98 protein-coding genes (1 of these 98 cut by a window edge) are annotated in these 112,933 nt (G+C 72.3%); 42 read left to right on the top strand and 56 right to left on the bottom strand.

Annotated features, from left to right (window positions below):
- A protein-coding gene (locus ACZ7H1_RS06275) for a CocE/NonD family hydrolase (RefSeq protein ID WP_470784211.1) crosses the window boundary here: on the top strand, positions 1-324 show its 3' end. The gene continues 1,683 nt to the left of window position 1, outside the view; 324 of the gene's 2,007 nt are visible here — the last part of the coding sequence; the start codon falls outside the window, past its left edge; it ends in the stop codon at positions 322-324.
- A gap of 26 nt (positions 325-350) precedes the next feature.
- Here the strand turns inward: ACZ7H1_RS06275 and ACZ7H1_RS06270 are convergent, their stop codons facing one another.
- Positions 351-1,145 carry a Cof-type HAD-IIB family hydrolase gene (locus tag ACZ7H1_RS06270; RefSeq protein ID WP_470784209.1) on the bottom strand — a complete coding sequence of 265 codons (795 nt, stop codon included), beginning with the start codon at positions 1,143-1,145 and terminating at the stop codon, positions 351-353.
- Positions 1,146-1,343: 198 nt separating this feature from the next.
- Here ACZ7H1_RS06270 and fahA point away from each other — a divergent pair, with 198 nt between their 5' ends.
- The gene (gene fahA, locus ACZ7H1_RS06265; protein ID WP_470784207.1) at positions 1,344-2,573 is read left to right on the top strand and encodes a fumarylacetoacetase; all 1,230 of its coding nucleotides are present in this window, start codon (positions 1,344-1,346) and stop codon (positions 2,571-2,573) included.
- A 419-nt stretch (positions 2,574-2,992) separates the two neighbouring features.
- Positions 2,993-3,571 carry a hypothetical protein gene (locus ACZ7H1_RS06260; protein WP_470784205.1) on the top strand — a complete coding sequence of 193 codons (579 nt, stop codon included), beginning with the start codon at positions 2,993-2,995 and terminating at the stop codon, positions 3,569-3,571.
- Positions 3,572-3,642: 71 nt separating this feature from the next.
- Here ACZ7H1_RS06260 and nuoN read toward each other — a convergent pair whose 3' ends face one another.
- From nuoN to ACZ7H1_RS06190, 14 genes are read right to left on the bottom strand one after another with little or no spacing between them, the layout of a single operon-like run.
- The gene (gene nuoN / locus ACZ7H1_RS06255) at positions 3,643-5,289 is read right to left on the bottom strand and encodes an NADH-quinone oxidoreductase subunit NuoN (RefSeq protein WP_470784204.1); all 1,647 of its coding nucleotides are present in this window, start codon (positions 5,287-5,289) and stop codon (positions 3,643-3,645) included.
- Positions 5,286-6,866: an NADH-quinone oxidoreductase subunit M gene (locus tag ACZ7H1_RS06250; RefSeq protein ID WP_470784203.1), complete on the bottom strand. Its 1,581-nt coding sequence runs from the start codon at positions 6,864-6,866 to the stop codon at positions 5,286-5,288. The genes nuoN and ACZ7H1_RS06250 overlap by 4 nt, the downstream gene beginning before the upstream one ends.
- Position 6,867: 1 nt before the next feature.
- Positions 6,868-8,763: an NADH-quinone oxidoreductase subunit L gene (nuoL, locus tag ACZ7H1_RS06245; RefSeq protein ID WP_470784201.1), complete on the bottom strand. Its 1,896-nt coding sequence runs from the start codon at positions 8,761-8,763 to the stop codon at positions 6,868-6,870.
- A gap of 12 nt (positions 8,764-8,775) precedes the next feature.
- Positions 8,776-9,075, bottom strand: a complete 300-nt coding sequence (gene nuoK / locus ACZ7H1_RS06240; protein ID WP_470784200.1) for an NADH-quinone oxidoreductase subunit NuoK — start codon at positions 9,073-9,075, stop codon at positions 8,776-8,778.
- Complete coding sequence (locus ACZ7H1_RS06235) at positions 9,072-9,899, bottom strand: NADH-quinone oxidoreductase subunit J (protein ID WP_470784199.1); 828 nt, start codon at positions 9,897-9,899, stop codon at positions 9,072-9,074. The genes nuoK and ACZ7H1_RS06235 overlap by 4 nt, the downstream gene beginning before the upstream one ends.
- Positions 9,896-10,501 (bottom strand): NADH-quinone oxidoreductase subunit NuoI, encoded by a 606-nt coding sequence (nuoI, locus tag ACZ7H1_RS06230; RefSeq protein ID WP_470784198.1) that lies wholly within the window; start codon positions 10,499-10,501, stop codon positions 9,896-9,898. The genes ACZ7H1_RS06235 and nuoI overlap by 4 nt, the downstream gene beginning before the upstream one ends.
- Complete coding sequence (nuoH, locus tag ACZ7H1_RS06225; RefSeq protein WP_470784197.1) at positions 10,494-11,873, bottom strand: NADH-quinone oxidoreductase subunit NuoH; 1,380 nt, start codon at positions 11,871-11,873, stop codon at positions 10,494-10,496. The genes nuoI and nuoH overlap by 8 nt, the downstream gene beginning before the upstream one ends.
- Positions 11,870-14,341, bottom strand: a complete 2,472-nt coding sequence (locus ACZ7H1_RS06220; protein ID WP_470784196.1) for an NADH-quinone oxidoreductase subunit G — start codon at positions 14,339-14,341, stop codon at positions 11,870-11,872. Before ACZ7H1_RS06220 ends, nuoH begins: the two co-directional genes overlap by 4 nt.
- Positions 14,338-15,735 carry an NADH-quinone oxidoreductase subunit NuoF gene (gene nuoF, locus ACZ7H1_RS06215; RefSeq protein ID WP_470784195.1) on the bottom strand — a complete coding sequence of 466 codons (1,398 nt, stop codon included), beginning with the start codon at positions 15,733-15,735 and terminating at the stop codon, positions 14,338-14,340. The genes ACZ7H1_RS06220 and nuoF overlap by 4 nt, the downstream gene beginning before the upstream one ends.
- Entirely contained in the window at positions 15,735-16,487 is a 753-nt protein-coding gene (nuoE, locus tag ACZ7H1_RS06210; protein ID WP_470784194.1) for an NADH-quinone oxidoreductase subunit NuoE, read from the bottom strand. The genes nuoF and nuoE overlap by 1 nt, the downstream gene beginning before the upstream one ends.
- Positions 16,484-17,824 (bottom strand): NADH-quinone oxidoreductase subunit D, encoded by a 1,341-nt coding sequence (locus ACZ7H1_RS06205; protein WP_470784192.1) that lies wholly within the window; start codon positions 17,822-17,824, stop codon positions 16,484-16,486. The genes nuoE and ACZ7H1_RS06205 overlap by 4 nt, the downstream gene beginning before the upstream one ends.
- Positions 17,824-18,558, bottom strand: a complete 735-nt coding sequence (locus ACZ7H1_RS06200) for an NADH-quinone oxidoreductase subunit C (protein WP_470784191.1) — start codon at positions 18,556-18,558, stop codon at positions 17,824-17,826. Before ACZ7H1_RS06200 ends, ACZ7H1_RS06205 begins: the two co-directional genes overlap by 1 nt.
- Entirely contained in the window at positions 18,555-19,109 is a 555-nt protein-coding gene (locus tag ACZ7H1_RS06195; RefSeq protein ID WP_389470643.1) for a NuoB/complex I 20 kDa subunit family protein, read from the bottom strand. Before ACZ7H1_RS06195 ends, ACZ7H1_RS06200 begins: the two co-directional genes overlap by 4 nt.
- Positions 19,110-19,122: 13 nt before the next feature.
- Positions 19,123-19,482 (bottom strand): NADH-quinone oxidoreductase subunit A, encoded by a 360-nt coding sequence (locus ACZ7H1_RS06190; RefSeq protein ID WP_359887413.1) that lies wholly within the window; start codon positions 19,480-19,482, stop codon positions 19,123-19,125.
- 705 nt (positions 19,483-20,187) lie between these two features.
- On the opposite strand from ACZ7H1_RS06190, the gene ACZ7H1_RS06185 reads away from it, so the two are divergent.
- Complete coding sequence (locus ACZ7H1_RS06185; RefSeq protein ID WP_470784189.1) at positions 20,188-21,069, top strand: C40 family peptidase; 882 nt, start codon at positions 20,188-20,190, stop codon at positions 21,067-21,069.
- A gap of 137 nt (positions 21,070-21,206) precedes the next feature.
- Here the strand turns inward: ACZ7H1_RS06185 and ACZ7H1_RS06180 are convergent, their stop codons facing one another.
- Complete coding sequence (locus ACZ7H1_RS06180; protein ID WP_470784187.1) at positions 21,207-22,175, bottom strand: hypothetical protein; 969 nt, start codon at positions 22,173-22,175, stop codon at positions 21,207-21,209.
- 132 nt (positions 22,176-22,307) lie between these two features.
- Here ACZ7H1_RS06180 and ACZ7H1_RS06175 point away from each other — a divergent pair, with 132 nt between their 5' ends.
- Genes ACZ7H1_RS06175 through ACZ7H1_RS06165 form a run of 3 tightly spaced genes read left to right on the top strand, consistent with a single transcriptional unit; the run spans position 22,308 to position 25,842 of the window.
- Positions 22,308-23,891 carry a hypothetical protein gene (locus ACZ7H1_RS06175; protein WP_470784185.1) on the top strand — a complete coding sequence of 528 codons (1,584 nt, stop codon included), beginning with the start codon at positions 22,308-22,310 and terminating at the stop codon, positions 23,889-23,891.
- Positions 23,888-24,574, top strand: coding sequence for an ABC transporter ATP-binding protein (locus ACZ7H1_RS06170; protein ID WP_470784183.1), 687 nt, complete (start codon positions 23,888-23,890; stop codon positions 24,572-24,574). Before ACZ7H1_RS06175 ends, ACZ7H1_RS06170 begins: the two co-directional genes overlap by 4 nt.
- Positions 24,571-25,842 carry an ABC transporter permease gene (locus tag ACZ7H1_RS06165; RefSeq protein ID WP_470784182.1) on the top strand — a complete coding sequence of 424 codons (1,272 nt, stop codon included), beginning with the start codon at positions 24,571-24,573 and terminating at the stop codon, positions 25,840-25,842. The genes ACZ7H1_RS06170 and ACZ7H1_RS06165 overlap by 4 nt, the downstream gene beginning before the upstream one ends.
- Positions 25,843-25,893: 51 nt before the next feature.
- On the opposite strand, the gene ACZ7H1_RS06160 is transcribed toward ACZ7H1_RS06165, so the two are convergent.
- Positions 25,894-27,177: a geranylgeranyl reductase family protein gene (locus tag ACZ7H1_RS06160; protein WP_470784180.1), complete on the bottom strand. Its 1,284-nt coding sequence runs from the start codon at positions 27,175-27,177 to the stop codon at positions 25,894-25,896.
- Positions 27,178-27,276: 99 nt separating this feature from the next.
- Between ACZ7H1_RS06160 and ACZ7H1_RS06155 the strand changes: the two genes are divergently transcribed.
- Positions 27,277-27,843, top strand: a complete 567-nt coding sequence (locus ACZ7H1_RS06155; RefSeq protein ID WP_470784441.1) for a GNAT family N-acetyltransferase — start codon at positions 27,277-27,279, stop codon at positions 27,841-27,843.
- Positions 27,844-27,907: 64 nt separating this feature from the next.
- Here ACZ7H1_RS06155 and ACZ7H1_RS06150 read toward each other — a convergent pair whose 3' ends face one another.
- The 3 genes from ACZ7H1_RS06150 to ACZ7H1_RS06140 all read right to left on the bottom strand — a co-directional run bounded on the left by ACZ7H1_RS06150 (position 27,908) and on the right by ACZ7H1_RS06140 (position 30,186).
- Positions 27,908-28,819, bottom strand: coding sequence for a glutaminase (locus tag ACZ7H1_RS06150; protein WP_470784439.1), 912 nt, complete (start codon positions 28,817-28,819; stop codon positions 27,908-27,910).
- Between the two features lie 12 nt (positions 28,820-28,831).
- Entirely contained in the window at positions 28,832-29,533 is a 702-nt protein-coding gene (locus ACZ7H1_RS06145; RefSeq protein WP_470784179.1) for a demethylmenaquinone methyltransferase, read from the bottom strand.
- A gap of 152 nt (positions 29,534-29,685) precedes the next feature.
- Positions 29,686-30,186 (bottom strand): hypothetical protein, encoded by a 501-nt coding sequence (locus ACZ7H1_RS06140; protein ID WP_470784177.1) that lies wholly within the window; start codon positions 30,184-30,186, stop codon positions 29,686-29,688.
- 157 nt (positions 30,187-30,343) lie between these two features.
- Here ACZ7H1_RS06140 and ACZ7H1_RS06135 point away from each other — a divergent pair, with 157 nt between their 5' ends.
- A complete protein-coding gene (locus ACZ7H1_RS06135; protein WP_470784175.1) occupies positions 30,344-30,742 on the top strand; it encodes a peptidase inhibitor family I36 protein in 399 nt (132 codons plus the stop codon).
- On the top strand, positions 30,739-31,074 hold the full coding sequence (locus ACZ7H1_RS06130; RefSeq protein WP_470784174.1) for a response regulator transcription factor: 336 nt from the start codon (positions 30,739-30,741) through the stop codon (positions 31,072-31,074). Before ACZ7H1_RS06135 ends, ACZ7H1_RS06130 begins: the two co-directional genes overlap by 4 nt.
- Here the strand turns inward: ACZ7H1_RS06130 and ACZ7H1_RS06125 are convergent.
- The 3 genes from ACZ7H1_RS06125 to ACZ7H1_RS06115 all read right to left on the bottom strand — a co-directional run bounded on the left by ACZ7H1_RS06125 (position 31,071) and on the right by ACZ7H1_RS06115 (position 34,795).
- Positions 31,071-31,718, bottom strand: coding sequence for an amidohydrolase family protein (locus ACZ7H1_RS06125; RefSeq protein WP_470784173.1), 648 nt, complete (start codon positions 31,716-31,718; stop codon positions 31,071-31,073). The genes ACZ7H1_RS06130 and ACZ7H1_RS06125 overlap by 4 nt on opposite strands.
- Before the next feature lie 7 nt (positions 31,719-31,725).
- Positions 31,726-32,925, bottom strand: a complete 1,200-nt coding sequence (gene mqnC, locus ACZ7H1_RS06120) for a cyclic dehypoxanthinyl futalosine synthase (protein ID WP_470784172.1) — start codon at positions 32,923-32,925, stop codon at positions 31,726-31,728.
- 148 nt (positions 32,926-33,073) lie between these two features.
- On the bottom strand, positions 33,074-34,795 hold the full coding sequence (locus tag ACZ7H1_RS06115; RefSeq protein ID WP_470784170.1) for a serine/threonine-protein kinase: 1,722 nt from the start codon (positions 34,793-34,795) through the stop codon (positions 33,074-33,076).
- A gap of 94 nt (positions 34,796-34,889) precedes the next feature.
- On the opposite strand from ACZ7H1_RS06115, the gene ACZ7H1_RS06110 reads away from it, so the two are divergent.
- A complete protein-coding gene (locus ACZ7H1_RS06110; protein ID WP_470784168.1) occupies positions 34,890-36,065 on the top strand; it encodes an alpha/beta hydrolase in 1,176 nt (391 codons plus the stop codon).
- Here the strand turns inward: ACZ7H1_RS06110 and ACZ7H1_RS06105 are convergent.
- The gene (locus tag ACZ7H1_RS06105) at positions 36,040-36,888 is read right to left on the bottom strand and encodes a menaquinone biosynthetic enzyme MqnA/MqnD family protein (RefSeq protein ID WP_470784166.1); all 849 of its coding nucleotides are present in this window, start codon (positions 36,886-36,888) and stop codon (positions 36,040-36,042) included. The genes ACZ7H1_RS06110 and ACZ7H1_RS06105 overlap by 26 nt on opposite strands.
- Before the next feature lie 236 nt (positions 36,889-37,124).
- On the opposite strand from ACZ7H1_RS06105, the gene ACZ7H1_RS06100 reads away from it, so the two are divergent.
- A complete protein-coding gene (locus ACZ7H1_RS06100) occupies positions 37,125-37,328 on the top strand; it encodes a cold-shock protein (protein ID WP_008738468.1) in 204 nt (67 codons plus the stop codon).
- Between the two features lie 265 nt (positions 37,329-37,593).
- Here ACZ7H1_RS06100 and ACZ7H1_RS06095 read toward each other — a convergent pair whose 3' ends face one another.
- From ACZ7H1_RS06095 to ACZ7H1_RS06080, 4 genes are all read right to left on the bottom strand, one after another.
- Positions 37,594-39,240 (bottom strand): lytic transglycosylase domain-containing protein, encoded by a 1,647-nt coding sequence (locus ACZ7H1_RS06095; RefSeq protein ID WP_470784165.1) that lies wholly within the window; start codon positions 39,238-39,240, stop codon positions 37,594-37,596.
- Positions 39,241-39,579: 339 nt separating this feature from the next.
- On the bottom strand, positions 39,580-39,906 hold the full coding sequence (locus tag ACZ7H1_RS06090; RefSeq protein ID WP_470784163.1) for a hypothetical protein: 327 nt from the start codon (positions 39,904-39,906) through the stop codon (positions 39,580-39,582).
- 25 nt (positions 39,907-39,931) lie between these two features.
- Positions 39,932-46,102, bottom strand: coding sequence for a DNRLRE domain-containing protein (locus tag ACZ7H1_RS06085; RefSeq protein ID WP_470784437.1), 6,171 nt, complete (start codon positions 46,100-46,102; stop codon positions 39,932-39,934).
- A 374-nt stretch (positions 46,103-46,476) separates the two neighbouring features.
- Positions 46,477-48,114, bottom strand: coding sequence for an AMP-dependent synthetase/ligase (locus ACZ7H1_RS06080; RefSeq protein ID WP_470784162.1), 1,638 nt, complete (start codon positions 48,112-48,114; stop codon positions 46,477-46,479).
- Between the two features lie 135 nt (positions 48,115-48,249).
- On the opposite strand from ACZ7H1_RS06080, the gene ACZ7H1_RS06075 reads away from it, so the two are divergent.
- Together ACZ7H1_RS06075 and ACZ7H1_RS06070 are read left to right on the top strand one after the other, a co-directional pair.
- Positions 48,250-49,284, top strand: a complete 1,035-nt coding sequence (locus ACZ7H1_RS06075) for an AraC family transcriptional regulator (RefSeq protein WP_470784160.1) — start codon at positions 48,250-48,252, stop codon at positions 49,282-49,284.
- 87 nt (positions 49,285-49,371) lie between these two features.
- Positions 49,372-50,592 (top strand): lipase family protein, encoded by a 1,221-nt coding sequence (locus ACZ7H1_RS06070; RefSeq protein WP_470784158.1) that lies wholly within the window; start codon positions 49,372-49,374, stop codon positions 50,590-50,592.
- A 52-nt stretch (positions 50,593-50,644) separates the two neighbouring features.
- Here ACZ7H1_RS06070 and ACZ7H1_RS06065 read toward each other — a convergent pair whose 3' ends face one another.
- The 4 genes from ACZ7H1_RS06065 to ACZ7H1_RS06050 form a co-directional block, all read right to left on the bottom strand.
- A complete protein-coding gene (locus ACZ7H1_RS06065; RefSeq protein WP_470784157.1) occupies positions 50,645-52,198 on the bottom strand; it encodes an alpha/beta hydrolase in 1,554 nt (517 codons plus the stop codon).
- A gap of 66 nt (positions 52,199-52,264) precedes the next feature.
- Positions 52,265-52,396, bottom strand: a complete 132-nt coding sequence (locus ACZ7H1_RS06060) for a hypothetical protein (RefSeq protein ID WP_470784155.1) — start codon at positions 52,394-52,396, stop codon at positions 52,265-52,267.
- Positions 52,393-53,484, bottom strand: coding sequence for a hypothetical protein (locus tag ACZ7H1_RS06055; protein WP_470784154.1), 1,092 nt, complete (start codon positions 53,482-53,484; stop codon positions 52,393-52,395). Before ACZ7H1_RS06055 ends, ACZ7H1_RS06060 begins: the two co-directional genes overlap by 4 nt.
- A gap of 137 nt (positions 53,485-53,621) precedes the next feature.
- Positions 53,622-55,475, bottom strand: a complete 1,854-nt coding sequence (locus ACZ7H1_RS06050) for an AMP-dependent synthetase/ligase (protein ID WP_470784152.1) — start codon at positions 55,473-55,475, stop codon at positions 53,622-53,624.
- A gap of 619 nt (positions 55,476-56,094) precedes the next feature.
- Between ACZ7H1_RS06050 and ACZ7H1_RS06045 the strand changes: the two genes are divergently transcribed.
- Positions 56,095-56,817, top strand: a complete 723-nt coding sequence (locus ACZ7H1_RS06045; protein ID WP_470784151.1) for a phospholipase D-like domain-containing protein — start codon at positions 56,095-56,097, stop codon at positions 56,815-56,817.
- Complete coding sequence (locus ACZ7H1_RS06040) at positions 56,804-57,274, top strand: NUDIX domain-containing protein (RefSeq protein WP_470784149.1); 471 nt, start codon at positions 56,804-56,806, stop codon at positions 57,272-57,274. The genes ACZ7H1_RS06045 and ACZ7H1_RS06040 overlap by 14 nt, the downstream gene beginning before the upstream one ends.
- Before the next feature lie 112 nt (positions 57,275-57,386).
- Here the strand turns inward: ACZ7H1_RS06040 and ACZ7H1_RS06035 are convergent, their stop codons facing one another.
- Positions 57,387-58,712, bottom strand: a complete 1,326-nt coding sequence (locus ACZ7H1_RS06035; protein WP_470784148.1) for a dicarboxylate/amino acid:cation symporter — start codon at positions 58,710-58,712, stop codon at positions 57,387-57,389.
- Between the two features lie 374 nt (positions 58,713-59,086).
- The gene (locus ACZ7H1_RS06030; protein WP_470784146.1) at positions 59,087-59,398 is read right to left on the bottom strand and encodes a DUF4229 domain-containing protein; all 312 of its coding nucleotides are present in this window, start codon (positions 59,396-59,398) and stop codon (positions 59,087-59,089) included.
- A 174-nt stretch (positions 59,399-59,572) separates the two neighbouring features.
- On the opposite strand from ACZ7H1_RS06030, the gene ACZ7H1_RS06025 reads away from it, so the two are divergent.
- The 9 genes from ACZ7H1_RS06025 (at position 59,573) to ACZ7H1_RS05985 (ending at position 67,717) form a co-directional block, all read left to right on the top strand.
- Positions 59,573-60,160 (top strand): NADPH-dependent FMN reductase, encoded by a 588-nt coding sequence (locus tag ACZ7H1_RS06025; protein WP_470784144.1) that lies wholly within the window; start codon positions 59,573-59,575, stop codon positions 60,158-60,160.
- Complete coding sequence (gene epsC, locus ACZ7H1_RS06020) at positions 60,160-60,771, top strand: serine O-acetyltransferase EpsC (RefSeq protein WP_470784142.1); 612 nt, start codon at positions 60,160-60,162, stop codon at positions 60,769-60,771. Before ACZ7H1_RS06025 ends, epsC begins: the two co-directional genes overlap by 1 nt.
- A gap of 89 nt (positions 60,772-60,860) precedes the next feature.
- Complete coding sequence (locus tag ACZ7H1_RS06015) at positions 60,861-61,913, top strand: PLP-dependent cysteine synthase family protein (protein WP_470784140.1); 1,053 nt, start codon at positions 60,861-60,863, stop codon at positions 61,911-61,913.
- 99 nt (positions 61,914-62,012) lie between these two features.
- The gene (locus ACZ7H1_RS06010; protein ID WP_470784138.1) at positions 62,013-62,228 is read left to right on the top strand and encodes a tautomerase family protein; all 216 of its coding nucleotides are present in this window, start codon (positions 62,013-62,015) and stop codon (positions 62,226-62,228) included.
- Positions 62,225-63,568 carry an MFS transporter gene (locus ACZ7H1_RS06005; RefSeq protein WP_470784136.1) on the top strand — a complete coding sequence of 448 codons (1,344 nt, stop codon included), beginning with the start codon at positions 62,225-62,227 and terminating at the stop codon, positions 63,566-63,568. The genes ACZ7H1_RS06010 and ACZ7H1_RS06005 overlap by 4 nt, the downstream gene beginning before the upstream one ends.
- Positions 63,565-64,800, top strand: a complete 1,236-nt coding sequence (locus tag ACZ7H1_RS06000) for an ATP-grasp domain-containing protein (RefSeq protein WP_470784135.1) — start codon at positions 63,565-63,567, stop codon at positions 64,798-64,800. Before ACZ7H1_RS06005 ends, ACZ7H1_RS06000 begins: the two co-directional genes overlap by 4 nt.
- Complete coding sequence (locus ACZ7H1_RS05995; protein WP_470784133.1) at positions 64,800-66,104, top strand: ATP-grasp domain-containing protein; 1,305 nt, start codon at positions 64,800-64,802, stop codon at positions 66,102-66,104. Before ACZ7H1_RS06000 ends, ACZ7H1_RS05995 begins: the two co-directional genes overlap by 1 nt.
- A complete protein-coding gene (locus ACZ7H1_RS05990) occupies positions 66,101-67,366 on the top strand; it encodes an ATP-grasp domain-containing protein (protein ID WP_470784131.1) in 1,266 nt (421 codons plus the stop codon). Before ACZ7H1_RS05995 ends, ACZ7H1_RS05990 begins: the two co-directional genes overlap by 4 nt.
- 189 nt (positions 67,367-67,555) lie before the next feature.
- Complete coding sequence (locus tag ACZ7H1_RS05985) at positions 67,556-67,717, top strand: hypothetical protein (RefSeq protein WP_470784129.1); 162 nt, start codon at positions 67,556-67,558, stop codon at positions 67,715-67,717.
- Positions 67,718-67,841: 124 nt separating this feature from the next.
- Here the strand turns inward: ACZ7H1_RS05985 and ACZ7H1_RS05980 are convergent, their stop codons facing one another.
- Positions 67,842-70,910 carry an AfsR/SARP family transcriptional regulator gene (locus ACZ7H1_RS05980; protein ID WP_470784127.1) on the bottom strand — a complete coding sequence of 1,023 codons (3,069 nt, stop codon included), beginning with the start codon at positions 70,908-70,910 and terminating at the stop codon, positions 67,842-67,844.
- A 159-nt stretch (positions 70,911-71,069) separates the two neighbouring features.
- Here ACZ7H1_RS05980 and ACZ7H1_RS05975 point away from each other — a divergent pair, with 159 nt between their 5' ends.
- The 7 genes from ACZ7H1_RS05975 to ACZ7H1_RS05945 are packed head-to-tail and all read left to right on the top strand — an operon-like array spanning position 71,070 to position 78,405.
- Positions 71,070-71,879 carry a cupin domain-containing protein gene (locus ACZ7H1_RS05975; RefSeq protein WP_470784126.1) on the top strand — a complete coding sequence of 270 codons (810 nt, stop codon included), beginning with the start codon at positions 71,070-71,072 and terminating at the stop codon, positions 71,877-71,879.
- Between the two features lie 5 nt (positions 71,880-71,884).
- Positions 71,885-73,717, top strand: coding sequence for an asparagine synthase (glutamine-hydrolyzing) (gene asnB, locus ACZ7H1_RS05970; protein ID WP_470784125.1), 1,833 nt, complete (start codon positions 71,885-71,887; stop codon positions 73,715-73,717).
- On the top strand, positions 73,714-74,769 hold the full coding sequence (locus ACZ7H1_RS05965) for a PrpF domain-containing protein (protein WP_470784123.1): 1,056 nt from the start codon (positions 73,714-73,716) through the stop codon (positions 74,767-74,769). Before asnB ends, ACZ7H1_RS05965 begins: the two co-directional genes overlap by 4 nt.
- The gene (locus ACZ7H1_RS05960) at positions 74,748-75,968 is read left to right on the top strand and encodes an acyl-CoA dehydrogenase family protein (RefSeq protein WP_470784121.1); all 1,221 of its coding nucleotides are present in this window, start codon (positions 74,748-74,750) and stop codon (positions 75,966-75,968) included. Before ACZ7H1_RS05965 ends, ACZ7H1_RS05960 begins: the two co-directional genes overlap by 22 nt.
- Positions 75,956-77,395: a dihydroorotase gene (locus ACZ7H1_RS05955; protein ID WP_470784120.1), complete on the top strand. Its 1,440-nt coding sequence runs from the start codon at positions 75,956-75,958 to the stop codon at positions 77,393-77,395. The genes ACZ7H1_RS05960 and ACZ7H1_RS05955 overlap by 13 nt, the downstream gene beginning before the upstream one ends.
- The gene (locus ACZ7H1_RS05950; RefSeq protein ID WP_470784118.1) at positions 77,392-77,928 is read left to right on the top strand and encodes a flavin reductase family protein; all 537 of its coding nucleotides are present in this window, start codon (positions 77,392-77,394) and stop codon (positions 77,926-77,928) included. The genes ACZ7H1_RS05955 and ACZ7H1_RS05950 overlap by 4 nt, the downstream gene beginning before the upstream one ends.
- Positions 77,929-77,931: 3 nt before the next feature.
- Positions 77,932-78,405, top strand: coding sequence for a MarR family winged helix-turn-helix transcriptional regulator (locus ACZ7H1_RS05945; RefSeq protein WP_470784117.1), 474 nt, complete (start codon positions 77,932-77,934; stop codon positions 78,403-78,405).
- A 23-nt stretch (positions 78,406-78,428) separates the two neighbouring features.
- Here the strand turns inward: ACZ7H1_RS05945 and ACZ7H1_RS05940 are convergent, their stop codons facing one another.
- The 7 genes from ACZ7H1_RS05940 to ACZ7H1_RS05910 all read right to left on the bottom strand — a co-directional run bounded on the left by ACZ7H1_RS05940 (position 78,429) and on the right by ACZ7H1_RS05910 (position 84,608).
- Positions 78,429-78,953 carry a GNAT family N-acetyltransferase gene (locus ACZ7H1_RS05940; protein WP_470784115.1) on the bottom strand — a complete coding sequence of 175 codons (525 nt, stop codon included), beginning with the start codon at positions 78,951-78,953 and terminating at the stop codon, positions 78,429-78,431.
- 147 nt (positions 78,954-79,100) lie between these two features.
- Positions 79,101-80,264, bottom strand: coding sequence for an aminofutalosine synthase MqnE (gene mqnE / locus ACZ7H1_RS05935; RefSeq protein WP_470784113.1), 1,164 nt, complete (start codon positions 80,262-80,264; stop codon positions 79,101-79,103).
- 49 nt (positions 80,265-80,313) lie between these two features.
- Positions 80,314-80,769, bottom strand: coding sequence for an Lrp/AsnC family transcriptional regulator (locus tag ACZ7H1_RS05930; protein WP_470784111.1), 456 nt, complete (start codon positions 80,767-80,769; stop codon positions 80,314-80,316).
- Between the two features lie 254 nt (positions 80,770-81,023).
- Entirely contained in the window at positions 81,024-81,695 is a 672-nt protein-coding gene (locus ACZ7H1_RS05925; RefSeq protein ID WP_470784109.1) for a UbiX family flavin prenyltransferase, read from the bottom strand.
- A gap of 59 nt (positions 81,696-81,754) precedes the next feature.
- Positions 81,755-82,678, bottom strand: a complete 924-nt coding sequence (gene mqnP / locus ACZ7H1_RS05920) for a menaquinone biosynthesis prenyltransferase MqnP (RefSeq protein WP_470784107.1) — start codon at positions 82,676-82,678, stop codon at positions 81,755-81,757.
- On the bottom strand, positions 82,675-83,154 hold the full coding sequence (locus tag ACZ7H1_RS05915; RefSeq protein ID WP_470784105.1) for a hypothetical protein: 480 nt from the start codon (positions 83,152-83,154) through the stop codon (positions 82,675-82,677). Before ACZ7H1_RS05915 ends, mqnP begins: the two co-directional genes overlap by 4 nt.
- On the bottom strand, positions 83,151-84,608 hold the full coding sequence (locus ACZ7H1_RS05910; RefSeq protein WP_470784103.1) for a menaquinone biosynthesis decarboxylase: 1,458 nt from the start codon (positions 84,606-84,608) through the stop codon (positions 83,151-83,153). The genes ACZ7H1_RS05915 and ACZ7H1_RS05910 overlap by 4 nt, the downstream gene beginning before the upstream one ends.
- Before the next feature lie 99 nt (positions 84,609-84,707).
- Here ACZ7H1_RS05910 and ACZ7H1_RS05905 point away from each other — a divergent pair, with 99 nt between their 5' ends.
- Positions 84,708-85,082 (top strand): PLD nuclease N-terminal domain-containing protein, encoded by a 375-nt coding sequence (locus ACZ7H1_RS05905; protein ID WP_470784102.1) that lies wholly within the window; start codon positions 84,708-84,710, stop codon positions 85,080-85,082.
- 23 nt (positions 85,083-85,105) lie between these two features.
- Here ACZ7H1_RS05905 and ACZ7H1_RS05900 read toward each other — a convergent pair whose 3' ends face one another.
- From ACZ7H1_RS05900 to hemL, 8 genes are all read right to left on the bottom strand, one after another.
- Positions 85,106-85,609 (bottom strand): SRPBCC domain-containing protein, encoded by a 504-nt coding sequence (locus ACZ7H1_RS05900; protein WP_470784100.1) that lies wholly within the window; start codon positions 85,607-85,609, stop codon positions 85,106-85,108.
- 43 nt (positions 85,610-85,652) lie between these two features.
- Positions 85,653-86,741, bottom strand: coding sequence for a c-type cytochrome biogenesis protein CcsB (gene ccsB, locus ACZ7H1_RS05895; RefSeq protein ID WP_470784098.1), 1,089 nt, complete (start codon positions 86,739-86,741; stop codon positions 85,653-85,655).
- On the bottom strand, positions 86,738-88,492 hold the full coding sequence (gene resB / locus ACZ7H1_RS05890; protein WP_470784096.1) for a cytochrome c biogenesis protein ResB: 1,755 nt from the start codon (positions 88,490-88,492) through the stop codon (positions 86,738-86,740). The genes ccsB and resB overlap by 4 nt, the downstream gene beginning before the upstream one ends.
- 18 nt (positions 88,493-88,510) lie before the next feature.
- Positions 88,511-89,269 carry a cytochrome c biogenesis CcdA family protein gene (locus tag ACZ7H1_RS05885; protein ID WP_470784094.1) on the bottom strand — a complete coding sequence of 253 codons (759 nt, stop codon included), beginning with the start codon at positions 89,267-89,269 and terminating at the stop codon, positions 88,511-88,513.
- 4 nt (positions 89,270-89,273) lie between these two features.
- A complete protein-coding gene (locus ACZ7H1_RS05880) occupies positions 89,274-89,900 on the bottom strand; it encodes a TlpA family protein disulfide reductase (protein ID WP_470784092.1) in 627 nt (208 codons plus the stop codon).
- Between the two features lie 66 nt (positions 89,901-89,966).
- Complete coding sequence (locus tag ACZ7H1_RS05875; RefSeq protein WP_470784090.1) at positions 89,967-91,196, bottom strand: polysaccharide deacetylase family protein; 1,230 nt, start codon at positions 91,194-91,196, stop codon at positions 89,967-89,969.
- Positions 91,197-91,320: 124 nt separating this feature from the next.
- Positions 91,321-92,010: a histidine phosphatase family protein gene (locus ACZ7H1_RS05870; protein ID WP_470784088.1), complete on the bottom strand. Its 690-nt coding sequence runs from the start codon at positions 92,008-92,010 to the stop codon at positions 91,321-91,323.
- The gene (hemL, locus tag ACZ7H1_RS05865) at positions 92,000-93,322 is read right to left on the bottom strand and encodes a glutamate-1-semialdehyde 2,1-aminomutase (protein ID WP_470784086.1); all 1,323 of its coding nucleotides are present in this window, start codon (positions 93,320-93,322) and stop codon (positions 92,000-92,002) included. Before hemL ends, ACZ7H1_RS05870 begins: the two co-directional genes overlap by 11 nt.
- Before the next feature lie 126 nt (positions 93,323-93,448).
- Here hemL and ACZ7H1_RS05860 point away from each other — a divergent pair, with 126 nt between their 5' ends.
- Positions 93,449-94,036 carry a hypothetical protein gene (locus ACZ7H1_RS05860; RefSeq protein ID WP_470784084.1) on the top strand — a complete coding sequence of 196 codons (588 nt, stop codon included), beginning with the start codon at positions 93,449-93,451 and terminating at the stop codon, positions 94,034-94,036.
- A 30-nt stretch (positions 94,037-94,066) separates the two neighbouring features.
- Here the strand turns inward: ACZ7H1_RS05860 and ACZ7H1_RS05855 are convergent, their stop codons facing one another.
- Positions 94,067-98,854 carry a caspase, EACC1-associated type gene (locus ACZ7H1_RS05855; protein WP_470784083.1) on the bottom strand — a complete coding sequence of 1,596 codons (4,788 nt, stop codon included), beginning with the start codon at positions 98,852-98,854 and terminating at the stop codon, positions 94,067-94,069.
- Complete coding sequence (locus ACZ7H1_RS05850; RefSeq protein WP_470784081.1) at positions 98,851-99,228, bottom strand: effector-associated constant component EACC1; 378 nt, start codon at positions 99,226-99,228, stop codon at positions 98,851-98,853. The genes ACZ7H1_RS05855 and ACZ7H1_RS05850 overlap by 4 nt, the downstream gene beginning before the upstream one ends.
- Positions 99,229-99,422: 194 nt before the next feature.
- Here ACZ7H1_RS05850 and ACZ7H1_RS05845 point away from each other — a divergent pair, with 194 nt between their 5' ends.
- Positions 99,423-99,947 (top strand): GNAT family N-acetyltransferase, encoded by a 525-nt coding sequence (locus ACZ7H1_RS05845; RefSeq protein ID WP_470784080.1) that lies wholly within the window; start codon positions 99,423-99,425, stop codon positions 99,945-99,947.
- Positions 99,948-99,981: 34 nt separating this feature from the next.
- Here the strand turns inward: ACZ7H1_RS05845 and ACZ7H1_RS05840 are convergent, their stop codons facing one another.
- Positions 99,982-101,748: an NlpC/P60 family protein gene (locus ACZ7H1_RS05840; protein WP_470784079.1), complete on the bottom strand. Its 1,767-nt coding sequence runs from the start codon at positions 101,746-101,748 to the stop codon at positions 99,982-99,984.
- Between the two features lie 71 nt (positions 101,749-101,819).
- Between ACZ7H1_RS05840 and ACZ7H1_RS05835 the strand changes: the two genes are divergently transcribed.
- Together ACZ7H1_RS05835 and ACZ7H1_RS05830 are read left to right on the top strand one after the other, a co-directional pair.
- A complete protein-coding gene (locus ACZ7H1_RS05835; protein ID WP_470784077.1) occupies positions 101,820-102,332 on the top strand; it encodes a GNAT family N-acetyltransferase in 513 nt (170 codons plus the stop codon).
- A 117-nt stretch (positions 102,333-102,449) separates the two neighbouring features.
- Entirely contained in the window at positions 102,450-103,199 is a 750-nt protein-coding gene (locus tag ACZ7H1_RS05830; protein ID WP_470784076.1) for a Mut7-C RNAse domain-containing protein, read from the top strand.
- On the opposite strand, the gene ACZ7H1_RS05825 is transcribed toward ACZ7H1_RS05830, so the two are convergent.
- Positions 103,196-103,660, bottom strand: a complete 465-nt coding sequence (locus ACZ7H1_RS05825) for a hypothetical protein (protein ID WP_470784074.1) — start codon at positions 103,658-103,660, stop codon at positions 103,196-103,198. The genes ACZ7H1_RS05830 and ACZ7H1_RS05825 overlap by 4 nt on opposite strands.
- A gap of 124 nt (positions 103,661-103,784) precedes the next feature.
- Between ACZ7H1_RS05825 and ACZ7H1_RS05820 the strand changes: the two genes are divergently transcribed.
- A complete protein-coding gene (locus ACZ7H1_RS05820) occupies positions 103,785-104,564 on the top strand; it encodes an SDR family NAD(P)-dependent oxidoreductase (RefSeq protein WP_470784072.1) in 780 nt (259 codons plus the stop codon).
- 13 nt (positions 104,565-104,577) lie between these two features.
- Here the strand turns inward: ACZ7H1_RS05820 and ACZ7H1_RS05815 are convergent, their stop codons facing one another.
- Together ACZ7H1_RS05815 and ACZ7H1_RS05810 are read right to left on the bottom strand one after the other, a co-directional pair.
- Entirely contained in the window at positions 104,578-105,252 is a 675-nt protein-coding gene (locus tag ACZ7H1_RS05815) for a polysaccharide deacetylase family protein (RefSeq protein ID WP_470784071.1), read from the bottom strand.
- A gap of 330 nt (positions 105,253-105,582) precedes the next feature.
- Positions 105,583-106,776, bottom strand: coding sequence for an RtcB family protein (locus ACZ7H1_RS05810; RefSeq protein WP_470784070.1), 1,194 nt, complete (start codon positions 106,774-106,776; stop codon positions 105,583-105,585).
- A 167-nt stretch (positions 106,777-106,943) separates the two neighbouring features.
- Between ACZ7H1_RS05810 and ACZ7H1_RS05805 the strand changes: the two genes are divergently transcribed.
- From ACZ7H1_RS05805 to ACZ7H1_RS05790, 4 genes are all read left to right on the top strand, one after another.
- Complete coding sequence (locus tag ACZ7H1_RS05805) at positions 106,944-107,813, top strand: DUF3558 domain-containing protein (RefSeq protein ID WP_470784069.1); 870 nt, start codon at positions 106,944-106,946, stop codon at positions 107,811-107,813.
- A 110-nt stretch (positions 107,814-107,923) separates the two neighbouring features.
- The gene (locus tag ACZ7H1_RS05800; protein WP_470784067.1) at positions 107,924-108,667 is read left to right on the top strand and encodes a DUF3558 family protein; all 744 of its coding nucleotides are present in this window, start codon (positions 107,924-107,926) and stop codon (positions 108,665-108,667) included.
- An 88-nt stretch (positions 108,668-108,755) separates the two neighbouring features.
- On the top strand, positions 108,756-110,105 hold the full coding sequence (locus ACZ7H1_RS05795; protein WP_470784065.1) for a DUF2637 domain-containing protein: 1,350 nt from the start codon (positions 108,756-108,758) through the stop codon (positions 110,103-110,105).
- Positions 110,106-110,278: 173 nt separating this feature from the next.
- Complete coding sequence (locus ACZ7H1_RS05790; protein ID WP_470784064.1) at positions 110,279-112,813, top strand: FG-GAP repeat domain-containing protein; 2,535 nt, start codon at positions 110,279-110,281, stop codon at positions 112,811-112,813.
- Positions 112,814-112,933: the final 120 nt, after the last annotated feature.

The following is a 112,933-nucleotide window of genomic DNA, read 5'->3' as shown; positions in this document are numbered from 1 at the left end:
GTCGCCCGCGGGGTCTGGCGCCTGGAGGTGGACCCCCGCTACGGCGGGACGCGGGTCTACCCCGACGGGCTGGAGTTCTCCGAGGACGCGCTGGACACGTACTCCGTGCAGGAGGCCGATCCACTGTCGGCCCGTACCCGCTCGGAGTGGCGCATCCGGCTGCACCGCCCCGAGACTGGCTGGGACGCGCACGTCGAGACCCGTTCGGAGATCGGCTGCGACGCGGGCTCCTTCCACACCGTGAACGAGGTCGTCTGCCGGGACGGCGAGGAGATCGTCTTCCACCGCACCTGGGAGCGCCGCATCCCGCGCACGGCGGGCTGAGCGGGCTCGCGCGGGCGGGTCCGCACCTACGGGTAGAGGCGGTGGAGGACGGCGGCGATGCCGTCGGCGTCGTTGGAGAGGGTGATCTCGTCGGCCACCGCCTTCAGCTCCTCGTGGGCGTTGGCCATCGCCACCCCGTGCGCCGCCCAGGCGAACATCGGGATGTCGTTGGGCATGTCGCCGAACGCGATCGTCGACGAGGCCGGCAGTCCCAGCTCCGCCGCGGCCAGCGCCAGGCCGCTCGCCTTGTCGATCCCCGGCGGCTGCAGCTCGACCGTGTGCTCCCCCGCCATCGTGACGTTCACCAGGTCCCCGACCACCGAGCGGGCCACCCGGGTCAGTTCGTCGTCGTCCAGCAGCGGGTGCTGGAGCAGGACCTTGTTGATCGGCGCCGACCACAGGTCGGACCGGCGGGGCACGGGGACCGTCGGCAGGTGCGGGTGCCACATCCGGTAGCCCGGCCCTATCAGCATCTCCGCGTCGATGCCTTCGCGGTTGACCGCGGCGTACACCTCGCCGATCTCCGCCTCGATCTTGCCGAGGGCGATCTCCGCGAGCTCCCGGTCCATGGGCACGGAGTGCAGCATCCGGCCGGCCGCCGCGTCGTACACCTGTGCGCCCTGCCCGCACACGGCCAGCCCGGTGTATCCGAGCCCGTCCAGTACGTGCCGCACCTGCGGCACGGGCCGGCCGGTCACCACGATGTGCTGTGCGCCGGCCGCGCGCGCCCGCGCGAGCGCCTCGTACGAGCGGGGGGAGACGGTGTCTCCGGCACACAGCAGGGTGCCGTCGAGGTCAGTGGCGATCAAGGCGTATGGCACCCGCCAAGGATAGGACCCCTCGGTACAAGTCTTATAAATAGCACCCGAATCCGGCCTCCCGCAGGCCCCACCGGCCACGTAACGTGTCGTCTCGCACTGTGTTCCCCCGGGCCACCCCCGGATCCGGCACCCACGAGCCCGTGGACGACCCGGTCGACGGCGAGACACCCACAGACTTCGGAAGCGAGGCAGCACCCCATGCCCCAGCAGAGCCCTCTCGACCTCCCCGAGGGCGACCCGTTCGGGCCGCACAACCTCCCGTACGGCGTCTTCACGACCGGGGACGAGCCGGAGCGCCGCCGCATCGGCGTCCGGATCGGCGGCCACGTGCTCGACGCCGGGGCGGCCGCGGCCGCGCTCGGGTCCGCGCACGCCGCGCTGCTCGCCGAGCCCGTGCTGAACCCGCTGCTCGCCGCCGGCCGCCCCGTATGGAGCGCAGTGCGCGCCGAGCTCACGGCGTGGGTCACGGAGCCCGGCCACCGGGCCGCGGTGGAGCCGCTGCTCGTACCCCTCGACGCCGTCACCCTGCACCTGCCGTACGAGGTCGCCGACTACGTCGACTTCTACGCCAGCGAGCACCACGCCACCAACGTCGGACGGATCTTCCGGCCGGACGGCGACGCGCTCACCCCCAACTGGAAGCACCTGCCGATCGGCTACCACGGCCGCTCCGGCACGATCGTCGTGTCCGGCACCGACGTCGTCCGCCCCTCCGGGCAGCGCAAGACCCCCGCGGACCCGGCGCCCGTCTTCGGGCCGAGCATCAAGCTCGACATCGAGGCCGAGGTCGGCTTCGTCGTCGGCACCCCGTCCGAGCTGGGCCGCCCGGTCGGCCTCGGCGGGTTCGGCGACCACGTCTTCGGGCTGTTCCTGCTCAACGACTGGTCGGCGCGTGACATCCAGGCCTGGGAGTACGTCCCGCTGGGCCCGTTCCTCGGCAAGTCCTTCGCGACCTCCGTCTCCGCGTGGGTCACCCCGCTGGAGGCCCTGGACGCGGCCCGCGTGGCCCCGCCCGCGCGCGACTTCCCGCTGCTGCCGTACCTCGACGACGCCGCCCCCGGAGTCCTGCCGGGCGGCTTCGACCTGCGGATCTCCGTGGCGATCAACGGTCAGGAGGTGGCGGCCCCGCCGTTCGCGTCGATGTACTGGACCGCAGCCCAGCAGCTCGCGCACATGACGGTGAACGGCGCCTCGCTCCGGACGGGCGACGTGTTCGGCTCCGGCACCGTCAGCGGCCCCGAGGTGGGCCAGCGCGGCTCGCTGCTGGAGCTGACCTGGAACGGCCGGGACGCCATCGAACTGACCGACGGCAAGCGCACGTTCCTGGAGGACGGCGACACCGTCACGCTGACCGCGTGGGCGCCGGGCGCCGACGGCGTCCGCATCGGCCTGGGCGAAGTCACCGGACGGATCGTCCCCGCCGTCTGACGCACGGTCCCACCAGATGGGCGACGGCGGTGGCAGATCTTGCCACCGCCCTCGTAAACCGGGAACGGCCGCAGGCACGCACCGCACTCGCCACGGCCGTCGGCGATCCGGACGCGGACGTACGGCCTACGCGGCGCGGGCGGCCGCCTGACGGCCACGGCACCCCGGACCGCACACACCGCGCCGCCCCGTCCGGGGTGGTGCGAGCCCGGCTCACCGCGTGCGTCACGGGGCCCGGCGGGCGCCGCCCGGATGCACGGGGGGCGCCGTCCGGGCGGCTGACGTCCGGTCAGCCCGATGGCCCGCCCGCGTGGCGGGCCACCGGGCCCGGGGGGATGCTGCTGGTGCCCATGGGCCGCCCGCGGGTGTCCCGCAGGCCGCCCATGGGCTGCCCAGGTCGTCGTCCAAGGAGTCCGCGCATGGCACCCCGTACCGGCAAGCTCGCCCTGGCCCTCGCGGCCGCAGCCTCGCTCGTCCTGCCCGCCGCACCGGCCGGCGCCGCCGCCCCCGGCGGGTCCTCGCGGGAGGACCCCGCGGCCGCCGCCGCGCTGGCCGAGGCCGCCGTGGCGAGCATGCGGTACCTCCGCGAGCAGGACGGCGTCGCCGCCGGCTACCGCGCCGACCGGTACTGCGTCGCCGGGCCCGCCAAGGCGGGGGCGCTCGGATACCCCCACTTCAACCACGCCCACGACAACTCCACCGACCCCCGGCGGCCCGCCGCCCTCCTCTACGAGGACTCCCGGCACGGCGGGCGCAGGCTCGTGGCGGTGGAGTGGGTCGTCGCCGACCGGGACGGGAAGACGTCCACGGACGACGACCGGCCGAGCATGTTCGGGCAGCCGTTCAAGGGGCCGCTGCCCGGGAACTTCCCGGGCCAGCCGGTCCACTACGCCCTGCACGTCTGGCTCTGGAAGGACAACCCGAGCGGGATGTTCCAGACGTACAACCCGGCCGTGCGCTGCCTGCCCGGCACCACCCGGCCGGCGGCCCCGAAGTAGCCGACACGCGACCGGGCCCGGCCCCCTGAGGGGACCGGGCCCGGTCGCGCGGTGGAGCCGTCGCGGCTCCGTCAGCGGGCGAACACGCTCGCCTGGCCCGCCAGGTCCAGGAAGTACTGCGGGGCGACACCGAGCACCACCGTCACCGCCACGCCCACCGCGATCGTGGTCATGGTGAGCGGGGAGGGCACGGCCACCGTCGGCCCGTCGGCCTTCGGCTCACTGAAGAACATCAGCACGATCACCCGGATGTAGAAGAACGCCGCGATCGCGGACGAGATCACGCCGACCACGACCAGCGCGCCCGCACCGCCCTCCGCCGCCGCCTTGAACACCGCGAACTTGCCCGCGAAGCCGGAGGTCAGCGGAATGCCGGCGAAGGCCAGCAGGAAGACCGCGAACACCGCCGCCGTCAGCGGTGAACGGCGTCCCAGACCGGCCCACTTGGACAGGTGGGTGGCCTCGCCGCCCGCGTCCCGCACCAGCGTGACCACCGCGAACGCGCCGATCGTCACGAAGGAGTACGCCCCCAGGTAGAAGAGGACGGACGAGACGCCCTCCTCGGAGGTGGCGATCACACCGGCGAGGATGAACCCCGCGTGCGCGATGGAGGAGTAGGCCAGCAGGCGCTTGACGTCCGTCTGCGTCACCGCGATGACCGCACCGGCCAGCATGGTGACGATGGCGACGCCCCACATCACCGGGCGCCAGTCCCAGCGCAGGCCCGGCAGGACGACGTACAGCAGCCGGAGCAGCGCGCCGAAGGCCGCGACCTTGGTGGCCGCCGCCATGAAGCCCGTCACCGGGGTGGGGGCGCCCTGGTACACGTCCGGGGTCCACATGTGGAACGGCACCGCACCGACCTTGAAGAGCAGGCCCGTCAGGATCAGCGCGCCGCCGATCAGCAGCAGGGCGTCGTTGCCCATCGTCGAGGCGAGGGCCGGGTCGATGCCGGTGACCGTGCCGTCGACCACGTCGGCGATGCGGGCGTACGAGACCGAGCCCGCGTACCCGTACAGCAGGGCGATGCCGAAGAGGAGGAAGGCGGAGGAGAACGCGCCGAGGAGGAAGTACTTCACGGCGGCCTCCTGCGACATCAGCCGCTGGCGGCGGGCGACGGCACAGAGCAGGTACAGCGGGAGGGAGAAGACCTCCAGGGCCACGAACAGCGTCAGGAGGTCGTTGGCCGCCGGGAAGATCAGCATGCCGGCGACCGCGAACAGGGCCAGCGGGAACACCTCGCTGGTGCTGAACCCCGCCTTGACGGCGGCCTTCTCGCTGTCGCTGCCGGGGACCGAGGCAGCCTGGGCGGCGAAGGAGTCGACCTTGCGGCCGTGGGCCGCGGGGTCGAGCCGCCGCTCGGCGAAGGTGAACACCGCCACGACGGAGGCCAGGATGATGGTGCCCTGGAGGAACAGGGCGGGCCCGTCCACCGCGATGGCGCCCATCGCGGCGATGTGCGCCTTGGTGGAGCCGTACCCGGCGGCCGCCAGCCCCACCACGGCCGCGAAGGCCGAGGCGAGGGCGGCGACCGCGAGGAACACCTGGGTGTGGTGGCGGTACTTGCGCGGGACGAACGCCTCGACGAGGACGCCGACGATCGCCGCGCCCACCACGATCAGCGTGGGCGCGAGCTGCGCGTACTCGATGTGGGGGGCCGGGATCCGCTCGACGGGGTCGGCGGCCGCGGCCCACAGGCCGACAGCTGTTGTGCTCACTTGGCCGCCTCCACCTCAGGCTCGGGGTCCTTCTGCTTCACATCGGACATCGTGTGCTCCACGGCCGGGTTGACGATCTCCGTGAGCGGCTTGGGGTAGACGCCCAGGCCGATCAGCAGGGCGATCAGCGGGGTGACGACGAGCAGCTCGCGGAGCCTCAGGTCCGGCATGGACCGGACCTCCTCCTTCACCGGGCCGGTCATCGTGCGCTGGTACAGCACCAGGGTGTACAGCGCCGCGAGCACGATGCCGAGCGTGGCCACGATGCCGGCCACCGGGTACCGGGCGAAGGTTCCGACCAGGACCAGGAACTCGCTGACGAAGGGCGCCAGTCCCGGCAGCGACAGGGTGGCCAGTCCGCCGATCAGGAAGGTGCCGGCGAGCACCGGGGCGACCTTCTGCACGCCGCCGTAGTCGGCGATGAGCCGTGAACCGCGCCGCGAGATCAGGAATCCGGCCACCAGCATCAAGGCGGCGGTGCTCAGACCGTGGTTGACCATGTAGAGCGTCGCGCCGGACTGGCCTTGCGAGGTCATCGCGAAGATGCCGAGGATGATGAAGCCGAAGTGCGAGATCGAGGCGTACGCGACCAGGCGCTTGATGTCCCGCTGGCCGACCGCGAGCAGTGCGCCGTACACGATGCTGATCAGGGCGAGCACGAGGACCACCGGGGTGGCCCACTTGCTGGCCTCCGGGAACAGCCCCAGACAGAACCGGAGCATCGCGAAGGTGCCGACCTTGTCGACCACCGCGGTGATCAGCACGGCGACCGGGGCCGTGGCCTCGCCCATCGCATTGGGCAGCCACGTGTGCAGCGGCCACAGCGGGGCCTTCACCGCGAAGGCGAAGAAGAAGCCCAGGAACAGCAGCCGCTCGGTGTTGGTCGCCATGTCGAGCGTGCCCGCCGCGCGGGCTGCGGCGATCTCCTGGAGCGAGAAGCTCCCGGCGACCACGTACAGCCCGATGACCGCGGCCAGCATGATCAGACCGCCGGCCAGGTTGTAGAGGAGGAACTTGACCGCTGCGTACGACCGCTGCGCGGCGGCGTTCTCGTCCGTGCCGGAGTGCGCCCGGTCCCCGAAGCCGCCGATGAGGAAGTACATCGGGATCAGCATGGCTTCGAAGAAGATGTAGAAGACGAAGACGTCGGTGGCCTCGAAGGAGATGATCACCATCGCCTCGACCATCAGGATCAGGGCGAAGAAGCCCTGCGTCGGCCGCCACCGGGAGCCCGCGGACGGCTCGGCCTCCAGGGGGTCGGCGTCGTGCCAGCCGGCCGCGATCACGAACGGGATCAGCAGGGCGGTGAGCGCGATCAGCGCCACCCCGATGCCGTCCACGCCCAGTTCGTACCGCACCCCGAAGTCCTTGATCCAGGAGTGGGATTCGGTGAGCTGGTAGCGCGCGCCGCCCGGCTCGAAGCGCACCGCGACGACCACGGCGAGCGCCAGGGTCGCCAGCGAGAAGAGCAGCGCGAGCCACTTGGCGGCGGTCCGGCGGGAGGCCGGGACGGCCGCCGTGAGGACCGCGCCGACCGCGGGCAGCGCGGCCGTCACCGTCAGAAGCGGGAAACTCATTTCACACCGCCCTCATCAGCAGGGTCGCGGCGATCAGGATCGCCGTGCCCCCGAACATCGAGACCGCGTAACTGCGGGCGTAGCCGTTCTGCAGCTTGCGCAGCCGGCCCGACAGCCCGCCGACCGAGGCGGCCGTTCCGTTGACCACCCCGTCGACCAGGGTGTGGTCGACGTACACGAGCGAGCGGGTCAGGTGCTCGCCGCCGCGCACCAGCACGATGTGGTTGAAGTCGTCCTGGAGCAGGTCGCGGCGGGCCGCCCGGGTGAGGAGCGAGCCGCGCGGGGCGACCACGGGTACGGGCTTCCTGCCGTACTGGGCCCAGGCGGTGCCGACGCCGACGAGCAGGACCACGACCGTCAGGCCGGTGATCGTCCCGGCGCTCAGCGGCGGGTGCCCGTGCTGGAAGTCGGTGACCGGCTCCAGCCACTTCACGAAGGATTCGTTCAGGCTGAACAGGCCGCCCGCGAAGACCGATCCGAAGGCCAGCACGATCATCGGGATCGTCATGGACTTGGGCGACTCGTGCGGGTGCGGCTCGTGGCCGTGCTCGTCCGGCTGCCAGCGCTTCTCGCCGAAGAACGTGAGGAGCATGACGCGGGTCATGTAGTACGCGGTGATGGCCGCGCCGAGCAGGGTGACCGCGCCGAGGATCCAGCCCTCGGTGCCGCCCTTGGCGAACGCCGCCTCGATGATCTTGTCCTTGGACCAGAAGCCGGACAGGCCCGGGAAGCCGATGATGGCGAGGTAGCCGAGGCCGAAGGTGACGAAGGTGACCGGCATGTACTTCCGCAGGCCGCCGTACTTGCGCATGTCGACTTCGTCGTTCATCCCGTGCATCACGGAACCCGCGCCGAGGAAGAGGCCGGCCTTGAAGAAGCCGTGCGTCACCAGGTGCATGATCGCGAAGACGTAGCCGATCGGGCCGAGGCCCGCGGCCAGGATCATGTAGCCGATCTGCGACATCGTCGAGCCCGCGAGGGCCTTCTTGATGTCGTCCTTCGCGCAACCGACGATCGCACCGAAGAGGAGCGTGACCGCACCGACCACGACCACCGCGAGCTGCGCGTCCGGCGCGGCGTTGAAGATCGCCCCGGAGCGGGTGATGAGGTACACGCCCGCGGTCACCATGGTCGCCGCGTGGATGAGGGCCGAGACCGGGGTCGGGCCCTCCATCGCGTCACCCAGCCAGGACTGCAGCGGCACCTGGGCCGACTTGCCGCACGCGGCCAGCAGCAGCATCAGGCCGATGGCCGTCAGCGTGCCCTCCGACGTCTCGCCGACCGACCCGAGCACCGGCCCGAAGGCGAAGGTGCCGAAGGTGGTGAACATCAGCATGATCGCGATCGACAGGCCCATGTCGCCGACCCGGTTGACCAGGAAGGCCTTCTTGGCGGCCGTGGCCGCGCTGGGCTTGTGCTGCCAGAAGCCGATGAGCAGGTACGAGGCGAGGCCCACGCCCTCCCAGCCGACGTACAGCAGGAGGTAGTTGTCGGCGAGGACCAGGAGCAGCATCGCCGCGAGGAAGAGGTTCAGGTAGCCGAAGAAGCGGCGGCGCCGCTCGTCGTGCTCCATGTACCCGATGGAGTACACGTGGATGAGCGTGCCCACACCCGAGATCAGCAGGACGAACGTCATCGACAGCTGGTCGAGCTGGAAGGCGACGTCCGCCTGGAAGCCCTCCACCGGGATCCAGCTGAACAGGTGCTGGTACACGGCACGGTCCTCGGCGTCCCGGCCCAGCATCTCGCTGAACAGCACCAGTCCGATGACGAACGAGGCGGCCGAGAGCAGGGTGCCCAGCCAGTGGCCGGTCTTGTCGAGGCGCCGGCCGCCGCACAGCAGCACCGCCGCCCCGAGCAGGGGCGCTGCGACCAGCAGCGCAATCAGATTCTCCACTGTGAACGCCCCTTACAGCTTCATCAGGCTGGCGTCGTCGACCGAGGCCGAGTGGCGGGTACGGAAGAGCGACACGATGATCGCCAGGCCGACCACGACCTCCGCGGCGGCGACGACCATGGTGAAGAACGCGATGATCTGGCCGTCCAGGTTGCCGTGCATCCGGGAGAAGGTGACGAGGGCCAGGTTGCAGGCGTTGAGCATCAGCTCGACGCACATGAACAGCACGATGGCGTTGCGCCGGATCAGGACGCCGGCGGCGCCGATGGCGAACAGCAGGGCGGCCAGGTAGAGGTAGTTGACCGGATTCACTTCGCCGCCTCCTCACGGCCGGGCTCCGGCGTGCGGCCGAGCCGCTGCGCCGAGCGCTGCTCCAGTGCCTTCAGGTCGTCGAGGGCCTGGGTGGACACGTCCCGGATCTGGCCCCGGGCCCGGAGCGTCTGGCTGACGGTGAGCTCGGACGGGGTGCCGTCCGGCAGCAGGCCGGCGATGTCGACGGCGTTGTGCCGGGCGTAGACACCGGGCGCGGGGAGCGGCGGCAGCTGGACGCCGTCGCGGACGCGGCGCTCGGACAGTTCGCGCTGGGTCGCGGCGCGCTCCGTGCGCTCCTTGTGCGTCAGGACCATCGCGCCGACGGCCGCCGTGATCAGCAGCGCGCCGGTGATCTCGAAGGCGAAGACGTACTTGGTGAAGATCAGCTCGGCGAGGGCCTCGACGTGGCCGCCGGAGTTGATCCGGCCGAGGCCGTTGAAGGACTTCAGGCCGGCGTTGCCGATCCCGGCGATCAGGAGGATGCCGAAGCCCAGCCCGCAGAGGGCGGCCAGCCAGCGCTGCCCCTTGAGGGTCTCCTTCAGCGAGTCCGCGGCGGTGACGCCCACCAGCATGACCACGAAGAGGAAGAGCATCATGATCGCGCCGGTGTAGACGACGACCTGGACCACGCCGAGGAAGTAGGCGCCGTTGGCGAGGTAGAAGACGGCCAGGATGACCATCGTCCCGGCCAGGCACAGGGCGCTGTGCACGGCCTTCTTCATGAGGATGGTGCACAGCGCGCCGATGACGGCGGTGATCCCGAGCACCCAGAACTGGACGGCTTCGCCGGTCGAGGTCAGCGAGGCTGCGGCGATGGCGCTCACGCCCCCACCTCCTGGGAGTCCGCAGGGCTCGCGGAGTCCTCGGGCACCTCGCCCTTGGAGACCGCCGTCTGCCGGACCGTGCCGGGAGCCGCCCCGGTGACCAGACCGCGGTAGTAGTCCTGCTCGTCCGTCCCCGGGAAGATCGAGTGCGGGGCCTCGACCATGCCCTCGGTGAGCCCGGCGAGCAGCTGCTCCTTGGTGTAGATCAGCGACGCCCGGCTCTCGTCGGCCAGTTCGAATTCGTTCGTCATGGTCAGCGCCCGGGTCGGGCAGGCCTCGACGCACAGCCCGCACAGGATGCAGCGGGCGTAGTTGATCTGGTAGACGCGGCCGTACCGCTCGCCCGGGGAGTAGCGCTCCTCCTCGGTGTTGTCGGCGCCTTCCACGTAGATCGCGTCGGCGGGACAGGCCCAGGCGCACAGCTCGCACCCGATGCACTTCTCCAGACCGTCCGGGTGGCGGTTGAGCTGGTGCCGTCCGTGGAAGCGCGGAGCGGTGGTCTTCTGCTGCTCCGGGTACTGCTCGGTCAGCCGCTTCTTGAACATGGCCTTGAAGGTCACGCCGAAGCCGGCCACCGGGTTCTGCCACTTCTCGTCAGACATTCTCAGCACCCTCCTCTCGGTCACTGTCAGTATTGGTTCCGCCACTGACAATCAGCTCCCGCTCGTGGCGGGGCCGTCGGCGCGGTACCGGTGGAAGGGTCTGGCCGGGCAGCGGCGGGACCGGGAAGCCGCCCGCCATCGGGTCGAACGGCACGGTGTCCTGCGCCCCGGCGGCGGCGGACTCCTTGGCCTTCCGGTCGCGGAAGACGTCCGCGACGAAGGACAGCAGCAGGATGGCGATGACGGCGCCGCCGACGTACAGCACGATCTGCTGGAAGTCGTAGTTCTCGTTCCGCAGCGCCCGGACGCTCGCGACGAGCATCAGCCACAGCACCGAGACCGGGATCAGGACCTTCCAGCCGAGCTTCATCAGCTGGTCGTAGCGCACCCGGGGCAGGGTGCCGCGCAGCCAGATGAAGAAGAAGAGGAGCAGCTGCACCTTGATGACGAACCAGAGCAGCGGCCACCAGCCGTGGTTGGCGCCCTCCCAGAACGTGCTGATCGGGTACGGGGCCCGCCAGCCGCCGAGGAAGAGGGTGACCGACACCGCCGAGACGGTGACCATGTTGACGTACTCCGCCAGCATGAACATCGCGAACTTGATGGACGAGTACTCGGTGTTGAAGCCGCCCACGAGGTCGCCCTCGGACTCCGGCATGTCGAACGGCGCGCGGTTCGTCTCGCCGACCATCGTGATGACGTAGATGATGAACGACACCGGCAGCAGCACGATGAACCAGCGGTCCGCCTGCGCCTCGACGATCGCCGACGTCGACATCGACCCTGAGTAGAGGAACACCGAGGCGAAGGCCGCACCCATCGCGATCTCGTACGAGATCATCTGCGCGCAGGACCGCAGTCCGCCGAGCAGCGGGTACGTCGACCCGGAGGACCAGCCGGCCAGCACGATGCCGTAGATGCCGACCGAGGCCACCGCGAGGATGTACAGCATCGCGATGGGCAGGTCGGTCAGCTGCATCGTGGTGCGCTGCCCGAAGATCGAGACCTCGTTGCCGGCCGGTCCGAAGGGGATCACCGCGATCGCCATGAAGGCGGGGATCGCGGCGACGATCGGCGCCAGGACGTACACGGCCTTGTCGGCCCGCTTGACGATGACGTCTTCCTTCAGCATCAGCTTGATGCCGTCGGCGAGGGACTGCAGCAGGCCCCAGGGGCCGTGCCGGTTCGGGCCGATGCGCAGCTGCATCCACGCGACGACCTTGCGCTCCCAGACGATGGAGAAGAGCACGGTCACCATCAGGAAGGCGAAGCAGAACACCGCCTTGATGACGACCAGCCACCACACGTCGCGGCCGAAGAGGGAGAGGTCCTCGGCGGCGAGCCGTACGAACTCACCGTGCACCCCGTTCACGCGCGCACCTCCGGCGTCGTGTCGCTGACGTCGGCCGGCGGTGTCGCCGGGCCGATCCGGACGAGGGTGCCCGGCCGGGCGCCCGTGTCCGAGAGGATCCCGCCGCCCGCGGAGTTCAGCGGCAGCCAGACCACCCGGTCGGGCATCTCCGTGACCAGCAGTGGGAAGGCGACGGTACCGGCCGGGCCGGTGACCGCGAGGACGTCGCCGTCCTTGACGCCCGTCTCCGCAGCCGTGGCCGCGGACAGCCGGGCGTTCGCCGCGTGCCGGGTGCCGGCCAGCGCCTCGTCGCCCTCCTGGAGCCTGCCGAGGTCGAGGAGCAGCCGGTGGCCCGCGAGGACGGCCTCGCCGGCCGCGGGCCGGGGCAGCGGCCGTACGTCCGCGGTCTGTTCGCCGGCCCGCTCGCCGGTCCACGGACCGAGCCGGTCCAGTTCGGCGCGTGCCGCCGGGACGTCGGGCAGGGCCAGCGGCCGGTCGGCGGCGTCGGCGAGCATGTGCAGCACCCGGGTGTCGGCCGGGGCCAGGGGACGGGTCATCTGGTCGGGCTTCAGCGCGGCCTCGAAGGGCCGCACCCTTCCTTCCCAGTTGAGGAAGGCGCCGGTCTTCTCGGCGACCGCGGCGACCGGGAGCACCACGTCCGCGTGGGCCGTGACCTCGCTCGGGCGCAGCTCCAGGCTGACCGTGAAGGCCTCCCGCAGCGCGACCCTGGCACGGGCCGGGTCGGGCAGGTCGGCCACCTCGACACCGCCGACGACCAGCGCGCCCAGCTCGCCGGAGGCGGCGGCCTCGACGATCTGGCCGGTGTCGCGGCCGTAGCGGTGCGGGAGTTCGTCCACGCCCCAGAGAGCGGCGACCTCCTCGCGGGCCCGCGGGTCGGTGGCGGGCCGGGCGCCGGGGAGCAGCGAGGGCAGCGCGCCCGCCTCGACGGCGCCCCGCTCGCCCGCCCGGCGCGGGATCCAGACCAGTTCGGCGCCGGTCGCGGCGGCCGCGCGGACGGCGGCGGTCAGCGCACCGGGGACGGCGGCGAGCCGCTCGCCGACGACGATCACGGCGCCCGGCAGGCGCAGTGCCTCGGCGGCCGCGCGGCCGCCCTCCTCCAGTCCGCTGCGGGTGGCCAGGGCATCGAGCCACTCGGGCTCGGTGCCCGGCGCGGCCGGCAGCAGGGTGCCGCCCGCCTTCTCCAGGCCGCGGGTCACGAACGGCGCGAGGGCGAAGGTCCGCTGGCGGTGCTTGCGGTGCGCCTTGCGCAGCCGCAGGAAGACGCCCGGCGCCTCCTCCTCGGACTCGATGCCGGCCAGCAGCACGGTCGGCGCCTGCTCCAGCGAGGTGTACGTGACACCCGTGCCGGACAGGTCGGCGCCGCGTCCGGCGACGGTGGCGGCGAGGAAGTCCGCCTCCTCCGCGCTGTGCACGCGGGCCCGGAAGTCGATGTCGTTGGTGTCGAGCACGACCCGGGCGAACTTGGCGTAGGCGTACGCGTCCTCGACGGTGAGCCGGCCGCCGGTCAGGACCCCGGTGCGGCCGCGCGCGGCGGACAGCCCGCGGGCCGCGGCCTCCAGGGCCTCGGGCCAGCTCGCGGCCTCCAGCACTCCGTCGGAGTTGCGCACCAGCGGCGTGGTGAGCCGGTCGGGGCGCTGGGCGTAGCGGAACCCGAAGCGGCCCTTGTCGCAGATCCATTCCTCGTTGACCTGGGGGTCGTCGGCGGCCATCCGGCGCAGCACCTTGCCGCGGCGGTGGTCGGTGCGGGTGGCGCAGCCGCCCGCACAGTGCTCGCACACGCTCGGGGAGGAGACGAGGTCGAAGGGGCGGGAGCGGAAGCGGTACGCGGCCGAGGTGAGCGCGCCGACCGGGCAGATCTGGATGGTGTTCCCGGAGAAGTACGACTCGAAGGGGTCGCCCTCGCCGGTGCCGACCTGCTGGAGCGCGCCGCGCTCGACGAGCTCGATCATCGGGTCGCCCGCGACCTGGTTGGAGAAGCGGGTGCAGCGGGCGCACAGCACGCACCGCTCGCGGTCGAGCAGCACCTGCGTGGAGATCGGCACGGGCTTCTCGTACGTCCGCTTCTTCCCCTCGAAGCGGGAGTCGGCGTTGCCGTGCGACATGGCCTGGTTCTGCAGGGGGCACTCGCCGCCCTTGTCGCAGACCGGGCAGTCCAGCGGGTGGTTGATGAGGAGCAGTTCCATCACGCCGCGCTGGGCCTTGTCGGCGACCGGCGAGGTGAGGTGGGTCTTGACCACCATGCCGTCGGTGCAGGTGATGGTGCAGGAGGCCATCGGCTTGCGCTGGCCCTCGACCTCGACGATGCACTGGCGGCAGGCGCCGGCCGGGTCGAGGAGCGGGTGGTCGCAGAACCGCGGGATCTCGATGCCGAGCTGCTCGGCGGCCCGGATGACGAGGGTCCCCTTGGGGACGGACAGCTCGACCCCGTCGATGGTCAGGGAGACCAGGTCCTCTGCGGGGGCGGTCATGCGGTCACCTCCGTGTCGGCCCAGAGGGTCGACTTCCTGGGGTCGAAGGGGCAGCCCTTGCCCGTGATGTGCTGCTCGTACTCCGCGCGGAAGTACTTGAGCGAGGAGAAGATCGGGCTGGCGGCGCCGTCGCCGAGCGCGCAGAAGGACTTGCCGTTGATGTTGTCGGCGATGTCGTTCAGCTTGTCGAGGTCCGACATCACGCCCTTCCCCGCCTCGATGTCGCGCAGCAGCTGGACCAGCCAGTACGTGCCTTCGCGGCAGGGCGTGCACTTGCCGCAGGACTCGTGGGCGTAGAACTCCGTCCAGCGGGTGACGGCGCGGACCACGCAGGTGGTCTCGTCGAAGCACTGGAGCGCCTTGGTCCCGAGCATGGAGCCGGCCGCGCCGACGCCCTCGTAGTCGAGGGGCACGTCGAGGTGCTCGTCCGTGAACATCGGGGTGGAGGAGCCGCCCGGGGTCCAGAACTTCAGCCGGTGGCCGGGCCGCATGCCGCCGCTCATGTCGAGCAGCTGGCGCAGCGTGATGCCGAGCGGGGCCTCGAACTGTCCGGGGTTGGCGACGTGGCCGCTGAGCGAGTAGAGGGTGAAGCCGGGGGACTTCTCGGTCCCCATCGCCTTGAACCAGTCCTTGCCGCGGTGGAGGATCGCGGGAACCGACGCGATGGACTCGACGTTGTTCACCACAGTGGGGCAGGCGTAGAGGCCTTCGACCGCGGGGAAGGGGGGACGCAGCCGGGGCTGGCCGCGCCGGCCTTCGAGCGAGTCGAGCAGGGCCGTCTCCTCGCCGCAGATGTACGCGCCCGCACCCGCGTGCACGGTGATGTCGAGGTCCGTGCCGCTGCCGAGACCGCTCTTCTCACGGTCTGCAGCCTTGCCGAGGTAGCCCGCCTCGTAGGCCTCGCGTACGGCCTCGTGCAGGCGCCGCAGGACGGGGACGGCTTCACCGCGCAGGTAGATGAACGCGTGCTGCGAACGGATCGCGTAGCAGGCGATGATCATTCCCTCGATGAGGGAGTGCGGGTTGGCGAAGAGGAGGGGGATGTCCTTACAGGTTCCCGGCTCGGACTCGTCGGCGTTGACGACGAGGTAGTGCGGCTTGCCGTCGCCCTGCGGGATGAACTGCCACTTCATTCCGGTGGGGAAGCCCGCGCCGCCGCGTCCGCGCAGTCCGGAGTCCTTCACGTACGCGATCAGGTCGTCCGGGGTCATCGCGAGGGCCTTGCGCAGGCCCTCGTAGCCGCCGTGGCGCCGGTAGGTCTCCAGCGTCCAGGACTGCGGGTCGTCCCAGAAGGCCGACAGTACGGGCGCGAGCAGCTTCTCCGGACTCGCGCCTCCCCCAGCCTCCGGCCGGGAGGTGCCCCCGAGACTTTCATTGGGTGTGGACACGCTCATCACTCCCCTCCCTCGGTACCGGCCTCGCCGCGCGGGTGGACGATGGTCGTGTGCAGGGACTCGCCGCGCGCGAGGCGCAGGCCCACCAGGGAGGCGGGTCCGGCGCCGCCGCTCGCCTCGACGGCGCCCTCGCGCTCGTCGGGGAAGCCGGCCAGGATCCGGGCGGTCTCCTTGTACGTGCACAGGGGTGCGCCGCGGGTGGGTTCGACCGGGCGGCCGGCCAGCAGGTCGTCGACCAGGGCCTTCGCCGACTCGGGGGTCTGGTTGTCGAAGAACTCCCAGTTGACCATCACCACGGGCGCGTAGTCGCAGGCCGCGTTGCACTCGATGTGCTCCAGGGTGACCTTGCCGTCGGGGGTGGTCTCGTTGTTCCCGACGCCGAGGTGTTCCTTGAGCTCGTCGAAGATGGCGTCGCCGCCCATCACCGCGCACAGCGTGTTGGTGCAGACGCCGACCTGGTAGTCGCCGGAGGGCTTGCGGCGGTACATCGTGTAGAAGGTGGACACCGCGGTGACCTCGGCGGTGGTCAGGCCCAGGGTCTCGGCGCAGAAGCGGATGCCGGTGCGGGAGACGTAGCCCTCCTGCGACTGCACGAGGTGCAGCAGCGGCAGCAGCGCGGAGCGGCTGTCGGGGTAGCGGGCGACGAGCTCCTTCGCGTCCGCGTCGAGCCGGGCCCGTACGTCGGCCGGGAAGCCGGGGGCGGGCAGCTGGGGCATCCCCAGGCTGACCTGCTCGGCCGGGTTGGCGGTCATCGGTCGACGCCTCCCATCACGGGGTCGATGGAGGCGACGGCGACGATGACGTCGGCGACCTGGCCGCCCTCGCACATCGCTGCCATGGCCTGCAGGTTGGTGAAGGACGGGTCGCGGAAGTGGACCCGGTAGGGGCGGGTGCCGCCGTCGGAGACCACGTGGACGCCGAGTTCGCCCTTGGGGGATTCGACGGCGGCGTAGGCCTGTCCGGCGGGGACCCGGAAACCCTCGGTCACCAGCTTGAAGTGGTGGATGAGGGCCTCCATGGAGGTGCCCATGATGTTCTTGATGTGGTCGAGCGAGTTGCCGAGGCCGTCGGGGCCCATGGCGAGCTGCGCGGGCCAGGCGATCTTCTTGTCCGCGACCATGACCGGTCCTGGCTCCAGCCGCTCCAGGCACTGCTCGACGATCCGCAGCGACTGGCGCATCTCCTCGAGGCGGATCAGGAACCGCCCGTACGAGTCGCAGGTGTCGGTGGTCGGCACGTCGAACTCGTAGGTCTCGTAGCCGCAGTACGGATCGGTCTTGCGCAGGTCGTGCGGCAGGCCCGCGGAGCGCAGGATCGGGCCGGTGGCGCCCAGCGCCATGCAGCCGGTGAGGTCGAGGTAGCCGACGTCCTGCATGCGGGCCTTGAAGATGGGGTTGCCGGTGGCGAGCTTGTCGTACTCCGGCAGGTTCTTCTTCATGGTCTTCACGAAGTCGCGCAGCTGGTCGACGGCGCCCGGGGGGAGGTCCTGGGCGAGTCCGCCGGGGCGGATGAACGCGTGGTTCATGCGCAGACCGGTGATCAGCTCGAAGACGTCGAGGATCAGTTCGCGGTCGCGGAAGCCGTAGATCATGATCGTGGTGGCGCCGAGCTCCATGCCGCCGGTGGCGATGCACACCAGGTGGGAGGAGAGCCGGTTGAGCTCCATCAGCAGGACGCGGATGACGGTGGCCCGGTCCGGGATCTGGTCGGTGATCCCGAGGAGCTTCTCGACGCCGAGGCAGTAGGCGGCCTCGTTGAAGAAGGGCGTCAGGTAGTCCATGCGCGTGACGAAGGTCGTGCCCTGCGTCCAGTTGCGGAACTCGAGGTTCTTCTCGATGCCGGTGTGCAGGTAGCCGATGCCGCAGCGGGCCTCGGTGACCGTCTCTCCGTCGATCTCCAGGATCAGCCGGAGCACGCCGTGGGTGGACGGGTGCTGCGGGCCCATGTTGACGACGATGCGCTCGTCGTCGGCCTTGACGGCGGACTGGACGACCTCGTCCCAGTCCCCGCCGGTGACGGTGTAGACGGTGCCTTCGGTGGTCTCGCGCGCGGAGGCGTTGTCGGCGAAGGCGTCATGTGAAGTGTTCATCAGGTGTACGACCTCCGCTGGTCCGGAGCCGGGATCTGGGCGCCCTTGTACTCGACGGGAATGCCGCCGAGCGGGTAGTCCTTGCGCTGCGGGAAGCCCTGCCAGTCGTCCGGCATCATGATCCGGGTGAGCGCCGGGTGGCCGTCGAAGACCAGGCCGAAGAAGTCGTAGGTCTCGCGCTCGTGCCAGTCGTTGGTCGGGTAGACCTCGACGAGGGACGGGACGTGCGGGTCGGCGTCGGGGGCCGACACCTCCAGGCGGATCAGCCGCCGGTGGGTGATCGAGCGCAGGTGGTAGACGGCGTGCAGCTCGCGGCCCTTGTCCCCGGGGAAGTGGACCCCGGAGACCCCGGTACACAGCTCGAAGCGCAGGGCGGGGTCGTCGCGCAGGGTGCGGGCCACCTGCAGCAGGTGCTCGCGCGCGATGTGGAAGGTCAGCTCGCCGCGGTCGACGACGGTCTTCTCGATGGCGTTCTCGGGGATCAGGTCCTGCTCCTCGAGCGCGCCTTCGAGTTCGTCGGCGACCTCGTCGAACCAGCCGCCGTACGGGCGGCTGGTGGCGCCGGGCAGGGCCACCGTGCGGACCAGGCCGCCGTAGCCGGAGGTGTCGCCGCCGCCCGAGGCACCGAACATGCCCTTGCGGACGTCGATGACCTCGCCGCCGCTGCGGCCGCGGGGGGCGGGAACGCCGTTGCCGTTCCCGGGCTCTTCCGCGGTGTCGTTGGTGGCGCTCACCGGAGCAGCCCCTTCATCTCAATGGTGGGGAGCGCCTTGAGGGCCGCCTCCTCCGCCTCGCGGGCAGCCTCTTCCCGGTTCACGCCGAGCTTGGAGGTCTGGATCTTGTGGTGGAGCTTGAGGATGGCGTCCATGAGCATCTCGGGCCTCGGCGGGCAGCCGGGCAGGTAGATGTCGACCGGCACGATGTGGTCGACGCCCTGGACGATCGCGTAGTTGTTGAACATCCCGCCGGACGAGGCGCAGACGCCCATGGAGATCACCCACTTGGGAGCGGGCATCTGGTCGTAGACCTGCCGCAGCACCGGCGCCATCTTCTGGCTGACCCGGCCGGCGACGATCATCAGGTCGGCCTGCCGCGGCGAGCCGCGGAACACCTCCATGCCGAAGCGGGCCAGGTCGTAACGGCCCGCCCCCGTCGTCATCATCTCGATGGCGCAGCAGGCGAGGCCGAAGGTGGCCGGGAAGACTGACGACTTGCGCACCCAGCCCGCGGCCTGTTCGACGGTGGTCAGCAGAAAGCCGCTCGGCAGCTTTTCTTCGAGTCCCATGTCAGTGAGCCCCTCAGTCCCATTCCAGGCCGCCGCGCCGCCACACGTACGCGTAGGCAACGAAGACGGTGAGCACGAAGAGCAGCATCTCGACGAGCCCGAAGATCCCCAGGGCGTCGAAGGTGACGGCCCAGGGGTAGAGGAAGACGATCTCGATGTCGAAGACGATGAAGAGCATCGCCGTCAGGTAGTACTTGATGGGAAAGCGACCACCGCCGACCGGCGTGGGAGTGGGTTCGATACCGCACTCGTACGCCTCAAGCTTGGCCCGGTTGTACCGCTTTGGACCGATTAGCGTGGCCATGACCACGGAAAAGATCGCAAACCCTGCCCCGAGGGCGCCGAGCACGAGGATGGGCGCGTAGGCATTCACGCTCCTCGCTCCTTCCAGTCGTCCTTGACCGTTGGACCGCAACTCCAGGCGTTGCCCCGCCTCGCGAAGATCGTGCTCATGTGAGGCAGTTCACAAGCTGGACTGCCCCGCATCCTATGCCTGTCCATCTGTGATCTGCGACACGGGTAACGACAACGACTTTGTGATCTCCACCACCTGACGAACGATCATGAAGTCCGATGAGCGGTGATCTTCATACGTGAAGCGCACATGTGATCACCAAAGGTGACATCCGGCCGCGTTACCGCAGGTGACAGCCGCGGCGCAATATCAAACCGTGGCCCCTGCATGCAAATTGGCCACGGGTCGCAATGAGTGATAAAGCGACCGGCCTCGCCCGCCCGGGGGACACCCCGGGGACGGAAGTGGACGCCGCGGTGCGCGTGCGCGCGTTCACGAGCGGGAGGGCGTCCGCATGCCGTGATGATCCTGTGACCTGCGCCACTCTGAATCGGCGCTTCCGAAAGAGGGCTTGGCCATCGGTATCGGCTGATGGTAGGCGTCGGGTCAATTCGGACTTATTACAGAAAACCCATGATCACAGCCTTGTGAGGCCCTGTCCGATTCGCCCGTTACGGCGTCAATAAGACGCGCGACGCGCCCGGTTCACGCCAAATGGCGGCAACTGTGGCGCAGACCACGTTTCTTGAAGGGAGCCGCGAGGCCCTGATAGCGGTTGTTCTCATGTCCCATACCGCTCACATACCCAGCCACCGGAAGCCCCGCCGCAGCGCCTCGAAGCTCGCGGTCCGCGCCGGAGTTGCCGGTGGCGTCCTCAGCACCCTGGCGATGGCCGGGCCGGCGAGCGCCGCCCCGTCCGGTCCTGTGACCGAGACCATCGAGATGCCGGTCCTGGACCTGACGTCCGAGGTCTCCTCCGCCCTCACGCAGTCCGCCGACGCCGCCGCGGCGCGCGCCCTCGACACCGAGCTCGCCGCCCTGGAGAACGCCGCCGCGAAGAGCGCCGCCTCCGACGCGAAGAAGGCCAAGACCGAGGCCGTGAAGAAGGCCGAGGCCGTGAAGGTCGCGGCCGAGAAGGCCGAAGCCCAGCAGGCCGCCACCGCGAAGGCCGAGGCGCAGCGCAAGGCCGTCGCCGAGCGCGCCTCCCGCAGCAACGTCCGCTCCACCCTGGGCGACGGCGGCGGTTCCTCGTCCAGCGCCGACGAGGGCACCGCGGGCGACTCCGCCCAGACCCGCAGCGCCAAGGGCGGCGGCACCGCCGCCTCCATCGTGAACTTCGCGCTCGCGCAGGTCGGCAAGGCCTACGTCCGCGGCGCCACCGGTCCCTCCGCGTACGACTGCTCCGGCCTCGTGCAGGCCGCGTACCGCCAGGCCGGCATCAAGCTCCCCCGCATCTCGTACGACCAGTCCAGCTCCGGCACCGCCGTCTCCCTGAGCAACCTCCAGCCGGGCGACATCCTGTACTGGGGCGGCCGGAGCAGCTCGTACCACGTGGCCATCTACGTGGGCGGCGGCCAGTACGTGGGCGCCCAGAACCCCTCCGCGGGCGTGGCCAAGCACTCCCTGAACTGGGACCGTCCGGACGGCGCCGTCCGCATCATCTGACGAGCGCACCGCTGCACGGCGAAGGGCCGGTACTCCCCCGCTCGGGGGTGGAGTACCGGCCCTCGTCGCACCTTCCGTGCAGTTACACGCTGTTCCATGGCGTTATCTGCTGTTCGGTACGGTTCCATGGCGTTCCGTCAGAACAATTCCGCCGCCAGCCGGAGCCGGGCCTCGCGCTGGCGCTGGTACGCCGCCAGGGTCTGCGCGTGCTTCTCGGCCAGCCGCTGCTGGTAGGCCGCCTCGACGGCCGCCCACACCCCCACCAGGTTCACCTCGCGCTTGCAGGCGACGTCGCGGACCGCGGCCGTGACCGCCGCCGCACCGCCCGGATCCGCGGCCAGTCCGAGCTCCTCCGGCACGTCGTACGGGCTCCTGACGCCCTGATAGCCCTGCCGGGCCATGCACGCCGACCACTTCGCCAGCACGGCCGCCACCCGCGAGTCCTGCTGCGCCCGGGTGTGCGCCTCCGAGGCCAGGCCGAAGGGCAGCAGGAGGTCGACGCTGTCCTTCCGCGGCGCGTACAGCTTGCGGTAGCCCTCCCGCAGACAGCCCCCGGCGGGGACCTTGCGGCCGCCGACGGCGATCCCGCTGTCCGTGCGCGCCGCCTCCTCCTCCGTCCGGGGGTCGGGCCCCGGACCGCCCTGCGCGCCGGGGCGTTCGCCGTGCAGGACCGTACGGGCTCCGGCGCTCAGCGGCGGCTCGGGCGCGCGCTCCCGGCGCGGCTCGCCGCCCTCCCTGTCGTAGCCGTACGCGGCCGCGCGCCCGGGATCGGCGATGCCGTACAGGTACCGGTGGCGGTCCGCCCGCGCGGAGCCGCCGCGGCCCGGGGCGGACGCGGGCGGCTCGTACGTGAACCCGAAGCGGGCCATGCAGCGGCTGACGAGCCGTCGCTGCGCCGCGGCCAGCCGGGCGGCCTCCTCGCCCGAGTCGGCGTACGCGTCCAGCGGCAGGGCCAGCGAGGCGGTGGCCGGATTGACCGCCACCGCTCCGAGCGCCGGTTCCGCATCGGGCTCCGCTCCCCCGCCGGAGGAGGTGCATCCGGCCGTCAGCAGCGCCAGGAGGGCGGCGGCCGCGGTCCGGTGGCGCCGGGGGTGACGTGCGTTCACGGGGCTTTCCTCACCGTCGGGGAAGGGGGGCACCGGAGTCAACGGTCCCGGGCGAGGGCGCACAAGTAGACAACCGGCCTGGCTGGTAGGTGACTTGTTCGGCGCGGAAGGCGGTTCCTAGGATCGCGCTTCATGCCGATCGATGCGCTCGCGCGCGGGCGCCGCGTCGTGCTCGGACTCGTCGCCGGAGCCGCGCTCATGACGGCCGGCGGTCTGCTGGCCACCGCCCTGGTGACGTCTCCGGCGCAGCTCGCCGCCCGGGCCCTGCCACCGGAACAGGGGCCGCTGCTCGCGGTCGTCGAACGGCGCGTCCTCGCCGACACGGTGGTGATGCGCGGGACGGTGGTCGCCGACCAGAGCGTCGACGTGGCGCCGCAGCCCGCGGGTGCCGGCCTGGCCGGGGCCTCTGTCGTGACCCGGCTGCCGCTGGCACCCGGCGACCGGGTCAGGCCCGGACAGCTGCTCGCCGAGGTGTCCGGGCGGCCGGTGATCGCCCTGCGCGGGAGCCTGCCCGGGTACCGGGACCTGCGGCCGGGGGCCGAGGGCGCGGACGTGGCACAGCTCCAGCACGCCCTGCGCGAACTCGGGCACGGTACGGGCCGCGACCGGCGCGGGTCCTTCGGTCCGGGCACCAAGGGCGCGCTGGAGGCCCTGTACCGGGCGGCGGGCTACCTGCCGGTGCCCGCGGTGGCCGACGGCGGCGAGGGGGTGCGGGCGGCCCGGGAGTCCGTACGGTCGGCCCGGTGGGCGCTGGAGGACGCGCGGGACGCGCTCGCCGTGCCCCGGGGGAAGGCGGCCGGGGACGGGCCGGGTTCCGTCGCCGGGAGCGGGGATTCCGCCGGAGCCGGAGCGGGAGCCGGGGACGGTGCCGGGGACGGTGCCGGGACCGGGAAGACCGCCGGGGCGGACGGCGGGGCTGGCGCCGGCGCGGACGCCGGGGTGTCGGCCGCGGGTGCCGGGGTGTCGGCCGCGGCTCGCGCGGCCGCGGCGCGGGCGGTGGAGCGGGCCCGGCAGTCCCTGGCCGACGCCCGGGCCCGGCTCGCCGCGGCCGAGGCCGCCGCGGGCCCCATGCTGCCCGCCTCCGAAGCGGTGTTCCTGCGCTCCTTCCCCGCCCGGGTCAGCGCCCTCGGCAGCCGGGTCGGCGCGGCCGTCTCCGGCCCGGTGCTCACCGTGTCCGCGGGCGAACTGCTCGTCGAGGCCTGGCTCAGGGAGGACCGGCGACGGCTGCTGCGGGCCGGGCTGCCCGTCCTGGTCTCGTCCGAGGTGCTGGGGCGGGACGCCCGCGCGGAGGTCCTGCTCGTGGCCGCCGAGCGGTCCGCGCCCGGCGGCCGCGCCGGGCCCGCGGCTCCGGGGGCGGACGGCCGGGACCCCGGCGCCGCCGCCCCGGTGGAGCCCGGCTACCGGATGCTGGTGCGCCCCGACCGCCCGCTGCCCGCCGGGTTCGCCGGGCAGGACGTACGGCTGACCGTCGAGACCGCCGCCACGGACGGCGCGGCGCTGGTGGTCCCCGTGACCGCGGTCTCGGCGGGCGCGGACGGGCGCACGGCCGTGACCGTCGTGCCGTCCGGCGCCGGGGCCGGCCGGCGCCGGGTCGAGGTGCGCACCGGCACCAGCGGGGACGGCCACGTGGAGGTCGTCCCGGTCCGCGCGGGCGAACTGGCCGAGGGCATGCAGGTCGTGACCGGCGCCGCCGCGCCCGGGAGCCTGAGCGGATGAACGTCATCGAGTTCCACGGGGTCGGTCTCACCTACCCCGGGCCGCCGCCGGTCGCCGCCCTCGCGTCGTGCGACCTGGCCGTGCGGCAGGGGGAGTTCGTCACCCTGGTCGGGCCGTCCGGGTCCGGGAAGTCGACGTTCCTGAACGTCGCCGGGCTGCTGGACGCGCCGACCCGGGGGCGGTACCTCCTCGACGGCGTCGACACCGGCGCGCTGCGCGAGCGCGAGCGGGCCGCCCTGCGCGGGCAGCGGATCGGCTTCGTGTTCCAGTCCTTCCACCTGCTGCCGCAGCGCAGCGCCCTGGAGAACGTCACCCTCGCCATGCTCTACACGGGCGTGCCGCGGGCGGAGCGGCGGGCGCGGGCCCGGGAGGCGCTGGAGCGGGTGGGGCTCGGGCACCGCACGGACGCCGTGCCGGGGCGGCTCTCGGGCGGGGAGCGGCAGCGGGTGGCGGTGGCCCGCGCTCTGGTGGGGCGCCCGTCGCTGCTGCTGTGCGACGAGCCGACCGGGAACCTCGACTCGGCGAGCGCGGCCTCGGTCCTGGGCCTGCTGGACGGGCTGCACGCGGCCGGGATGACGGTGCTCGTGATCACGCACGACCCGGAGGTGGCAGGGCGGGGCGGGCGGAGGCTCGCGCTGCACGACGGGCGGCTGCGGGAGCCGTCCGGGCCGGGGGACGCGTGAGCGGCGCGGGCGGCGGACGCGTGGCGCCGACGCGGCTGTCCCTGCGCGACGCGCTGTCGGAGGCGGTGGCGGGGATGCTGCGGCGGCCCGGCCGGGCGGCCCTGACGGCGCTCGGCACGGTGCTCGGCGTCGGCAGCTTCGTGGCCGTGCTCGGGCTGACCGCCACCGTCTCCTCACAGATCGACGCCCGGTTCAACGCGCTCACGGCCACCGCGGTGACCGTGGAGGACGTGGCCGTGCAACAGGACGAGTTCGCCGGCGCGGGTTTTCCGGCCGATGCCGAGCAGCGGATCCGGGCGCTCGCAGGCGTCGAGCACGCCGGGGTGCACTGGGCGGTGCGGCCGGCGCCCACCACCACTTCGGGCCACGCTTCCGGTTCTGGATCTGGCTCTGGTTCTGGCTCCGCTTACGCCTCCGGTTCGGGCGCGGACACGGGTCCCGGCGTGGTGGCCGCCTCCCCCGGCGCGGTACGGGCGATGGCGCCGCGGCTCCAGCAGGGCAGGCTGTACGACGAGTTCGCCGAGCGCACCCGCCAGCGGGTCGCCGTACTCGGCAGCGGAGCCGCGGCCCGGCTCGGCATCACCACGCTGGCGACCCGGCCCGCGGTATTCATCGGCGGCGAGGCGTTCACGGTGGCCGGGATCCTCGCAGACGTGCGGCGGCAGCCGGAACAGCTGCTGGCCGTGTTGGTACCGCGGTCCACCGCGGCCCGGCTGTGGGGTCCGCCGGGGCCCGGCGCGGCACGAATGCTGATCTCCACGCGGCTCGGGGCGGCCCGCCAGGTCGCCGCGCTCGCCCCGCTCGCCTTGCGGCCCGACCACCCCGAGCACCTCCGGGCGGTCCCGCCGCCCGACCCGAAGTCCCTGCGCGCCGGGGTCACCTCGGACCTCGGCGCGCTCTTCCTGCTGCTCGCCGGGATCTGTCTGGTGATCGGGGCGGTCGGGATCGCGAACACCACGCTGGTGGCGGTGCTGGAGCGGACGGGCGAGATCGGGCTGCGCCGCGCGCTGGGCGCGCGGGGCCGTCACATCGCGTTCCAGTTCCTCGCCGAATCGGGCGCGCTGGGCGCGCTCGGCGGACTCGCCGGGACCTCGCTCGGCGTCCTGCTGGTGGTCGCCGTGGCCGTCGTACGGGACTGGACCCCGGCCGTACCGCTCGCCCTGGTCGCGGCCGCCCCGGTGGCCGGGCTGCTGACCGGCGTCCTCGCCGGCCTCTACCCGGCGGCCCGTGCCGCCCGCATCTCCCCGGCGGAGGCGCTGCGCCGCTGAAGCCGGGGGAACGCGGGGATGCGGGGGTTGCAGGGGATGCCGAGGCGGTGTTCAGGCCTTCGGGGCCACCTTGCTCAGGCCGTTGATGATGCGGTCCATCGCGTCGCCGCCCGTCGGGTCGGTGAGGTTCGCCAGCATCTTCAGGGTGAAGCGCATCAGCAGCGGGTGCGTCAGGCCGCGCTGGGTGGCGACCTTCATGACCTTCGGGTTGCCGATCAGCTTCACGAAGGCGCGGCCCAGGGTGTAGTAGCCGCCGTAGGTCTCCTTGAGCACCTTCGGGTAGTTGTGCAGGGCCAGTTCCCGCTGGGCGGGGGTGGCGCGGGCGTGGGCCTGGACGATGACGTCGGCCGCGATCTGGCCCGACTCCATGGCGTAGGCGATGCCTTCGCCGTTGAACGGGTTGACGAGGCCGCCCGCGTCGCCGACCAGCAGCAGGCCCTTGGTGTAGTGCGGCTGCCGGTTGAAGGCCATCGGCAGGGCCGCGCCGCGGATCGGCTGGGTCATGTTGTCGGGTGTGTAGCCCCAGTCCTCCGGCATGGAGGCGCACCAGGCCTTGAGGACCTCGCGCCAGTCCAGCTCCCGGAAGGCGGAGGAGGAGTTCAGGATGCCCAGGCCGACGTTGGACGTGCCGTCGCCCATGCCGAAGATCCAGCCGTAGCCCGGCAGCAGCCGGTCCTGCGCGCCGCGGCGGTCCCACAGCTCCAGCCAGGATTCGAGGTAGTCGTCGTCGTGCCGCGGCGATTCGAAGTACGTGCGCACGGCGACGCCCATCGGGCGGTCCTCGCGGCGGTGCAGGCCCATCGCCAGCGAGATGCGGGAGGAGTTGCCGTCGGCCGCGACGACGAGCGGCGCGTGGAAGGTGACGGCCTTCTTCTCCTCGCCGAGCTTGGCGTGCACGCCCGTGATGTGGCCAGTGCGCGCGTCGATGACCGGCTCGCCGACGTTGCAGCGCTCGTACAGCCGCGCGCCCGCCTTCTGCGCCTGCCGGGCCAGCGTCTCGTCGAAGTCGTCGCGCTTGCGGACCAGTCCGTAGTCCGGGTACGAGGCGAGGTCGGGCCAGTCGAGCTCGAGCCGGACGCCGCCGCCGATGATCCGCAGGCCCTTGTTGCGCAGCCAGCCGGCCTCTTCCGAGATGTCGATGCCCATGGCCACCAGCTGCTTGGTGGCGCGCGGGGTCAGACCGTCGCCGCACACCTTCTCGCGCGGGAAGGCCGTCTTCTCGAGCAGCAGGACGTCGAGTCCGGCCTTGGCGAGGTAGTACGCCGTGGTCGAGCCGGCGGGCCCGGCTCCGACGACGATCACATCCGCGGTGTGTTCGGAGAGGAGCTCGGTCACTGCGGGATCTCCCGAAGACTCGATAGGGGGTGCCGAATGCACAGGACATGGGCAGTCTATGCAGCGATGAGTGATCACGATCCCGAAGGGCTGTCCCCGATGAGCGAGCAGTACCCCGCCGTCCGGCTCCGTGTCCCGACCGAAGAGGACGCACTGGCCTGGCACCGGATCTTCGCCGACCCCGACGTCATGGAGTTCCAGGGCGGCGCCCCTGCGGAGCTCTCGGTGTACGAGGAACTCACCGCGCGCCAGCGCATGCACGACGCGCAGCTCGGGATCTGTTTCTGGACCGTCCTCGACGAGGACGGCGAGGTGATCGGGTTCACCGGGGCGCAGCCGTGGCCGCGGGACTGGGGCCCGGTCGGCGAGATAGAGATCGGCTGGCGGCTGGCCCGCCCGTACTGGGGCAAGGGGTACGTGACCGCGGCCGCGCGCGAGACCCTGGAGCGGGTGCGGGCGGCCGGGATCCCGCGGGTGGTGGCGATGGTCGACGCCCGCAACACCCGCTCGATCGCGGTGACCCGGCGGCTCGGCATGGAGCTGAAGGAGACGTACACCCTGGGCTCCGGGACCGTCGGACACCGCTACGGCATCGAGTTCGCGGACGCCGGCGAGGAGTCCGGCCGGGATGCGGCCGACGTGGCGGCCCCCGCCGCACACCCGTGACTCCGTGACCCTGTGACCCGTGACCCCGTCGGGTGAACGGTGAAGGGCGCCGACCGGCTTTCGCTCAGAAGACCGACAGGCCGGTCAGCGTCGTGAAGCGGTCCAGGGCCGCGACCCCGGCCACCGAGTTGCCGCGCTCGTCGAGCCCGGGGCTCCACACGCACAGCGTGCAGCGCCCCGGGACGACGGCGACGATCCCGCCGCCGACCCCGCTCTTGCCGGGCAGGCCCACCCGGTAGGCGAAGTCACCCGCCGCGTCGTACGTGCCGCAGGTCAGCATCACGGCGTTGACCTGCTTGGCCTCGCTGCGGGTCAGCAGCCGGGTGCCGTCGGCCAGCAGGCCGTGCCGGGCCAGGAAGCGGGATGCGAGCGCGAGGTCGGCGCAGCTCGTCTCGATCGAGCACTGCCAGAAGTAGTGGTCGAGGAGCGCGGGCACCGGGCCGGTGATGTTGCCGTACGACGCCATGAAATGGGCCAGGGCGGCGTTGCGGTCGCCGTGCGCGGACTCCGACGCGGCGACCGCGGGGTCGAAGGCCAGGTCCGGGTTGCCGCTCTCCCGGCGCAGGAACTCCAGCAGCTCGCTGCTCGCGTCGCCGGTCCAGGTCTGGAGGCGGTCGGTGACCACGAGAGCACCGGCGTTGATGAACGGATTGCGCGGGATGCCGTTCTCGTACTCCAGCTGGACGAGGGAGTTGAAGGGGTTGCCGGACGGCTCGCGCCCGACGTGGTCCCAGAGGCTGTCGCCGCCGTGGGCCAGCACCAGCGCGAGGGTGAACACCTTGGTGATCGACTGCGCCGAGAAGGGGACCTGCCAGTCCCCCACTCCGTGGACGGTGCCGTCGACTTCGGCGATGGCCATGCCGAAGCGGGTCTTGTCGACGTTCGCGAGCGCCGGGATGTACGCGGCGGGCTCGCCGCTGCCGATCAGCGGCGCGACGTCGTGCGCGATCTGCTCCAGCACCGCCTGGTAGTCCACCGTGGTCACGGCTTACTCGGACGCGGGCTTGTACCCGCGGTGCAGGGCGACGATGCCCCCGGTCAGGTTGCGCCACGCGACGCCCGACCAGCCGGCCTTCTGCAGCAGCGAGGCCAGCTCCGGCTGGTCCGGCCACTCGCGGATGGACTCGGCGAGGTAGACGTACGCGTCCGGGTTGGAGGACACGGCACGGGCGACGGGCGGCAGCGCGCGCATCAGGTACTCGGTGTAGACGGTCCGGAACGGCGCCCACGTCGGCTGCGAGAACTCGCAGATGACGACCTTGCCGCCGGGCTTGGTCACCCGGTACAGCTCGCGCAGCGCGCCCTCGGTGTCCTGGACGTTGCGCAGCCCGAAGGAGATCGTCACGGTGTCGAAGACGTCGTCCTTGAAGGGCAGCTTCGTGGCGTCGCCCGCGGTCAGCGGCAGCCAGGGGTGCTTCTTCTTGCCCTCGCGGAGCATGCCGAGGGAGAAGTCGCACGGCACGACGTACGCGCCGGTCTGCGCGAAGGGCAGCGAGGAGGTCGCGGTCCCGGCGGCCAGGTCGAGGACCTTCTGCGCGGGGCGCGCGTCGACCGCCCCGGCGACCTCCTTGCGCCACAGCCGGGCCTGGCCGAGGGAGAGGACGTCGTTGGTGAGGTCGTAGTTGGCCGCGACTCCGTCGAACATGGAGGCGACTTCGTGCGGCTGCTTGTCCAGGGATGCGCGGGTCACCGGCTTCGGCCTCGCAGATGTCGGGTGCGGGGCGCGGGGCGCGCCTGCACGTCGCGGTTGGGTGCCGCCCCATTCTCGCAGGCCGCCGCCGCCCGGATCCGGCCGGGCAGGCGCGGCGGCCCCCGGTCAGCCCGGCCGCCCCGGCCGGGCGGTCAGCGGGCCGGGGCGGCGAAGCAGGCCGCGAGGGCCGCGCGGCCCTCGGCGGATTCCTTCGTACGGAGGTCGCCCGGCCACGCCCCGGTCGACGGATCGGGGTCCGGCCAGTCCGGCACCCCGCTGCGGCGCATGCACGAGGCCTGGGCGCGCAGTTCCGCCAGCTCCGCCGGATCGGGCCCGCCCACCCGGCGCCGCGGGGCGCAGGTCCGTTCCGCCTCCGCCGCCCTGGCCGGATCCGCCCGGTCCTCGTCGACGACGGCGACTCCGGACGCGGTGGTGCGCATCGGCAGCCCCTGCCGGGCCATGCACGCGAAGTAGTCCGCCAGCGCGGGGTCGGTGGCGTCCTCATCCTGCTGCTTCAGGGCGGGGATCCGGGTCCGTCCGGACACCGGGGCCGTCGGGGCGGCCGGAGCCGCGGCGGTCCCCCCGGCGGAACAGCCCGGCAGCAGGAGGACGAGGGACAGGGCGGCGGCTCCGCGGACTTGGCCGAAACGCACAGCGGGACTCCTCACCGCGCGCGGACCTCCGCGCGACCTCCGCACAGTAGGCCGAGGCTCCGGAGTCACACACTGGCCCGAAGGACAGTGGTGCCAGAGGTGTGGGTGGTGTTCCACTCTTCGGCGCCCCGGGTTCCCCTACGGAAAGGCACGCACGATGAACAGAACGTGTCTCCGCGCGCTCGCCGCCGCCGGTCTCGTCCTGGCCGCGCTCGGCACGGGCATCGGATCCGCCACCGCCGCCGTGGACAAGGACGGCATCCTCGACCCCGGAGAGTTCGGGCTGTTCTGCCTCCAGAACCAGGGCGGCGCCGTCTTCGACATGTACGTCGCCGACGCCGACTTCCGCAACAACTACTTCAAGGGCAGCCTGGCCTGCGCCCAGCACACCACCAACGACTACACCGAGTCGTACCTGAACCGCGACAGCGCCGAGTGGGCTGTGTACACCCAGCCCAACCGCGGCGGCTACGTCGGCTTCCTGCCCGCCGGATACCGCGGCAACGCCAGCACCCTGTACCGCAATACGATCTCGTCGGCCTACCTCGAACCGTGAGCCCGTGTAGCCTGCCCGCCATGGAGCGCCCCTGCTTACCGTGCTCGTGGGTACCCGGCACGCTCGACGGCGAGCGCCTGCACCGGGCCCTGGCCGGGATCCCTAGCCTGACCGAGCAGGAGCTGTCGGTGTTCCGCTGCCTTCCGACCGGGCCGACGAACGCGCAGCTCGCCACGCACCTCCATCTCACCGTCCGCACCGCGAAGTTCCACGTGGCGAACATCCGCGCCAAGCTCGGCGGGATCTCCCGGCTCCAGGCCTGCCTGCTCGCCGTGCACCACACGGCGCGGCCGGCACAGACGCAGACTCACGCGCAGACGCCTGGCGCCTAGCGCCTGCGGTACAGCAGCCGCCCTGCGATGACGGTGGCCACGCACGTGGCCGCGCCCCGCTCCAGCAGGGCCTCCTCGTCCGGTGCGTCGAACGCCGCGAAATCGGCCCGCTCCCCGACGGCCAGCGGCCGCTGCACCGAGCCCGCCAGACCGCCGCCCGCCGTGAACGGATCCAGGTCCGGCCCGTCCCCGGGAGCCTCGGGCGCACCCGCGGCCGGCACGGTCTCCAGGCCGGAGCGGGCCACCGGGGCCGACAGCAGCGGGTCGGCCGGGCCGAGCGCGATCGCGGTCGTGCCGTGCCGCAGCATCTGCTGGAGCCCGCGGCGCACACTGCCCGCCCAGCGGGCCGTGTCGAGTTCCAGCTCCGCCAGCGCCTCCCCGGAAAGCGGATCCGTACCCAGCCGGTCGGCCTCCCGCGGGTCGGGGTGGTAGCAGCGCGTGAGCAGCCACTGCGCGTGCCACTGGCGCAGTCCGGGCGTCAGCACGCCCGGCCACTCCCGCACCCGGACCTCCGGGCGCGCGGCCTCCAGGGCGGCGCGCGGGCCGATCGCGGCGATGCGGTCGTGCTCGACGAGCACGGCCCCGTCCGGTACCGGCGCCGAGCCGACCGGCAGCAGGAGCGGGGCGGTGTGCAGCGTCAGCACGGCGGGCTCAGCGGGCGTCGAGGAGCTTCAGCTCCGGGTGCGCGGTGCCGCCCTCGATAGCCGTCGAGGAGATGTGGGAGACCACGCGCTCGTCGACCGGGTCGTTCGCCGGGTCGTCGTGCACGACGATGTGCTCGTACGTGGTGGTGCGCTGGGCCGGGACGCGGTCCGCCTTGCGGATCAGGTCCATGATCTCCTGGCGGTTCGAGCGGTGCTTGGCGCCGGCGGAGGAGACGACGTTCTCCTCCAGCATGATCGAGCCCAGGTCGTCGGCGCCGTAGTGCAGCGACAGCTGGCCGGCCTCCTTGCCGACAGTCAGCCAGGAGCCCTGGATGTGCGCGACGTTGTCCAGGAAGAGCCGGGCGATCGCGATCATCCGCAGGTACTCGAAGATCGTCGCCTGGGTGCGGCCCTTGAGGTGGTTGTTCTCGGGCTGGTACGTGTACGGGATGAAGGCCCGGAAGCCACCGGTCCGGTCCTGCACCTCACGGATCATCCGGAGGTGCTCGATCCGCTCGGCGTTCGTCTCGCCTGTGCCCATCAGCATGGTGGAGGTCGATTCCACGCCCAGGCCGTGGGCGATCTCCATGATCTCCAGCCAGCGCTCGCCCGACTCCTTGAGCGGGGCGATGGCCTTGCGCGGCCGCTCCGGCAGGAGTTCGGCGCCCGCGCCCGCGAAGGAGTCCAGGCCCGCGGCGTGGATCCGGCGGATCGCCTCCTCGGCGCTCACGCCCGAGATCCTGGCCATGTGCTCGACCTCGGAAGCCCCGAGGGAGTGGATGACCAGCTGCGGGAAGGCCTTCTTGATGGCGGAGAAGTGCTCTTCGTAGTACTCGACGCCGTAGTCCGGGTGGTGGCCGCCCTGGAACATGATCTGCGTGCCGCCCAGCTCCACGGTCTCCGCGCAGCGGCGCAGGATGTCGTCGAGGCCGCGGGACCAGCCCTTGGCGGTGTCCTTGGGGGCGGCGTAGAACGCGCAGAACCGGCACGCCGTCACACAGACGTTCGTGTAGTTGATGTTCCGCTCGATGATGTACGTCGCGATGTGCTCGGTGCCGGCGTACCGGCGGCGGCGCGCGGTGTCGGCGGCGGTGCCCAGCGCGTGCAGCGGCGCGTGCCGGTACAGGTCGAGCGCCTCCTCCGCGGAGATCCGGCCCCCTTCGGCGGCACGGTCGAGGACAGACTGGAGAGCGGCCTGGTCGGTCACCGGTGCGTCACCTTTCGGTGGAGTGGCGTCGTATGTCAAGGGTCGGACCGATCCAGCCTACGCCAGCGGTTCCGGGCCCGGTTCAGGGGCTGGCCCGCCCGGGGCGGGGCCGCCGGCGACGGCGGGTCGGGTGCCGGTCGGATGCGTGTCAGCTGCGGGTCAGGTCGCCGGTCGGGTTCCCGGCCGGCGCGTCGCTCGACTCGTAGTGCAGGGTGCCGTCGGTCTTGAGCGTGAGCCGCTCCGTCCTGCTGCCGTCGGAGCAGACTCCCGGATGCGGGTTGGTGGCCCGGGTGTTGTCCAGGACGAGGACCGTGTCGGTCGCCGAGACCAGCTTCCAGTCGCTGCTGCAGTCGGCGTTGAGGATGTCGAGGACGCTGCGGTCGCGGGCCACGTTCGCCCCGACCCGGCCGGCCTTGACCGTGATCTCCATCTGGCTGGAGACGTTCAGCCGCTGGGTGGTGATGGTGCCCTTCCAGGTGCCGACGAAGGCCCGCGGCACGTCCTGCCGGGTGCCCCGCGGGACGCCGTCCGTGGGCTCGGCCGATCCCGTGGGCTCCGTGGCGGCCGGGGGCGGTGTCGTGGGGTCCCGGTCGCCCGACGCCTGGGCCGGTGCCTTCTTGCCGCCGGGGAACAGGTCGAAGGCGATGAACCCGCCCGCGGTCACCGCCGCCAGCGCCCCGGCCACCGCGAGGGCGACGGTGCAGCTGACGCGCCGGCCCGCGGTGGCGGTGAGGCTGATTCCGGTGCGGCCCGTGCCGCCGGTCCCGTCCGCGGCGCCGGCCGCCGGGCCCGCCGTACGGCCCTGGGCGGCGTCCCGCGGCCCCGGCACCCCGGGCACCGGCATCCCCGCCGAGGCCGTCCCGGCCGGGGGCCCGTACGACGGGTCCGGCGGCCCGAAGGCCCCGGCCGGGCCGCCGTGCGAGGGGGTGGTGAACGGTACGGGTCCCGATACGCCCGCTGCAGGCGCCCGGTCGGGCTCCAGGTCGAGCAGGCGTACCGCCGCCCGCGACACGTCCGCCACCAGCGGCGCGGGCAGCCAGCCCGGCTCGACCAGCGCGGCCGCGCCCGCCGGGGCCAGGGCCGCCGCCACCTCGCCGGGGGCGGGGCGGGCCGAGGGGTTCTTGGCCAGGCAGGCCAGGACCAGCGCGCGCAGCTCCCCGGTCAGCCGGCCGCCGAGCTCCGGCTCCTCGTGGACCACCTTGTAGAGGAGGGTGGCGGAGTTGTCCCCGGTGAACGGCGGCTCGCCGGTCGCGGCGAAGACGAGGACGGCGCCCAGCGAGAACACGTCGGCGGCCGCGCCGGCGCCCTTGCCGAGGATCTGCTCGGGGGCCATGTACCCGGGCGAGCCGACCGAGACCCCGGTCGAGGTCAGCGAGGCCGTGCCGTCGGTGGCCCGCGCGATCCCGAAGTCGATCAGCCGCGGCCCGTCCAGCGTGATCATGACGTTCGAGGGCTTCACGTCCCGGTGGACCAGGCCCAGCGCGTGCACGGCGACGAGCGCCTCGGCCAGCCCGGCGCCGATCGCGCGCGCGGAGGACTCCGGCAGGGGTCCGTGCGCCGCCACGGCCCGGTCCAGCGGGGCGCCGGCGACGTAGCCGGTGGCCACCCACGGCACGGCGGCCTCCGGGTCCGCGTCCAGGACCGGGGCCGTCCAGCCGCCGCCGACCCGGCGGGCCGCCGCCACCTCGCGCCGGAACCGCGCCCGGAACTCCTCGTCGCGGGCGAAGTGCGGGTGCACGATCTTCACGGCCACGGTCCGGCCGCCCGCACTGCGTCCCAGGTACACCGCGCCCATGCCGCCCGCGCCGAGCCGCCCGAGCAGCCGGTACGCGCCGATGGTCTGCGGATCCCCCGCTTCGAGCGGCTGCATGGCGCCCCCTTTTCCGTGCCCCCTGAGACGGTGCAGTCGCACCCTAGCCGGGCTCGTGGCGCGGAACAGCCGGATCCGTGCAACGGTGATCGGCATGAACCACAGCACCACCCCGTCGGCCCGCAGGGCCCTGCTGCCCGTCAGCCCCTCCGTACTCTCCCTCCCCGCGCTCCTCGCGCTCCTCGCCGGCCTGCTGACCGGCTGCTCCGGCGAGGGGGACCCGGTCTCCTTCGATGCGCCGAACGCCGCCGCGAGCACCCTGGAGGACACCCCGCCCGGCACCGGATCGCACACGTCCTCGAACCGGGCGGATCCGAGCGCCTCCGAGCAGTCCGAGGCCGAGCGGCTGACGCAGCTGCCGACGGGCCCGCGGGCCCGCTTCACGGAGGAGAGCACGCTGGAGGACGGCACGGCCGTCGCCGTGACGACGCTCAAGGGCCGCGCATCGGGGTTCACCGGCAAGGTCTGGGTGTGGGCGCCCCGGCAGTACTTCGAGCCGCGGTACGCGAAGAGCGGCTTCCCGGTGCTGATCGCCCTGCCCGGCGGGCGCGGCTATCCGGTGAACTACTGGATCGGCGCCGGGCTGAAGCTCCAGAGCAGCATCACCCGGTGGTCGCAGGAGGGGAAGAGCCTGCCCTTCCTGGTGGTGATGCCGGTACTGAACCCGGACAAGAAGTACTACTACGACGGAAGCGACATCCCCGGGCAGCCGCGGATGGGCACCTGGCTCGCCGAGGACGTGCCGAACTTCGCCCGGGCCAATTTCCGCACCTTCCGCTCCCGCGACGGGTGGGCCTTCATGGGCTCGTCCTCGGGCGGATTCGCGGGGCTGAAGACCGTGCTCCAACACCCCGGCAAATTCAAGGCGGTGATCGCCTCCGGGCCGGACACCGTGCCCGACTCCCCGCTGTGGAAGGGGCACGAGCCGCAGCGCCAGGCAAACAATCCGGAGAAGCTCGCGGCCGCCCTGATCGCCCGCGGCGGTCCGGACGTCTATCTCGCCTTCCAGATCGGCAGCAAGGAAAGCGGGATGGCGAATCTCCGGAATTTCATCGGTAATTTCGGCAAAGGTCCCGTGAACACCCGCCTCCAGGTAGTCGAGGGCGGGACGCACAACGCGAAGACGTACATCCGCGGCATGGAAGAGGGCAGCATGCAGTGGATCAGCGAGCAGCTCCGGGCACCGATCCCGGAAGGAGCTCCGGAGGGCACGCCCGAAGGCCTGCCGGAGGGGCCGCCGGAGGCTACCGGCCCAGCAGCTCGACCGTGACGTCCGACGGGAAGCCGGTCGTCGGTCCGATCCGGCGGGCGAACTCCCGGACGCCCGCCAGCTGCTCCGGCCCGAAGCGGAAGTCGAGGGTGCGGAAGTAGCGCTCCAGCAGCTCGGCGTCGAAGGACTCCCAGCGGGCGGCCTGCTCGGCCACCTTGGCCACCTCCTCCAGGGACAGGTCACGGGAGGCGAGGAAGGCCTCGTGGACCTTCTCGACCACGAGCGGCTCCCGCCGGAGGTAGTCCTTGCGGGCGGCCCAGACGGCGAAGACGAACGGCAGCCCGGTCCACTCCTTCCACATGAGCCCCAGGTCATGGACGGTGAGGCCGAGGCGGGGAGCGTCGTGCAGCGAGGCCCGCAGCGCGGCGTCCCCGATCAGTACGGCCGCCTCCGCCTCCTGCATCATCAGCCCGAGGTCGGGCGGGCAGGTGTAGTAGTCGGGGCGGACGCCGTACTGCTCGGCGAGCAGCAGCTGGGCGAGCCGTACGGACGTGCGGGAGGTCGAGCCGAGCGCCACCCGGGCCCCGTCGAGCCGGTCCAGCGGGAGCTGCGAGACGATCACGCAGGACATGACCGGGCCGTCGCAGCCGACCGCGAGGTCGGGGAAGGCCACCAGCTGATCGGCGTTCCTGAGGAACTCCACGAGGGTGATGGGACCCATGTCCAGTTCCCCCGAGACGAGCCGCTCGCTGAGCTTCTCCGGGGTGTCCTTGGTCAGCTCCAGGTCCAGCAGCGTGCCGGTCCGGGCCAGGCCCCAGTAGAGCGGCAGGCAGTTCAGGAACTGAATGTGGCCGACACGGGGCCGGCTGCGATTGGCGTCCACATCGCGAGACTAGCTGCCGTGTCGCCGTCAGCCTCGCCGAGGGTCTCAAACGTCCGGGTGACGTGATCTTTCCCTCTGGTCTCGCATGCACTCTGCGTGCTAGGCTCGACGCAAGTTGCAGTTTGGTTTCCCTTGCAGTACAGAGCCTGCGGAGCATGTAACCCGCAGGCTTTTGTAGTTTTCAGACTTCTTAGCAGGTTCTGGAGCAGGGCAACCCTTTGGCCCAAGGAGGGCTTATGGCTACCGGAACCGTGAAGTGGTTCAACGCTGAAAAGGGCTTCGGCTTCATCGCCCAGGACGGCGGCGGCCCGGATGTCTTCGTTCACTACTCCGCGATCAACGCGTCTGGCTTCCGCTCCCTCGAGGAGAACCAGCTGGTGAACTTCGACGTCACGCAGGGCCCGAAGGGTCCGCAGGCGGAGAACGTCACCCCGGCCTAAGTTGCCAGGGCCGGCCGGATCGCGGTCGGAGCGTAGTAGTACTTCAAGTGCAGTACCCAAGGAGCCCTGTCCCGCGCGCAAGCGGGGGCGGGGCTCCTGCCTTTTGTGCGCCGCGCACGCCTCCGCGCGTTCACTTGTCGACCGCCCGCCGGCCGCCCGCCGACCCCCTGCCGACCCGCCGGCCGGTCACCGCACAGCAGTCCGCCCCGGCCGGGGCGGACCACGGACGGGGCGGACGGGTGCAGCGGTCGGGCGCGGACGGCCCTTACGGCTTGGCGGCCTCGGTGGCCGGCGGGGACGGGACCTCGGACGGCTCCAGGACCGGCTGCTCCTTGACCACGAGGTCGACGATCAGCTCCAGGCCCTCCGGGGTGGTCAGGCGCAGGGTGTAGGTGCCGGGGAGGTCGGCGGTGAAGACCTCCGGGAGGACGATCTTGCCGTCGGCGCCGGACGGGGCCAGGGCCAGCGTGCGGATCGCCTTGCCGTCCTTGTCCATGAAGTACGGACCGGTCTCGGCCGGGACCCAGGCGGCCTTGCCGTCCTTGATCTCCTTCTTGACCATGGCGGCCGTGACGACGGTGCCCGCCACCGGCTTGCCCTTGGCCTTCGCGAGCAGTTCCAGCGGCTCGGCGAAGCTGCCGCCGGCGACCGCCTCGAGCGCCTTGTCCCCGATGCGCAGCAGCGAGTCCGCCTTGGGCACGGGCTTCGGGGTCACGACGCCCGTGAACTTCACGGTGAACTCGCGGGTGCCGTACAGGGTGGCGCGGAGGGTGAAGGAGCCGGTCTTGGCGCCGGCCTTCTCGCCCGCCTTGAGCGCCGGGGCGGTCGCGATGCCCGAGGCGTCGGTCCGTACCACCGCGTGGTTCTTGCCGGTGGCCGCGAACAGGGTGCCGGAGGTGTCGCCCTCGATCTCGAAGACGACGACCTCGCGGACGGCGGGCTTGCCGTTGCTCAGCTTGGCCTTCGCCTGGGGGGCCACGGCGAACGCCGAGCCCGCCTCGGCCGTGAGCGTCTGCTCGCCCAGCCGCTCCAGACCGGAGACGGTCGCGGGCGGCGGGGTCGGCTTGACCGGCGGGACCGGCGGGGTGGGCCGGACCGGGGGCGGGGTGGGCCGGGTCGACGGCGGCGGGGTCGGGACCACCGGCGGGGTGGGAACGATGGTGGGCGGCTGCGGGACCGGGTTGGGCACGGCCGGCGGGTTGGGGACCGCGGCCCCGCCCTTCTGGTACTGCCGCATCCAGCCGAGCACGGTGTTCACGTACTCGCGCGAGTTGTTGTAGCTGAGGACGGCCTTGTCCAGGTCCGCCGCGGACGTCAGGTCGCGGTCGCCCGCGCACAGGTACAGGCCGGCGCCCAGCGCGGCGTCGTAGATGTTGTTCGGGTTGCGTTCGTTGTCGCCGTTGCCGTCGGCGCCCCACGTCGCCCAGGTGGACGGGATGAACTGCATCGGGCCGATGGCCCGGTCGTACTCCTTGTCGGAGTCCCACTGGCCCTTGTCGGTGTCGACGATCTTCGCGAAGCCGTTGCCGTCGAGGCGCGGGCCGCGGATCGGCTTCTCCGTGGAGCCGTCCGTCTTGAGCCCGTAGCCGGAGGCGTGCACCGACTCCACGCGGCCGATGCCGGCCAGCAGCTCCCAGGGCAGGTGGCAGCCGGGCAGGGCCGCGGCGACCGAGGTCGAGGCGCGCCTGTACGCGTCGAGGGCGGTTCCGGGTATGCCCGTGGACCCCTCGGGCGCACCCTGGGCCGGCGGCGGGTCGGCCACCAGGTCCGGCAGCTCGAGGCGGGCGTTGCCGCGGTCCTGGGCCTGGGGGCTGTCGCCGGTCGGTTCGGACTCGCCCGCGTCGGCGGTGGGCGTGTTGCCCACGACGGCGGCGGTCGTCAGGCTGGCCGCGAGCGCGGCGGTGCACAGCACCTTGCGGGATGTACTGACGAGGTGACGGTGAAGAGGCTTCACTGTGGTGGGGTCCCCCCGGACGAAGTGCGGGGGTGTCGCCCCCCAAGACGGACCAGGCCGGTCGTGCCGTGAATATCCACTGTCTATCAGGTATTCGACGGCGACTCGCCGTCCCCCCTCCCTATCTGATGCGTTGTTCGACCGCGAGGTCAACGTCCGAACGGGCAAGAACCGTAGCCCCCGCCCGATTTGATGCAATAGACCCGATACGCACCCCACGGCGGCCGCGCCGGTGACGCGCACACGGCAGTGGCCCCGGCATCGGGTGCCGGGGCCACTGCGCGCGTTGACCGGTCGCTAGTTCCAGCCGGTCGCCGCGCGGATCAGGTCGCGCTCCTCCGGCGTGGGCGGGCGGAACTCCAGCCGCTCGCCGTACCAGTCGAGCACTCCGCTGCGGAGCTCGGCCGCCAGTTCGTCCAGTTCGTCGGTCTCGAACATGTCGTTCGCGTCCGCCGGACGTCCGGGCGCCTCCGTCTGGAAGAGGTAGACCTGGATGTAGTCCCCGGTCTCCCCTCCTCGGCCGTAGGTGAGTTCGTCCGCGGCGATGCGCACGTAGAACGGGCGCCCCCCGGCGTCCTGGCCGATGCCCAGGATGCCGTCCAGGTCCGCGTATTCCTTGCTCATGCGCATGCCTTCCTCAGGGAGCCGGTCACCAGAACCAGCGGCGACTGCTGTGGTACACGTGGTAGTTATTCTTCCACTTGCCCTTCTTTGTCCGCCATTGGTAGTTGGACTTGCGGTGGCCGTCCGACTTGCGCTCGGCGGCCCGCCACTGGCGCATGCCGTTCTTGGAGATCCGGCCACGGCCACCGGCCTTGGTGCCGAAGGTCCTCGAACCGCGGCCGACCCACATGCGTCCGGCCAGCCACGAGGTGGCACGGCTGGCGCGCATGCCGCCGTCCATGCCCTTCGCGGCGCGCGCGACGCGCACGATCCGGTAGGCCCGGTAGGCCCAGGCCGCGGCGCCGAGACCGGGGACGAAGCCCACCGCGGTGAGCGCGATGTTCCACTTGTTGCGCTTGGTCCACTTCCAGACCTTGCCCCAGAACCTGCCGTCCAGGTCGTACACGTTGACCGGGTCGGCGGGGTAGCCGTACGCGTTGTCGCCGCCGCCGTACACCGGGTCCAGCGACAGGAACCTGCCGGTGGCCGGGTTGTAGAGGCGGACGCCCATGAGGGTGAGGCCGGTGAGGGTCTCGGTGGAGCGCTGCTTGGCGCCGAGCCAGTTGTAGCGGGTGGCGGCCTGTCCGGCGCGCGGGTTGCCGTACTCGTCGGCGTCCAGCGCCACCGGCGGCTTGGAGACGTCCAGCGGGAGCTGGAGCGCGACGTCACCGTGGATGGTGGTGAGCTGGAGGACCGTGTCGCCGGTCTTGCTGGTGGTGGCGGCCAGGTCGCCGGAGGCGGACTCGATGTTGCGGGTCAGCGCACCGGTGGCGGTGTCCTCGACGATCCAGCGCGGGTTGTCCTCGTCGCTGTCGTAGTGGTTGAGCTTGGAGCCGGTCTGGGTCCAGGTGGAGCCGCTGCCGGTCTCGGTCTTCCAGGAGCGGAAGCGCAGCGCGGCGTCGAGCTGCCAGGTCTGGCGCTTGCCGCCCGCGGTCTGCTGGTACGCCAGGTCGTTGGCGTAGTACGACAGCGTGCTGCCCGGCAGCGCGGTGGTGCGGCCGAACGCGTCGTACGTGTAGCCGGCGTCGACCAGGCGGTCACCGCTGTCGTACGTGTGGGTGGTGGTGGTGCCTCCGGTGGTGGGGCAGTCGGCGCCGGGGGTGCCGGCGGCGCTGGTCAGGGTCTTGCGGTTGGCACGGCCGTCGAACGTGTACGTCCGCTTGGTGCAGACGGTGTCCGCGATGTCCTCGACCGCCGTGAGGCGGCCGGTGGCGTCGTAGCCGTAGTCCTGGCCGGACCAGCCGGCGTGCGTGGTGACCTGGCCGTGGATCGACTCGGCGACACTGTCGGAGTAGACCGTGGCGCCGTCGCTGTCGCGGGTGTAGGTCCGCTTCAGAGCCGCGCCGGTGGTGTCCTCGTCGACGGTGACGGTGTAACCGCCGGGCAGCTTCTCGGAGCTGACCGAGCCGTCGGCGTCGTAGGTGGGCTGGAAGGCACCGGCGACGGAGTCGGTGGTCTTCGTGGCCAGGCCGCGCGGTTCGACCGCGTGGTCGTACGTGAACGTCAGCGTGGACGGCGCGCTGTCGGTGGTCTTGACCGGGCGGTCGAGCAGGTCGTACTCGGTGGTCGTGACACCGCCGTCGGCGTCGGTGTAGGAGGTCTGGCGGCCGAGCTTGTCGAACGCCTTGGTGATGGTGCCGCCGGTCGGCGAGACGGCCTTCACGGCCTTGCCGGTGGCGGGGTCGTACTCGGTGGTCGCCTCGGGCACGGCCTGGCCGGTACCGCCGGAGATGACCACCTTGGTGCTGCGGCCGGCCGCGTCGTAGGTGGTCGTGGTGGTGCGGGTGACGCCGTTGGCCGTGTCGACGAGCTTGGCGTTGTTGCCCCACCAGTCGTACTCGGTGGTGGTGGTCGGCAGCTGCGACGGGTTGGACCCGCCACCGGTGACCGCACCCGCCGGGCCGGTGGAGCACACCAGGTCGGCCCACTCGGGACGGCCCTGGCAGGTGCCGGTGCCGGTCGCCGACCAGTACGTGGTCACGCGGGTGCCCGCGTCCGTGCCGGTCGCACCGGGCAGCAGCTGCTTGGTGATGCGGCCCTGCGCGTCGTACTCGGTCGTCGTGGTGATCGCGAGACCGCCCGGGTCCTTGACCGCCTGGGTGGGCACGCCCTTGGCCCAGTCGAAGACCGTCTGCGTGGTGCGGCCCTCGCCGAGGACGGTCGGGTGCTCGCGCACCTGCGCACCGGTGGTGGTCTTGGTGACCTGGTCCTTGACCTTGGCGGTGCCGTCGGTGGGACGGCCCGCGTCGTACTCGTTGACCGTCCAGGTCCGGGCGGTGACGGAGCTGCCGACCGGAACGAGCACGGTGGAGCCGGACTTGAGGTCGGCCGTCAGGTCGATCCGCCGCAGCGGGCCGAACTCCTCCAGTTCCCGGGTGCCCTTCTCGTCGTAGACGGAACGGGTGTCCAGGAGGTCCGCCCGGTCGGCGCCGGCGAGCTGGGCGATGCCCAGGTCGGCCTGCGTGGCGCGGTCGGCGGCGGTGATGCCGAGGGCGACGCCGCGGTTGGCGGCCGACAGCTCGCGGACGGTGTTGCCGAAGCGGTCGTACTCCGTGGTGGAGATGTGCCCGCCCGGGTTCGCGCTGTTGACCGACCGCCCGGAGACACCCAGGTACGTGATGTCGGCCCGGGTGTACGCACTGCCGGTGAGCGCGTCACCGGTGTGGGAGGAGGGGACGGAGTCGGCCGGGAAGACGGCGGTCGCGTCGGTCGGGGCGTCCGTCTGGCCCCAGGCCTTCACGTCGGCCGCGCCCATGGCGTACGGCGCGTTGGCGCCGGTCAGCGGGACGTCGTAGACGACCGAGCTGGACGCGGTGCCCTGCTCCACGTCCTTGGTGCCCTGCTGCAGACCGGAGCGGGACACCTTGAGCAGCATGCCCGGACCGGCGGTGGCGGCGTTGCCCGCCTGGCCGTACGTGAACGACCAGGGCAGCTCGCCCGGCGGGGTCAGGCCGGTGACCCGGCCCGCCGTGTCGTAGTCGTAGGCGGTCTTCAGCGCGGGGCTGATGAGCGGGCTCCAGGCCTCACGCAGGCGGCTGGAGCCGTCGTACAGGTACTTCTGCACGGACTTGAAGGTGGCCGCGGCGGCACCGGGCTCGGTGGACCACAGCCGGATCTCCTTCACCTGGCCGTCCACGTCGCCGAAGACCGCGTCGGTCGCCGTGGTCGCGGTGCCGTAGACGAACTCCAGCGCGCGGCAGCCCTTGGTCGCGGGGTCCGCGGTGCAGGCGGCGGCGCTGGCGGCGGAGGTGGGGGCGATGACCCGCTTGGGGCGGGACAGCTTCTCGGTGCCCGCGGTCACGGTCTCGGAGACCACCGTGACGGCCGAGTTGGCCAGACCGTCCAGCAGGGTGGACGAGACCTGCCAGGTGGTGGCTGCCGCGTCGGCCTTCGTGAAGGTGGTGACCGTGCCCTCGGAGTCGGAGAGCGTGAACGACGAGGTCACGCTGCCGGTCAGGATGAGGTCCTGCGCGCCGGGCTCGGGGATCCAGGCGGTCTTCGCCGCGTTGGCGGTGAAGTGCAGCTCGTTGCCCTCGGAGTCGACGACGGCGACGGCCGTGTCGGAGGTCTTGCGCAGGTGCGCGTACTCGGAATCGGTGGCTTCGGCCGCTGTGCCGGAGACCCACTCCTTGCCGAAGATCGCGGCCTGGCCGGCCTGCTTGCTCGCCTTCAGGGGGTCGCGCGAGGACGCTGCACGGGTGACGGACAGGCCGAAGGCCGACATGTCGGTGGCCGACAGGCCGAAGTCGCCGGTGAGCAGGTTCAGGGAACCCGGGCCGACCTCGTCGGTCGCGGCGCCGGAGGCGTTGCGGTCGACGATGACGGTGAGGGGCTGGGTAGCGCCGGTGGCGAGGTTCGGGCCGGTGAAGTCGGCCTTGATCTGGACCGTGCCGTCGGGGTTGACGGTGTCGGTGGTGTTCCAGACCAGCGGCGTGTTCTGGCCGCCGGTCATCGGGACGGGCCACGCGGTGAGCGGGGTGCCGCCGGCGGTGACGTCACCGGCCGGGATGGCCACCCAGGGGTCGGCCTCGGAACGACGCCAGGAGAAGGAGACGCTGTTGAACTTGGCGCCGTCCGCCTCCGCGACCAGCGGCAGGCGGCGGGCGGTGCGCTCGCCGCTCGCGGGCTGGAGGAAGCCGCCGGGGCCGGCGTGGAAGGTGTACTCGATCGCCTCGGACTTGTTGTCCGCCTTGTCGACCGCGCGGACCTGGAGGGTGTGGGTGCCGTCCTTGGGCGGGGCGATGGAGATCGCCTTCGCGCCCGCGGCGCCGCCCGTGGCCACCTTGGTCCAGGTCACGCCGTCGAGGGACCACTCGAGCCAGTTGTGGTCGGCGGCCGGCGGGGTCACGTTGAAGACGCCCGCCTGGCCCGCGCCCTTGACCCACGAGGCGGACGGATAGTCCGTCGACGTGATGCCGGTGGGGGCGGAGGGGGCGGAGGTGTCGACCGTGAAGGTCTTCTCGGCCGACCAGCCCAGGTTGTAGTGGGTGCCGTCGTACGGGGACGTACGGAAGCGGTACGTCTTGCCGTTGGTCAGCACACCCGCCGGAACGGTCACCGGGGCCGGCTGGCCGGAGGGCACGAACGCCGACCGCAGCACGTCACCGACCTGCGCGTTCGTGGCGTTGTCGAAGATCTGGAACGCGCCCTGGACCTTGTCGCCGTTCACATCGACGAACGTGTCGCGCAGGGTCGGGGTCACCGTGTTGACGACGTAGGCGCCGCCGTAGGAGAAGAAGGGGGCGCCGGCCTCCTGCTTCGTACCCGTCCGCGGGCGGTAGTTGTACGTCACCGTGAGCTTGGGCGGGTTCGAGGCGGCGTTGGCGGAGTTGACCCGCTTCCACTCCTTGACGTCCAGCTCGTCCGTGGCGCGCAGGCCCATGCCCGAGTGCGCCCACTTGTTGTTGGACCAGTGCTGCACCAGGTTCGTGACGTTGGCGTTGATCCAGCCGTCGGCGGTGCAGGCCGTGTTGCCCTTGGTCTCCGTGGAGGTGGCCATCTTGGTGACCATCGAGGGCTGGTTCGTCCAGCGCGAGGATGTGGAGGCGTTGTTGGCCGTCCACGCCTCCCACGGCTGGGCCGAGCAGTCGGTGTTGCCCGAGTGGAAGTTCCACAGCGAGAGCGTCGCGCTGGAGATCAGCGCGTCGGCGACCGGCGCGGTGTTCCAGGTGATGAAGGAACGGGCCGTGCGCCAGGTGCCGTCGGCGTTCTTGGTGCCCGGGTTGCCGAGGTCGAGCTCGGTGTCGTTGGACCAGTCGACGGTCTCGCCCTGCTGGACGTAGGTGTCGAAGAGGTTCCCCAGCGTCGAGGTCGACGGGTCGACGGTGACCGGGTACTTCGTCGCAGGGTCGGCGAGGAACTTCGCGTCCGGGGTGATGACCAGGTCCACGCCGCCCTTGGTCTTGACGACCTTCATGGCGACCTTGGCCCGGCGGGTGTGCTCGCCGGAGACCTTGTCGACCGTCGCGTCCCACATCACGGGCGCGGGCATGGTCGCGGTCTTCTTCGACTTCTTGTCGGTGAAGAGGACGCTGCCGTCGGCCTGGGGCTGAACCTTCAGACCCTTGGTCTTCAGCGGCAGCGTGTACGAGAAGCCCTCGGCGGGCCGCGCCTTGACCTCGACGAACTGCTCGAACCCGGTACGGGTGGCCTCGACGACCACGTCGGCACCCGGAACCGCGTTCACGTACGTCGCACGCGTGCCGTCGACCTCGGGCGCCGGCAGGCCGCCGCGCCACTGGAGCGTGATGGCGTCCTCACCGCTGCCCAGCGTCACCAGGTCGGTGGCCGGGGCGGCCTGCGCCGCCTTCAGCGAAGCGGCCTTCGCGCCGGTCTTGCCCGCCAGCCTCAGGCCCTGCGGGTGGGACTTGGCGTACACGGTGCCGTTGGCGGCAGTGGCCAGGCCGACGTCGACGCCCCGCCACTCACCCGTGGCCGGGTCGCGGAAGCGGATCGGACCGGCGGCTATCTCGGAGGTGAGCGAACCGTCCTTGTTCACCCACGTCGTCGAGGTCTCCGTACGCTCCGACAGCGCCTCGACCCGCTTGCCCGACAGTCGCGCAGCCACCCGCGCGGACGGGATGTCCGCCGCCGAGGTGACGCTCGTCTTCTCCGCCTTGGCGGCCGCGGCCGCCACGGCCTTGGACTCTGCCGCCATCGCGGCGCTGGTGCCGTCCAGCAGCGTGACGCCCAGGGCCAGGACGAGTCCGCCTGCGATGTGCCGCAGGCTCCTCCCGGTCCAGGGCCGTCCACGCTCCTCCGGAGCGGGTACGTGTATCTCCATGCTTCCCCGGTCTCTTGTTCCTGCGTTTGCCGACGCACCGCAGAACGCGGCGCGAGAGCGAACGTAATCGAGATCAAAAAGCCCAAAGGGGATCAAGATCACAGAACGGGAATCTTAAGTTCCGAATGGAATACATGATTCCGGTCACACCTCCGGGGAGGCCGCGGCTGACGGACCGGCATACAGTTCCTCGATCTGCGCCGCGTACCGCTCGGCCACCACCGAGCGGCGCAGCTTCAGCGTCGGGGTCAGGGTGCCGTGAAGTCGCCGGGCAGGATACGGAAGGCACGTATCCGGGCAGGCCGGGACAAGGTCCCGTTCGCCTCCTCCACCGCCGCCCCGATCAGCGCCCGCACCCGCGGGTGGCACTCCGGGGAGGGCCCCGGATCCACGCCCTCGCGGGCGGCCCAGCCCGCGACCTCCCCGGCGTCCAGGGTGATCAGGGCGACGGGGTGCGGGCGGCGGTCGCCGATCATGACGGCCCGGGAGACCCAGCGGGAGCGCTGGAGCGCGAACTCGGTCTCGGACGGGCTGAGGTTCTTGCCCGCCGACGTGATGATCAGTTCCTTCTTGCGGCCGGTGATGTGCAGGTAGCCGTCCGCGTCGAGGGCGCCCAGGTCTCCGGTGCGCAGCCAGCCGCCGGCCGCGAGCGCCTCCGCTGATGCGGCGTCGTTCGCGTGGTAGCCGGGGAAGACCATCGGGCCGCGCGCCAGCACCTCCCCGTCCTCGGCGATCCGCACCTCGCAGCCCGGGACCGGGCGGCCCACCGAGCCGTACCGGACCGCGGCCGGATGGTTGAGGCTGATCACCCCGCCCGACTCGGTCATGCCGTACCCCTCGAACACCGCGATGCCGCAGGCCCGCAGGAAGCCGAGGGTGGCCGGGGCGATCGGGGCACCGCCCGTCAGTGCCCACCGCAGCCGGCCCCCGAAAGCACCGCGGACCGGCCCGTACAGGCTCTGCTCCGCGGCCTCCCAGGCGGCGCGCGAGGATGCCGGCAGCCGGCCCTCCGCGGCCAGGATCCCGAGCCGCACCGCCTCCTCGAACCGCTCGCGGCCGCCCTCCTGCGACTCCGCGAGCGAGCGGACCATCTCGTGCACCTTCTCGAACAGCCGCGGTACGGAAGGCAGATGGGTGGGCCGGGCCTCGGCCAGCTCCGCCACCACGTCCTCGATCCGGCCGCCGAAGTAGCACAGCTCCCCGCCCTCCAGCAGGGTCGTGAACTCGATCAGCTGGGCGAGCAGGTGGGCCAGCGGCAGGTACAGGTACGTCGAGTCGCCCGGCCCGCCCCTGACGAGCGGAAGCGTCGCGTCCTGGACCGCGCCCAGGTTGCCGTGGGTGAGCCGGCACCCCTTGGGCATACCGGTCGTCCCCGAGGTGTAGACGATCGAGGCGTCCGCACCCGGCAGGACCGCCTCCGCCCGGGCCGCGAGCGCTTCCGGCGGCGCCCCCGGCAGGCTCCCCACCTCGTCCAGCAGCACCACCCGGCGCAGCTTCGGAAGCCGCCCCCGCAACCGCTCGACCCGCTCCGCCTGCGCCGCGTCGTCGCAGACCGCCACCACCGCCTCGGAGTCGCCCAGCACCCAGGCCACCTCCTCCTCCCCGGCCGTCGGGTAGACGGGCACCAGCACCGCACCCGCCGCGACCACCCCGAAGTGCGCGTACGTCCACTCCGGCCGGGTCTCCGCCAGCACCGCGACCCGCTCCCCCGCAGCGACCCCCAGGCCGAGCAGGGCGCGGCCCACCGCCCGTGCGCTGTCGTGCAGTTCGGCGTAGGTGCGGGTCTGCCAGGCGTCCGCGCACCGGAACCGCAGGGCGGTCTCCGGGCCGTACCGCTGGGCCGCCCATGCGGTGAACACCGCCAGGGTCCGAGGCCGTACATTCATCGCTTGCCCTCCCGGGGATCGGTGCGTGCGTCCGGTGCGTGCGTACCGACGCTAGGCAGCCGCCGCGCCCGCGCGTCATGACCGGAAGCGTCACCCCCGCTGACCCCAGCGCTCATTGGGGCTACCGTCGGTCCCATGGGAAGGCGGACGATCACCGTGCACCATGTGCGCGCCGTGCTGGCGGGCGCGCGCCGCAGCGGGCTCGACGTCGTGCCGATGCTCCAGGAGGCGCAGATCCCGCCTCTGCTCCTCGGGGACGACCGGGCCCGGGTGACGGCCGCGCAGTTCGCCCGGCTGTTCCGGGGGCTGTACCGGGCCACGCAGGACGAGTTCCTGGGGCTGAGCAGCGAGCCGAGCAGGCCGGGCACCTTCGCGATGATGTGCTACGCCTCGCTGGGCTGCCGGGACCTGGGGGCGGCCGTCGAGCGCGGCACGGCCTTCTACCGCCTCTTCCCCGGCGGGCCCGACCTCGCGCTCGAAACGGCCGGCGGCCAGGCGCGGTTCACGGTCCGCGGCGAACTCGCCGGGGACGAGGAGCGCTTCCTGACCGAGTGCGTCCTCGTCATCTGGCACCGGCTGTGCAGCTGGCTCGTCGGGCGCCGGATCCCGCTGGCGTACGCGGCCTTCGCCTATCCGCCGCCCCCGCACGAGAACGAGTACGAGGTGCTCTTCGACTGCCCGGTGCGCTTCGGGGAGCCGCGCACCGGCGCCGCCTTCGACGCGCGCTGGCTGGCGGCGCCGCTCGTACGGGACGAGGCCGCGCTCGAGACGATGCTGCGGCGCGCCCCCTTCGACCTGCTCGCGCGCCCGGAGTACGGGACGACGGTCGCGGAGCAGGTGCGGCGGGCGCTGGTACGGCAGTTGCAGGTCTCTCCGCGGCTGCCGGCGCTCGGCGAGGTCGCGGCCCGGCTCGCGGTCAGCCCGGCGACGCTGCGGCGGCGGCTCCAGGAGGAGGGGACGTCCTTCCAGCAGCTCAAGGACCACGTGCGGCGGGACGCGGCGATCGCGGGGCTGGTGGAGAGCCGGGAGCCGATCGCAGAACTGGCGGCGCGGCTCGGCTTCTCCGAGGACACGGCCTTCCACCGGGCGTTCCGGCGGTGGACGGGCACGACGCCCGGCGTGTACCGGATGAGCTGCCTGCCGCGTGCGAGCCGGGGCCAGCAAAGCTGAGCTGTGCGGTCAACGACCTTCCTACCGGCCGGTCACTACGGTCTCCTCACCTGTTCCCCCCACCGGAACCCCTGGGAGAGCCGCCCCATGCGCATCCGCAGCAGCCACCTCGGCACCCGTCCCGGCACCGATCCCGGAATCCGCCCCGGCACCCCCCGGAGCGCCCGCCGCGGCCGGGCCGTCACCGCCGCGGCCGTTCTGGCCCTGGCGGCCGCCGTGCCCGCCGGCACGGCGACCGCGTCCGGCACCGCGTCCCCCGGCGACCTGGTCTCCACCGCCCCCTCGGCCTTCCACCCGTTGCCCGGCCAGTGGACGAACACCCGGGCCTGGAAGATCCACTACCGGTCGACCGCGGCGGACGGACAGCCCAACGTCGTCTCCGGCACGGTGATCGTCCCCCAGGACGGCCGCACCGGCCCCCGCCCCCTGATCGCCTACGCCGTCGGCACGGTCGGCATGGGCGACTCCTGCGCGCCGAGCAACAACCTCCCGTACGGCACGGCCATGGAGGCCAACCTCATCCAGCAGCTGACCCTGCGCGGCTGGGCCGTCGTCGTCACCGACTACGAGGGCCTCGGCACCCCCGGCGTGCACACGTACACCGTCGGGCCCTCCGCCGGGCACGCCGTGCTCGACGCGGCGCGCGCCGCGCAGCGGCTGCCCGCGACCGGGCTGTCCGCGGACGGACCGGTCGGCATCATGGGCTACTCGCAGGGCGGGCAGGCCGCGGGCTGGGCCGCCGAACTGCACGGCTCGTACGCGCCCGAGCTGAAGGTGAAGGGCACGGCGGCCGGCGGGGTCCCGGCCGACCTGATGCGGGTCGCGGACTTCAACGACGGCTCGTACGGCTCCGGCCTGATCTTCATGGCGGCGGCCGGTCAGGACGCGGCCTTCCCCGAGCTCGCCCTCGACTCGTACCTCAACCCGGCCGGGAAGGCGCTCGTCGGCTTCTTCAAGGAGCACTGCGTCGCGATCGACGCGACGGTCGGCTCGTTCAAGCGGATCTCCGACCTGACCACCTCGAACCCGCTGGAACGGGCCGACTGGCAGGCCCGGCTGAACCAGTCGAGGCTCGGCCGCACCGCGCCCGCCGCACCCGTGTACCAGTACCACGCGCTGGGCGACGAGCTGATCCCTTACCCGGTCGGCAGGCAGCTGCGCAGCGACTGGTGCGCGCGGGGCGCGGCGGTCGAGTGGGAGACCATCTGGGTCGGCGAGCACGTCAGCGGTGTGATCACGGAGTCCGTGGCGGCGGGCAACTGGCTCGCGGACCGGTTCGCGGGCCGCGCGGAGAACGGCAACTGCTGAGCAGGACAGGATCTTCGGCGCGGTCCTCGGCGCGCCTCCCGTCCCACCGGGGTCACTCCCCGGCGGGGCAGGAGCGCGTGCCGTCCGGGAGCCGGCCGTCGACGAGGAAGGCGTCGACCCGTTCCCGTACGCAGGCCGAGGCCGGGTACGCGCCGTGCCCCTCGCCCTTGTAGTCCAGCACCACCGCAGAGCCCAGGCGGGCGGCCGTCTCCTCCGTCCAGCGGTACGGGGTGGCCGGGTCGCCGCGCGTGCCGACGAGCAGCATCCGCGGGGCGCCGGGCCGGTCGATCTTCCGGATGAAGTCGGTGCCCCGAGGGCGGCCGTAGCAGGCGAGCACGGTCGCCAGCTGGCGCGGCCCGAAGATCCTCGATGCGGCCGTGAACTCGGCCTCCAAGCCCTCGATGTCCCGCTCGACTGCCTCGGGGTCCTTGCGTTCGGCGCCGCGGTCCGGGTCGTCCGCGCAGTTCACGGCGGCCAGGGCCGCGGCCGCGTTGTCGGCCGGTACCGGGCGGCCGGTGGCCTCGTCGTCGTCGGCCTCGGACGGGGTGAGCGGGCCGCCGAGCTCCAGCAGCCCGACCGGGTCGCCGTCCCGCTCCACCCGCGCGAGCCCGCGCGCCAGTCCCGGCCACATCCGGCGGCTGTACAGGGCCTGGGCGACGATGTCGACGACGTCCTCGCCCGTGAAGTACGAGCCTTCGGGGCCGGTCAGCGGTTCCTCGTCGAGCCGGGTGACCAGGGCGGCCACGCGCTCCTTCGCGGTGCGGGTGTTGGTCCCGTAGACGCAGTCCTCCTGGTGTGCGCACCAGGCCAGGAAGTTGTCCAGGGCCTGCTGCTGGCCCCTGGCCGACACGAGGGCCTGTTCGGCGAGCGGTTCGGTGAGGGTGTCCACGCCGTCGAGGACCATCCGGCCGGTGCGCTTCGGGAACTGCGCCGCGTACACGGCGCCGAGCCGGGTCCCGTAGGAGAAGCCGAGGTAGTTGAGCTTCCGCTCGCCGAGGGCCTGGCGCAGCACGTCCATGTCCCGGGAGACGTTGACCGTGCCGATGTACGGCAGGACCGGGCCGGAATTGCGGGCGCAGCGGTCGACCACGGCGCGCAGGGCGGCGAGCTGGGCGGCCGCGTCCGCGCCGGGGCCGGCGTCGGGCGCCAGGGAGCCGCCGCAGCTGACGGGGGCGCTGCCGCCGATGCCGCGCGGGTCGAAGGTCACGAGGTCGTACGCCTCGCCCAGGTCGGCGAACTCCTTCGCGCCGGCGGCGAGGGTGTCGATGCCGGAGGCACCGGGGCCGCCGAAGTTCAGCACCAGGGAGCCCAGGCGCTTGCCGCCGGTGGCCGGGATCCGGGCGAGGGCGAGCGCGGTGGTGCCCTTGGCGGGGTCGGCGTAGTCGAGGGGGACGGTGAGGGTGCCGCACTGCAGGGACCCGGGGCCGCCGTACGGGCACGCACCCCAGCGGACGTCCTGGCTGTAGAAGCGGGCGAGCTTCTGGTCACCGGGGGCGGGGCCGGGCGACGGCGCGGAGCCGTGGCCGGGCGCGGGCGCTGCGCCGAGGGAGGCCAGCGCGAGGATGCCCGCGCACAGGACGGCGGTACGGGAACGGGACCGGTGCACGGCGCCCTCCTCGGGCCTCGGGCTGCCCCCGGACCACCATAAGTGCCCTGTCCGGCCCTCGCCCGGTCAGCGGAACGACGCGACCACGCCGACCACGCTGACGAGGAACCCGAGCAGGGGCAGCCACCGCTCGGTCCAGCGCCAGAAGGACCCGCGGCCCCCGCCGCTGCCGTCGGGCGCCGGGCCGTCGGCCGTCATCGGAGGGCCGCCGCGGCGATCCGCCGTTCGGTGACCAGCGCGGCCAGCCGCTTGGCCTTGCGCCGCACCCGCTCGCCGCGGCCCTCGGGCGCCCCGGCCCGCGCCGCGGCGTCCGCCCAGGTCAGGCCGGGCCCGCCGGCCGCGTACGCGAGCACGATCGCATGGTCCAGCGGGTCGTCCCGCTCCAGCCGCCGCAGGACCGACAGCAGCCGGGGGTCGCCGATCAGACCGGCGAGCACGGTGTCCTCGGGGCCGGGCACGGTGAGCGAGTCGGCGAGCGTCCCGCGCTCGGGGGACCCGGGGACGCGCGGCTCGGAGAGCAGCCGCACGTGCCGGCCGCCGGTCATCCGCTCCCAGAGCGGTTTCCACCGGGCGACGGCTGCCCGCGCCAGCAGCCGCATCTCGTCCGCGAAGGTCCGGTCGGGCTTGAGCGGACCCCGGTCCCACCCGTCCGACAGCAGCGCCTCGATCACGCCGTCCCGCCACCCGGCGGCGTCGTTCACCCCGAGCCAGGTCCGGGAGAACTCGTCCACGGTCTCGTGGTCCCCGCGCAGCGCCGCGTCCCGCGCGGACCGCGCGGCGGTGTAGGCGCACCGCGCCCACTCGACCACGGCCTCGGGCAGCGCGCGGGGCTTCGGCGCCGCGGTGCGCCCCAACCGCTTGAACTGGAGCACGTGCACGGAACCGGAACCCTGCCACAGCACGTCGACCCACTCGCGGAGCAGTTCGCGGGTGGCCAACGCCTGGGCGCCGGGCCCGGCCACCACCTCGTCGGCCCGGTCCATGCCGTTCCACCAGCGCTGCCACCGCTGGTCCGTCCACTCGGCCGCCAGGTAGGAGGGCAGCAGCTGCCCCCTCCGGTGCAGCGCGCGGGCCCTGTCCTGCCTGCGTGCTTCGCGCAGGTCCGTGATGCGGGCGTCGAGCCGGCCCGCCTCGTGCTCCGTCCACCGGATGGCCGGTACGGCGAGGCAGCTGCGGGGCAGCACGTCCCGCTCCCCGTCCGCCGCTTCGCGCGGCCCCCGCGCCACCTCGTGGCCCGCCCAGGGCGCGCACCGGCTGCGCCCCGCACCCGTGCGGTCGTCGTACATCGCTCACTCCGCTTCTGCTCCGGTGAAGACCTTCCACCTTCAAGCCGCGGGATGGGCCGGGACCGACAAAAAATCTCGGACCGGTCGTCAACGCCGGTGTCAGCGCCGGTGTGCCAGTGCCGCTGTCAGTGCCGCTGTCAGTGCCGGTACAGCTCCTCGATCTCCTTCGCGAAGTCACGCAGGATCGCGGCCCGGCGCAGCTTGAGGGAGGGCGTGAGATGGCCGCTCGCCTCGCTGAAGCCGCCGGGCAGCACGGTGAAGCGACGGATGGCCTCGGGCCGCGACACCAGGGTGTTCGCGTCGTCCACGGCCCGCTGGAGTTCGGCGAGCAGCTCCTCGTCCGTGGCCAGTTCGGCGGTGCGCAGGCCCTGTTTGCGGTGCATCCGGCGCCAGTGCGCCAGGCCGTCGGGCTCCAGGGTGATCAGTGCGGTGATGTACGGCCGGTTGTCGCCGAGGACGATGCACTGGTCGACGAGGGGATGGGCGCGCAGCCAGTCCTCCAGCGGGGCCGGGGCGACGTTCTTGCCGCCGGAGGTGATCAGGATGTCCTTCTTGCGGCCGGTGATGGTGAGGTACCCGTCCGCGTCGAGCTCCCCGATGTCGCCGGTGGGCAGCCAGTCGCCGGCGCCCGTGGCCGGGACGACGACCCCGCGCGCGGAGTCCCAGTAGCCGGCGAAGACGTGCCGTCCGCGCAGCAGTACCTCGCCGTCGTCGGCGATCCGTACGGCGGTGCCGGGCAGCGGGCGGCCCACGGTGCCCAGGCGCGGCGCGAGGGGCGGGGTGACCGTGGAGGCGCCGGTGGTCTCGGTGAGCCCGTAGCCCTCGTACACCTCGATGCCGGCGCCGCCGTAGAAGGCCGCGAGGCGGTGCCCGAGCGGGGAGCCGCCGCTGATCACGTACCGGACCCTGCCGCCGAGGGCGGCCCGGATCCGGCGGTAGACCAGCGGGTCGTACAGCGCGTGGGCGGCACGCAGCACGAGGCCGGGCTTCTCCCCGGCCGCGCGGGCCTTGCCGTACCGCTGGGCGATCCGCGCGGCGCGGTCGAAGGAGGAGGCCCGGCCCATCCGCTCGGCGGTGGCCCGCCCGGTGTTGAACACCTTCTCCAGGACGTACGGGATCGCCAGCAGGAACGTCGGCTGGAAGCCGGCGAGGTCGCGGAGCAGGTCCTCGGTCGCGATGCTCTCGGCGTGCCCGATGCGGACGCGGGCGCGCATGCAGCCGACGGCCACCATCCGGCCGAAGACGTGCGACAGGGGCAGGAAGAGCAGCGTGGCGGCGGGCTCGGTGCTCACGCTCCTGAAGACGGGGTGCAGCAGCTCGATGGCATTGTCCACCTCGGCGAAGAAGTTGGCGTGGGTGATCACGCATCCCTTGGGGCGGCCGGTCGTGCCCGAGGTGTAGACGACGGTCGCGGCGGACTGCGGGTACGTCAGCCCTCGCCGGGCCTGCACCTCGGCGTCCGGCACGTGCGCCCCGGCCCGCTTGAGCAGGTCGATCGCCCCGGTGTCGAACTCCCACAGGTGGTGCAGGCCGGGCAGGTGCGGGCGCTCCCCGCTGACCAGCCTGGCCTGGGCGGTGTCCTCGACGGCGCAGGCGACGGCGCCCGAGTCCTGGATGATCCAGCGGACCTGGAGGGCGGAGGAGGTGGGGTAGACGGGGACGGTGATCAGTCCGGCGGCCCAGGCGGCGAAGTCCAGCAGCGTCCACTCGTACGTGGTGCGGGCCATGATCGCGATGCGGTCGCCCCACTGGAGCCCTTCGGCGATCAGCCCCTTGGCGACGGCGAGCACCTCGGCGGCGAACTCGGCGGCAGTGACGTCGTACCAGCCGCCGCCCGCGGCCTTGCGGGACACCACCACCTCGCGGGGGGCCTCCTCGGCGTTGGTGAAGGGGATGTCCCCGAGTGACCCGTGGTGCGCCGGCTGGGCCAGTGGTGCGACGGACACCTCCCGCACCCGCCCCCCGATCGCGTTCATCACCGGTTCGGCCATGGCGTCTCCTCGGCTCGGAGTGAGTTACCGCCGGTAATTTACGCACGGGTAACCCACCCTGAGAACCCCTTGCACAACACCGCCACACTCCGCATACACCCCGGCCCCCACCCGGGGGACCGGGCGGGGGGCCGGCGGCGCTGCGCTCGGCGGTGTCAGCCGGGCTCCCGGGAAGCGTCGCGAAAGACGATCCGAAGCGAATCCGTCGTGATCCACCGGAAGTCCGTGTGACCGAGCCGCCGGGGTCTTCAGGTCCGGACGCATGGCGCACCGCGTTGGTCACCAGCCCGGACAGCGCGACCGGCGCATCGGCTTCCAAGGCCGAAAGCCCCCGGTCGGCCAACGCCTTGCGCCGTTCCACGCGGGCGCGGGCGCGGGCGCGGGGGGCGGACCGTGGTTCGCGGCGCCGGCAGTGGACCACTTCGTTCATCGGACGACCTCCCGGCAGCAGAGGACAGGGCGCGGCAGCACACGGCGGTCATGTGGCACCCGTCCGGGCGTTCCCACCGCGTTCGCAGGACGTTTGGGACGTCCTGAAGCTACGGTGCGTCTCGTCCCTGACGTCCCTGGGAGGCGAAGCACGAACCATGCCCTCCGGCGTGCACTGGCGAGTGCGAGGATGACCGAACAGCAGCTCGCGGAGGCCTGTGGGGTCGACGTGAAGAGGGTGGGCCGATGGATCACCGATCCGAATCGCATCCCGCACAACCGCCACCGATGGGCTGCCTGCGAGGCATTAGGCGAGGAGGAGAAGACCTCGTGGCCCAACGCCGTCCGCTCGGCGCTCCGAGCAGGTCCCGACCGGGAGGTCCTCCAGGTCTTCCCCTACCGGTCGGCGGCGCCGTCGAGCCTGTGGCGCTCTCTCATCACCAAGGCGCAGCGGGAGCTGACCTTCGCCGGGTACACCAACTACTTCCTCTGGCTTGAGCACGCCAACCTCAGAGGGGCGCTGCGCCGCAAGGCCCAGACCGGGTGCCGGGTCCGGTTCCTCGTCGGCGACCCGGACGGTCCGGTCACTGCGGCGCGCGAGGCGGAGGAGCAGGTACCGCTCACGTTGACCACGCGGATCGCCGTGACCTCGAACGAACTGCAACACCTGCACGGCACTCCGAACGTCCAAGCCCGTTTCGAGACCGGACACATCGGCCTGTCCGCCTTCCGCTTCGACAACGAGATGCTCGTGACACTGCATCTCGCCCGGAGGGTCGGCCACGACTCGCCGATGATGCACCTGCGGCGGAGCCGGAGCGACGGGATGTTAGACCGCTTCGCAGAGCACGTCGAGGAGTTGTGGGGCCGCGGGCGCGATGTCCAGGAGGCCGGCCGCGATGCCCAGGCGTGACTACCACAACGATCCGCACGCCCCGAAGGCGAACAGCCTCGTGCCCGCCGCGTCGGCGGTCGTGGTGGACGGCGCGGGGCGGATCCTCCTGCAGCGGCGGGTGGACAACGGCATGTGGGCCCTGCCGGGCGGGGTGATGGAGTTGGGTGAATCCATCGGGCAGTGCGCGGTACGGGAGACCTTGGAGGAGACCGGCGTGGCGGTGGAGGTGACCGGGATCGTCGGGACCTACACCGACCCCGGCCACGTGTTCGCGTACGACGACGGCGAGGTCCGGCAGGAGTTCTCGGTGTGCCTGCCGGCGCGGCCGACCGGCGGGACCGCGGTGCGGGTCTCGGAGGAGTCCTCCGAGGTGGCCTGGTTCACGCCGGACGAGGTGGACGGGCTGCCGATGGTGTCGGGCATCCGCAAGCGGATCGAGGACTGGCGGGCCGGGGCGGGCCCCGTCGTCCGGTAGCCGTGCGCGCACGTTCCCCGCGCCGGACACACCACAGCCCCCGCCCGGACGGGGGCGGGGGCTGCGGTGAGCGGGGCGGGACCGGGGGCCGGCGGCCGGGGTCCCGGGCGGGTCAGGCCGTGGCCGGGACCACGCGCTCGTCGATCGGGGAGGACGAGGCGGAGGCGTAGGCCTCCTTGTCCAGGATGCCTTCGCGGGCCGCGACGATGACCGGGACCAGGGCCTGGCCGGCCACGTTGGTGGCGGTGCGGATCATGTCCAGGATCGGGTCGATGGCCAGCAGCAGGCCGACGCCCTCCAGCGGGAGGCCGAGGGTGGACAGGGTCAGGGTCAGCATGACCGTGGCGCCGGTCAGGCCCGCCGTGGCGGCGGAGCCGACGACCGAGACGAAGGCGATGAGCAGGTAGTCGCCGACGTTCAGCGGGACGTCGAAGATCTGCGCGATGAAGATCGCGGCGAGCGCCGGGTAGATCGCGGCGCAGCCGTCCATCTTCGTGGTGGCGCCGAACGGAACCGCGAAGCTCGTGTACTCCTTCGGGACGCCGAGGCGCTCGGTGACCTTCTGGGTGACCGGCATCGTGCCGACCGAGGAGCGGGAGACGAAGGCCAGCTGGATCGCGGGCCAGGCGCCCTTGAAGAACTGGAGCGGGTTGACCTTGGCGACGGTGGCCAGAAGCAGCGGGTAGACGCCGAAGAGGACCAGGGCGCAGCCGATGTAGACGTCGGCGGTGAAGGTCGCGTACTTGCCGATCAGGTCCCAGCCGTAGTCGGCGATCGCGTAGCCGATGAGGCCGACGGTGCCGATGGGGGCGAGGCGGATGACCCACCACAGGGCCTTCTGGAGGAGTTCGAGCACGGACTCGGAGAAGGTGAGGATGGGGGCGGCCTTCTCGCCCAGCTGCAGGGCGGCGATGCCGGCGACGGCGGCCATGAAGACGATCTGGAGGACGTTCAGCTCGGTGAACGGCGTGATCACGTCCGACGGGACGATGCCGGTCAGGAAGTCGATCCAGGAGCCGGTGTTCTCCGGGGTCTTGCCGTCCTTCGGGGTCAGGCCGGTGCCCGCGCCCGGGTTCGTGACCAGGCCGATCGTGAGGCCGATGGCCACCGCGATCAGCGAGGTGATCATGAACCAGAGGAGCGTGCGGGTGGCGAGCCGCGCGGCGTTGTTGACCTTGCGGAGGTTGGTGATCGACACCAGGATCGCGAAGAAGACGAGCGGCGCGACGGCCAGCTTCAGCAGCTGGACGAAGATGTCACCGACCTTCTCCAGCGTGGTGTAGAGCCAGCCGATGTCCTGGCTGCGGGCGAGCCAGCCGAGCAGGACGCCCAGGACCAGACCGGCGACGATCTGGGCCCAGAAGGGGAAGGGGAACGAGAACGAAGCCGGCGCGGGCTGCTTCGCCTCGGGGGCTGCGGACTTGGGGGTCGCGGACACGGACACACTCCGGTTGGGGGCGCACGGGGGTGGGGGAGATGCTGCGGGTGGTGCGGTGCGGCAGCCGGGAATGGGCCGGCCGGGACCGCTGCTGAGTCGTTTCTGCTTGGCCTGCGGGGTCCTTGGGGGGCTCCGGGCTTCAGCGACAGCAGCAGGCCGCGGACACGCGGCGGCAGAGATCAACGTGCAGGCGCACCACGAGCAGAGTGCTCATGGCCTGGAGGGGCGCGGCTGCGGTCATCATGTTTAACACGCTAACACTTGCCCTTTGAGAATCTCAAAGTCTTACTTTGAGCCAAAGTCCCGCGGAAACGCCGCCGCCCCGGCGCAGGAACGGATGTCCTGTGCCGGGGCGGTTTGCTGTGTGAGGAACCTTACGCGCCGGTCCGGGCGGCGTCGTCGGCCTCGTCCTCCTGGCTGCGGTTGTCGGAGAGCCTGCTCTTCACGCCCTCGACGCGGCCGCTGATCTGCACCGACATCTCGTCGCGCTGCTTGCGCAGCAGCACGAAGGAGAGCGGGGCGGAGAGCACGAGGGCCAGCAGGACGACCCATGCGTAGTTGGCGTCGCCGATTCCGGAGGGCAGCACGTCCAGCGCGACCAGGCCCCATACGGCGAGGAGGCATCCGGCGAAGATGCCCAGCCGCATCGCGGTGTAGCGGATCGTTGCGCTCGCCTTCAGAGCCACGGCAGCCCTCTCTCTTCCTACGGACCTCGGATCCTGCGCACCCAGTGAAGCACGCGGACGTTCACTGCCGTGAAGCGGGCCGGGAACGGAGCGGGAGGGGTTCGGGAACCGCGGGAGCGAGTCTCTGACCAGTCGAAGGCCTGCCGACCGGGCGGCCGAGGAGAAGAGGTTCCCGTGGCGAAGATCGTTCTGGTGTCCGGCAGCACGCGCCGGGACTCGGTGAACACCGCTGTACTGGCGACCGTGCGCCAGATCCTCGCGGATCTGCCCGGGTCGCACGAGGTGGAGGCGCTCTCCGTCGGAGAGCTCCCGTTCTACGACGCCGCCCTGGAGCAGTCGGACGGCTCGGCGGCGGTCCGCTCCGCGAAGGAGCTGGTCTCCGGCGCGGACGCGCTGTTCATCAGCACCCCTTCCTACAACGGCGAGATGCCGGGCGTCCTGAAGAACGCCCTGGACTGGCTGTCCCGGCCGGGCGGCCAGAGCCCGCTGACCGGCAAGGTCACCGCCGTCACCAGCGCCTCCCCCGGAGCGCGCGGCGCCGTCGACGCCCAGCCCGGCCTGACCGGCGTGCTCACCCGCTGCGGCGCGCTGGTCGTCGACCACGAGCCGGTCGCCGTCGGCGGTGCCGGGAAGCTCGCCGCGGAGGCCGGCCGCTACACCGACCCGGAGGTCGTGGCGCAGCTGGAGAGCCTGACCCGCGCCGCCCTCGCAGCCGTCGCCGCCCTCGCCGCCGTCGGCGACCGCACGGAGGTGCTCGTCTGATGGCGGGCGGCGAGCCCGGACTGCTCCGGATCATGAAGGAGGACCTGGACGTGGTCGTGGCCCGCGATCCCTCCGTGCGCAACCGCCGCGAGGCCCTGCTGCACGCGGCCCTGCCCGCCCTGTGGGCCCACCGGGTCGCCCACCGGCTGCACCGCCGCGGCCTGCGGCTGACCGCCCGCGCCATCGCGTGGTTCGCCCGCCGCGGCACGGCGGTCGAGATCCACCCGGGTGCGGTGCTGGGCCGCCGGGTCTTCATCGACCACGGCGCTGCCGTGGTGATCGGCGAGACCGCGGTGATCGGCGACGACGTGACGATCTACCACCAGGTGACGCTCGGCGCGGTCGGCTGGTGGAGCGACAACGCCCGGCCCGAGGGCGAGCGCCGCCACCCGGTGGTGGGCCACGACGTCGTCCTCGGTACGAACGCCACCGTGCTGGGCCCGGTCACCATCGGCGAGCACGCCGTCATCGGCGCGCAGGCCCTGGTGAACAAGGACGTGCCGCCCGGCGCCCGGGTGCTCGCCGCGACCGCCGTGATCAAGGCGGTCGGCGCGGAGCCCCGGCCCATGGAGGACCTGTACGCCGTGACCGCCTCGGCCGGCTCCTGGTAGCCCCTCCCCCGCGAAGACTTCACCGGCGTACGGCTGACCGTACGACCATCCGGCATCCAGCCGTACGACCCGACGTGTGAGGAACAGACATGAACAGCACCGACAGCACCGCCGGCACCGCCCACTCCGTCGGCACCGCCGCCCGCCGGAACCGCCCGATCGCCGACAGCATCGAGGACCTGGTCGGTTCGACCCCGCTGATCCGGCTGCGCTTCGAGGACACCGCCCCCGGCACGGAGGTGCTGGCCAAGCTGGAGTCCGCCAACCCGATGTCCAGCAGCAAGGACCGGGCCGCGCTCTACATGCTGCGGGCAGCCGAGCTGCGCGGCGACCTCACGCCCGGCAACGGCACCGTGATCGAGGCGACGTCCGGCAACACCGGCATCTCGCTGGCCGCCTTCTCCGCGGCCCGCGGCTACCGCTGCGTCATCGTGCTGCCCGACAGCGCCACCGCCGAGCGCGTCGCGCTGCTCAAGGCGCTCGGCGCGGAGATCGTGCAGACCCCCCGCGAGGCGGGCTACCCCGGCGCGATCGCCAAGGCCGAGGAGCTGCACGCGGCGACGCCCGGCTCGTGGTTCCCCTGCCAGCACGAGAACCCCGACAACGTGCAGGCCCACTACGAGACCACCGGCCCGGAGATCTGGACCGACACCGCCGGCCGCATCGACGTCCTGGTCTGCGGCGTGGGCACGGGCGGCACCCTGAGCGGCGCCGCCCGGTACCTCAAGGAGCAGGACCCCACCGTCCGCGTCGTCGCGGTCGAGCCGGAGAACTCCCCGGTCCTCTCCCAGGGCGTCGGCGGGCTGCACCGCATCCCCGGCCTCAACGGCGGCTTCGTGGCCCCCACCACGGACGTCTCGCTGATCGACCACGTCGTCACCGTCTCGGACGAGGACGCGATGACCGCGGCCCGTACGCTCGCCCGCCGCCAGGGCATCTTCGCCGGGGTCTCCTCCGGCGCCGTCGCCCACGCCTGCGCCCAGCTGGCCGCCCACCCGGACTACATCGGCGCCTCGATCGTTGCCGTGCTGCCGGACACCGGCGAGCGCTACCTGAGCCTGTGGGACGAGTCGGGCACCTCCACGACCCAGCCCGCCGCGCAGTCCGCCGTCCAGCCCGCGGCCCTCGCCGCCCGCCCCTGACGGCCGCTCCCCCACACCGGCCCACACCGACCCCGCACCGACCCGCCCCCACCCCCCACTCAGCACGCCCGAACTCCCCCCTCTGCAAAGGAACCCGACATGCCGGTGATCACCGTCGACTGGTGGCAGGGCAACGACCGCGCCCAGCGCGCCGAGCTCGTCTCCGAACTGACCGAGACCGTCGCCAGGATCGCCCACTGCCCGCACGAGGCCGTGACCGTCATCGTCCGTGACGTGGAACTCGGCCACTGGGGCAAGGGCGGCGCACTCGCCGACACCCTCGTCGGACCGGGAAGCGACGGAGGCGGGGAGTGAACCTGCGCGAGCTGCACCCGAACATCAAGCTGCGGCTCGGCGTCGGCTTCGTGCAGCGGCTGCTCGGCATCATGCTGATGCCGCTGATGGTCATCCACCTCGCCGCCCTGTACGGCGCGGCCGCGGCGGGCGCCCTGACCCTCGTGGTCGCGGCCGCGGGCATCGCCAGCAACTTCCTCGGCGGCCATCTCGCCGACGTCCACGGCCGCAAGCCGCTGATGGTCGCGGGCGAGGCCGGCGCGACGCTCACCTTCGCCCTGCTGGCCCTGGCCAACTCGCCCTGGTGGCAGTCGGGAGCGGTGACCTTCGTCCTCTTCCTGCTCAACACCTGCCTGGCGAGCGCGGCCACCCCCGCCGCCGACGCGATGATGATCGACGTCTCCACCCCGGAGAACCGGCAGCTCGTCTACACGATCAACTACTGGTCGATCAACCTGGCGTTCACCGCCGGCGCACTGATCGGCGGCTTCTTCTACGGCGACCACTTCGCACTGCTGCTCACGGCGGCGGCCGCGCTCTCCGCGGCGACCGCCCTGGTCACCTGGTGGTGGATCGCCGAGAGCGCCCCGGAGGGCGCCGGGGAGCAGGCCGCCGGCATCCCGGCGATGCTCCGCGGCTACCTCGCCGTCTCCCGGGACCGGATCTTCCTGCGGCTGCTCACCGCCGCGATCCTCACCCGGGCCATCGAGGTCCAGATCGGTTACTACATCGCGGTCCGCCTCGCGGACGAGTTCCCCGAGCAGGCGCTGGCCGGCCTGGAGCGCTGGTTCCCGCAGGTCGACGGCGTCGCGATGCTGGGCATCCTGCGGGCCGTCAACACCGCCCTGGTGGTGGGCCTCGCGCTCTTCGCGGGCAGCCTGTTCCGGCAGCTGTCCGACCGCACCCGGCTCTACGCGGGCATCGCGGTCTTCACCGGCGGGTACATGGTCCTCGCCGTCAGCAACAGCGGCTGGATCCTGATCGCCGCCGCGGTCCTGCTGACCCTCGGCGAGATCGCGAACGTCCCGGTCAAGCAGGCCATCCTGGCCGACCTGGTGGACCCGGCCGCCCGCACCAAGTACCTCGCCGCCTACGGCCTCAACGCCCGCATCGGCCTGCTGATCGGCTCGCTGTGCGTCACCGTCGGGGCGTTCCTCCCGCCGGCCGGCATGAGCCTGCTCTACGGGGCCTTCGGCCTGGGCGCCGTCCTCGTCTACCGGTCGCTGCTGCCGCTGCGGGAGGCCCGCCGGGCGGCCGAAACCGCAGCCGAACACGCAGCCGAAACCGCAGCCGAAACCGAAACCGGAACCACGCAGAGCGCCGGGGCGCCCGTACCGCTCACGAACGGATCGACGTCATGAACCACCCCCGCAGCACCGGCCGGCTCCTGATGGTCATGCCGTACGAGCAGCTGGTCCGCAAGGCCGTCGAGGCGGGCTTCCGGGTCTGGTCGATCTGGGACCCCGCCCTTCGCTCCGCCGAGTACCTCGCGAAGGTCGAGGCGCACTCCGAGGACGTCGCGTACGTCGACTTCCAGGACGAGGCCGCGCTGCGCGCGCTGGTGGCGACGATGGCCGTCGAGCACGGCGTCGACCGCGTCCTGCACCTCGGCAGCGAGGCCAGCATGGCCCCGGTGCTCGCCGAGGCGGAGGCCCTGGGCCTGGCCCCGAACCGCGCCGAGTCGGTGCGGCTGCTCAACGACAAGAACGCCATGCGCCGCCTGCTGAACCGCAACGGCGTCTCCGCCGTCCGGGCCGGCCGGGCCGACTCGCTCGCCGATGTGGAGCCGTTGCTGCGGGAGTTCGGGCTGCCTGCCGTGGTCAAGCCCGCCAACTCCGCCGGCAGCCGGGGGGTCGCGCTGGTCCGCGACCCGGCCGGGCTCGCGGAGTGGACCGAGCGCGTCAAGTCCTCGGGGATCGAGGGCCCGTTCGTCATCGAGGACTTCCTCGAAGGCCCGGAGTTCAGCGTCGAGACCCTGTCCGTCGACGGCATGCACCAGGTCGTGGGCATCACCGCCAAGCAGACCAGCGGCCCGCCCGGCTTCGTCGAGACCGGCCACGTGCACCCGGCCCCGCTGTCCGCGGTCGACGAGGGCGCGATCCGCTCCACCGTCACCGCCCTGCTCGACCTCGCGGGCTACGAGTTCGGTCCCGCGCACACCGAGGTCATCCTCACCCCCGCCGGACCCCGCATCGTGGAGTCGCAGGCCCGGCTGGGCGGCGACCGGATCCCGCTCCTGGTGGAGGTCGCCACGGGCTTCGACCTGGAGGCGGCGGTCTTCCGGGCGCTGGCCGGAGAGCCCGTCCGGGCGCCCGCGCCCCACCGGTACGCGTCCATCGGCTTCTTCCGGCTGCCCGCGGGCCGCCTGGAGTCCGTCGAGGGCCTGGCCGCCCTGAACGCCCTGGAGCACGTGCACGCCGTGCACTTCCCCTACGAGCCGGGCGACGTCCTGCCGCACACCACCGACTCCGGCAGCCGCCACGGGTACGCCGTCGTCGACGCGCCCACCCCCGCCGCGGCCGCCGAGCGGATCGCCGCCGCCCACGCGGCCCTGCGCACCACGACCGTCCCCCTCCCGAAGGAATCCCTGTGATGAGCGCAACGACCGCGCCGGCCGGCCCGGCCCGCGCTGCCGCGGACCGGACGATGCTGCTCGTCGGCGGCACGGACCAGCATCTGGAACGGGCCAAGGAGCTCGGCGTACGCGTCGTCATGTTCCAGCACCCGGACAAGATCAACGCGTACCAGACCGGGCTGGCCGACGCCCTGCTGATGGTCGACTACACCGACTGGGACACCGTACGGCCGCTGGCCGAGGCCGCCCGCGAGGTCTGGGGCGTCGACGCCGTCGTCTCCCTCACGGAGGGCGGGCTCGACACGGCCGCCCGGCTCAACGACCACTTCGGCTTCCCCGGCACCCGCCCGGAGGTGAGCCGGCGGCTGCGCAACAAGTACCTGATGCGGCAGCACCTGGCGGACCACGGCCGGCTGACGATCCACTGGGACCGGGTGACCGACCGGCACTCGCTGGACGCCTTCGCCCGGCGGGCGGGATTCCCGTTCATCGTGAAGCCCACGGACGCGACCGCGAGCTTCGGGCTGCTGCGCGTCGGCGGTCCGCAGGAGCTGGACGCGGTGTGGGAGCGGATCGAGGAGCTGCGGGGCCGGCGCACGGACCGGGGCTCGACGCTGTTCACCGTGCGGGAGTTCCTGATGGAGTCGTACATCGACGGGCCGGAGTTCAGCGTCGAGGCGTTCAGCTTCGGCGGCCGGCACGTGGTGGTCGCGGTGACCGAGAAGCTCGTCGACGACGCCCACTTCGCGGAGCTGGGCCATGCGCTGCCGGCCCGGCTGGAGCCGTCCGCGCACGCGCAGGTCACGGCGGCGGTCACGGACTTCCTCGACACCATGGGCCTGACCGACGGACCGAGCCACACCGAGCTGCGGCTGTCCTCCCGCGGCCCGGTCGTCATCGAGTCCCACAACCGCGTCGGCGGCGGCCACATCAACGAACTGGTCGAGGCGGCCTACGGGGTCGACCTGATCGGGTACGGCGCCGCCTGGCCGATGGGCCTGGTCGAGGCGCTCCCGGAGCCCCCGGCGGCGCGCGCCGCGGCCTGTACCCGCTTCGTGCTCCGCGACCCGGGCACGGTCACCGCCGTCTCCGGCGTCGAGGAGGTCGCGGCCCGCGCCGACGTGCTCGCCGTCGAGGTCTCCGTACGTCCGGGGGACGCGGTCCGCCCGCTGCGCGACAACTGGGACCGGCTGGGCTTCGCCGCGGTGACGGCGCCCGACACCGCGGGGGCGGTCGCCCTGTGCGAACGGCTGACCCGGGAGATCCGCATCGATGTGACCCCGGACGCGGTCCGGGTACCGGAACTGGAGGTGGCGGCATGACCGCGCTCGTACTGCACCGATTCCCGCTGGGCCCCTTCCCGTACGACCGGTGGCTGGACGGTCTCGACGGCGGCGTGGTGATGATCGCGGCCCGCGACAGGATCGCCGCGGGCGGCGAGCAGGTGCCGGCCGGCAACGGCGGCTACCGCCACCTGGAGATCGTCGACTCCTTCGACGACGAGGAGCTCGTGGACCGGCTCGCGCGCGATCTCGCCCACGCGTACGACGTCACGCACGTCATCGCGCACCACGAGGCCGACCTGTACCGCGCGGCCGCGCTGCGGGAGAAGTTCGGCCTGCCGGGCCAGCTGCCCGCCGGGGTACTGCCGTTCCGCGACAAGGTGCTGATGAAGCGCAAGCTCGCCGCGGCGGGCATCGAGGTCGCCCCGCACACGGTGCCGGGCACGGCGGGCGAGGTGCGGGCGTTCGCGGCGGCGCACGGGCTGCCGCTCGTCTTCAAGGCCCGCGACGGCTTCGGCTCCATCGGGCTGCGGATCGTACGGACCGCGGAGGAGCTGGACGCGCAGCTCGCGCAGGCCTTCCCCGCGGGCACCGGACCGCGCGAGGACCTGCTGCTGGAGGCGTACGTCCCGGGCCGGATGTGCCATGTCGACGGGGTGGTGGCGGGCGGCCGCACGGTCATGGCCTGGCCCTCGCAGTACCAGTACGACCTGTCGTCCTTCCAAGCCGACGGCGGTGCCCGCGTGGACCTCACGCTGGCGCCCGGGGACCCGCTGACTCCGCGTCTGCTGGCGCTGGCGGAGGAGGCGCTCGGTGCGCTGGAGGGACCGGCGGACTACGCCTTCCACGCGGAGGTCTTCCACACGCCGGACGACCGGCTGGTGGTCTGCGAGGTGGCGGCCAGGCCCGCGGGCGCACGGATCCGGGACGTGCTGAACGCCGTCTTCGGGGTGCATCCGGTGGAGCTGGCCTCGCGTGCCCACACCGGGCTGCGGGTACCGGCCCTGGAAGGCCTGGGCGACACGGACAGTGGTCGGCAACGGCTGGAACCGCTCCGTATGGCGGGACAGGTGCTGATGATGCGGCGGCCCGGAACGGTCCGTTCCATTCCGGTCACCCCGGAGGAGCCGTGGGTGGAGTTCTACGGGGTGTTCGCGGAGCCGGGCGAGGTGCTCGGCGAGGCTGCCATCTCGTCGGACTTCCTGGCGGCGGCCGTTCTCTCCGCACCGGCACGGGAGGAGTGCGAGATCCGGCTCCGGGCCCTGGGCGCGCGTTTCGAGACGGAGATCGTGATCGACTGACCGGATGTGAACTCCCGGAAAAATCCCCCGGCCAACTGGCGGACAGAACCTGTTCCCTGACCGGTTCCCGCTGTACTGTCCACCCTCGGTAACGGAGCGGGAACCGTTGGGGAACGGCTCCCGCGAGTCTCTGTGGTGTCGGAAGCGGCACGCACGACACCACGGAACCACAGGGGCGGGGATACAGAAATGCGCAGCAAGTTTGCCGGAATCGTCGGGATCATCGCACTGGCCCTCACGGCGGCCTTCGCAGTGACCTACGAAGCGGACGCGCAGGCTTCGGAGCAGTACACGACGACGGCCGACGGCATCGGCCCCGGCGCCCCCAAGCCCGTCAACCCCCGCGACTGAACCCCGCACGCCGGGACACCCGTCCCGGCCCTCACGCCTCACGCCTCACACGGCACGCATCACACGGCACGCATCGGCGGCCCTCCCCCACGGGGCGGGCCGCCGAAGTGCGTCGCCCCGCGCCTCAGAGCGGCCGGCGGGCGTCCTCGGGCACACCGATCGCGTCGAACAGCGCGACGGCCCGCTCCCTGCTCTCCCGCGCACGCGCCGCGTCCCCCAGCGCCTCGGCCGAGCGCGCGATCCCGGCGAGCGCGCGGGCCTCCTCCACCCGGTATTCGGCGGCCGCTGCCCGCTCGTGCGCGCTCTCGTAGAGCTCCAGGGCCCCGGTGTGGTCGCCGCGCTCCAGCCGGAGGTCGCCGATGAGCCGCTCGACGGCCACCCGGCGGGTCAGCGAGGTCCGGCCCCGGACGAGTTCCAGGGCCTTCTCCTCGCTGTGCCGCACGTCCCCGCTCCCCGCGGGCTGCCCCGTCAGCTGCTGCACGGTGGCCATCAGGGCCATCGAGATGGCGAAGTTGTCGGGCTGGCGGGACTCGTCGAAGAGCGCGATCGCCTGCTTGAGGCAGGCCTCCGCCTCCGCGGTCCGCCCCTGGCCGAGCTGCGCGCTCGCCAGGTCGTTGAGCGCCACGATCTCGTTGCCCAGACTGCCCAGTCCGCGCGCGAGCCCGACCGCGCGCTCGGCCGCCGCGACGGCGTCCTCGCGGCGTCCCAGGTTGGCGTACGTCGTACTGAGCGAACAGTGCACGTGGATCTCGGCCCGGACATCGCCGGTCTCGCGCAGGACCTCGACCGCCAGCTCCTGGTGCCTCAGCGCCTCGCCGAACTCCCCGAGGCACGCGAACAGCAGCCCGAGGGCCTCCAGGCAGGAGCCCTCGCCCTGCCGCTCGCCCTGGACCCGGACGAGTCCGAGGGCCTCCTCCGCCACCGCAATGCCCTCCCGGAACCGGCCGAGCTTCCACAGGGCCGGGACCTGGTTCGTCAGGCTGAGCCGCAGTGCACGCGCATCGCCCAGCCGACGGGCCGCGGCCGCCCCCGCCCGCCCCACCTGGAGGTACTGCTCGGTGTAGGTGCGCAGGTTGAGGAAGAAGACGAGGTTGCGCGCCACCCACACGGCGTGCCGCACGAAACCCCCGGCCTCGGCGGCCGTCACCGCGGCGACCAGGGCGTCGCCCTCGCGGTCGAACCACGCGCCCGCCCGTTCGGCGTCGCCGAGGGCCGGCAGCGCCGCCGTGGTGCCCGTCAGCCCGGTCTCGTAGTGCGGCCGGCCCGGGAAGAGCACCGCGCAGGCCGCGTCCGTCGCCGCGTAGAAGTAGTCCAGGAGGCGTTCCAGCGCGGCCCGGTCGTCGGGCTCGGTCTCGCCGTTGCGCAGGCTCTGCGCGAAGCTGCGGACCAGGTCGTGGAAGGCGTAGTAGCCCAGCTCGTGCTGCTGCACCAGGTGCATGTCGAGCAGGTCCTCGAGGAGGTCCTCCGCGTCGCGGGTGCCCGCGGCGAGCAGCGCCGCCGCCGAGTGGACGTCGATCTCCGCGCCGGGGTGCAGGCTCAGCAGCCGGAAGGCGGTCCGGTGTTCCTCGTCCATCGCCTGGTACGAGAGCCTCAGCGTCGCGGCGACGCTGCGCTCGCCCGAACTCAGCTCGTCCAACAGCCGGGTCTCGTCGCGCAGCCGGTCCACCAGGTGCTGGACGGTCCACCGGGAGCGGTTGCGCAGCCGGGCCGTCGCGATCCGCAGGGCCAGCGGGAGGCGCCCGCACAGGGCGGCCAGCTCGCGGGCCGCGGCCGGTTCCCGCTCGGTGCGCTCGCGGCCCAGGGTCTCGGTGATCAGCGCCATGCCGTCCTCGGGGGACATCACGCCGATCGAGATCCATTCGGCGCCGTCCAGCTCGACCAGCCGGGCCCGGCTGGTGACGAGGACCAGGCAGCCGGGCGAGGCCGGCAGCAGCGGGCGGACCTGCGCCGCGTCGCCGGCGTTGTCGAAGAGGAGCAGCAGCCGGCGGCCGACCAGCGTGGCCCGCCACAGGGCGGCCCGCCCCGAAGGGTCCTCCGGGATCCGGTCGCCCGGCACCCCGAGGGTGCGCAGCAGGCTCGCGATCACGGCGCCGGGCTGGAGCGGCTGCTCGCCGGGGGTGTAGCCGCGCAGGTCTATGTGGAGCTGGCCGTCCGGGTACTGCTCGGCGAGCAGGTGCGCCGCGCGGACCGCGAGGGAGGTCTTGCCGGTGCCGCCCATGCCGTCGACGGACACGATCCGGGTGCCCGCGTCGGCGGCGTCCCCGGCGGCCGCGTCCAGCAGGGCGCGCAGCTCCTGCTCGCGGCCGGTGAAGTCGGCGAGGTCGTAGGGCAGCGTGCAGGGCGCGCCGGCCGGGGCCGCGGAGGTCTCGCGGCCGACGGCGGCCGGGGCGGGCGGGGCAGCCGGGGGTGCGGCCGGGGGCTCGGGTGCGGCCAGTTCGGGGCTGTCGCGCAGGATGGCCTCGTAGAGCCGGGTGAGCCGGGGCCCCGGGTCGACGCCGAGCTCCTCGACGAGCAGCTCGCGCACCTTGCCGAACTCCTCCAGCGCCTCGGCCTGGCGGCCCGAGCGGTACAGGGCCAGCATCAGGTGCCCGCGCACGGTCTCCCGGAGCGGGTGCGCGGCGACGGACTCGCGCAGGTCGCCGACGAGCTCGGCGCTCTCGCCGCGCTCCAGGCGAAGCTGGAACAGCTGCTCGGCCGCGGCCAGGCGGCGTTCCTCCAGCGCCGTGGCGGCGGAGTCGATGACCGGGCCGCCGGTCCCGGACAGCACCGGCCCCCGCCACAGCGCCAGGCCCGCGCGCAGCTCGGCCTCGGCGTCGGCCGCCCGCCCCCCGGCGAGCGCCTCCCGGGCCGCCTGCGTGTGCCGGGTGAACTGCGTCAGGTCGAGCCGGCCGTCGTCGACGAGCGCACGGTACCCGGGTCCGTCGGTGGCGATCACGGCGCTGCCGCCGGGGATCCGCTGGCGCAGGTCGGCGACGGCCTTGCGGATCTGGTGTGAGGCGGTTGCAGGTGGTTCGTCCTCCCATGCGGCCTCCACGAGCCTTGTCACGGGAACCACCCGGCCCGGTTCCAGAAGCAAAGTGACGAGCACCCGCTCCTGGATCGGACCGCCCAGTCTCAGCCGGTTCCCCCCGGACCAACCTTCCAGCGGGCCAAGGACGTTGAACCGAACCTTGGCCTCCGTGTGCTCCGCCATGGACCCCCACCTGTCGTACTTGCAAAACCCCAGGCAGGGGCCCCGCTGGTGAAGAGAGTAAAGGGTTCCCGGATCGGGCGGTACTGCTCCGGGAGGTGATCGGGAACCACGAAACCGAAGCTTCACGAGCCAGCAGGAGTGAGTACAGACGGAGCACCGATGAAGACTTTCAGCCACCTCGGCGACGCACAGATCCTCCGTTCACGGGAGTTCGACTTCGCATCCGCGCCGGACGGCAGCGGCACCGAGATCGCCACCCCGGTCAGCCCCGCCGCGGGCGCGACGTTCGTCACGCTGCACGTCGTACGCGTCGCGCCGGGCGCCTCGTGGAGCCCCGAGGACACGCTGGCCGAAGAGAACACCGTGGTCGTCTACGACGGCTCCGGCCGCATCCGCGTCGGCGCCGAGAGCCGCGAGGCGCACCGCGCCTCCGCCGCGTACGCCCCGACCGGCCGGGCCCTGACCCTGACCGCGGGCGCCGACGGCCTGACCGCGTACGTCTGGCGCACTCCGCTGGCCGACGGCCGGACCCCGGGGGCCGACCCCAAGGTCTTCTCCTCGCTGTGGGACGACGAGACCCAGCTGCGCGGCTTCGCCGGCACCGGGCAGATCGCCCCGGAGGAGGCCCCGCGCGCCACCATGAACTTCATCTTCTGGCCGGGCGCCGGCAGCTGCCAGCTGTGTCTGCACTGCGGCATCCAGCAGCCCGGCGAGACCTTCAACGTGCACCTCCACACCCACAGCGACGAGGCGTTCATCGCCTTCGAGGGCATCGGCCAGATGTACCTCGTCGACCGCTGGATCGACGTCGAGGCCGGTGACGTGCTGTACGCCGCGCCCGGCGTGCTGCACGGCGCCCGCAACCCCCACACGGGCCCCGGCGCCCGCCGCTTCGTGACCTGCGGCGGCCCGACGCCCTTCGACCCTGCCCTCTACGACGCCGCCGGCGTCTCCTCTCAGGTGGTCTGACCGACATGTGCCGTATCTACGGATCCTTCAATGCCGGTACGAGCGACCAGGAGCTGCGCACCGTCGCCGCCCTGCTGCGCCACGGCGGCCCCGACGCCCAGACCTTCACCGGGCGGGACGACTGGGCCCTGGGCAACAACCGGCTCTCGATCATGGACCCCGAAGGGGGCGAACAGCCGTACCGGCTGGGCGCCGTCACGGTCGTCTTCAACGGCGAGCTGTACAACCACCGCGAGCTGGCCGCCCGTCTGGAGGCCCGCGGCCACCGCATCCCCGACCAGTGCGACGGCTCGGTGCTGCCCGCCCTGTACCTGGAGTACGGCGAGCGCTTCGCCGAGCAGCTCGACGGCATGTACTCCGTCGCCGTGATGGACCTGCGCGAGGAGCCGAAGCTCGTCATCGCCACCGACGAGTCCGGCATGAAGCCGCTCTACTACGCCTGGGACGAGGCCGGCGGCCGGTTCCGCTTCGCGTCGGAGATCCCCGCGCTGCTGGGCTTCGCCGACGTGCGGGCCGAGGAGGACGAGTTCGGCCTCGACGCCTACCTCGTCTCCAAGACCCCCTTCGGCGAGCGCACGATGTTCCGCGGAGTCCGGGTCCTGCCGCCCGCCGCGACCGCCGTCGTCGGCCGCCGCGGCGGCCTGCGGATCGCCACCCGGCCGCTCGGCCACACCGCCGCGGGCCCCGATGCCTCCCGCAGCCTGGAGCAGGCCGGTGCGGAGCTGCGCGAACTGCTGGGCCAGGAGGTCTCCCGGCTGCTCGTCGCCGACGCGCCCGTCGCCGCCATCACCTCCGGCGGCCTCGACTCCAGCCTGGTGACCGCCCTCGCCGCCCGTACCGCGGGCGACCTGCACACCTTCAACATCGCGTACACCGGCAACTGGCCCTCGGACGAGCGGGCCTTCGCCGCCGAGGTCGCCCGGCGGGCCGGCACCGTCCACCACCAGGTCGAGATCGACCCGGCCGGCTTCCCCGACCTGCTCGCGGACGTGGTCTGGCACCTCGGCCAGCCGAACGCCGACCCGATCACCCTGTCCACCTTCTCCCTCTTCCGGGCCGTCCGCGACGCGGGCTTCAAGGTGGCGCTCACGGGCGACGCGGCCGACGAACTCTTCGGCGGCTACGCCCGGATGACGCAGGCCCTCGCCGCCCCGGCGGGATCCGGCTGGGTGCAGGGCTACCTCGACCACCTCTCCGCGGTCCCCCGCGCCCTGCGCGAGCGCCTCTACACGGATGCGTACGCCGCGGCCGTCCGCGCCCACGGCCCGGCACTTCCCGCCGGGCTGACCGGGACACTGGAGAGGGGCGAAGGCAGCCGCATGCGGCGGATCTGCGCGATCGAGCAGCAGTTCCGGCTGCCGTCGTACCACCTGCGCCGCGTGGACCACCTGTCGATGGCCAGCTCGGTCGAGGCCCGGCTGCCGTTCTGCCAGCCGGACGTGGTGCGCTTCGCCACCACCCTCACCGACGAGCAGAAGATCGACGCGACGGGTGCGGTCAAGCGGGCCCTGTACGCCTCCGCCCGCGGTCTGGTCCCCGACAGCGTGCTCAACCGCCCCAAGCAGCCCTTCACCCTGCCCATCACCGCCATGCTCAGCCCCGGGCAGGCCCTGTGGGACGTGGCACGCGACGCCCTGTCGGAATCCGCGCTGCGCGCCGACGGCCGGATCCGCCCCGAGGTCGTCACCGGCCTCTTCGAGGAGCAGGCCGCCCGCCCGTCCGACGGTGCCTCGCTCGCCCTGTGGGCGCTGATGTCCCACCAGATGTGGCGCGGCCAGTTCTTCGGCCGGAGCGCTGGGACCACGGCGCGCACCCCGTCCCTCCAGGGGGCGCGATGAGCGGCTGGTTCGCCAGCGCGCACGGCGCGCCCTGCCCCACCCTCGTCCTCGACGGGCAGGGGCTCCCGGAGGACGGCGACGCCCTGCTCGACAGCCTGACGGCCATCCGCGCCGACCTGGCCGCCGAGGGCGCGGGGCACGTCCTGAAGAACGCGATCGTCCGCCCGTCCGCGCACCCGCTCTTCGACCTCGACTACCGCTTCGTGCAGTCGCTCCCCCAGTCGTCGGCCTCCTTCGACCTGCGCGGGTCGTGCGGCCACTCGATCCTGGCGGCCGTCGAGGCGGCGGCCCGGTCCGGGATGATCCCGCCGCTGGTCGCCGGCGCCCGGGTGCGGGTGAACGTACTGAACAACGGCGACAACGTCGTCTGCGAGGTGGAGGAGGCCGCCGACGGCGGCACCCGCTTCACCGCGCACTTCCTGTGCACGCCGACCAAGCCGTTCACCGAGCTGCTGATCACGGGCGAGGCCGTCACCGAGGTCTTCGTCGACCGTACGGTCATCCCGGTGTCGCTGGTCTCGATGGGCAATCCGTACGTCTTCGTGCCCGCCGGGCACCTCGGCGTGGAGACCCGCGAGCAGCTCTTCGCGGCGGGCGACGAGCTGTTCGAGCAGTTCGGCCGGATCCGGATCGCGGTCTGCGAGCAGCAGGGCTGGGACCCGTCCGGGGCCTTCCCCAAGATCGCGGCCGTGCTGCCGGAGCCGGGCGGCGCGCTCGCCGTACGGGCCGTCTCGGTGCCGTCGTGGCACCCGACGCTCGCCCTCACCGGAGCCATCTGCCTGGGCACCGCCGCCGGCATCGAAGGGACCGTCCCGTGGTCGCTGGCCCGGCAGGGCGGCCACCGGGGCGGCCTGGTCACGCTGGTGACGCCCGGCGGCGAACTCCAGGTCTCCGCCTCGTCCGTGGTGACCGACACCGGGCCCCGGCTGGCCTGGGTCTCCGTCGCCGGCAAGCAGGTCGACTACCAGGGCTGGGCAGGTCTGCCCGCCGACCACTTCAGCTACCCGTCCCCGTCCGCCGAGGAGCGCGCATGTCTGTCACTGTCAGTCTGACCACCCCCGACACGGGACCCCGGCTGGACTGGGTCTCCGCCGCCGCCCTCGACCCCGAGGTGCGCGACGCCCTGGAGCGGTGCGCCGTGGCCGCGGACCGGACCGGCGAGCCCGACCGGGACGCCGTGGCGGTCCTGCGGGCGAGCCGCCTGCTGGGCCTGGCGGTGCCGCGGGAGTTCGGCGGCGCCGGGGCCGGGCCGGTCGACCTGAACCGCTGCGTCGAGCAGGTCGCCGCGGTCAACGGCTCCGCCGCGATCATGCTCTTCCAGCACTTCGCGGTCAGCAGCCGGATCGTGGAGCAGGGCAGCCCCGCCCAGCACCGCGAGCTGCTGCCGAAGCTCGCCTCCGGCGAGTGGCTCGCCGCCTCCGCGTGGAGCGAGACGGGCGCGGGCGCCAACAAGAAGAACCTGGCCACGCGCGGCCGCCGCACCGGCGACAGCGGCTGGTCCCTCGACGGCGCCAAGGCGTTCACCACCAGCGCCGGTCTCGCGGACGTCTACCTCGTCCTCGCCCAGACCGGTGCGGACGCAGCGGACACAGCAAACACAGCAAACACGGCGAACACGGCGAACACGGCGAACACGGCAGAGGCAGCGGGCGACACCGGCTACGGCGCCGCCGGCCAGACCTTCTTCCTGGTCCGCGGGGACAACCCGGGGCTGGTCCCGGACACCTCGATGCGCCTGTCCGGCATGCGCGGCTCCGCCACCGGCTTCGTCGACCTGCGCGACTGCCGGGTCACCGACGCGGACCGGCTCGGCGCCGAGGGGGTGGCGGCCTCCGTCATCGCCAGGGTCCGCGAGAGCGGCGCCACGCTCGGCGCGGTCGCCGTGGGCCTGGCCCAGGCCGCCCTGGACGCCGCCCACGCGCACGCCCGCAAGCGCGGCCTGCACGTCCACCAGTCCCTGCAGTACCGGCTGGTCGACCTCACCACCCAGGTCGAGGCGGCCCGCGCGGTCGTGGAGCGGGCGGGCCGCCGCGAGTCGGCCGACCCCGGCATGACCACGCTGCACTCCAAGCTCTTCGCCTCCGCCGCCGCCGACCGCGTCGTCTCCGAGGTCGAGCAGATCCTCAGCTCGGCAGGGTACGTCGAAGGCCACCCGATCAACCGGTACGGCCGTGACGCCCGTGCCGTCGCCCTCATGGGCCCGACCAACGACCTCTGCAGGGAACTGGTGAGCATCTCATGGAACCGCTGAACCCCGCCGACGAGCTGACCGGCCGTACGGCCACCGCCGACCTCGTCGTCGAAGGCGGCCGCCTGGTCACCCCCGAGGGCGTCCGGGACGGCTCCGTCGTCGTCCGCAACGGCCGCATCGACGCCGTGCTCGAGCCCGGCGAGCCGCTGCCCGCCGGACCGCGGATCGACGCCGCCGGACGCTACGTCCTGCCCGGACTCATCGACTCCCACGTCCACTTCCGCACTCCGGGCCTGGAGTACAAGGAGGACTGGGAGCACGCCAGCCGGGCGGCCATCGCCGGCGGCGTCACCACCGTCGTCGACATGCCCAACACCCGCCCGCCGTCCCTGGACGAAGCCGACCTGCGCGCCAAGGCCGAGATCGTCGAGGGCCGTTCGTGGGTGGACTACCGCTTCCACATCGGCGCCGACCCCGAGCACCCGGAGGTCCTGGCCACCCTCGACCCGGAAGTGGCCACCTCCGCCAAGGTGTTCATGGCCGGACACCACACCGCCCCGGTCGTCTTCCGGGACTGGCGCGCCCTCGAAGAGGCCTTCGCGGCCGCCGCCCGCGGCAACGTCCAGCTGGTGCTGCACGCCGAGGACCAGCACATCTTCGACCTCCTCGACACCTGGCGCGGCGACCCCGGCTCCTACGACGAGTACGAGCCGCACCGCCCGCGCTCCGGCGCCATCGTCGCCTGCGCCAAGGTGATCCAGCTGGTGCGCACGTACGGCACCCGCGCCCACGTCCTGCACGCCTCCACCGCGGAGGAGGCGGACATGCTCGTGGCCGCCGCCCAGGAGGGCCTGCCGCTGACGTTCGAAGTCACCGGCCACCACCTGTCGTTCACCGACGCCGACACCTGCCGGCGCGGCCCCCGCACCCGGCTCTCCCCCGCCATCCGGGGCCTGACGGACCAGGACCGGCTGTGGCAGGCGGCGCTGACCGGCGAGGCCGCGAGCCTCGGCAGCGACCACGCGCCGCACACCATCGAGGAGAAGAACAAGGTCCCCGCGGACGCCCCGCCCGGCCTGCCCGGCGTGCAGGAGCTCGCCACCGCGGCCTGGACCGGGATGATGACCAGGCGCATCGCCCCCGACGAGGCGGCCGTGCACCTGGCGCGCCTGATGGGCTCGGGCCCCGCCGACCTGTTCCGGCTGCCCGGCAAGGGCCGGCTGGTGCCCGGCGCCGACGCGGACCTCGCGATCCTCGACCCGGCGGAGCGCTGGCAGCCGACCCGGGACGACATCCAGGCCAAGTGCGGCTGGTCGGCGTACGAGGGCTGGCTGTTCCGGGGCCGCTTCACCTCCGTGGTCAAGGGCGGCGAGCCGGTCTGGGACGTGGCCACCGGCTTCACCGGTACCCCCGCGGGCCGCTGGCTCGCCCCCTCCCCCGCCGTGCTGCCCGCAGCGGCCCCGCGCGACCCGGAGACGGTCCGATGAGCGCGGCGCTGCTGGAGCGCCCGGAGGTCACGGCGCAGGAGTTCCGGGCCGCGATGGCCGCCCTCGCCGCCCCCGTGACCATCGTGACCTGCTACGACGCGTACGGCGCCGCCCGCGGGCTGACAGCGAGCGCCGTGTCCTCGCTGTCGCTGGACCCGCCGCTGTTCCTGGTCTGCCTGGACCGCGGCTCCTCCAGCCACGACGCGCTGGCGGGCGCCGGTTCCTTCTGCGTGAACCTTCTCGGCCCCGGGGACGAGGCCCTCGCGATGAAGTTCGCGGGCCGCCCGGACCAGCGCTTCGACGGGGTCCGCCTCGCGCCGTCCGCCGGGGCGGTCCCGGCCCTGGCCGACTCGGCCCTGCGGCTGGTGTGCGAGCGCCACGACGCCCTGGACGGCGGCGACCACACGATCCTGATCGGCCGGGTGACCTCGGTCGAGGGCGACGGGATCGGCGGACTGGACCCGGCGGGCGGACTGGTGTGGCACCAGCGCGGCTTCGCGCACGCCCGCCCGGTCTCCCGTACGGGCGACTGAACGGTGACCGCCGTCCCGGCCGGACCGGCCGACGTGCGACCGGCCGACGTGCGGCCGGCCGAGGTCCTGCACTGCGCCGAGCGGCTCGTCCAGGCCGTCGAGGCGCGGACCCAGCCTGTGTGCCGCCGGTACGACCTCAGCCGCACCGGGCTGCGGATCCTGGCCGAGCTGCGCTCCGCCGGCCCCCCGTACACGCTGGCGCCGCGCGACCTGACCCGTGCGCTGGGCGTCACCTCGGGGGCGCTGACGTGCAGTCTGGACCGGCTGGAGGAGGCGGCCCTGACGCAGCGGCTGCCGGTGCCGGGCGACCGGCGCCGGCTGGACGTCCGGCTGACGCCGCAGGGGGTGCGGACGGCCGGGCAGGCGCTGGCCGAGCTGGACGCGATCCAGCGGGAGGCGCTGTCCGTGCTGTCCGCCCCCGAGGCCGGACTGCTCGACTCCCTGCTGCACACCCTCACGTCCGGTCTGCCGCGCTGACGCGCCCCACGGGGGGGCGGGCGTCAGTGCAGCGGCAGCAGCATCGTGATGTCGTCGCGGTCGTCGCCCGGAGCGACCCGGATGGCGCCCGGGACCCGGCCGACCTCCTTGTAGCCGCAGGCGGCGTAGAAGTCCTCCAGGCCGTGGCCGCCGCGGCAGCCGAGCCGGATCGCGTCGATGCCGTCGAGGGAGCGGGCGGCGTCGGCGAGCGCGGCCATCAGGTCGCGGCCGTGGCCGCGGCCCTGGTACGCCGGGTCGACCATCACCGTGTAGGCCCACACCCAGTGCCTCTGGAGACGGTGGAGGTTGTGGACGAGGAAGGCGGCCGCGACCACCCGGCCCCCGGCGTCCTGCCCCACCAGCAGCCGGGTCCGGCCGTCCGCCATCGACGCCAGGTGCTCGGCCAGCTCCGGGCCGACCTCCGCGGGCGTCACGGGCGGTACGAAGCCGATGGCTCCGCCGGCGTTGGTGGCGTCCGTCCACACCCGGACGAGGCCGTCGCGCAGCTCGGGGCCGACCACTGGATCAAGAGTGAACGTAAGGGCCATAGGGCAAGTTTATCTATTACGACCCGATGAGGGCAACGACCTTCCGCGATGCGGGAAACGCCGGAGGGCGGCGCCGGCCCGGTTCGCACGGGACGGCACCGCCCTCGGGACGGAAGGACCTCGGCCGCGATCCCGCGGCCCGCGACCTCAGACCCGCATCGGCTGCGGCGACTCGCGCAGCGAGGAGTCCGGGCCCGGGTACTCGCGGATGATCTCGTAGCGCGTGTTGCGCTCGACCGGGCGGAAGCCCGCCTCGCGGATCAGGTCCAGCAGGTCGTCACGCGTCAGCTTGTTCGGGGTGCCGTAGTTGTCCGCGTCGTGCGTGATCTTGTACTCGACGACCGAGCCGTCCATGTCGTCCGCGCCGTGCTGGAGCGCCAGCTGTGCGGTCTGCACGCCGTGCATCACCCAGAAGACCTTGACGTGCGGGACGTTGTCGAAGAGCAGCCGCGAGACCGCGAAGGTCTTCAGCGCCTCGGCCCCGGTCGCCATCGTCGTGCGCGCCTGGAGCTTGTTGCGGACCTTGCCGTCCTTCATGTCCACGAAGTCGTGCTGGTACCGCAGCGGGATGAAGACCTGGAAGCCGCCCGTCTCGTCCTGGAGCTCGCGCAGCCGCAGCACGTGGTCCACCCGGTGGCGCGGCTCCTCGATGTGCCCGTAGAGCATCGTCGAGGGGGTCTTGAGGCCCTTCTCGTGCGCGAGGCGGTGGATCCGCGACCAGTCTTCCCAGTGGGTGCGGTGGTCCACGATGTGCTGGCGGACCTCCCAGTCGAAGATCTCCGCGCCGCCGCCGGTCAGCGACTCCAGACCGGCGTCGATCAGCTCGTCGAGGATCTCCGAGGCGCTGAGCCCCGAGATCGTCTCGAAGTGGTGGATCTCGGTGGCGGTGAACGCCTTCAGCGAGACGTTCGGCAGCGCCTTCTTGAGCTCGCTGAGCGAGCGCGGGTAGTAGCGCCACGGCAGGTTCGGGTGCAGGCCGTTGACGATGTGCAGCTCGGTGAGGTTCTCGTTCTCCATCGCCTTGGCGAGGCGGACGGCCTCCTCGATGCGCATCGTGTACGCGTCCTTCTCGCCCGGCTTGCGCTGGAACGAGCAGTACGCGCAGGACGCGGTGCACACGTTCGTCATGTTGAGGTGACGGTTGACGTTGAAGTGGACGACGTCGCCGTTCTTGCGCGTGCGCACCTCGTGGGCGAGCCCGCCCAGCCAGGCCAGATCGTCCGACTCGTAGAGGGCGATGCCGTCCTCACGGGTCAGCCGCTCGCCGGAGCGGACCTTCTCCTCCAGCTCACGCTTGAGCCCAGCGTCCATGCGGTGGTCGCCTCCTCTAGATGTCCTGCAACCCTGCCCCACCGTACTCTCAGCGCTCTTCCGGCAGCTCTCCGACCCGGTTCTCCCACTTCGTGGAGAGCACGATGGTCGTGCGGGTGCGCGAGACGCCCTTCGTGCCGGAGAGCTTGCGGATGATCTTCTCCAGCCCGTCCACGTCGCTGGCGCGGACCTTCAGCATGAAGGAGTCGTCGCCCGCGATGAACCAGCAGTCCTCGATCTCCGCGAGGTCGCGCAGCCGGCGGGCCACGTCCTCGTGGTCCGCGGCGTCCGAGAGCGAGATGCCGATGAGGGCCGTCACGCCGAGGCCGAGCGAGGCGGAGTCGACCGTCGCCCGGTAGCCGGTGATCACACCGGCGGTCTCCAGCCGGTTGATCCGGTCCGTCACGCTCGGGCCGGAGAGCCCGACGAGCCGTCCCAGCTCGGCGTACGACGCCCGGCCGTTTTCCCTGAGTGCCTGGATGAGCTGCCTGTCCACCGCGTCCATATGCCTGGAGCCTTCCATTGTTCAGCGATCCCGCAAGTTTACGTATAGAATCTAAGGCACACAGGGTCAACGCCCTGTGAATCTTTCAGCAGATCAAAGACGATCTTTCAGGAGTGGTTCACCGTGTACACGATCGAGATGGCCTACGCTCACATGCGACAGCTGCAGGAGCTGGCCAACCGATCCCGTGCCCACCAGCCGGCTGCCGCCAAGCGTGCCGACAAGGCCCGCCGCCGCCCCGCAGCCCCCAAGCGCTAAGCGCCACGAGAGCCTCCCAGCTCTCCCTCCCAGCGGCGGTACAGCCGGTGCGGCACTCCTGCCGCGTCCAGCACCCGCCCCGCGACGAAGTCCACCAGATCCTGGATGTGCGTCGCACCCGCATAGAACGCCGGAGAGGCGGGCAGCACCACGGCGCCCGCCTCGTCCAGCGCCACCAGGTGCTTCAGCGTCTGACCGTTCAGCGGGGTCTCCCGCACCGCGACCACCAGCCGGCGCCGCTCCTTGAGCGTCACGCTCGCCGCCCGCTGGAGCAGGTCCTTCGACAGCCCCAGCGCCACTCCGGCCACACACGCCGTCGACGCGGGAACGATCAGCATCCCCTTCACGGGGTACGAGCCCGACGACGGCCCGGCGGCAAGGTCCCCGGCGCCCCAGTGGCGCACCAGGTCCAGCGCGTCACCCACGTCGAAGCTCCCGGCCTTGCCGTCGGCGCCCCGGCCCAGCCATTCGGCCAGATCGTCCCGCCAGTGCGCGTCCCGGAAGGCGATCCCGGTCTCGTCGAGCAGCGTGAGCCGCGAGGCCCGGCTGACCACGAGGTCGACGCTCTCCCCGGCGGCCAGCAGGCCCCTGAGCACCGCCGCCGCGTACGGCGTCCCGGACGCCCCGGAAACCCCGACCACCCACGGGGTGCGCTTGCCGTCAGTCATGGGGCCGAGCCTATCCGGCCATCCCGGACCGGGCCCGACCGCAGTCCGCTACGGAACGACTACAGCGTCAGCCCGCGCACCGCGAGGTCCAGCAGCGCACACACGAAAAGGGCGATCCCGATGAAACCGTTGACCGTGAAGAAGGCCCGGTTCAGGCGGGACAGGTCGTGCGGGGTGACGATCGTGTGCTCGTAGAGGAACGCCGCCGCGACCACCACCAGGCCCGCCCAGAAGAACGCCCCCGCGTCCGTCGCCAGGGCGTACCAGACGAACAGGCCCATGGTCACGGCGTGGCAGGCCCGCGCGCCCCACAGGGCCGCCGGGACGCCGAAGCGGGCCGGCACCGACAGGACGCCCTCGGACCGGTCCGCCTGCACGTCCTGGCAGGCGAAGATCAGGTCGAAGCCGCCGATCCACACGCCGACCGCCAGGCCCAGGACCACCGCGTCCCAGGACCACTCGCCCGTGATCGCCAGCCACGCGCCCACCGGGCCCATGGCCTGGGCCAGGCCCAGGATCGCGTGCGGGAAGTTCGTGAAGCGCTTGCCGTACGGGTAGACCACCATCGGTACCACCGCGACCGGCGCCAGCGCCAGGCACAGCGGGTTCAGCAGCGCCGCCGCGCCGAGGAAGACGGCGACGGCGATCCCGGCACCCGTCCACGCGGACCGCACCGACACCGCGCCCGTCACCAGCTCGCGCGAGGCCGTCCGCGGATTGCGGGCGTCGATCTCGCGGTCGATGATCCGGTTGCACGCCATCGCGAAGGTCCGCAGGCCCACCATCGCAACGGTGACCAGCAGCAGCTTCCCCCAGTGGACCGTGCGGTCCAGCTGGAACATCGCCGTCAGCGCGGCGATGTACGCGAAGGGCAGCGCGAACACCGAGTGCTCGATCATCACGAGCCGCAGGAACGCCCTGACCTTGCCGTCGGCCTGCGGTGCCGGGCCGGGCCCGACGACCCCGTCGGCGGTCGTCATCATGCAAGGCTCCCGAGGAACGCGTCGACGTCGGCCAGCAGCGCGGCCGTCTCCACCGGACCGGTCTCCACCGTCAGCTCGGCGGCGGTGTCGCCGTCCGCCTCCGGCAGGGTGACGTGCGCCGTGAAGCGGTACGCGCCGGCGCCCGCGGGGCGGGCGTCCAGCCGCAGCACGCTGCCGCCGTCGACCGTGAACGGCACCTCGGCCGCCGCGGCGAGCTCGGCCCGCAGCTGCTCCGCGAAGTCCGCGGGCTCGCGGTCGCGGACCCCGGGAAGCTCGAAGCCGTCGCCCTCGCCGTCGCTCTCGACGAGCACGGCCCAGACGTCGCCGGGTCCCGCGAACTCCTCGGGGCTCACGCCCGCCTCGGCCGCGGCCGCCCGGACCTCCGGGTCCGCCGGGTCGAGCGCGGGGCGCACCAGGGCGACGTAGCCGCTGTCGGTGCCGATGAAGAGCGCGGGGCCACTGTCGGTGGGGCTCACAGTCCGTATTCCTTCCAGCGGCGGTCCACGAGGGCCGCGGTGTCCGGGTCCGACTCCACCATGTCCGGCCAGCCGCCGTCGCGGGTGTAGCCCTCCTCGGGGAGCTTCTTCGTGGCGTCGATGCCCGCCTTGCCGCCCCAGAACTGCTGGTAGGAGGCGTGGTCGAGGTGGTCCACCGGGCCCTCGACGACCGTCAGGTCGCGGGAGTAGTCGGTGTTCCCGAGCGCCCGCCAGGAGACCTCGTGCAGGTCGTGGACGTCGCAGTCCTTGTCCACCACGATGATCAGCTTGGTCAGCGACATCATGTGCGCGCCCCAGATGGCGTGCATGACCTTCTGGGCGTGCTTCGGGTACTTCTTGTCGATCGAGACGATCGCGCAGTTGTGGAAGCCGCCGGACTCGGGCAGGTGGTAGTCCACGATGTCCGGGACGATGATCTTCAGGAGCGGGAGGAAGAAGCGCTCCGTGGCCCGGCCGAGCGGGCCGTCCTCGGTCGGCGGGCGGCCGACGACGATCGACTGGAGCAGCGGCCGCTTGCGCATCGTGATGCAGTCGATCTTCAAGGCCGGGAAGGGCTCCTGCGGCGTGTAGAAGCCGGTGTGGTCGCCGAACGGCCCCTCCGGGAGCGTCTCCCCCGGCTCCAGCCAGCCCTCGATGACGACCTCGGCGTTCGCGGGCACCTGCAGCGGCACGGTCTTGCAGTCGACCATCTCGATCCGCTTGCCCGCGACGAACCCGGCGAAGAGGTACTCGTCGATGTCGCCGGGCAGCGGCGCGGTGGAGGCGTACGTCACGGCGGGCGGGCAGCCGAACGCGATCGCGACCGGCAGCCGCTCCCCGCGCGCCGCCGCCACGGCGTAGTGGTTGCGGCTGTCCTTGTGGATCTGCCAGTGCATGCCGATGGTGCGCTTGTCGTGGCGCTGGAGGCGGTACAGGCCGAGGTTGCGCACACCCGTCTCCGGGTGCTTGGTGTGGGTCAGCCCCAGGTTGAAGAACGACCCGCCGTCCTTGGGCCAGGTGAAGAGCGCCGGCAGCCGGTCGAGGTCGACGTCGTCGCCGGTGAGGACGACCTCCTGCACGGGCGCGGCGTCGGACTTCACCTTCTTGGGCGGTACGTGGACCATCGAGCCCAGCTTGCCGAAGGCCTCGCGGACGCCGACGAACCCCTGCGGCAGCTCGGGCTTCAGCAGCCCGCCGATCTTCTCGCTGATCTCGCCGTACGACTTCAGGCCGAGGGCCTTGAGCAGGCGGCGGTCGGTGCCGAAGACGTTCATCGCCAGGGGCATGTCCGAGCCCTTGACGTTCTCGAAGAGCAGCGCGGGCCCGCCCGCCTTGTTCACTCTGTCGACGATCTCCCCGACCTCCAGGTAGGGGTCCACTTCGGCCTTGATGCGCTTGAGGTCGCCCTCCCGCTCCAGAGCCCGGAGCAGCGAGCGGAGATCGTCGTAAGCCATGCGGCCAAGTATCCGCCACGCACTACCCTGGAGAGGTCACCGGGGCCCGCCGCGGCCCTCGCCGCCGTTCCACCGTTCCCTGGGGGTCGGACCCACACCGTGCTGCGCTATCTGCCGTTCCTGCTGATCATCGCGCTGACGATCTACGCGTTCATCGACTGCCTGAACACGCCCGAGGAGGAGGTCAAGCACCTTCCCAAGGTGGTGTGGGTGATCATCATCCTGCTGTTCTCGATCGTGGGTCCCGTGGTGTGGCTGTTCGCCGGCAAGAAGCGCGTCCCGTCCGGCGGCGCCGGCTCCCGGGGCGGCTCCCGCGGGGGCGGCTGGGTGGCCCCGGACGACAATCCCGACTTCCTCCGGTCGCTGCGCGAGGAGCAGGACCGCCGCCGGGACGAGCGGAGCCCGGAGGACGAGCCGGGCGGGAAGAAGGACGGGAAGAACAACGACACCAACGACGGCGACGCCCAGTCCTGAGGCCCTGCGTCCGCCCCGGCGGCCTAGTCGGCGTAATGGGCGCGCAGCTCGGTCCGGCGTTCGGCGGTCCAGGCCTGCCAGTCCGCGGGGTGGCCGTCGAGGGCGTGGCCGAGGCGTTCGAAGTGGTCGTGCCAGCCCGCCAGGCAGTCGAGCCGGTCGGCCTCGGTGCCCCGGCGCTCGTTGCTGAAGCGGACCACGGTGGCGTCGGGTCCGGCCGGTTCCAGCAGGAAGCGGATCCGGCCGTGCTCCTCGACCGTGTACTCCGCCACGTGTTCCACGTCCCAGGCGGTGACCTTCCCCGAGACCTGCGACCCGCCGCCCCGCCAGCGCAGGGTGACCCGGCCGCCGACACGGCGTTCCAGCTCATCGGCGGCTGCCAGCCAGCCGCGCAGCCCGTCGGGTGTGGTGAGGGCCGACCAGACCGGCTCGTAGCCGTGCGGCAGGCGCAGCTCGAAGCGCAGCAGGAAGCGGTCGCCGTTGCGGTGCTCGCTGGTGACACGACCCACGACGGTCGTCGAAGCGGTCATGCCACCAGCGTCACTCTGCCGGGTGCGGCGCGCACCCCGGGGCTCAGACTCCGGCGTACGAGTGCTTGCCGCTGAGCAGGATGTTCACCCCGTAGTAGTTCCAGATCCAGCAGGCGAAGGCGAAGAGCGCCAGGTAGGCGGCCTTGCGGCCCTTCCAGCCGGCCGTCGCGCGGGCGTGCAGGTAACAGGCGTACGCGACCCAGGTGACGAAGGACCAGACCTCCTTGGGGTCCCAGCCCCAGTAGCGGCCCCAGGCGTCGCCGGCCCAGATCGCGCCCGCGATGATCGTGAAGGTCCACAGCGGGAAGACGGCCGCGTTGATCCGGTACGCGAACTTGTCCAGCGAGGCCGCCGAGGGCATGCGCTCCAGCACGGAGGAGGCGAACCGGCCGGGCTCGTGACCGTCCTCGAGCTTGGCCTCGTACGCGTCCCGGAAGAGGTAGAGCACGGTGCCGGCGGCGCCGATGTAGAAGACCGCGCCGCAGATGATCGCCGTGGAGACGTGGATCCACAGCCAGTACGAGTGCAGGGCCGGGACCAGCTGGTCGCTGTCGGTGTAGAGCCAGGTGGTGGCGACGCCGAGGTCCAGCAGGACGGTGGTGACCAGGATCAGGCCCATCCAGCGGACGTTCTTCTTCGCGGCGAGCAGCACCAGGTACGCGCCGACGGCCACCGTGGAGAAGGTGATCGAGAACTCGTACATGTTGCCCCAGGGGGCGCGCTGCACCGACAGGGCGCGGGAGACCACGCCGGCGGCCTCGACGAGGAAGCCCAGGGTGGTCAGCGAGACCGCGATGCGGCCGTACAGGTCGCCCTGCTCGGTGCCGCCGGCCGCGCCGGGGCCGTCGGGGACGTCCCGGGTACCGGCGGCCGAGCGGGTGACGACCTTCGGCTTGTCGAGGACGGTGGTGCTCCCCCCGGCCTTGCGGACCTGCACGGCCGGGGCCGCGGACGCGGCGGCCTTCGCGCCGGTGAGCGCGGCGGCGGTACGGCCGACCTTGCTGCGGCTGCCGAAGACCCACTCGGCGATGTGGGCGAAGAAGGCGAGCGTGTAGACCGCCATCGACGAATAGATCAGCACGTTGCTGATGTGCGCCAGGTTCTCGTTGGTGGCGACTGCGAGCGGGGTCATCCGCGCTCCCCTTCCACTGCGGGTTCTACTGCGGCTGTCTCGGCGGGGGCTGTTCCGGCGGGGTTCTCGTCGGCCTCGGGTGCCGTCGGCGCCTGTGCGTGTACGGCGGCGGCCAGCTCGCCCAGTTCGTGGGGGAGCCGGGCCGACTCGCTGCGGCCCAGGCCCGCCATCTCGACGACGGTGACGCCGTCCGCGCCGGGCACGGCCCGCACCCAGACCCGGCGCCGCTGGATGAAGAGGGAGCCGGCCAGGCCCAGGACGGCCGCGATCGCGCCCGCGAGGGCGAGGCCGTTGCCGGGCTGCTGGGAGATCTGGAACGTGGCCCAGCGCTCGACGCCCTCGAACTTCACGGTGCCCGCGCCGTTCGGCAGGGTCATCGTCTCGCCGGGGCGCATGCGCTGCTTGAACAGCCGGCCGCTGCCGTCCTTGAACTCCTGCATCTTCGTCTTGTCCAGGCGGTACACGTTCTGCGGCAGGCCGGAGTCGACGCCGAGGCTGCCGTGGTACGCGCTGAGCGCGAGCACGGGGTAGTCCAGGGCGGGGAACTGCGAGAGCATCTGCCCCTTGCCCGCGCCCGCGAAGGTCGGCACGAAGAAGGCGTTGAAGCCGAGCTGTTCCTTCTTGCCGTTCTTGTCGCGGTAGCCGTCGGTGACCTTGACCGCGCCGGACGAGGTGATGTTGGAGTCCATGGGCAGCAGCGGCACGGCGTCCTTGAAGATCACCTTGCCGCGCGGGTCGGTCACCGAGATGACCGGCGCGTACCCGTGGCCGAGCAGGTAGACCTTGGAGCCGTCCACCGTGAGGGGCTTGTTGACCTCGACCTCGGCCTTCTTCGGCTCGCCGTACGCGCCTTCGTTGTAGGTCACGTGCGCCTTGAAGGTGCGCGGGGTGCCCTTCTGCGGGCCCGTGCGCTCGTACGTCGCGTCGAAGCGGTCCAGCCGGAAGCTGAAAGGCGGCAGGCCGTCGCGGTCGAAGAGGCTGCCGGAGCGGAAGTCGTCGTACTGGGTCATCGTGTTCGAGAAGCCGGTGCCGCGGACGACGAGCTTGCCGCCCTCGGACTTGAACAGCTGCCCGACGGCGAAGGCCACCAGCATCACGATCAGCGCGATGTGGAAGACGAGGTTTCCGGCCTCGCGCAGGTAGCCCTTCTCGGAGGCGAGGGAGTTGCCCTCGGCGTGCACCCGGAACCGGCGCCCGCGCAGCACCGTCCGCGCCTGTGCGAGCACCTCCTCGGGGGCCGCCCCGGTCCGCCAGGTGGTGAAGGCGGGGAAGCGGTCCAGCCGCCGCGGCGCGGCGGGCGGGAGGCCGCGCATCTGCCCGACGAACTTCCAGGAGCGGGGCACGATGCACCCGATGAGGGAGACGAACAGCAGGATGTAGATCGCGGAGAACCACACCGAGCTGTACACGTCGAAGAGCTGGAGCTTCTCGGCGAGCGGCACCCAGAACTCGTGCTGCCGCTTCCAGTCGGCCACCTTGAGCTCGTCGACGCTCGTCTGCGGGACGAGCGAGCCGGGGATGGAGCCGAGGGAGAGCAGCAGGAGCAGGATCAGCGCGACCCGCATCGAGGTGAGCTGGGTCCAGCACCAGCGGGCCCAGCCGAGGACGCCGAGGCCCGCGGGGGCGGCGGCGGTCTCCTCGACGGGGGCCGTGGACAGCTGCGAGCCGGCCGCGCCGAGTGCCGCCTCGTCGGCGGCCGCCGCGGCTTCGGCCGTGGCGGGGGCGCTGCTCTTGTTGTCGGTCGTACTCATACGTGCGTACTCATTCGCTCAGATCCCCACCGTGAAGCCGTTGGTCCACACCTGCATCTCGCTGACGATGGTGTCCCACACTCCTGTGACGAGCAGCAGACCGGTGAGGATCAGCATGCCGCCGCCGATGCGCATCACCCACGCGTAGTGCTTCTTGACCCACCCGAATGCGCCGAGCGCCTTGCGGAAGGCTATGGCCGTCAGCACGAACGGCACGCCGAGGCCCAGGCAGTAGGCGGTGGTCAGCAGCGCGGCCCGGCCGGCGTTGGCCTGGTCGAGGGAGAGCGCGGTGACGGCGCCGAGCGTGGGTCCCATGCAGGGCGTCCAGCCGATGCCGAACAGCACGCCGAGGACGGGGGCGCCGAGCAGTCCGGCCGCGGGCTTCTTGTGGAAGCGGAACTCCCTCATGGTGAGCCCCGGGATCCAGCCCATGAAGAAGAGCCCGAGGAGTATCACGACCCCGCCCAGCACCTGGGAGATGATCTGCCGGTGCTCCTGGAGGGTGTTGCCGAAGAAGCCGAAGAGCGCGCCGCCGGAGACGAAGACGGCGGTGAAGCCGAGGACGAAGAGTCCGGCGCCGGCGACCATCCGGCCGCGGCGGGCCTGGGCCAGGTCGGTGCCGCTGACCCCGGTGACGTACGAGAGGTAGCCGGGGACGAGCGGCAGGACGCAGGGGGAGAAGAACGAGACGAGTCCGGCGAGGACCGCGATGGGCAGGGCCAGCAGCAGCGCCCCGCTCAGCACGGTCTGGTTGGGCTCGACGGCGAGGATCAGCACCGGATCACTTCTCCGCCGCGACGGGCTCGATCATCTTGCGCAGCTGCTCTTCGTTCAGGCCGACGAGCGCGCGGGCGGCGATCCTGCCCTGCCGGTCGAGCACCAGGGTCGAGGGGATGGTCTGCAGGCTCAGCGTGCCCTTGGGGAAGCGCAGCAGGAGTCGGCTGTCCGGGTCGTGCAGGCTCGGGTACGGGACGCCGTACTCCTTCTCGAACGCCGTCGCCGCCTGCTTGGTGTTGCGGATGTTGATGCCGACGAACTCCACGCCCTTGGCCTTGAGGTCCTTGGCGGCCTTGGCGAAGTGCGGGGCCTCGGCGCGGCAGGGCGCGCACCACGAGCCCCACACGTTGAGGACGACGACCTTGCCCTTGAGGTCGGCCACGTCGAGCTGCCCGCCCTCGACGGTCTCGCCGTCGAGCTTGGGCGCCGGGGTGCGGTCGGCCTTCGCGACGGTGGAGACGCCGCCCTTGCCCTGCACGAAGTTGACGCCGGATCCCTTGGCGGTGTTGCCGCCGCCGTCCGTGTCGCCGCCGCATGCCGTGAGGGTCAGAGCACCCACGGCGGTGACCGCGGTCAGCAGGAGGGCGCGGCCGCTGGTCGAGCGGCGTCGGGGGGCGCGGCTAAGGCTCATGTGAAAAGTTTCGCATGGGCGTTTTATGGATCTTCCGCACCCCCCGGGCGCCCGCCGATGCCGAGGTCAGGCCGCCGTGAGGTAGGACTTCCAGCCGCCGGCCGGGGACTGGCCGGGGCTCAGGCCGCGCAGCTTGGCGAGGATCCCCGGGTCCTGGACGTCGAGCCAGTCCGTGAACTGCCTGAAGGATACGAGGCGTACGTCCCTTTTGTCCGACATGGCCTTGAGGGCTTCCTCGACGGCGTCCATGTAGATGCCGCCGTTCCACTGTTCGAAGTGGTTGCCGATGAACAGCGGCGCGCGGTTCGACTCGTACGCCCGCTTGAAGCCGTTCAGGTACGCGCCGGTGGCCTGGCGGCGCCAGCCCGGGTAGTTGGCCGGGACTCCGCGGGTGGTGTTCTTCGACTGGTTCGCCAGGATGTTGTAGTCCATCGACAGGACCTCGAAGGAATGCCCCGGGAACGGCACCGCCTGGAGCGGCAGGTCCCAGATGGCGCCCTTCTTCTTCGGCCACATCTGGAGGCCGCCCGGCGAGCTCGCGTCGTACCGCCAGCCCAGCTTCTCCGCCGTCGGCAGCAGCTCGTCCTGGCCGAGCAGGCAGGGGGTGCGGCCGCCCACGAGCTCCTTGTCGTAGTCGAACGGCAGCGGCTCCAGGTCCGTGAACCCGGTGTGGGTGCGCCAGTTCTTGACGAAGGACTTGGCCTGGTCGATCTCGCTCTGCCAGTCGGCCGCGGTCCAGTTGCCGACGGATCCGGAGCCCCCGCAGAAGTGCCCGTTGAAGTGCGTGCCTATCTCGTGGCCGTCCAGCCAGGCCTGCCGCACGTTCTGGAGGGTCAGGCGGACGTTGTCGTCCTTCAGGTAGCCGATGTCGGACGCGCCGACCGGGTTGTTCGGCGGCCGGTACAGGCTCTTCTTCGACTCCGGGAGCACGTATATGCCCGAGAGGAAGAAGGTCATCGCCGCGCCGTGGTCCCGCGCGACCTTGAGGAAGCGCGGGAAGAGGCCGTTGCCTATCTCGCCCGCGCCGTCCCAGCTGAAGACGACGAACTGCGGCGGCGTCTCGCCCGGCTGGAGCGGGACGGGTTTCTGCGGCTGGCGGGGCTGCGGGCCGGTGTCCGCAGTGGACCCGTCGCCTATGGGCTTCGCCACCGGGGCGGTGGGGCCCGGGGTTCCGTTCTTCGTCGGCCCGGGGGCGCCGGAGCCGGACCCTCCCCCGGTACTGCAGCCCGCCACACCCACGGCGGCCGCAGCACCGAGCCCCAGCCCCAGCGCACCCCGTCGACTGAATTCGCGCATTGCACCGCCCCTGTCGTTCACGAAACCCACACCTTGCCCATATAAACGGACAATTGGTAGGAGTTATCGACCCGACACGGTGGTTCCCGCGCGACCCGGGTTTATTTGTCCCGGGCGGTAACGATCAGGCGCCGAAGGCCTTCGACTTGCCCTTCACCGGCTTCGCCCCGGCCAGCAGGTGCGCCGGGACCAGGTCCCGGGCCGGCTCGCTGTACCCGACCGACACCAGCTTGTCGCCCCGGTACGTGAACGACGTCAGCGATGCCAGCGTGCACTGCCGCCTCCGCGGGTCGTGCCACAGCCGCCGCTTCTCCGCGAAGCTGCGCACGATCCAGATCGGCAGCTGGTGGCTGACGGCCACCGCCTCGTGCCCGCGCGCCGCGTCCCGCGCCGCCTCCAGCGCGCTCGTCATCCGGATGACCTGCTCGATGTACGGCTCGCCCCAGGACGGCCGGAACGGATTCGTCAGGTGCTTCCAGTTGCCCGGCTTGCGCAGCGCGCCGTCGCCCACGCCGAAGGTCTTGCCCTCGAAGACGTTCTCCGCCTCCAGCAGCCGCGAGTCCGTCGCCAGGTCCAGGCCGTGGCTCTTGGCGATCGGCGCCGCCGTCTCCTGCGCCCGCTCCAGCGGGGAGGAGACGACGTACGTCACGTCACGGCCCTCGAGGTGCTCCGCCACCCGGTCGGCCATCTGCCGGCCCAGCTCGGACAGGTGGTAGCCGGCGCGGCGGCCGTACAGCACCCCGTCCGGGTTGTGCACCTCGCCGTGCCGCACCAGGTGGACGACGGTGATCTCTTCGGTCGCGTCACTGCTCATCGGTGGCCTCCGCAGCGGCTCGGGCCGCGCCGGGCAGCGCCGCGGCGATCCGCTCGACCGCCTGCTCGTCGTGGGCGGTCGAGACGAACCAGGACTCGAACGCCGACGGCGGCAGGTAGACGCCCTGCGACAGCATCGAGTGGAAGAAGGCGGTGAAGCGGAAGCTCTCCTGCTTCTTCGCGTCGTCGTAGTTGCGCACCTCGTCCGGCGTGAAGAACACCGAGAACATGTTGGACGCGGTCTGCAGCCGGTGCGCCACGCCCTCCTTCGCGAGCGCGCCCGTCACCAGCGCCTGGATCTCCGCGGACACCGCGTCGACCTTGGCGTACGCGGCGTCGTCGAGCAGCCGCAGCTGCGCGAGGCCCGCGGCCGTCGCCACCGGGTTACCGGAGAGCGTGCCCGCCTGGTACACCGGACCGGCCGGCGCGAGGTACGCCATCACGTCGGCGCGGCCGCCGAAGGCCGCCGCCGGGAAGCCGCCGCCCATGACCTTGCCGAAGGTCATCAGGTCCGGCTTCACGCCGTCCACGCCGTACCAGCCCGCGCGGCTCGTGCGGAAGCCGGTCATGACCTCGTCCGAGACGTACAGCGCGCCGTTGTCGCGGCACAGGTCCGCCAGGCCCTGGTTGAAGCCCGGGGCGGGGGTGACCACGCCCATGTTGCCCGGCGCGGCCTCGGTGATCACGCAGGCGATCTCGCCGGGGTGCGCCGCGAAGGCCGCACGGACCGCGTCCAGGTCGTTGTACGGCAGCACGATCGTGTCGCCCGCCTGCGCGCCCGTGACACCCGGGGTGTCGGGCAGGGCGAAGGTGGCCAGACCCGACCCCGCCGCGGCCAGCAGCGCGTCCACGTGCCCGTGGTAGCAGCCGGCGAACTTCACGACCTTGGCCCGGCCGGTGAAGCCGCGCGCCAGCCGGATCGCGGACATCGTGGCCTCCGTACCGGAGGAAACGAGCCGAACCTGCTCGACGGGCCCGATCCGGGCGACGATCTCCTCGGCGAGCGCGACCTCGCCCTCGCCGGGCGTGCCGAAGGACGTGCCGCGGGCGACCGCCGCCTGCACCGCTTCGATCACCTGCGGGTGGGAATGGCCGAGGATCATCGGTCCCCACGAGCAGACGAGGTCGACGTACTCGCGACCGTCGGCATCGGTGAGGTACGGACCGGTACCGGACACCATGAACCGGGGCGTACCGCCTACGGCGCGGAACGCGCGTACGGGAGAGTTCACGCCGCCGGGGGTCACGACTGCCGCCCGGTCGAAAAGAGTCTGCGAAACTGGGGCCTGGTATGGGTAGCTCACACCAGCCATGGTGTCAGAGCCCCGGACCGTCTTGCGGACAGGTGTTTCACCGTCGTGCCGTGGGGGAGGTCACTGCCATGATGATCAGGCTGCACGGTGGGGTCCGGGCGGCCGGTAGAGCAGTCGGGTGGAGATATGCAACGCGGTGGTGGACCGGGCGAGGGCACCGACGGCCTGGACGGCCTGGGTCCTGAGCACGCCCGCGGCCGCCGCGGCAGGCACCGGCGCAAGACGACCGACGCGGCGGCAGCCGTACCGGCTGCAGGCGGTACGGGGGGTCGCGGCATGGGTGTGACGTACAAGTACTTCGGCGCGCCCGACGGCGCCACCGCGGCCCGGGTCCCGATCTCGATGCGCCCGGAGGAGCTCGGCGGCGACGAGCTCGGCATGGGCGGCATGTTCACCAAGATCAAGCCGGAGACGGTGGCCGCCATGGTCCTCACCGGCATCGAGGGCATACCTCTGCACAAGGTGCCCCCGCTTGAGCTGGTCGTCCTGCACCCCGACTACGCCGTCGTGAAGCTCCCCATGACCGTCGTCGACCCGCTGCGCGGCATCGGCGAGGAATCGGTGGGCGCGGCCGCCTTCATCTGGTCCACGGTCCCGGACCGCGGCGGCCCCCGCGACGCCTTCAACGTCTACCAGCTGCTCCACGAGTGGCAGGACTTCTCCCACCGCCTCCACGAGGCGGGCCACCAGCCCTACTGTCTCGTCTGGCCGTGATCCCGCCCGCCTGCGGGCCCGGGGGCGTATCTATCCGGCCAGGTCGGCCTTGACTGCCCGCAGGCGCCGGTCCCACGTCCCCACCAGCCGGTGGAAGCCGCCCGCGCTGCGGCTGAGCGCCGACTGCAGGCGGGACTCGGCCTCCTGGAGCCATCCCCGTCCCCGGCCGCTCTCGCGGGGGAACGGCGACACGGAGCCGGTGAGCTCCACGGCCCAGGTGATCGTCTGGCCGCGCAGGAAGGACGTGTCGACCTTCTCCTGGCCGTTGACGGCCCTTTCCATCACCCGGCGCCCGTCGAAGCAGTTGTAGGCGCGCCAGGCACTGGACAGGGCCTCCTCCGGATCCCGCTCCGCACTGAGGACCGAACGCCGCAGGTACAGGCTGCCCAGGGACCCCAGGACCTCGACGTCCGTGAAGTGCTCCTCCAGGAGGGCTTCCACCGCGAACGACGTGTCCGCGGACTCGCCTGCGTCCCCGGACTCGCCCGCGTCGCCCGACTCCCCTGCGTCCCCGGACTCGCCGGCTTCCTCCGGATGCCCGCCGTCCGGGCCCGCGTCCGCCCCGGTTCCCGCCCGGCTCCGGCGATCGTTGAGGTAGCGGCCCACGTTGCCGACGTAGTCGTCGCCGATCAGCTCCGTGAACTTGGAGTCGACCAGGCCCCAGTCCACCGGCCGGCCCAGTTCGAGGGAGATCCGGGCCGCCAGCAGCCGCACCCTGTACGCCTGCGAGTGCAGTCCGGCCACCTGCTGGAGGTGGTCCGAAGCCGTACGCAGGACGGACTCGCGCTGCGCGGCGCTCAGCCCCTCCTCGTACAGGGCCTGGCTCAGCAGGCATTCGGCGGCCTCGACCAGGTCCCTGCGGAACTTGTCCCCGTCGCGCTCCTCCCGGGCCGTCTCGGCATACAGCCGCGCCGCTTCGCCGTACTCCCAGATGTACCGGTGGTACGACGCCCGCGAGCGTTCGACGCCCGGGTTCCGCGGGAACAGCCGGGCCGCCTCGTCCAGGAGCCCCCACACCGGCTCGTGGTCGACCGCCTCGGGACGCCTGCCGTAGATCGCGCTCCAGCGCTGGTACTCGCGCATGATCCTGAACCGGACCGAGTACAGCGCCCAGGTCGGGCCGTAGTCCCGCTCGTGCGCCGCCAGCGCGCTCCAGCGCGCCCGGTGCACCCTGTCCGCCCGCATCTGTTCCGTGGTCCGGCCGGTGCTCCACCGCGCCTGCACCTGCACGGCCTTGGCCGCGATCGGCAGGCTGCCGTCCCGCTGCCACTCGCTGTCCAGGCACCAGAGGTGGAGCAGCGCCATCGACTCGTTCCCGTGCCGGGTCTCCTGCCCGCTGCCGAGCCACTGGCGGATCTCCTCGATGGCCTGGGCGAGTTCGGGAATCAGCTCCCGCCCCCGGCCGCTCCCGAACCACAGCTGCGTGGTGCGCAGCAGGCTCAGCCAGGTGCGGTACGTGCGCGAGCCGGGGGCCGTCTGCGAGGCCTGCCGGGCGGTGCGCACGCCGTTCTGGAGGCTCTGCCGGGCCGCCGTGTGCTCGCCGCGCTCCCGCTGCACGGCGGCGAGGAAGGCGTGGGCCTCGGCCAGCTCGACCGCGTGGTCCGGCGACAGGACGTCCTGGAGGCCGGTCGCGGAGGTACGGCCGTGACCGTGGCCGTGGAGTCCGGACGTTGCCCCGTGCCGGCCCTGAAGGAGGGCGAGGACGGTGCGCGCCCCCGCGTGCTGGTTCTCCAGGTCGGCGTGCCGCTCGTGCACCCTGCGCAGGAAGCCTGCCACTTCGGTGAGCAGCGACACCGGCCACTCGGACTCGGGGCCCCAGGTCTCCTCGATCGCGTCCTGGACCTCCGCGGCCAGGTCCAGCCGGTCGCGGTCCTCACGCATCTCCTGGGCGTACATGTAGCCGCTCGTCAGGAGGTTGCGCATCCACCGCTGCTGGCGCTCGGGCATGTCCGCGGCCAGCAGGAGGTTCTCGCGGGCCAGCTCGTACGCGGAGCCCGCCGCGGCGTGCCGTTCGCGGGCCGAACCCGCGGTGACCCGGCGGAGTCCGGCCATGCGGTAGAAGAGCCAGTTCCTGGTCTGGCGGGCGCGTCCGTCCTGGGCCGGCGGCAGGGCTTCCAGCAGCCGTCCCGCGAGTGCGAGCGTGGCGTCGGCGCCCGCCCGATCGGCTGCGTACACCTGGGCCGCGGCCGTGTTGAGGACCCAGGAGGCCGACCACAGGCGCTCGTTGAGCCGGAGGTCCCGGTCCGCACCGGCGGCGATCTTGCGCGTCAGCAGTACGCGGGCGGGGACGACCCCGGCGGTCGCGCGGTGCCGGCGTGCGCCGCGGAAGCCGCACTGGTCGACGGTCCGCAGCATGTGCCACGGCGGGGGTTCGTCGCCCGCCTCCAGCAGGGCCACGGCATGCTCGAACGCAGAGACGAAGACCGCTGCGGCGGTGTCGGCGTCCTGGGCGGGCGTTGCCCGGGAGGCGATGTTGAGGCGGCCGGCCGCGGCGTACAGCTCGTCGACCTGCTCCCACGGCTGCGGGGCCCCGGAGACCGGGTTCTGCCCGGCCTGCGGCGCGTCCGGCCCGGCTGCCGGTGACGCGGAGTCCTGTGACGTGGCGACGGTCGGCACCCTGGCCGGTCCGGCGGGCAGGAGAGTGCCGATCGTCTGCGCGACCGGGAGCAGGAAGGCGTCTCCGTACTGGCCGTTGACGTAGAGGCCGAGCCGCTCCCGCAGCCGGGGCAACGCTTCCGGCAGGCGGTGGTCGAGCCATCCCGTCGCCCGCCGCAGCACTTCGATCACCCGGAGCACTTCCTCCTGCGCCCCCTCCGCCGCCCCGTCCCGCAGCGCGGCGGACGCCAGCCGGCTGGCCGCGTCGGTGAGCCGCTCGTCGATTCCGGCTCCGCAGCCGTCGGCTGCGCCGGCCTCGCGCCCTGCGGTGCCCAGGAGTTCGCCCCTGAGGGCCTCCCGGCTGACCGGGCCGAGGTCGAGGCACGGATCGGAGGTGCCGGCCGCCGACCGGGCGGGCCCCGGCACCAGCACTCCCTCGTTGAAGAGCACCCGCTGCGCGCCGGAGTGCAGGCCCAACTCCTCCAGCACCCGGACGGAGAGGGGCAGTTCCTCCAGGACGCCCCAGAGCTCCATCAGGGACTGCGCCTTGGTCCGGTCGACGGCGGGCAGGGTGGCCCAGGCCTTGTCCAGCGCTCCCTCGACGGAGGGCGTGGCGGCCTTCACCAGGGCCTCGTCGACTTCGTTCGGCTCGACCTCCTCCGCTTCCCCGGAGTGCGGGTCGCGTCCGGCGAGGAAGCTGTCGTACCCGTCGTTGTAACGGTCCCGGGTGATGATCCGGACGGCGCGCTCGATGATCCCGGGGCTGCGGACCAGCTGGTCGTAGCCGACCATGCCGAGTGCGTGGACGTCCGTCACGAGGCCCTCGCCGACGAGCCACGCGTCGATGAGCTCGAGGGCGTCGTTCGTGGCCAGGGCGCGCACGGTGAGCGGATTGGTCAGCCAGTCGTCCCCGGCGGGCACGACCGTGCCGGTGGTCTCCACGATGACCACGGCGCGCCGGAAGAGTTCGTGCCGCAGCAGCTCGTCGAACTCTTCCTGGAGCTCCGGCCGGCCGAGGTCGATGTGCGAGGCCTTGACCACGAAGATCAGGCTCCGCCCCTTGACCTGGCGCGACAGGGTCAGGTCGAGGAGGGCCTCCGTCACCCGCTTCTCGGCCGCCGGGACCTCGCTGTCGTCCAGCGTCTGGTGCAGGGCCCGGGCGATCGCCTCCAGCAGCGGGCGCTCGGCCGCCGAACTCGGCTCGACCTCCATGACGACGGGCGGGTAGTCGAGCTGTCCCATCCGGTCGGCCTCGGCGAGGAGAGCCGTGAGAACCGCGGACTTGCCGATCTGCTCCACACCGGTGACGACCAGGGCCTTGCCCACGCGCACTCGGCGGCGTGCTTCTTCGAGCACGACGTCGCGGCCGAGGAAGGGAGCGGGCAGGGGCAGCGGGTCGGGGCCCAGGTAGCGGATGCGCTCGGCCCGGGCAGCGGGCTGGGTGTCGCCGTCGGGCGCGCCGTCCGCGAGTTCGGCAGGCTTGAAGGAGGGTTCGTAGCGGCGGTTCTTCACCCACGGGCGCTCGCCCACCGGGGAATGGTTGGTGACCGGATGCGGGTGACCGTGCTTCCTCAGCCAGCCGTCGGCGCTCTCGAACAACCGGCGCGGCGACCAGAACGGCTCGGTGGGCGGGCCGCCGCCCACGAGGCTGGTGACGAGTGCCTGTCCGAAAGCGGTGAGCTGGTGGTTCTCCGGCGCGTCGGCGAACCGGTTCGCCTCGCAGGCCGCGATGACGTAGCAGCCCTCGGGCGCCTCCCCGGCGACGTGCTGTTCGAAGGGCAGCTCCCCCAAGGCCTGTCCGGCATGGCAGCAGTCGACGATCACGAGCTTCGTCCGGGCGCGGCCCTTGTCCACCTCCGCCATCAGGTCGCCGAACGCCAGCATGGTGCTCGGGATGTCTGCGGACGAACCCGGAAGGGGCAGTAACAGCCGGCCGTCGGGCTTGACTCCGTGGCCCGAGATGTAGAGGACGAAGCAGTCCTCCGCCGCCTGGGACATCTCCGCGACGGCCTCGACGATGTTCTCGGCGGTCCACTCGTGGGTCTTCGCGACGATGCAGTTGTGGGGTTGCATCCCCCACACGACGGGGTCGGTGAGCTGCTTCCAGAGCGCCTCGGCCGTGCGCTCGACGGCGTCCAGGCCGGCGAACTTGGTGTCACCGAAGCGGCTCGACGCGATGAGCAGCGCCCGCGACTTCTTCGGATCGGGTATCTGCTCGCTCATGAGCCACCGAGGGAACGGGGCAGGTCGCGGAGGAGGGCCGCAGCGGTCTCGGGGTCGCGCGCCTCGATCGTGACCGTACGGGTTCCGTCGGGGCCGTCGGTGCGTTCGATGCGGAGCAGCGGCCCGTCCTCCGCCGGCCCGGAGTCCTTCCTCGACCGCCAGTAGTCGATCAGCGACTGCGCCAGCACACCGATCAGGCCCGCTTCGATCGTGAACTGCAGGGCGTCCGCCAGCAGCCCCATCTCGCCGGGCCGCGTGGGCGCGTGCTCGCGTCTGATGACCACGCGCCGCAGGCCGCGCTCGGCCCGCAGCCACTCCTCCAGCTTTCCCAGCTCGTCGGATCCGGCGTCCACCAAGTGGAGTGCGATCTCCATCTGACCCCCTGCCAACTGCCCGTCAAGGGCGGCAGGTTACCAGCCCGGACCACGGGCCCACCCGGCCTTCGCCCGTTCGTCACCCGCCCCGCAGGCGCCACCCGCCGGCCGGGCCCGTACGCCCGCCCGGCGCAGCCGTGGCTGTCGGCCGGACGCATGTACGGTACGGAAACGACGGAAGGCGGGATCGGTCCATGGACAGGGGAACGGAAGCAGTGACGGGATCCGCGGTACCGGGAACGGGCGTCGCGCTGCGCGCCGTCGAGGAAGGTGACCTGGAGGTCTTCTGGGCGATGTCCAGCGACCCCGAGGCCAACCGCATGGCCGCCTTCACCAGCAAGGACCCGTACGACCGCGCCGCCTTCGACGCCCACTGGGCCCGGATCCGCGGCCATCCCGAGATCGTGCTGCACACGGTCGTCGACGCCGCGACGGGCGAGGTGCTCGGCAACACCGCGGTCCACGGACCGCCCGAGGAGCGGTCCGTGTCCTACGGCATCGTCCGCTCCCACTGGGGACGCGGCCTGGCGACCGCCGCCCTGAGCGCCCTGCTCGCGGAGGTGGCCGAGCGGCCGCTGCACGCCCGCGCGGCCACCGACAACGCCGCCTCCGTGAAGGTCCTGACCCGCTGCGGGTTCGAGATCACGGGCCGGGAGACGAACTGGGCGCACGCCCGCGGCGCGGACACGGACGAGTACCTCCTCGTCCTGCCCGCCTGACCGCGCCGCGGACGCGCCCCGCACACCGCGTGCGTCAGATGCGGTGCACCGTGTGGAGCTTCGTCGCGTACGTCCCCGTGCCGTCCAGCGTCGAGGCGCCGGCCATGTCCGACATCGTCGGACCGTTGCCCGTCTTGCGGCTGGAGAGGAAGCGGCGCTTGCCGTCCGCGTCCTTGCCCAGGTAGATGCCCACGTGGTCGACCGTCACGGTCGGCTTGTCGTCGCCCGAGTCGGCGTTGAACAGCACCAGGTCGCCGGGCTGCAGCTGCGCCGCCGCCGGCGGGGTCGTACCGGCCGCCTGGTCGATCCGCACGCCCGGCGCGTAGTCCACCATGTCGCGGGACTTGCGCGGCAGCCGCGTCTTCGAGGTGTCCGAGCCCGCCGCGACCGGCACGCCCATGTGGTAGCCGTAGACCATGCGCGCGTAGCCGGAGCAGTCGAGGTTGCCGACCTGCTTGCTGGACGGGCCCGTGTAGGTGCCGTCGGGGAAGGTCCAGCCGAGGTTCATGTACTCGTGGAAGTCCGCACCCTCGTAGCGGTTGCCCTGCGGGTCGAGGTAACCGTAGCCGGCCTCGCCCAGCACCCGCTTGCCCGCGGCGGGACCCGCGCCCGCGTTCACCGCCGGCGCGCCGGGCAGGAACATCGCCGCGTACGCCAGCACGTCGGGAGCCGTCGAACCGGCCCAGCCGCGGATCCGCTGCTCGAGCTCGGGCGTCCACGTCCCGTCGAACGGCGCCGGCAGCACCCGCACCCAGTCGCGGTGGGTCACGGTCGGCGGCACCTCCCAGGTGGAGGCGTCGACCTGGAAGCGGCTGACCATGAGCTTGACGGGCAGGTTGGTGCAGCCGTCGTTCGCGAGCGCGCGCAGGCCCACGCGGCCCTTGCCGAAGGTGGTGTCGTTGACGTCGAAGGTCCAGGCGGACGGCTCGGCGGCATCGGCACGCCAGGCCTTGGCCTGGATCCGGGCGCCCTCGCGCCGGACGCGGATGGTCCACTTGGTGCCGGCGGCGACCCCGGTGGCGAGGTCGACGGCCGTGCCGAGCTGGGTCACCGCGTCGGCGACCTCCTTCTCCAGGCGCAGCTCTACACCGCCCGACGTGGTGAAGGACAGCCGGGCCCGGTAGTTGTTGTGGGTGTCCTGGTAGCCGAAGGACAGCGCGTACGAGCACGCTTGGCCGGTGGGCACCTTGTCGAAGGCCGCCGTGGACCGCACGTCCACGTCGGTGATCTCGCCGTCGCGCACGCTGGCGTGGCGGCTCGCGTAGTCCGTGGTCAGGCTGATGATGCCGGTGCCGGGCACGACCGAGAAGTCGGTGTCGGCCCCGCCGAGCGTGGACCAGCTGCCGCCGCCCGGGGCGGTGCCCCAGTACGACCGCTCCGCGACCGGGAGCGCGAGGTCGGGCAGCGTCCGCTGGAAGTCGTCCGCGAACGGCTGCTTGTTCTCGGTGAAGGTCCGCTCCGGGCCGGGCAGGACCACGGTCCGGGCGCCGGAGGTCAGGACGGCGACGCGCTTGCCGCCGGAGGTCACCTCGGTACGGGCCGGGGTGCCGGGCAGCACGGCCGTCGTGAGCGCGCCGAGGGCGACCGGGGCGAAGTAGTCGGCGTTCAGCGACGCCAGCGAGACGGAGGACCGCGGGGTGGTCAGACCGGCACCGCCGGTACCGGTGGCGGCGAAGGGCTGGACACCCGGGGCAGCTGCAGGAGCAGCCTGGGCCGGGGACACGGCCAGGGAGGCGAGGGGGACGGAGGCAGCCGAAGCCGCGATGGCGGCGAGCAGGCCGCGCCGGGAAGTGTGGGACATGGACGCCATCCTCCGGGCAGGCCGGAAATTTCCGTCGACCGGGGGGTGAGAAGCCGACTAACGTGCCCGTTATGGACATGAAAGTGCGGCTCGAACCCTGGGGCGACGAAGATTTCTGGCTGCTCCGGCGCAAGAACGAACCGGAGATGACCGCGCACCTCGGCGGCCCGGAGACCGACGCGAAGCTCGCCGACCGGCAGAGCAGGTACCTGGCGATGAGCGCGGCCGAGCCGGCCGCCGGCCGCATGTTCAAGGTGGTGCTGGAGGCCACCGGCGAGACCGTCGGCACCATCGGCTTCTGGCCGCGCGTCTGGCACGACGAGGAGGTCTACGAGACCGGCTGGGGCGTCCTGCCCGAGTTCCAGGGCCGCGGCATCGCCGGCGCGGCGGCCCGCGCCCTGATCGCGTACGTCCGCACCCACGGCAACCGCACCCACCTGCACGCCTTCCCCTCCGTGGACCACCCCGCGTCGAACGGCGTGTGCCGCACGGCGGGCTTCGAAACGGCGGGGACCGTGGACTTCGAGTACCCGCCGGGCCACTGGCACGCCGGCACGGACTGGCGCCTGCGCGTCAGGGCGTAGCGGCGTACCGGCCCGGCATGGCTCGGCGGCGGGCGGCGGGCGGCGGGCGGCGGGCGGCGGGCGGCGGGCGGCGAAAAAGGAACCGCCCGAGCACGCGCCGAGTGGCATGCTGGGCCCGTGAACGGACCGGAGATCCATCTGACCCTCGCCCCCGAGCTGCGGCTCTTCGCGTCGCCCGACCGGCGCGCCGCACGCACCCCGACCGTCACCGACGGCTCCTCCAGCCTCGGCCACGTCGTCGAATCGGCCGGGGTCCCCCTCACCGAGGTCGGCCGCCTGCTCGTCGACGGCCGCGAGGTGCCCTTCTCCCACGTCCCCCGCGCCGGCGAATCCGTCGAGGTCCACAGCGTCGACCGCCCCCAGCAGGTGCCCGGCGCGCCCCTCCGCTTCCTCCTCGACGTCCACCTCGGCACCCTCGCCCGCCGCCTTCGCCTCCTCGGCGTCGACGCCGCGTACGAGAGCGAGGACATCGGCGACCCCGCGCTCGCCACCCGCTCGGCCGCCGAACGCCGCGTCCTGCTCTCCCGCGACCGCGGCCTCCTGCGCCGCCGCGAGATCTGGGCCGGCGCGTACGTCTACAGCGACCGCCCCGACGAGCAACTGCGCGACGTCCTGGGCCGCTTCGCGCCCCCACTCGCCCCGTGGACCCGCTGCACCGCCTGCAACGGCCCGCTCCGGGAAGCGGACAAGGACTCCGTCGGCGACCGCATCGAGACCGGCACGCACCGCACGTACGACGTGTTCGCCCAGTGCACCGACTGCGAGCGCGTCTACTGGCGCGGCGCCCACCACGCCCGGCTGGAGGGCATCGTCACCGACGCCCTCGCCGAGTTCGGCACCCCGCAGACGGCCTCGCGGACCCGCTAGAACACGTACGTGTCGCCCGTGTCCAGCGCCAGCACCACGTGATCGTTGTTGGTGCGGTTCCCATCGGACGCTCCGCCGTTCCACCACGTGTCGATCCGCACCACCACCTCGGTGGTCCGCGCGGCCAGCGGCAGCACCACACCGATGTGCCGCCCCGACCCCTTGGCCGGCAGCGGGCCCGTCTCGCACATCACGACCCGCTGACCGGCCCGCGCACAGCCGCTCTGCAGCGGCTCGGACGACGCCAGGTCCGCCGACAGGCGTAGCCGCACCGTCGCGTTCCCCAGCGCGGCCGGACCGTTGTTCTCCGGCACCAGCCAGACCCCGAGCCGCCCGTCCACCAGAGCCACACGGCCGTGGAACGCCACGTCCGCCTCCGGGACGGGCGCCGCGGCGACCGCCGTTCCGGCCGCCCCCACCAGCACCACCGCGGCCATCGCCGCCATCAGCCTCATCCGCATGCCCGCACCGTACGGACACCGACCATCAGCTCATCGGATCATCACCCGATCGAGGACGAGCCGCTCCCCCGTACGCCCGCCTATCCTGGGCCGTACCGAACGCAGACCGCCCGAGGAGCCCCCCATGAGCAGCGCCGCCGCCCCTGCCCGTACCGCCGTCGTCACCGGGGCGAGCAGCGGAATCGGCGCCGCCACCGCCCGGCAGCTCGCCGCGGCGGGCTACCACGTGGTCCTGACCGCCCGCCGCAAGGACCGCATCGAGGCCCTCGCCGAGGAGATCACCGCGGCCGGGCACTCCGCGACCGCCCACGCCCTCGACGTCACCGACCGCGCCGCCGTCGACGCCTTCGCCGAGGCCCTCCACGTCTGCCCGCCCCTGAGCGTCCTGGTGAACAACGCCGGCGGCGCGCTCGGCGCCGACCCGGTCGCGACCGGCGACCCGGCCGACTGGCGCACGATGTACGAGGTCAACGTCATCGGCACGCTGCACGTTACCCAGGCCCTGCTGCCCGCCCTCGACGCGAGCGGCGACGGCACCGTCGTCGTCCTCTCCTCGACCGCCGGCCACTCCACCTACGAGGGCGGCGCGGGCTACGTCGCCGCGAAGAACGGCGCCCGCGTCCTCGCCGAGACCCTCCGCCTGGAGATCGTCGGCCGGCCCGTCCGCGTCATCGAGATCGCCCCCGGCATGGTCAAGACCGAGGAGTTCGCCACCACGCGCTTCCGCGGCGACACGGAGAAGGCCGGCAAGGTCTACGCCGGGGTGGCGGAGCCGCTCACGGCCGACGACGTCGCCGACACCATCACCTGGGCCGTCACCCGCCCCTCCCACGTCAACATCGACCTGCTGGTGGTCCGCCCCCGCGCCCAGGCCTCGAACACCAAGGTCCACCGCGAGCTGTAGCCCTCACCCCGCACTAGCGCACCAGCCCGGCGGCCTTCAGGTGCGGCATCAGGGGCGCGGGCTTGAGCCCCGCCGCCTTCGCCGCATCGAGGGCCCGCTTCAGGTCCGCGCCCAGCGCGGGCGTGAAGTGCAGCAGCACGATGTCCCCGGCCGCGAGCTGCGGGGTCGGCGGCGTCTCGCTCCACGTGGTGAAGTCGTGCGTCCACGTGACCAGCGCCTTCACCCCGCACGCCTTGGCGGCCAGCCGTACGTCGTCGTTCACGGCGCCGTACGGCGGCCGCAGCAGCCGCGGCATCCGGCCGAACGTCTCCTGGATCTGCTCCCCGGCCCCGCACACCTCGGCGTCCTTGCCGGCCGCGTCGAGCGTCGTCAGATCGGGATGGTTGACCGTGTGGTTCTCCACGGTGGCCCGGCCGTCGTCCACCAGGTCCGTGAAGTACTGCGTGTCGTACGAGGTCGCCCCCGGCAGCAGGAACAACGAAGCCGGCACCCGCTTCTCGACCAGCGTCCGCGCGACCGCCGGATCGTGGTGCCAGCCGTCGTCGATCGTGATGAACACGACCTTCTCCTGCGTCGGCACCTTCCCCACCACCGGCGGCAACCCCACCCCCGCCACAGCGGCCCCACCGCCCCCGAGGGTCAGCGACAACGACGCGAACAGCCCGAGTACCACGCGAGATCTCCACATGCCGCACACCCTGGTCTAGACCAACTCTCACCGTCAATCCCCTTGCACACAGACCGACTTGACCTTGCGCAGGCCACGAGCCCGTATGGGTGAATGCGCGCGGATTGTCTTCGTGCGCGGATGCGCTCCGCGAGTGTGAGCCGCGAGAAGGAGTGTCCGTCGCCCTGCCCGAGTCCGCCGGCGTCACCGCGGAACTCCCCGTGGACCTCCTGCTCGACGGCGACGGCGACGGCGACCGAACGCGCACGCGGAACGTGCGGAGGGTCCCGGGACGCGATCGCCCCGGGACCCTCCACTCCCCCGAAAACCCCGTGCGCGAGCGCGCGGGGCTCAGCCCTTGACGCAGATGACCTGCTTCAGCTTCGCCACGACCTCAACGAGGTCGGTCTGCTGGTCGATGACCTGCTCGATCGACTTGTACGCGCCCGGGATCTCGTCCACGACGCCCGAGTCCTTGCGGCACTCCACACCCTGGGTCTGGAGCTCCAGGTCCCGCGGCGAGAAGCGCTTGCGCGCCGCCGTCCGGCTCATCTTCCGGCCCGCACCGTGCGAGGCGGAGTTGAAGGACTTCTCGTTCCCGAGGCCCTTCACGATGTACGAGCCCGTGCCCATCGAGCCCGGGATGATCCCGAACTCCCCGCTGCCGGCGCGGATCGCGCCCTTCCGCGTGACCAGCAGGTCCATGCCGTCGTACCGCTCCTCCGCCACGTAGTTGTGGTGGCAGCTGATCTCCTGGTCGAAGGAGACCTTCGCCTTCCGGAACTCCCTCCGGACGACCTCCTTGAACAGGCTCATCATCACGGCGCGGTTGTACATGGCGTACTCCTGCGCCCAGAACAGGTCGTTCCGGTACGCCGCCATCTGCGGAGTGGCCGCGAGGAACACCGCGAGGTCGCGGTCGACGAGGTTCTGGTTGTGGGAGAGGCCCCGCGCCACACCGATGTGGTGCGACGCGAGCTCGTTGCCGATGCCCCGCGACCCGGAGTGCAGCATGAGCCACACGGACCCGTCCGAATCAATACAAAGTTCAACAAAGTGATTGCCGCTGCCAAGGGTTCCGATTTGCTTCAGGGCCCGCTCCCGCCGGTACTTCACCGGTTCGGCCAGGTAGTCGAAGCGCTCCCACAGGTCGCCGAACCCCTCCGCCGCCAGGCCGTACAGCCGCGACGGGTCCACCGGCTCCCGGTGCATGCCCGTCCCCACCGGGATGGCCTGCTCGATCTTCGAGCGCAGGCGCGACAGGTCACCGGGGAGGTCGTTCGCCGTCAGGGAGGTCCTCACCGCGGACATGCCGCAGCCGATGTCGACGCCGACCGCCGCCGGGCAGACCGCGTCCTTCATCACGATGACCGAACCGACCGTCGCGCCCTTGCCGAAGTGGACGTCCGGCATGACCGCCAGGCCCTTGATCCAGGGCAGGGTGGAGGTGTTCCGCAGCTGCTGCATCGCCACGCCCTCGACCGTGGACGGGTCCGCCCACATCCGGATCGGGACCTGCGCGCCCTCTACTTCCACATACGTCATAACGTGCCCATTCCCCCGGAATCAGATCAAAAGCCTGAAAACGCAAAAGCCTCGCTCTTGGGGCCGAATGAGACATCGGACCGGCGTCAGCAGCAGTGCGTGCGATAGACATTGTGTCCACCTGCCGCCCAGCCGCGGCAAACGGTTTTCGGTTGATGGGAGCATCCATGGGAGCGTGGCGCGGGCAGCGGAAGGCAGTCGTACTGCCGGGCGTCGCGGTCGTTCTTGCAGCGCTCGTGACCGGGTGCAGCGGCGATTCCGGGGGTGACGGGACGCCGTTCGACGGCAAGGCCGGCGGGACCGCCCCCGTCATGCAGCCGGGCAAGTACCGCAGCCTTCCCGAGCCGTGCCGGTCCGCCGACGGCCGGCGGCTCAAGGCCATGCTCCCCACGGCCCCGTCCCTCACCTCCGAGCAGGTCGAGCAGCTGTACGCGGGCAAGGCGGACCCGTCGTACGACGCCGACCGGCGGGTGGGCTGCCGCTGGAAGTCGGAGTCCGCGGACGCGACGCGGCTGATCTACGTGGGGTACGAGCGCGTGGTGTCGTACGACGCCGCTGTCAGCGACGACGACCGGGCGGAGCAGGTGTACGAGCGTCAGCTGACGGCCGCGCACATCCCGCTCACGCCCACGGCGCCTACCACCGGACCCACCACGCCCGCCACCGCACCGGGCACCGGCACCCCGACCCCCACCGCGTCCTCGGCGTCCACGGCGTCCACCGCGTCCGCGGGCACGCCCCCCACCCAGTCCCCCGCCACCGCCGCGGGCACACCGACCGGCTCGCCCGCCGCGCCGCTCGGCTCGCGCCTCCTCGACGACCTCGGGGACTCGGCGTTCCTGGAAGACCGGCTGGGCCCGGCCGGGCCGACGGCCCAGGCGCGGACCGTCCGTATCGTGTTCCGTACATCCAATGCGATCGTCACCGTGGAGTACGCGGTGCAGCCGACGCAGACCGGCACGGTGCCCGACAGCGAGGAAACCCAGACCAGGGCAAGGGAGTTGGCGGCCGGTCTCGCCGACCGGTTCACCGACTGACGGCGGTCGGGGCGGGTCCGGCAGGGGCGGTGCGTGACCTCTCGCACAGCAGTCCGCCGTCCGGTCGGGCTACCGTTGCACGGTCCCGCCGACGATCGACAGAAGGAACCATGCACCGTTCAGCCTCGCGCCTCACCCGCGTTCTCGCCTGCGCAGCCGTCCCGGTGATCCTCGTCGCCACCGGCTGCTCCTCGGACTCCGGCTCGGATTCCGGTTCGGGCTCCGACAGCGGCAAGCAGGGCGGCTCCTCGGCCTCGGCCGCGCAGTCCCCGACCGCCAAGCCCACGCCGACGCTGGAGAAGGCGGCGTTCGGGAAGCTGCCCGAGCCCTGCAAGGTCGTGGCGCAGAAGACGATCGACAAGCTGGTCCCGGAGGCCAAGGACGAGGACGGTACGGCCGCCAAGTCGAACGACCTGTCCAGCCGTGCGACCTGCTCCTGGAACGGTCTCGACGAGGACGGCCTGAAGGGGTCGGACTACCACTGGCTGGCGGTGTCCCTGGTCCGCTACGACTCGCACGAGTCGCTGGGCAGCGCCAACGAGCGCGCCGCGGAGCAGTACGAGAAGCAGGTAGCGGCCGCGAAGGCGACGCAGGGTGCGAAGGGCCTGAAGGTGCAGTCGGCGGCCGGTGTCGGCGACCAGGCGACGACGCTGTCGTACGGGGTCAAGAAGGACGTGGAGTTCTTCAACCAGACCGTTGTCACGCGGACGCAGAACGTCGTGATCACGCTGGACTACAACGGTGCGGCGTACGAGGGTGCGAAGGCCCCCGACGCGGCGGAGCTGCTGGCGAACGCCATCGCGGCTGCGAAGGAGACGGTGACGTCGGTGGGGTCCGCCAACAAGGCTTCCTAGCCGGGAAGTAGTCCCCGCTCGGTACACCTCTGGCGGGCATGTGCCAGGCTGTGCCCGCCAGAGGTTGATAAGTGGGAGGGGATCGCGGGTGGCCGCGATGCAGCTGACGCGTACGCACCGGATACTCATCGGCGTCGTGGTCGCCGGAGCCGTGGTCATCGCGGGGATCGGTTTCGCGGGGTCGTACGCCGCGGTGCGCGAGCTCGCGCTGAAGAAGGGGTTCGGGGACTTCTCGCTGGTCTTCCCGATCGGCATCGACGCGGGCATCTGCGTGCTGCTCGCGCTGGACCTGCTGCTGACCTGGATCCGGATTCCGTTTCCGCTCCTGCGGCAGACCGCGTGGCTGCTGACGGCGGCGACGATCGCGTTCAACGGTGCGGCCGCGTGGCCGGACCCGCTCGGTGTGGGCATGCACGCGGTGATCCCGATCCTCTTCGTGGTCACGGTCGAGGCGGCGCGGCACGCGGTGGGCCGGATCGCGGACATCACCGCGGACCGGCACATGGAGGGCGTGCGGATCACGCGCTGGCTCCTGTCGCCGGTTCCGACGTTCAAGCTGTGGCGCCGGATGAAGCTCTGGGAGCTGCGTTCGTACGAGCAGGCCGTGGTCATGGAGCAGGACCGGCTGATCTACCAGGCGCGGCTCCAGGCGCGGTACGGGCGGGCGTGGCGCCGCAAGGCGCCGGTGGAGGCGCTGATGCCGCTGCGGCTGGCGCGGATCGGTGTGCCGCTGGCGCAGACGGCTCCGGAGGGGCTGGCTGCGGCGGGGATCGATCCGGTGCTGCTGCCGCCGGTGGCGGGGTCGGCTCCGGCGCTGCCGACGGGCGGGCGGCCGGCCGTGGCGCCGCATCCGGGCGAGGGCGAGGCGGCGGTGCAGCATCCCGCGCCGGTGGCCCAGCAGCCCCAGTCCCAGGCCCAGGCCCAGGCGTTCCAGCAGGCCCAGGGCCCGCAGGGCCAGCCCGGTCAGCCCGCGCCGTTCGCCGTCGACCCGACGGCGATGCCCGCTGCCCACGACAGCGCGTGGTTCGCGGCGCCGCTCGCGCCGCAGGGGTCGTACCAGGGCGACTACAACCCGACGTACGTGGAGGGTCTGGAGCCGACGCCGGTGCTGGCGCCGGCCGGCCCGGAGGCCCCCGGGCCGGAGGCCCCCGGGCGGGAGGCCGCGGTGCAGCAGGAGCTGCCCATCCCGGCCCCGCGTCAGGAGGACGCGTCCGACCTGGCGCCGGCGGACGAGGTGAAGTTCGCGGAGGCGGCGTACGAGGTGTTCCGTACGTACGCCGATCAGCACGGCGGCTGGCCGACTCCGGAGCAGCTCGACATACACCTGTCGGACGGGTACGGCATCACGCATCCGCGGAGCCTGTCGATGATCCGGAGCATGATGCCGGAGCTGAAGCAGCGCTACCAGACGTACCTGGAGGACGAGCACATCGCGTGAGCCGGAGCGGACCGGGCCCAACTCGGCGGCTCCGCTTGGAAATCCTTGCTTCCCCCGTACAACCGTTTGATCATTCGACGAGTCACACATGCGCCGGGGGGAGCAGCGTGACGTAGGCCCCCCTGCGCTGCTGTCGGGGGGCACGGTGCCCTCCGAGAAGGGGGAACACCAGCATGAGCATGTCCGCCCTCCCACTCCGTCGCAGAGCCGCCGTCCTCGTCACCGCCTCGCTCGTCCTCGCCGGCACCGCCGCACTCCCGGCGGGCACGGCCCACGCCGCCGAGCCCGCTCCCTGGACGGGCGCGAAGTCGCTGTCGTCCGCCGACTCGGTCCTGCGGGACCTCGCGGTCGCGACGTCGGGGATCGCCGTCGCCGCGTGGGACGAGTACGACGCCACCGCCCAGCTCTGGCGCCTGCGCGTGGCCACCCGGCCCGCCGACAGCGACACCTGGAACGCCCCCACGGAGCTGGGCAGCACCTCCAAGACCACCAAGCGCGAGGTCAAGCTGCTGGCCCGCGCGGACGGGTCCGTCTTCGTCCTGTGGACCGAGCGGCCCAAGCAGACCTCCGAGTACTCCGGCACCAAGGAGACCCTGGTCCGGACCTCTACGCTGCCCGCCGGGGCCACCACGGGCTGGTCCGCGCCGTTCGACCTCATCGGCCCCCTGCACGCGGGCGTGGAGATCTCCTCCGTGGACCTCACCGAGGGCCCCGGCGGCAGGATCGGCGCGACGTGGCTGTCGGTCCCGACCATCCAGCAGATGCGCGCGGAGGTGGTCGCCGCCACCCGCGCCGCCGACGGCACGTGGTCGACGGCGCCCGTGGTCAGCAACATCGCCCAGTACCCGGGCGCAGTGGCCTCCGCCCCGCAGATCTCCCTGGACGCGAACGGCGGCGCCGTGGTCGCGTACAAGGTGAACGAGTCGGTGAACGCCACCGTCATGGTGAACACCCGCACCGCGGAGACCGGCGTCTGGGGCACCCCGGAGCGCTACACCACGCCCTCGTCGGGCACCGGCGCGCCCACCCTGGCCACCGACGCCTTCGGCTGGGTGTACATGGTGTGGAAGGACGCTGCGGGCACCTTCCAGATCACGCACCGCACCGAGGCGGGCGCCGAGTGGTCGCAGCCGGAGACCGCCGCCTCCGGTGTCGGCGACCCGGTGCGGGCACCGGAGCCGCTGCTCGCCCCCGACGGTGACATCTCCCTGGTCTGGTTCGACCAGTCGTCCGCCAACCGCGGCGTTCGCGCGGCGAGCTTCGAGTCCGACTCCGGCAGCTGGCTCGCACCGCAGAAGCTGAACACCGAGTGGGCCAACCAGCAGCTCGACGTGTCGATGGCGCGGGACGGCTCGGTCCACGCCGTGTGGCCGGAGCCCGTCGCCACCTCGTCGATCACCAAGCTCTCGCACGCCGTCCGCAGCGGCAGCTCCTGGAAGGCGGCCCGGGCGATCGGCGCCTACGGCAGCGGCGCCGGCACCGACGACATGCGCGGCGAGATCGCGGCGGTCACCAGTGACAAGATCACCGCCGTGTGGGAGCCGCGGCGCAGCAACTCCACCAGGACGGTGTCCGCCGCCCGCACCGCCTGGCCCGAGCTCGAAGTGGTGCCGCCGTCGTCGACGCCGGAGGAAGCGAACCTGAAGGGCTCCACGAGCAGCAGCAAGGTGTGGGAGCCCCGCTGGACGACCAACACCCCCGTCTCCTCCTGGACGCTGACCCTCACCGACCCGGCGGGCAGGACCCTGCGCACCCTCACCGGCGCTCCGGGCTCCACGACCATCGCTCCCGTGTGGAACGGCCGTACCTCCGCGAACGCCCTGGCCCCGAACGGCCGGCACACGTGGACCCTGAAGGCCGTGCACGCCGGTTCGGGCGCGAGTTCCACCCTGGCCACCGGCACCGTATCGGTGGTCTTCGGCGCGGCCGTGCCGCGCGACTTCGGCGGCCACAACGGCCTCCCGGACGGCCTGGGCGACATGTTCACCCTGACCGCCGCCGGCAAGCTCCAGCACCTGTACGGCTCGCTGCCCAAGGGCGACTTCGAGACGGGCCCGTCCGGCACCGGCTGGACCGCCTCGAACCTGCTGGTGGCGCCCACCGGCGACCTGACCGGCGACCGCTGCAACGACCTGCTGGTCCGGGTGAAGGAGACCCTGCGGCTGTACAAGCCGGTCTGCGGCGGCGCGCCGGTGACCTCGGCCCCGTGGAGTTCCCTGGGCACCGGCTGGCAGCACTACGACGTGATCACCTCGCCGGGCGACGTCACCAAGGACGGCCTGCCGGACGTGATCGGGCGCAACACCTCCACCGGCGCCCTGTACCTCCACAAGGGCGTTGCGGGCGGCAAGCTCGCCCCGCGCGTGAAGCTGGCAGCGGACTGGCGCAACTACAAGAAGGTCGTCGGCGCCGGCGACCTCAACGGCGACGGCATCGGCGACCTCCTCACGCACGACAAGGCCAACGTGCTGTGGCGCTGGGAAGGCACGGGCACGGGCACCTTCAAGGCGGTCAAGATCGTCTCCAACTGGGGGTCGGCCTTCAACGCCATGGTCGCGCCGGGTGACCTGAACGGCGACGGCAAGGGCGACCTGATCGTCCGGGACACCAGTGGCAACCTGACCCGCTACCTCGGCACCGGCAAGGGCACCTTCACCGCCGGCACGAAGGTGAACACCGGCTTCGGCGCGTACAAGGCCCTGTTCTAGGACCCCGCGCACACGACGGAGGGGGGGGGGGGGGGGGGGGGGGGGGGGGGGGGGGGGGGGGGGGGGGGTGGTGTGGGGGGGGGGGGGGGGGGGGGGGGGGGGGAAGGGGGGGGGTAGGGT

Source organism: Streptomyces sp. NPDC037401 (assembly GCF_055602345.1).
The sequence above is the reverse complement of the archived record's forward strand: the minus strand, read 5'-3'. Positions and strand labels throughout refer to the sequence as shown.

Excerpts from the sequence above, each read along its gene's own strand:
- fahA (WP_470784207.1), top strand. The coding sequence starts at position 1,344 with ATGCCCCAGCAGAGCCCTCTCGACCTCCCCGAGGGCGACCCGTTCGGG.
- ACZ7H1_RS06260 (WP_470784205.1), top strand. The coding sequence starts at position 2,993 with ATGGCACCCCGTACCGGCAAGCTCGCCCTGGCCCTCGCGGCCGCAGCC.
- ACZ7H1_RS06250 (WP_470784203.1), bottom strand. The coding sequence starts at position 6,866 with ATGAGTTTCCCGCTTCTGACGGTGACGGCCGCGCTGCCCGCGGTCGGC.
- nuoI (WP_470784198.1), bottom strand. The coding sequence starts at position 10,501 with ATGTCTGACGAGAAGTGGCAGAACCCGGTGGCCGGCTTCGGCGTGACC.
- ACZ7H1_RS06220 (WP_470784196.1), bottom strand. The coding sequence starts at position 14,341 with ATGACCGCCCCCGCAGAGGACCTGGTCTCCCTGACCATCGACGGGGTC.
- nuoF (WP_470784195.1), bottom strand. The coding sequence starts at position 15,735 with ATGAGCGTGTCCACACCCAATGAAAGTCTCGGGGGCACCTCCCGGCCG.
- nuoE (WP_470784194.1), bottom strand. The coding sequence starts at position 16,487 with ATGACCGCCAACCCGGCCGAGCAGGTCAGCCTGGGGATGCCCCAGCTG.
- ACZ7H1_RS06205 (WP_470784192.1), bottom strand. The coding sequence starts at position 17,824 with ATGAACACTTCACATGACGCCTTCGCCGACAACGCCTCCGCGCGCGAG.
- ACZ7H1_RS06195 (WP_389470643.1), bottom strand. The coding sequence starts at position 19,109 with ATGGGACTCGAAGAAAAGCTGCCGAGCGGCTTTCTGCTGACCACCGTC.
- ACZ7H1_RS06185 (WP_470784189.1), top strand. The coding sequence starts at position 20,188 with ATGTCCCATACCGCTCACATACCCAGCCACCGGAAGCCCCGCCGCAGC.
- ACZ7H1_RS06175 (WP_470784185.1), top strand. The coding sequence starts at position 22,308 with ATGCCGATCGATGCGCTCGCGCGCGGGCGCCGCGTCGTGCTCGGACTC.
- ACZ7H1_RS06170 (WP_470784183.1), top strand. The coding sequence starts at position 23,888 with ATGAACGTCATCGAGTTCCACGGGGTCGGTCTCACCTACCCCGGGCCG.
- ACZ7H1_RS06155 (WP_470784441.1), top strand. The coding sequence starts at position 27,277 with ATGAGCGAGCAGTACCCCGCCGTCCGGCTCCGTGTCCCGACCGAAGAG.
- ACZ7H1_RS06135 (WP_470784175.1), top strand. The coding sequence starts at position 30,344 with ATGAACAGAACGTGTCTCCGCGCGCTCGCCGCCGCCGGTCTCGTCCTG.
- ACZ7H1_RS06115 (WP_470784170.1), bottom strand. The coding sequence starts at position 34,795 with ATGCAGCCGCTCGAAGCGGGGGATCCGCAGACCATCGGCGCGTACCGG.
- ACZ7H1_RS06110 (WP_470784168.1), top strand. The coding sequence starts at position 34,890 with ATGAACCACAGCACCACCCCGTCGGCCCGCAGGGCCCTGCTGCCCGTC.
- ACZ7H1_RS06100 (WP_008738468.1), top strand. The coding sequence starts at position 37,125 with ATGGCTACCGGAACCGTGAAGTGGTTCAACGCTGAAAAGGGCTTCGGC.
- ACZ7H1_RS06090 (WP_470784163.1), bottom strand. The coding sequence starts at position 39,906 with ATGAGCAAGGAATACGCGGACCTGGACGGCATCCTGGGCATCGGCCAG.
- ACZ7H1_RS06085 (WP_470784437.1), bottom strand. The coding sequence starts at position 46,102 with ATGGCGGCAGAGTCCAAGGCCGTGGCGGCCGCGGCCGCCAAGGCGGAG.
- ACZ7H1_RS06080 (WP_470784162.1), bottom strand. The coding sequence starts at position 48,114 with ATGAATGTACGGCCTCGGACCCTGGCGGTGTTCACCGCATGGGCGGCC.
- ACZ7H1_RS06075 (WP_470784160.1), top strand. The coding sequence starts at position 48,250 with ATGGGAAGGCGGACGATCACCGTGCACCATGTGCGCGCCGTGCTGGCG.
- ACZ7H1_RS06070 (WP_470784158.1), top strand. The coding sequence starts at position 49,372 with ATGCGCATCCGCAGCAGCCACCTCGGCACCCGTCCCGGCACCGATCCC.
- ACZ7H1_RS06060 (WP_470784155.1), bottom strand. The coding sequence starts at position 52,396 with ATGACGGCCGACGGCCCGGCGCCCGACGGCAGCGGCGGGGGCCGCGGG.
- ACZ7H1_RS06055 (WP_470784154.1), bottom strand. The coding sequence starts at position 53,484 with ATGTACGACGACCGCACGGGTGCGGGGCGCAGCCGGTGCGCGCCCTGG.
- ACZ7H1_RS06050 (WP_470784152.1), bottom strand. The coding sequence starts at position 55,475 with ATGGCCGAACCGGTGATGAACGCGATCGGGGGGCGGGTGCGGGAGGTG.
- ACZ7H1_RS06045 (WP_470784151.1), top strand. The coding sequence starts at position 56,095 with ATGACCGAACAGCAGCTCGCGGAGGCCTGTGGGGTCGACGTGAAGAGG.
- ACZ7H1_RS06040 (WP_470784149.1), top strand. The coding sequence starts at position 56,804 with ATGCCCAGGCGTGACTACCACAACGATCCGCACGCCCCGAAGGCGAAC.
- epsC (WP_470784142.1), top strand. The coding sequence starts at position 60,160 with ATGGCGGGCGGCGAGCCCGGACTGCTCCGGATCATGAAGGAGGACCTG.
- ACZ7H1_RS06015 (WP_470784140.1), top strand. The coding sequence starts at position 60,861 with ATGAACAGCACCGACAGCACCGCCGGCACCGCCCACTCCGTCGGCACC.
- ACZ7H1_RS06010 (WP_470784138.1), top strand. The coding sequence starts at position 62,013 with ATGCCGGTGATCACCGTCGACTGGTGGCAGGGCAACGACCGCGCCCAG.
- ACZ7H1_RS06000 (WP_470784135.1), top strand. The coding sequence starts at position 63,565 with ATGAACCACCCCCGCAGCACCGGCCGGCTCCTGATGGTCATGCCGTAC.
- ACZ7H1_RS05995 (WP_470784133.1), top strand. The coding sequence starts at position 64,800 with ATGAGCGCAACGACCGCGCCGGCCGGCCCGGCCCGCGCTGCCGCGGAC.
- ACZ7H1_RS05990 (WP_470784131.1), top strand. The coding sequence starts at position 66,101 with ATGACCGCGCTCGTACTGCACCGATTCCCGCTGGGCCCCTTCCCGTAC.
- ACZ7H1_RS05985 (WP_470784129.1), top strand. The coding sequence starts at position 67,556 with ATGCGCAGCAAGTTTGCCGGAATCGTCGGGATCATCGCACTGGCCCTC.
- ACZ7H1_RS05980 (WP_470784127.1), bottom strand. The coding sequence starts at position 70,910 with ATGGCGGAGCACACGGAGGCCAAGGTTCGGTTCAACGTCCTTGGCCCG.
- ACZ7H1_RS05975 (WP_470784126.1), top strand. The coding sequence starts at position 71,070 with ATGAAGACTTTCAGCCACCTCGGCGACGCACAGATCCTCCGTTCACGG.
- asnB (WP_470784125.1), top strand. The coding sequence starts at position 71,885 with ATGTGCCGTATCTACGGATCCTTCAATGCCGGTACGAGCGACCAGGAG.
- ACZ7H1_RS05965 (WP_470784123.1), top strand. The coding sequence starts at position 73,714 with ATGAGCGGCTGGTTCGCCAGCGCGCACGGCGCGCCCTGCCCCACCCTC.
- ACZ7H1_RS05960 (WP_470784121.1), top strand. The coding sequence starts at position 74,748 with ATGTCTGTCACTGTCAGTCTGACCACCCCCGACACGGGACCCCGGCTG.
- ACZ7H1_RS05955 (WP_470784120.1), top strand. The coding sequence starts at position 75,956 with ATGGAACCGCTGAACCCCGCCGACGAGCTGACCGGCCGTACGGCCACC.
- ACZ7H1_RS05950 (WP_470784118.1), top strand. The coding sequence starts at position 77,392 with ATGAGCGCGGCGCTGCTGGAGCGCCCGGAGGTCACGGCGCAGGAGTTC.
- ACZ7H1_RS05940 (WP_470784115.1), bottom strand. The coding sequence starts at position 78,953 with ATGGCCCTTACGTTCACTCTTGATCCAGTGGTCGGCCCCGAGCTGCGC.
- mqnE (WP_470784113.1), bottom strand. The coding sequence starts at position 80,264 with ATGGACGCTGGGCTCAAGCGTGAGCTGGAGGAGAAGGTCCGCTCCGGC.
- ACZ7H1_RS05930 (WP_470784111.1), bottom strand. The coding sequence starts at position 80,769 with ATGGACGCGGTGGACAGGCAGCTCATCCAGGCACTCAGGGAAAACGGC.
- ACZ7H1_RS05925 (WP_470784109.1), bottom strand. The coding sequence starts at position 81,695 with ATGACTGACGGCAAGCGCACCCCGTGGGTGGTCGGGGTTTCCGGGGCG.
- mqnP (WP_470784107.1), bottom strand. The coding sequence starts at position 82,678 with ATGATGACGACCGCCGACGGGGTCGTCGGGCCCGGCCCGGCACCGCAG.
- ACZ7H1_RS05910 (WP_470784103.1), bottom strand. The coding sequence starts at position 84,608 with ATGGCTTACGACGATCTCCGCTCGCTGCTCCGGGCTCTGGAGCGGGAG.
- ACZ7H1_RS05900 (WP_470784100.1), bottom strand. The coding sequence starts at position 85,609 with ATGACCGCTTCGACGACCGTCGTGGGTCGTGTCACCAGCGAGCACCGC.
- ccsB (WP_470784098.1), bottom strand. The coding sequence starts at position 86,741 with ATGACCCCGCTCGCAGTCGCCACCAACGAGAACCTGGCGCACATCAGC.
- resB (WP_470784096.1), bottom strand. The coding sequence starts at position 88,492 with ATGAGTACGACCGACAACAAGAGCAGCGCCCCCGCCACGGCCGAAGCC.
- ACZ7H1_RS05880 (WP_470784092.1), bottom strand. The coding sequence starts at position 89,900 with ATGAGCCTTAGCCGCGCCCCCCGACGCCGCTCGACCAGCGGCCGCGCC.
- ACZ7H1_RS05875 (WP_470784090.1), bottom strand. The coding sequence starts at position 91,196 with ATGCGCGAATTCAGTCGACGGGGTGCGCTGGGGCTGGGGCTCGGTGCT.
- ACZ7H1_RS05870 (WP_470784088.1), bottom strand. The coding sequence starts at position 92,010 with ATGAGCAGTGACGCGACCGAAGAGATCACCGTCGTCCACCTGGTGCGG.
- hemL (WP_470784086.1), bottom strand. The coding sequence starts at position 93,322 with ATGGCTGGTGTGAGCTACCCATACCAGGCCCCAGTTTCGCAGACTCTT.
- ACZ7H1_RS05860 (WP_470784084.1), top strand. The coding sequence starts at position 93,449 with ATGCAACGCGGTGGTGGACCGGGCGAGGGCACCGACGGCCTGGACGGC.
- ACZ7H1_RS05855 (WP_470784083.1), bottom strand. The coding sequence starts at position 98,854 with ATGAGCGAGCAGATACCCGATCCGAAGAAGTCGCGGGCGCTGCTCATC.
- ACZ7H1_RS05850 (WP_470784081.1), bottom strand. The coding sequence starts at position 99,228 with ATGGAGATCGCACTCCACTTGGTGGACGCCGGATCCGACGAGCTGGGA.
- ACZ7H1_RS05845 (WP_470784080.1), top strand. The coding sequence starts at position 99,423 with ATGGACAGGGGAACGGAAGCAGTGACGGGATCCGCGGTACCGGGAACG.
- ACZ7H1_RS05840 (WP_470784079.1), bottom strand. The coding sequence starts at position 101,748 with ATGTCCCACACTTCCCGGCGCGGCCTGCTCGCCGCCATCGCGGCTTCG.
- ACZ7H1_RS05835 (WP_470784077.1), top strand. The coding sequence starts at position 101,820 with ATGGACATGAAAGTGCGGCTCGAACCCTGGGGCGACGAAGATTTCTGG.
- ACZ7H1_RS05825 (WP_470784074.1), bottom strand. The coding sequence starts at position 103,660 with ATGCGGATGAGGCTGATGGCGGCGATGGCCGCGGTGGTGCTGGTGGGG.
- ACZ7H1_RS05820 (WP_470784072.1), top strand. The coding sequence starts at position 103,785 with ATGAGCAGCGCCGCCGCCCCTGCCCGTACCGCCGTCGTCACCGGGGCG.
- ACZ7H1_RS05815 (WP_470784071.1), bottom strand. The coding sequence starts at position 105,252 with ATGTGGAGATCTCGCGTGGTACTCGGGCTGTTCGCGTCGTTGTCGCTG.
- ACZ7H1_RS05810 (WP_470784070.1), bottom strand. The coding sequence starts at position 106,776 with ATGACGTATGTGGAAGTAGAGGGCGCGCAGGTCCCGATCCGGATGTGG.
- ACZ7H1_RS05805 (WP_470784069.1), top strand. The coding sequence starts at position 106,944 with ATGGGAGCGTGGCGCGGGCAGCGGAAGGCAGTCGTACTGCCGGGCGTC.
- ACZ7H1_RS05800 (WP_470784067.1), top strand. The coding sequence starts at position 107,924 with ATGCACCGTTCAGCCTCGCGCCTCACCCGCGTTCTCGCCTGCGCAGCC.
- ACZ7H1_RS05790 (WP_470784064.1), top strand. The coding sequence starts at position 110,279 with ATGAGCATGTCCGCCCTCCCACTCCGTCGCAGAGCCGCCGTCCTCGTC.